The sequence below is a fragment of the Paenibacillus sp. GCM10028914 genome, from assembly GCF_042666275.1.
Taxonomy (GTDB): domain Bacteria; phylum Bacillota; class Bacilli; order Paenibacillales; family Paenibacillaceae; genus Paenibacillus_AQ.
In genome coordinates this window covers 4,669-120,011 of the sequence record NZ_JBHTFO010000004.1, presented here as the reverse complement: position 1 = coordinate 120,011, position 115,343 = coordinate 4,669, and the positions used below count along the sequence as shown (strand labels likewise).

Sequence of the window (115,343 nt, the reverse complement as noted above, 5' to 3'; positions counted from 1 at the left end):
AAGTGACGCGGGAGCTTTTCTTTAAGCAATAAGGCTGCCAGAATAATTGCGAACAGGGGCTGAAGCTTTTGCAGAAGCAGTACAGCATTCAGATTCCCGCTTGAGAGACCCATCGTGAACAATATGGTTGCAATTGCAGAGCCACCCCAAGATATAAAGAGTAACGCTCCAACCTGTTTCCAGCCAACCCTCTTCAATTCTTGACGATTTCTCCATAGTACCGGAATCGCCACGAGCGCGATAATCACGTGCTCAAGAAGTACGATTTGGGATGATGTCATATTTTTCAGAAGCATGACCCGGAATAGAGGATCTACCCCCCAGAGGGCCGCCCCCAATACAACTAACCAAAAACCATATTTCGGATTACTGTTTTCCTTAGCCGTACGTTTTGACTGTACTTTCATACCTGTGTTGATGTTTTCCATGTTGCTGTCTCCTGTCCTTGAATACGGAGTCTTACCAGCAGAAAGCCCCCGTAATCGACAGTGTCGACTAATACGGGGGCTGACCAAATAAGCCTACTGTAGAAGTAAAATTCCACAGCAAACCTATGTTTGATCTTCTCCCATCCGGACTTTACCGTCGGCCTTGGAATTACACCAAGTCAGTCACTGCCTTAAATTTCACAGCAGCGAGTCGCGGGCTGAAGCTCATTCATACGAATGAACCATCACCGCCGGTCAGGAATTTCACCTTACCCCGAAGATCCATATTCATTTATTTTAGATTTTTATTTCGTAATGCATTGAATAACCTGAACTTATAATACTAAAAATTAATATAATACGCTGATAAAAAAATCACAATTAAATTATAACACGAATAGTTTCATGTAAATACAACATACTTACAGAAAATCATGTTAATTTTCGAAAACTAACCCTACTGAGAATTATATAGCAAATATAGTTTAGTTTCCACCCCTAATTTTTTATTATGAAATTTCCCACATAAATAAGGGGGTCCCGTAAGATCCTAGATCTGTTGGGACTCCCCTCTGTACTTCTTAACTGTTATAACTAACCACGATAAACTCCAAAGTTTGAAATTGTCGGACACCATCTGGATTCGGTAATCTTAAGGCGAATATATCGTGAAGTCACATTGTCGAACCGGCATATACGCTTGTAGCCAACAACCGTTCCGCTCCAGAGCGGCTTCCATTCACCATCCTGCTGAACTTCCAGCTCAAACTTCTCGATCCGCTGGCTATATCGGTTCTCCTGCAGGACAATATGGTTAAACTCTTTCTCTTCCTGGAGATCAACTTCAATTGTTGCCTGCTCCGTCCCCTCTTCAGGGCACCAGTAGGTATCAGGATTCCCATCCAAGATGAGGTTAGCATCATGCCCACTCATAGACTCTGATGCCTGAGCGGAAGCTCCCTCGGCCAGATTCGTTCTGAACGTGTTCCGAATTGCTTCACCCAGTTCACGCAGACGAGCTCGGTCATTCTCATGAATAAGGCCGCGCTTATCCGGCGGTAAGTTCAGCAGAAAGGTTGCATTTCCGCCGACGGAACCGTAATACACTTGAAGCAGCTCTTCCAGTGATTTAACCTTGTCATCTTCCGAAGCATGATAGAACCAGCCTGGGCGAATCGATGTATTGACTTCCGCAGGATACCAGACCAGATCTCGTTCCTTGCTAATAATCTCACGGCTTCCAAGGTCACGGTCGGTTGAGTCGTAACGCTTAGCGAATTCGCCGTCATCCACCTGCTGGGATTTCTCCTGAATTTGCTCATTTGAGCGAAGGGAAACGGGTACAACACTCCATTCCGATTCCCGGCAAACACCTGCTTCGTTCCCACACCAACGGATATCCGGTCCACACACATTAATAACCGCATTCGGTTGCAGTTCCCGAATCAGATCATAGTACGCGTCCCAATCATACTCTTGTCGCTTGCCATTCGGACCCTCGCCGCAAGCACCATCGAACCATACACAAAATATATCTCCGTAATTCGTTAGCAACTCTCTTAATTGATTCAGAAAGTATGCATTGTACTTCGGGGAATCCCCGTAAGTCTGCTCATGACGATCCCATGGGGACAAATATACACCGAATTTAATTCCGCCTTTGCGGCAGGCATCAGCTACTTCTTTCACGATGTCCCCTTGACCATCTTTCCAAGGGCTGCTCTTCACCGAATGATCCGTGTACTGACTCGGCCATAAGCAAAATCCATCGTGATGTTTACAAGTAAGGATCAGTCCCTTCATGCCCGCGTCACGGCATGCTTCTACCCACTGGTCAGCATCAAATTCTACAGGATTAAAGATAGCCGGGTCTTCATCGCCATGGCCCCATTCTTTATCCGTGTACGTATTGATCGTAAAGTGAATAAAAGAGTAAAACTCCATTTCCTGCACAGCTACCTGTCGTTCTGAAGGCTTCACCTTGGCAGCGTACTTAATCAGATCGTCCATCTCGTTTCCTCCGTAGCTCTAAGTTTGAAGAACATGGTTATTCTTTAGCCAGTGCTTTCTGGTAAGCCGCAAGATAAGCATCCAACTGCATCCCTTTGAATCCATTTACATAGTTCTCCCAATCCTTCTCAATATCCTTGTTACCCGTTACAAATTGTGCGAGATTCGAGTCCACATAATCCGTTATTGTCTTCGACATTTGTGTAACGATTAACGCATCCGCTGGATCGATAAATACATCGGTAGGATATACGATTTCCGGTTTCGCAAATGGCTCATACTTTTTCGCAGCTAGCCACAAACGGTAATCAATCGCACCTTTACCAAGTGGATCTGCCGGAGCTGCGAACGATTCACGGATCGAGTTAAGCATCTGCATTGTCCCTAATTGCCACCACGTATTTGCCAGTTGTGTTTGTCCACTAGACGACTGATCTTTCGTAACGACATCATACTTCGCAGGATCACCATTATAGTCGAGCTGACCGCTGTCTGCTTTTTTATAACCTTCTCCTTCAAAGCCCCATGTTGTATGAACCGTTCCTTCTTCGGAGAAGAGGTAATCTGCCAGACGAATTGCTGCAATCTGTTCTTCCTTCGTTGCTTTATTCGTAATTACAAACTGTCCTGCACCAGCACCTACGGTATATCCTGCTAATTGAACACCTTCTGGTCCCTTAAGTGGTGGAACAACATCGTAAGCTTTATGACGTGTGTTGTTATCATCATTAACTTCAAACACGCCTCCAATATTCGCAGTACCTACGCTACCTACAACCACATCAGGCTTGTTGGCCAGTTGTTTAACAGCATCAACGTTTTGTGTAAATGCAGCTTTATCCATTAACCCTTCCTGGAATAGCTTATGTAAATACTTCACGCCTTCTTTCCATTCTGGCTGTGTAGGAGCGAAGATTACCTGTCCATCTTTAATCATTAAACCGGTTCCATCATTATAAATAAAAGCGTTCATTAGGAAGGTCTCTACACCGCCACCCCAGTCATTATTGGAGGTCGTGAATGGAATCTCATCTGCCTTGCCATTACCATTCGGGTCTTTCTCCTTAAAAGCCTTCATAACTTGATAAAATTCTTCCGTTGTTGTCGGCATATCCAAGTCCAGCGCTTCAAGCCACTCTGTATTAATCCACAATCTTTGATAATATGTACAGTGCAAACATTCATTGATTTTCGGAAGCGCGTAGATATTACCATCCGGAGCAACCATTCCCGCTTTCAAATAGGACACATCTTCCATCGCTTTCTTAATATTCGGCGCATACTGTTCGATCAAATCATTCAGTGGAATAAAGGCACCTTGCTGGCCATACTTCACCTGATCCGCCTTCGACATTCCCGCACCAAGAATAACTGCCGGGTAATCTCCGCTCGCTAACAATAATAACTTCTTGTCATTAAAAGCAGCTTCCGGGGAAGTACTCCAGTTGAATTTAATGTTAAGCGTTTCTTCTAAGTGCTTCGAAAACTTATTGACATCCAAATTTTCAATACCGACCGTTTGTGGAGCAAACACACTGAGTTCAACCGGTTTATTTGGATCTTGCGGAGTATTTGCGGAATTACTCTCTTCACCTTTTGAACCACACGCTGATAAAACCATGGTAAGGACCAACATCAGACTCATTACTTTGAGCAAATTTCTTTTCACTTGAACAGCCTCCCTTTTATTTAAATACTTCTCGATATGGATTTATTCATAAACCGATTGCTGATCATCACCTCCCTTACAGGTGAACTCCTTATCCTTTCAAAGATCCGATCATAACCCCTTTAACAAAGTGTTTCTGAACAAACGGGTAAATGATCAAAACAGGAGCGCTGGATACAACAATCAATGAATATTTCAATAAGTCCTTGAGTCCTTGTTGCATCAAAACATTGTTAACATCCTTGTACATATCGGAATTTTCAGAATTCAGAATAAGGAGATTCCGCAGGAAAATCTGTAGCGGGAACATGTGACTGTCCTTCAAATAAATCAATGCGTTAAAGTAAGCATTCCAGTGACCGACCGCATACATCAGGAACAATACGGCTATAATCGGCTTGGATAATGGAATAACCATCTGAAGGAAGAACTTCATATCACTACAGCCATCGATTTGCGCAGCTTCATGAAGCTCATCAGGAAGCGACTGAAAGAACGTTCTCGCTATAATAACCTGAAAGACTGCAAAGGCTCCCGGGAGAATCATAGCCCATCTTGTATCCAAAATACCGAGCGACTTTACAAGCAGGTAATTGGGAATCAATCCTCCATCAAAAAACATCGTGAAGACAAGAAGCAGCATCATAATGTTACGACCATAAAATGTTTTTCGTGCAAGAGGATATGCCATCATAATAGTGAATGAAACATTCAACAGCGTACCAAATACCGTGTAAAAAAGAGAGTTGCCAAATCCAATCCATATATCCGAATTCTGAAATACAGCCTTGTAGCCAATGAGCGTAAAGTCAACAGGCCATAACCAAACTCTACCAGACGTAACCGCAGCGGGTGAGCTGAAGGAAGCGCTCACAATATGTAACAGCGGAAACAAAATAACAATGAAGACTAATGCCAGAAATAAATACACAAATCCAATAAATATACGATCTGTCACTGATTCTTTAATACTGGTACCACCCAAGGTCATCGCCTCCTACCACAAGCTATTGGAAGATATTTTTTTCGCTACGAAATTCACGATAATGAGCAGCGTAAAATTAATCACGGAGTTAAACAATCCGATCGCTGTTGAGAAGCTGAAGTTCGCACCAAGCAAACCGACTTTATATACATAGGTAGAAATGACCTCCGATGTATTTTGATTAAGTGGATTTTGCATCAGGTATATCTTCTCAAATCCAAGGCTCATGATCTGTCCAAGACTTAGAATCAGCATAATCACAATTACCGGAATCAAGCTTGGGATATCAATATTAAAGATCTTCTGGAACCGGGTCGCGCCGTCTACCTTAGCTGCCTCGTACAATTCAGGGTTTACACCGGATAACGCAGCAATGTAGATGATCGCTCCATAGCCCATGTTCTGCCACACATCTGACCATACATAGATGGACTTAAAAAGCTCCGACTTTCCGAGGAAATCGATCGGCTCAAGACCTAATGCTCTGTAAATGTTACTAAGGAGCCCTACATTCGGTGACAGGTTCACGATGAGGATCGACACAATAATAACGGTTGATATGAAGTATGGTGCATAGGTAACCATCTGAACCGATTTTTTGAATACACCGTTTCGAATTTCATTCAAGGCAAGTGCCAATATAATCGGGGCAGGAAATCCGACCAGCAGCCCATATAATGAGATCAGTAATGTGTTCCTTAAATAATCCCAGAAGTAAGGCGCATCTAACAACTGTTGAAAATACTTGAATCCTGCCCACGGGCTTCCCAAGATTCCCTCTACAAGGTTATAGTCCTTAAATGCAATCACAACACCGAACATCGGGACGTATTTAAAAATAATAATGTAGAGAAGCGGTAAAGCAACAAGTAAATAAAACTGCCAGTGTCTCTTCATTTGTTGCAGTGCATGCCTACCCGTTCTGTTCGGATGCACAAGGGGTTCCCGCCTTGGAACAGGTTTACTGCTTATACTAGCCATCAAGCCACTCTCCTTTGCCTTTCAGTTAATCTCATGTTAAACAGGAGGGCGTGCATGCAGCAATAAACAAGAATCTCGTCACAACTATTTTCCGCAAAAACCTTATAAACGGGCATTCTCAAGCCTCTTTGCCGCGATAAACCTTTTTCTTCGGACCAACTAAATTCCGTAATTGCTAAGTAATCGGCTAAGTAGAAACGCCCCCAGCGTCTAATAGACACCAGAGGCGTTATCAATCATGCTAGGCATTCTTCTTGCTTGTCTGATCCCGGTACTCACCTGGAGACATGCTTACCACTTTCTTGAACATACGACCAAATGATATCGCATTCGTGTAACCAACCTCTTCGGCAATTTCCTGAATGGAACGGTGCGTATCTTCGAGTAGATGCCTTGCATGGTTCATACGAAGCTCAATTAGATAATCGACGAACTTCTGTCCGGTCTCTTCTTTAAATAACTTGCTCAACGATTTGGGATTCATCTGAAACTGTTCGCTTAGATAATCCAGAGATAAATTCGGATTCGAGGATTCCTTCTCCATATAGGCGCGAACACTGCGAATAATTTCGGAGTGATTTCGATTCTCTTGCAATAACAAGAGATTCTCGAAAATTTGTTCAAGCACCTGTTCGACTTGACTCTCCAATTGTTCTAGTGTGTCTGCGTTTATTAAAGCTTCACTCAAGGCTGGTTCCCCCTTAAGCTTCCAGTACTCCTGAAACTCCTTAGCCATCATATTCATTTCCCGTCCAAGGGAATAAATCATGTAGTCAGCTAGGCTGATGATATGATCTTGATTTAACATGTCCTGTTCTATATTTTTCAGAATACGCTTATACTGCATCCTCCAATCATCTCTAACTAACCGGAAGGACTGCGCCATCGCTTGGATCTGTTGGAAAAAGTCAAAGGACTTTCCTTGCTCCACCGCTTTGATCGCAGTATAAAAAATGATGGTATTCTCCCCCATAATCATTTTATACTTAAGCATTTGCATCGCCTCACTATACGATTCAGGGATAGAGGTAAATGCCTCCACTGTTCGTCCAACACCTACCGTAATCGTCAGCTTTAAATGTTCCTCCACCCATATTCGTGAATACTCCAGCACATTCATAAGCTCTTCTTCGGCCTGGTGTAATTCTGTTATTTGTACAAGCAGTCCAAGCTTCGAGCTGGAAATCCACTCAGCCCATATCGTCGTTTCATGCTTCTGAGCTGTTTCCTGAATAACACTTCTGAGGGCAAACTTCATTAAGTATTGATCCTGCTGTGTATACTGACTAACAAACTGATTAAATTTATCGATTTCAATAACACATACGGTTTGAGGTTGACTTAAATCGTTTAATGAAATCGTCTCGCGCTGCGTCTCCCACTGTGCTAAGTTCGAAGGGTACTGGCCGTCTAGAAGCTGCTGAAATAAATAGGTTTTTCTCAATAGCAAATCCTCGCGGTACTGCTGCTGATAAGAATTCGACTGCTCAAGCATATTGTTCAGTGCAGATTGGATAAAGGTAAACTCATCCTGCCGCTTTTCCTGTAACAATACATTCGTCTTATCCTGAGAAAACTTCTGAATTTGGGACACAATTTGTTCGATAGGGCGGTAATTCCTCCTGGCAACAAAGACAATCCACCCTACGCCTGCGCCTGTCATCAACAGACCTATGATAAACCAGATGTTAAACAATTGATCGACTATATTCACCCACCCGCCATGAATGAGACCACTCTCAAAGTTCCAGCCCGTTAGCGGAGAGGTAGCTGAGGAGATGAGTTTTTTATGTGTGGGATTCAAGTGATCCTCAGGAAGAATGGACTTACCTTCACCATCCAAAATATCAATATAACTAACATCTTGACTGTACATACTCTCGATCATCGCATTCAGGGAATCGACCTTGATGTTAACGATAACGAACCCATCACCACTCCGTATATAAGGAGCTTTCAGCACAAGTGAAATAACCTGTTCCGGTTCCTTAAAGGAAAACTCCTGAAAATTACGAACACCTGTCCATTTCGTCTCATAGAATGATTCAGTCAAATAACGATTAATAAACTTGTAATCAGGGTAATCCAGCAAATTAGCATTCGTTGAGTTACTAAGAATGAATTGATCATTCATCCTTACAAGATACATGGAATCCACCAAGGGATAGGAAATCTTGAAGTTCTTCATAAATTGAACCACTTTGATGTTTAAATAATAATCACTCTGTTTCCCATCGTTAAAGAAAACCGAAAGTTCCGGATTGTTTAGCATGTCACTCAAGAGCATCTGTTCAATTGTCTTCATAGAGGAATCCATAGAGGTTATCGCTTGAAGCAGCAAGGTCTCATTCGCTTTCGTCGCTTCTTTTCGACTCTGATCGCTGAGCATTTGAAAGAACACGAAGAAAATAAATGAAACGACGATAAAAAAGGCAGGCATATAAGATAATAGCTGTCTATAAAACCACGATTTTCTCTTCATATTCCCTCCTGTGTAATGTACTGTACAAGATGCTAGTGTCCAATCAAACGAAATGTAAACGTATTCAAAAATAAAACCACAGAATCAAAAAACTTATTCTTTGGTTATTATAGTACGATCACAGCTAAAATGTACACATTTGGAAAGTAATTGACTTTAAGAAGACAAAAGCTTTATACTCATATTTATTTTAGTGGGTAAATATTTTAAAAGCTATACTAAATTTTGAATGAATCAGGAGGTGAAGAAATGCCAACCCGGAGTAACTTAACCGAGTTTGAAGAACTATACTTGGAATTCCAGCGCAAAGTATCGGCCGAATGGCATAAGCGTATGGACAGTCTGGTTTCGGGATCACAAGCGACGATCTTATGGAAACTAGAACTTTCTGGCCCTCAAAAAGCATCCACACTCGCGGCTCAGATGAACGTTACGCCTGGAGCAATAACAAGTCTCTCAGATAAATTGATTTCCAGTGGTTATGCCATAAGAAACAGAGATCTCCATGATCGCAGAATCGTATATCTGGAAATAACAGATCAAGGACGAGAAGTATTGAAACAATTCAGAATTGAGACCAAGAGTATTATGGAGGATTTCTTTACTGGTATATCGGAAGAGGATATCAATCATTTAATTCGGATTTATCAACAGGTCTTACTGAATATAGATAAATAGAAAGAGGTGGGACGTTAATGGTACATTTATCTGACAAACGAAAAATGACAATTATGATCGCGATCATTACATCTTTATTTTTTGCCGCAATAAACCAGACCATCATCGGCATTGCTATGCCTCGTATTATCGCAAATTTAGGCGGTATGGACTATTATTCATGGGCCATTACGATCTACCTGCTAACTTCTACTGTTGCGTCCGTACTTGTAGGTAAACTCTCCGATATTTATGGGCGAAAACCATTCATCCTGTCCGGTATCGGATTATTTATGATTGGTGCGATCTTATCCGGTTTTTCATCAGATATATTCGAATTAATTAGCTATCGTGCGATCCAAGGTGCAGGGGCGGGTATTATTATGTCCACGGTGTTCACCGCGATAGGAGATCTCTACGAGCCTAGGGAACGTGCGAAATGGACCGGAGTCATGAGTGCTGTCTTCGGACTGTCCAGCGTAGCTGGTCCTTTAATGGGTGGGTATATCGTCGATCACCTTGATTGGCGGTGGGTATTCTGGATCTTCCTCCCCCTCGGTATCATTGCCTTTATATTAATTCTGATCAACTTCCCGAAGGTTCCGAAGCGGCAAGGTGAATCCGTGGATTACTGGGGATCACTATTCTTAACACTCACGATTGTTCCTATGTTGCTCGCCTTTTCGTTGGCTGGTGACGGACCTAAACAATATGCTTGGGGTTCATGGCAAATCATTGGATTGTTCGCGGCGACCATCCTTTCATTAATCATCTTTGTAAGGATTCAATTCAAAGTAAAAAGTCCTGTACTTCCTCTTGCCTTGTTTAAAAACAGTGTGTTTACGGTTTCTAACCTGGTTGGCTTTTTCTTAAACGCCGCCATGATGGGCGCCATCATTTATGTACCATTCTTTGTTCAAGGTGTTAAAGGGATTTCTCCAACAATGGCAGGCTATGTGGCTATGCCGATGTCGATTGCTATGCTGATTACAACCTCTTTTGCCGGACAGATGATGTCCAAGACAGGCAAATATAAAAAGATGGCTATTATCGGATTAACGGTCATGGCCATCTCAATGGCCTTGATGTATTTCATGGTTCCTTCTACTCCCATCTATGTCCTCATTATCTATATGATCCTTCTAGGTCTCGGAATCGGAGTAGCCATGCCCGTCTTCTCCCTTACCGTTCAAAACGCCGTCTCTCCTCAGCAAATAGGGGTGGCAACCGCAACCTCGCAGTTGTTCCGAAATCTTGGAGGTACGATAGGCATCGCGGTCATGGGTAGCTTGATGAGTGCAAATATTACGAAGAAAATGACCCAATTATCTGGTAACACTGGAGATAATTCGAATGTCGCAGCATCAAACCCTGAATTAGCTGAGAAACTGTCTCTCTTTAGTAATCCGCAAAATCTTCTGGATCAACCCAAGATTGAAGCGGCATTGAACAGCTTGTCACCAGAGTTACAAACCGTATTTACACAAATGCTGGATATGATTCGAGAAGCATTGAGTTACGCCATCACAACGACTTTTTTAGCTGGTGCCATAGTCGCTTGCTTGGCCGTAGTAACTGCACTATTTCTTAAAGAAATTCCCCTACGTTCTGCAAAAGGTATGGCTCAGCAAACAGCCGCTATTCATTCGGAGGCTCGTTCACTTTCAAAATAATCTCGTAGCAAAAAAGAGCGTTCTAGCAAGGAATTCCTTGCAGAGCGCTCTTTTCTTATATCAATCCAAATAAAATGAATCCGATCGTATTGATTGCTAAATTAGCAAACATATGTACCATCCACGAAGCATAAATATTCCCGTTTCTTTCATTTAGCCAGTTAAACAATAAACCTGCGATAAACAAACTTGTAATTAACAGAAGAAATAAAGGGACTGTAAACCAGCTCGTCATCATCGCGATATGGTACACCGCAAACGCACCGGCACTGAATATGTAGGCAAACTTACGTCCAGTCAGCTTCTTCAGCGATAAAAATGCAAAGCCACGAAAGAAAAATTCTTCAAGCAATGAATTGACGATGGAAATATATATGGCGACGTATAAGAAGTTATCCGCATTTACTCCAATGTTATTCTGTAATGATTCCGTCACTTGAGACAGGTCAAGCATTGGACCGATTAACATATAACTCCCCATAATCAAAACATATACGCCAACTCCGAGCAGTATGGAGAAGATAAGCCCTTTTTTCTCAAGCTTAAATAAGGATCGGAACGATACCTCTCTATTAATGAGGCAATAAACGAGCGGTAAAGTTAAAAATAGAACGAACTTGATCATCGATTTCACCGCATAATCCGGCATGATTACCGCATCCACATAAGCCATCGCGATACAACCGAAAACAATCATGGCTATCATGGAGGTTATGTTCTTTCTTGTTGTCATAGCTCTTCCTTCCTCTACTGTAAACTAAGTTTCTTCGCAGTCTCTATACAGTAAAGCAGGTTTCCTTAAATGTCGAGGGCAGAGAATAAATAACAAAGGGACCGGAGTTTTTTTATCTAAGAGATAAAAGAAACCCGGTCCCTCAATGCATTCATTATTTCTTCGATTCGAGCGTTTCTAGATACTCCGAAATCTGACTCGGTGTCTTGGCAAATTTACTGTGAAGATGAGCCAATTTCTCACCATTTTTATAAACCAACAGGCTGGGAATACCGCGAACTTCATTCTTGCTTGTAATCTCCTCGAGTTGTTCTACATCCAGTGCATAAAATTCTTTATCTGGATGCTTAGCCATAATATCCGGCAGGAATTTATCTAGCGTTTTGCAATCCGGACACCAAGTAGCGTCGTATTTAATGACGGTTAGTCCGTCACGATTAATCAGATCTTCATATTGTTTCTCTGTTTGAATGCGTTCCATTTTACCTCTCCCCTTGTCCAGGTGTCTTAGTGGTTCCTTAGAAATTCAAGATTCAAATTATAGCAATGACCTTGATCACAATCTAAGCCGTCTACCTGCTATTCTAGCCGTTTATAAGAAGGTTTGCAAAAGGGGATTTTTCATGGATATCAATTTATGATAATGCCAACAAAGATTCACAAAACAAAATTTTCCTCTTCTACCTGAATTGCTGAAACTTTCCCCTACCCGACAGCGTCTTATAGATGAGGAAAATAATAACAATCACTTATGATGAAGGAGGTCAATCGTGTGAGGAAGTTTTGGACTGCTTTGCTAGTAGGAATACTCATCGTTCCTTTACTGTTCCAGTCACAGGCGCAGGCAGCAGTAAAATTCACCATCTTGATTGATGGGGTAAAATTATCTACAAGTCAGGCTCCGGTTATGATTCAAGGTCGTGTCATGTTACCAATGAGGGCCATCTTTGAAGCGCTGGACGCCAAGGTTACTTGGAATCAGAAAGCTCAGACGGTTACCGCAGTTAAAGACAGAACAACTGTTGTATTGAAGATTAACTCCAAGACAGCAACCATCAACAAGCAAAGTGTTAAACTCGATGTTCCAGCTAAGAATTTGAAAGGTACGACAATGGTACCTGTTCGCTTTGTCAGTGAATCCTTAGGAGAAAAAGTCGGTTGGAATTCCAAAACCAAAACCGTCTCCATCACTACATCTTCGGGCGGTGGAGTTACCACTCCTGATAACAGCTTGTACCCGGTTTCCTATGTCACTTTAAGAGATGTCGGAAATAGCGGCGATGGCCGCGATCTTCAGGTCAACTTCGCCAAATCTGTTACCGAATCCCGGGTGGGTCAGTACCGAGTTATGATCGTCAAATCATCTAAATCATCCAGCTTTAATGTATCAGCAGCACAAATGGTCCCATCCTATAACTACACCGTTGTGTATCCATCCGGTTCAGACCCTTCGGTTACACTAACATCGGGTTCACGCGACGTGGATGGAGATTATATCCGTGACAATCAAGCTTATACAGCCTACGTGTTGGCTATTGGAAAGACAAGTAACGAGGTTGTGTTATCTTCAGCTTCACCAGCCATTACATTAACGAATACGAACGCCGTAGAATCTGCATCCAACGTGAAAGGGAACGATGTCAACGACTACAATGATGGTCGGGACTTATCCGTAAGCTTTACACGTGCAAAAAATGAATCCATTATTTCGAATTACCGAGTTATTGCCGTTAAAACCAAAGATATTAGCCGTTTTGATCTGGCAGCAGCCAAATCATTACCGAGTCAGAATTATACAACAGTAAGCAAAACGAACAGCAGCAACACAACGCTGTCAACTACACTAAGTTCCTCCTCACGCGACTCTTCAGGTGAATACATCAAGAATGGAGTAGCTTATACACTTTATGTTCTTTCCGTCAGCAGCAATGAGAATACGGTAGCAAGCAAGCTGTCATCCGGATCATCTTCAATTACGCTTGCAACAGGCTCTACCACTGCTCCAGTTATTACATCGGTAACAGATGTCAATGATTACGGCGATGGCCGCGATCTTCGAGTTAGCTTTACGAAGCTATCCAATGAATCCAGTATCGGTTCTTACCGTATTTTCGTAGTAAAGTCTAACGATTACCACAATTTCAATCTGAGTAAAGCAAACTCCGTATCCAGCTACAATTACACACAAGTAAACAAGACTGGCAATAATATCACTCATACTCTCTCCTCTGGAGCCCGAGATGTGGATGGAGCGACGATTAGAAGTGGAGTTTACTATCGAGTATTTGTAATGGCAGTAGGAACAGGAAACAATTCAGGAAACAACAGTTTGTCTTCTGTTTCTAGCGACATCATCTTGAACAACAATACGAATGTAGGAACTATCTCAAGTCTCTCTGTTAGCGATGTTAGCGATTATGGCGATGGCCGTGACCTTCAGGTTTCATTCAACCGGGCATCGGATGAATACAATATCAGCCATTACCAGGCTTTCGTTGTTAAATCGAATAAAGTGAATAACTTCGATCTGAACAAAGCTAACTCGTTGTCCAACAGCTACTACTACACACAAATTAATAAGACGGGATACAACATCAGTCAGATATTGAACTCCAGTAGCAGGGATACAGACGGAGAACTTATCAAAAACGGCGTCAGCTACCGCGTGTTCATTTTGTCGGTCGGAAATAATAATTCTACGGGTAACAACGCTCTGTCATCTTACTCATCAACCATTTCACTGAGCAACAACCGCAATGTGAGTGCAGTAACTAATGTAAGGGTTGACGATGTAAGAGATAATAACAATGGTAGTGACCTGAATGTATCTTTCACGAGAGCTTATGATGAATCGCCAATCAGTCATTATCAGGCTTTCGTTGTCAAATCAGGCAAAGCAAATAACTTTAATCTGAATACTGCCAGCTCTAACAACTACTACACACAGATCAATAAAACCGGATACGATATCAGCCAAAGTTTGAGCTCCAGCAGTCGTGATACGGACGGAGATTATATCCGTGAGGGAACTAGCTACCGCGTGTTCATTATGTCGGTAGGCTACAACAATTATGCCGGCAACAACGCGTTATCATCCTACTCTTCAGCCATTACACTGGGCAAGACACTTTCACTGAATCCTGCAACGAGCGTAGAAGTTCAAGACATAGGCGATAATGATAACGGCAGCGATTTGCAGGTGAAATTCACACGGTCTTCGGATTACAGCAACATTAGTGAATACCGTATCCTCGTCGTTAAAAATAGTAAAGCAGGTAACTTTAATCTTACAGCTGCCAATGCCGTAAATGATTACACGAAAGAAACCAGCCAAAACGGAACAATCACAAGGACACTCGCAGCAAATGCAAAAGATACCGACGGAGAAGCTATTAAAGATGGCATTGAATACAGTGTATTCGTCTTAGCCATCGGTAAAAACAATCTTGCTGACAGAACGGCAATTTCCACTGCCTCAAATGTGATCACACTGACGAACAAAACTCCAGTCAATCCGGTTACAGATGTAACAGCGATGGATAGCGGTGACAATGGTGATGGCCGAGACTTATTTGTAACTTTTAAAAAAGCATCGAATGAGAAAAACATTGACCATTATAGAATATACGTCGTTCCGAAAGATGCTGAGTTCAAGCTTGACGACGCTAATAGGTCCTCTCATTTTAAAGAAGTAAAAGTTGGTTCCGATTATCGCGACAGCTTCTCTCAAGAAGCTAAGGATAGTAGCGGTAACAAAATTACCAATCCTTTGTCTTACAAAGTTTTCGTCCTCTCTGTGAGCAAGGACAAAAATTCTAGCAACAATGCATTGTCAGCATCATCCGAGGTTGTTACGCTTGAAGGACCTGGAATAGCAGCTCCAACGAACGTGAAGGCAACAGCGAATGAGTATGGCTTCAACATTACATTCTCACCAGGACAGCAATCTAAGAATGTTGAAGAATATCGCGTAATGCTTGTACCTGCATCCAATCCTAAAGATAATTTGGAGGATGTCGCCCATTCTGTAAAAGCTACTGTTAATAGTACTAGCAAAGACTTTGGTGCACTGCTTGAAAAAGATATATACGATGCACCATTAAGCAAAGATTTAAAGTATAATGCGTATGTTCTTGCCGTCAATAAATCAAAATCAGCTAAGAACGCTTTATCTGAGCCATTAGAGAATTTAGAGCTCCTCCAGCCTGGCGAATCTGCAGCAAGTAGTGTAACTGTAGAACCAGCGAAGGATAAGAATAGCATAAGCGTAAGTTTTAAGACGGCGATGAAGGATAGTGAAATTACTTCTTATCAAATTGTGTTTCTTCCAGCTGACAGCGCTGGCACCTTCAACTTGAAGAAAGCCGCCGCTTCCACAACCCTGCTTAGAATGTCTGAAATCAATCCACCTCAATCAGAGATCGACGGTACCGGTGAAACCGGAACAGGAACCGGAGCGGATACGATCAAGAAGTACACCTTCAAGATTCCAGGCAAAGACGGGAACGGAGCGGACATTCAAGCAGGTAAGGAGTATAAAGCGATCATCCTCAGTCATGTTGTAAAAGATGATAAATCAACCGAGATTGTCGCTGTATCCAACCCGTCCAAAGGATTTGTTCTGGTTGCAGCCAAAGCTAAGAAATAATACGTTTTACAGCTCTACTTCATCATTAAATTAACACGAAACAGCCTCCACCCGGTAATTTATCGGATGGAGGCTGTTTTCACTTAACCAAAATACTTACATCGCATGACCTGGCAGCTTACTCAGCAGGTTATAGAGAACTTGGGCACTTTCAGCCCGTGTGGTAATCCCTTGCGGTCTGAATACATCATCCGTGATCCCCTTCATCAGACCGAGCGCATATGCCGATTGGACAGCTTCCTGAACCCAGATCGGGGAGCTCTTCACATCCTTGAACTGTATCTCATTATCCTGCATTGCTCGCTGTACAGCCACCGATTGATACGCTCTTACAATCATAGCCACCATTTCCTGGCGCTTGATGAATGCACCCGGCGCAAATTCCTTGCGGTTGATACCGCTAACGATGCCAGCCTTCGCCGCAGCCGTTACGGCTCCTGCATACCATGCCTCAGAAGGAACATCCGTAAAATGAGAGCTTCCTTCTTCCTTCAGTCCGAGTGCTCGAACAAGCATAGCTGCGAACTCGGCCCTTGTCACCCGCTTGTCAGGCGCAAACTGATGGTCATTGATGCCTTTAATAACTTGTTTAGCCGACAGCTCTTGAATGACCTGAGAAGCCCAGTGTCCTGGCTTTACATCCGTAAAATTCTTATTGAATTGGAGTGCCGCATAGGTGCTGAAATGATGAATCTCTGAGATCAGATTATCTCCATTCCATGTTCCACCGACGTATTCCAGACTGCCGTCTGCTGCAAAATAATAGATGCCCGTCAATTTACGATCCACATCACCTATTACCAGAAGATGGATGGTAATCGGTTTAGTGAATGTTGAAAGCCCGGTTGTCTTACCATCCTTCGTCATGATATTTAAGCTAAAGGATAACAGATCACTTGCTGCACCAATTACAGAGCCCGACTTACCGGCTGCCTCAGCCATCAGGCGAAGTGCTTCTTCCCCTGTGATTCTCTTGGCACTAAGCTTAATCGTGCTTCCCTCCCGCTCATCAGCAGAGATCAACTCACTCAGAGAACGGAGCACATCTGCAGGAATTGTAAGTGCCACATTTCCTGCGTTCACAATTACCGGTGTTTCCTTCAATAGTGATACAGCGTTACCCGGTAGGTGCAGCTCTTCAAGTGGCTCCTTCGTATTAAGAACCACTTCACCTTTTGCCATCATGGCCACAAGCTCAGCTGAACTAACTGATATTTTTCCGGTAACTTCAGGAGTCGGAACAAGTGGCTGAACTGGCGTGGTCGATCCACCACCGCTACCACTTCCATGATTCTCTCCTCCTGTATTACCTCCACCATTACCTTCACCCGGATCTGGACCCGGTGTTCCCGAAGGTAAGACACTTAGATCGTAACTGGCGCTGAATTCTCCATAGACTGCAGATATCACCGTAGTACCTTCTGACAGTGCTCTTATTAACCCTCCGTCATCGATGGATGCAACACCCGGTGCGCTGCTTTCATACACAATACCTTCTAGCAATCGGATACGAGTACCATCTTCATATACGGCCTCCGTCACGGTCTGATGCGTCTCTCCTACTTTAAGAGGAGACTTAGCTTGCAGTTCCAAAGATTCGATCTTCCCCTCCAGAACTCGTTCTACCGTGATCGTAGTCTCTGCATACAGCTCTGGTACAGCATTGCTTGTAGCCCGGACAACAGCGGTACCAAGACCTCTGGCAGTAACCAGTCCATCCTCAGAGACTGTAACCACCTCTTCCTCTTCCGGGTCGGAGCTGTATACCGACCATGTGACTGATTTGTGCGATGCATGGTCTGGCTTAACCACAGCCGTTAACGTCTTGCTTTCGCCAAGTGCTAAATGGATATCTTGCTGCTCAATTTCAATTGATTCAGGCTGAACTGTATTTTTTGATAAAGTAAATTCATCGGCAACACGTCCGCCTATAGTCTTCGTTACCATTCTCAGTTCATCACCCGTTATTTCAACCGAAGCATACATTTGGGTCTGTTCTTCATCCGTTACCTTCTGCCAATCCCTTGATGTCAACGGATAGAATTTGGATCCCGACGAACCTGCGATTACATAGGTTGTCCCCTGGCCATCTGTTGAAACCTGCTTGTCTTTCATAAGATGAGTCCGTAAATACATATGATCGTGTCCGTTCAGAACGAGATCGACATTATACTTTTCTAACACAGGTGCCCATAAATCTCTAACTTCCACCGTATCGTAAATACTTCCGTATGGCCCACGGTGAAACATCGCAATCTTCCATTTTTTCGTTGTCTTGGCCAGATCCTGTTCTAGCCATTCCTTCTGCTCCTCATATTGATACTCACTGTTCAGCACGATGAAATGAGCATCCTTATAGTCGAAGGAAAAGTTCGTTCCTTGCAGACTCGGCACTCCATTACCGGGTTGGTTAAAGTGCGCGAGGAAATCGCTGTTCCCCTTCGTCCCCATAACCTCATGATTACCAATAGCCCCGACGAGCGTCGTATTCAGAAATGCTTCTTGCGCTTCCCTAAACCATAAATTCCACTGGTTCTCATTGAAGCCCTTATCCACCATATCTCCCGCCTGGTAGATAAATTCAGAATCCGGATGTTCACCTACGGCTTTTCGTACCGTGTTGCCCCACAGCTTGAAGTCAAACTCTGAGCTTCCTTGAGAATCTGCAAAATACAAAAATTTCGTATGATCCCCTTCAAGTTCTGCAGTTTGGAATTTCCCTTGGGCGCTATAGTGCTCTTTCCCATCTCCTACCCGGTAAACATAAGCAGTTCCCGGCTTTAGTCCATCTGCGTTTGCTTTATGCACCCGTATGGTACCGATGTCCAGCGTCTGATAAAGACTGCTCTCGCCCTGTATGAGCGTCATATTAGGTCCGTCAAAGCCTGTAAATTCAGACTCCTCTACAAGTTCAACGACCGTCTGATTTACACCCGGATTCGTATGCCACGTAAAGCCCCTGGATTGCGCCGGGTCCTCTCCCATACTTACATTAATGTTATAAGGCGTCTGGCTTCCGAACAGCTTCGATACCGTGAACGGTATAACCGGACTGTAGAAGGTTCCTTTTACAGCCTGCAATTGATAGGTCTTAACGACCGAAGTCAGAGTCGTGTCTTTCAAAATCCCTTCCGAATCCGTAATGCCAATCGATTGACCATCTGCTGTTATTTCTGCTCCCTCAAGTGGTGCGCCGCTCTCATCTTTAACCTGAAGGAGCGTTTCATAGCCTTCAATCTGCCCTTCTTCACTCCACTCCAGTGTCAAATGCGTGCGGATCTCTGATGTCTGAGGAAGTCCGAAGAATGGATAAGAAATATCCCCTGTACTGACAAACGAAATGCTACCGGATATAAATTCGAATGTGTGGGTTCCTACAACATCTTTTTTTACGCGATATTGGATTTGTCCAATCCCATCCTCATCTGTCAAACCGGCTGTTTGTATATCGTTCAGCTTCAGCCTCACACGGCCAGCTTCACTATCGATTTCAGACTGCAGTTGAGACTCATTGAGCTTCTCGCCACGAACAAGCTCCAGATCCTCTAGCTTTGACGGATCATAAGCGAAATCAATCTCTCCGCTGCGAATATCCGATGGCTTTACGCCAAATAGATCCAATGTATACGTATTGCCCGCATAGATATCCTTTGGTGTGCTATATACAAGCTTAGAGGAGCCTGTCTCTACGTTGAAGGTCCAGACCTTGATCGTTTGATTACCTGAAAGGTCCTTAACGGAAACCTTCACCTGATGGACACCGTCCGCTAAAGGTGTGGAAGGGGTAAAGTGAATTTCTCCCTTTGGCGGGTACAGCGTATGCTCCACCAGCTTCCCGTCCAGATAGAAACGGATCTTGTCCGGATCGATCAACGTTGTCCCCGGATGCTTGTCCGGATCATAGTCAGCATCCTCCGCGATTAACGATATCTTAGGCTGGCTATTGGTAATCGTCGACCCATCCGCGGGTGACAGTTCTTTTAGCACCGGAGGATTCATATCGTCCTGATTCGGTCCGTATAAAGCGCGGATCTGATCTATATAGAGAACACCTGCATCCTTCTTTGCAGCCGAAGTCTCCATGTATCGCACAGGCATATCCATAGTCAGTGGCATAACACGCCCCTTAGGGACGTCTGCCTCTAAGTACTTCCAGCCTTCAAAGTCTACGCCAACACCCTCATCGACAAAATTAAGAGGGATGGTCCCTTTACTATCACGCATTTGTGCACGAAGCCAGTGCTTCTTCCCATCTCCGTACACCCACATGCTTATTTTTTCGGGGTAACCTGGAATAACGATGTTATTCGCTGCGCTCTTGGTCTGCAGATAAGCTCCTGAAGTTCCCGGAGTTCCTGTGAAGTCATACTCCAGCTTCAATGAGCTATTGCCGAATCGCACCAGATCTTCATCGTTCTCAATGCTTGCCCTAACGGAATTGTATTGTGCACCAGCGCTTTCCTGATAAGCATCCAGGCCATTCTCGAAATCCTCCAGAGTGACTGGAGGAAGACCGATGTTCACGTCTACAGAGGCTTCCACACCTTTGTAGCTCACGATGATCTTGCCAGTCTTCTCCGTTTCATTCACGGCGGTAAATGTGCCGGTGTCATCGATGTAACCAATATCTCCCTCGGTTCGCCATTCCAGTTGACTGTTATTCGCTTGAATAACCTGACCCTGGCGAAGAGCTGTGACCTTCAGTGTCTCAGATTTCCCTGGGGCAAAGCTCTTGACGGTATCATCAAAACTTAGCTCCGTCAATTCATCCACAACTTCTACCTTCCCCGTTCCGCTTAAGCTGCCGGACCGAGCCTTCACATCGGCCATACCTGCTGCCGCTCCCGCTGTGAAGAGTCCTGCTCCGTCAAACGTACCTAACTCTGGGGCAACACTCCATTCTACCGCACCAGATAAACGAACTGGATGTACGTTACTATCTACTGCTGCGGCTTTAAATTCCGCCGTGGAGCCTGTCAGTACACGCTCGATCTGAGGCTTCACAACAAGCTTGTCCGCTGCTCTCTCCGGTGCTTTATTCACCAGCAAAATACCATTAGCCGTTCTTCTCTCCCCGCCGTCAGAGGGAGAATTCATCACCTTACGATCTGTCTCCCCTGGCATTCTCGCAACGAAGGTCGCAGAGCCGCCGCCATCCAGATTTAGGGCATCAACCGCGCCAAGCTCCTGCATAATCTGACTGAGTTCCGTCAAGGTTACACCCTCGCTGAAGCCTGGTTGGCGTCCATCAACGACAAGCATAATCATCGAACCATCCTCTTTGGTACCGATCGCTGTCCGCGGATATACTGCCGGATCATCGGTAGGCACAATTGAGCCATTCGCGATTAACCGGGAATGCCCGCCGATCGCCATCGTAACATCCTTCCACACATCTTCTAGCTCTAGCGATAATGTAACCTCATCACCGACACTAAGCCCAGCCAATACTTCACGCTGCTTACCAGATGCCGAGAGGATTACTTTACCGTCTGTAATCGGTGTGTTTCCCTTATCCTTATGTACCTCGGATACCTTCAAACGCATGGTCTGCCCACTCTTCACCTCGCCTGACAGAATATCAAGTACAATCTCATCTCCTAGCCCATTAGTTACGGTAGAGGTATGAAATGAGGGCGTATAAAGTACTAATGCATCACTGCTGCGCAGGCGATTGATAGCCGTCAGATGATTTTCCTTACCACCGATCTTTACCGTTCGGATTAACTTGGGGCTTGGACCGTAAATCGTTGATCCATCCTCCCTCATGCCGAAGGCAAGCCAATCATTCGGCGGGTTGTTCAGCAGTTCGCCATCACCCATGAACAGACCAAGCGGTAATCCATTGGACATATCGTAATAATCTCCATTGATAGCTGCAATGACCCGATTACCTTCGGTATCCGCATCCGAGGCCATTTTGGTAACTCCCTGCATACCATAAATTTTCCCATCCGTCTTGCCCGGCTGCAGTTCGAGCGCTTGATCTTTCGGATTAAACTCGACATAATGAAGCTTCTCCAGACCTCGATCCAGCTTCATATTCTTCCATGTATACGTCGCTCCCGGTCCGATCTCCATCTTCTGCTCATCCAGGACATCAAAGGTATTTGAAGTCACTTCCTCCGCCAGCACCTGCTTTACCGGTACCAGAAGAGACAGCAACATCACACCGATAAGCAAAAAAGATATCAATGATTTTCGCTTGCTTCCTGCCATTCCATCATGACCTCCATATCTATTAGAAATTTAATTTTACGCAGGGGCTATCACGATCAGTCACCCTTCTGGTCAGTATAACGACATGTTGTAAACTCCACCTCCCTAATGTGTTAAGTTTTTGTTAATTACTTTTCTTTCATCACCCCAATTTGTAAAGCGCTTACATATTACTATAATGAACTTGATTTTTAGATTAAAGGATCGAACTTACCAGATTTCCCCCAGAAAACTCAGGACAAAATCTAGACTCTAAGACCTTCGGACTGGAAATTACAAGAAATTTGTCGATGGCGACTAATGGTCAAATATTTATAGATATGATACAGATTCGCAAAGATTATGATATGGTTATCTTCTTACATAAAAATTGATTAGCGCCCGAGAGCTCACAAGGTTTGATCTGGTGCTACAGCATGCTCTATGATGTGAATATATTAGATCCTTCGTAAAGGAGAGTTCCTATGAAAATAGCCATTTGCGGTGGTACCGGATTTATTGGTCAGGCACTATGCAAACACTTCATAAGCCAAGGGCATCAGGTGATGATCGTCACTCGTAAACAACCTGATCACAGCAGCAAGGAGAATTCCATTACATATGTAACATGGGATGATATGAAGTCAAATCCTGGGCAGTTTGAAGGCCTGGATGCTCTCATTAATCTAGCCGGAGCTTCGCTCAGTCAGCGCTGGACTACCCAAGGCAAAGAACGAATTCATACCTCCCGGCAAAAAACAGTGTCCGCGGTAGCTGATCTTATGAATGTTCTAGAGCATAAGCCTCCTGTCGTTGTTCAAGCTTCCGCAATGGCCATTTACGGAACTTCAGAAGATAAAACCTTTGATGAGCTCAGTCCTCCCCGCGTGATGGACTTCCCTTCCGAGGTAGTCTCAATGTGGGAAGAGGCGGCAGACCGCATCCAGACAGATCGAGTCGTGAAACTACGGATCAGTGTGGTGCTGGGAAATGAAGGCGGTGCCTTCCCAAAGATGATTCTCCCTTACAAACTCGGTCTTGGCGGCAAAATCGGCAGCGGTCAGCAGTGGATGTCTTGGATTCACCTGGATGATATCGTTAGGCTTATAGATTTCTGTATTCATCATCCAGAGATAAACGGTCCGGTTAACGCTGCTTCGCCAAAACCTGTCACCAACGATCTATTTGGACGTACTGCCGCAAAAGTCTACCACCGTCCTCACTGGTTCCCGGTCCCCTCCTTCTTGCTCAAAGGCGTACTCGGTGAACTCTCAATGATTCTGTTAGAAGGACAGCGAATTCTCCCTGTTAAAGCCTTGGATCATGGCTTTGAGTTCCAATACGCTGAGCTGAAGGACGCCCTGTCAGCGCTAAAGAAACAGTAAATACATAGACATCAAAGAGGAGCTGTCTCCTAGTAGATCCATCTACTGAAGGAGCAGCTCCCTTTCTGCATAGCGCTACTATATTCTCATTTTACAGCCATATAAACCTTCACCACAGCATTCGACGGATCGAACTGAACTACCTCATAGAGTTCAAAATCTCCTGTATATGTTCTGGTCTCCCCGCTTTCATGGAAGTACGTCCAGATCTGCTGCCACAGCTCTTGCACGACAGATGTTATGGCTCCGCGCTTGCTCGTAAACACAAGATAGTCAGATGCAGGAATGTCAATGGTCTTGAAGCTTTCCGAAGTAGCCAAGGTCCCTCCATCAGCCACTTCACAGCCAAGCAGGACAGTATATTCCCCGTTCACATCACTCTCATATTCTGTATACAATCCATAGATGAACGCTGGACTTAGTCCAGGCTGCTGCAATACTCCATTTTGAAAAAAACGTTCCCATAAACCAGATATTTTCCCCTCCGGTCCCGCTTCTGCCCGGTTAGATGTTCTTTCCGCTATCCCTCTAACCTGTATTGCCGGTCTGCTAACACGTTCTATGTTCATCTGTCATCCTCTTTTCCATATCGTATGATTCTAGTCTAACTTGGAAAAGTGGACATCTGTCTGTCTTCGTTTACATAACGCTCCATAATTTGTTGTGCCCGCCTTACAACTTCCTGCGCTACAAAACCCGGTCTCTCTACCTTGGCCTGACCTCCAAAACTTAAGATCATGCCATAAAACCAATCGTCAGGCTTCATCACAACCTCCACCTGCATCGATCCGTCTGGCAGCATCGTGACCTCGTCCGGATGAAACACATCCGCGATTCTCTGCCTTGCAGTAGGATCAAACTTTAACACAAGAGATTCCGTCGAAGTATCCGACCAGGATTCATCCCACCGAAAATGCTCTACTTTCGGTATCTCTTGTGGCTCGAAGGTGCCCTCCATCATTTCCGCATCCTGAATACGGGACAAGCGAAAGACTCTAAAATCCTTGCGCACCGTACAATATGCCTGAACATACCAGATTGAGCCTTTTAAGATTAGCGATGCGGGCTCTATAATTCTGCGCTGGCTTGTCCCATTCGACGAGATATATTCAATAGCTGTCCGTCGTCTTTCGTTAATAGCGAGCCGTAGCAGCTTCATCGTCTCTTTGATTCCACCTCGCTGCCCCCAAGGGTTCAAATCCATAACCAAACGGTCATCACGCTTACCTTGAAAAGTATAACCGCGCTGCGCTTTCTGCAGCAGGCTTGTTACCTTTTGCAGCAGTGCGTCCGTCTCCTGATCCTCGAGGGCAAGATTGATGCCTTTTACAGCCGTTACAAGAGACTCCATTTCCTCAATGGATAACCAGTACCGATCGATCATGAACTGTTCCATGATTTCAAAACCACCAGAGATTCCTTGGTGGGCAACGATTGGAATACCCGCTTGATTTAAAGTGTCCATGTCACGGTATATGGTTTTGCTGGAAACCTCAAATCGTTCAGACAACTCCTTAGCACTAACCCTTCCGCGATTAAGCAGCAGCACCGTAATCGCCAGCAAGCGATCTATTTTCATAGCCTAATCCGCCCTTCTGCTCTTCAAATATCTGAGGCCGCGCGCTTCAGTGACTGTTTTCTTAACCAAATCCGATAGATCAGCAACATCAAGCTAATAAACGCACCATAAACTCCGATCGTCACCACTATATTTCTCGGTTCTGTCATCAAACTATCTCCTACCATGGCGTATAGCAGCATAGCGGGTATTTTTCCAAGTGAGGAGGCCAGAGCGTACGCTATAAATGAAACTCGGCTTAAGGCCGAATACACATTAATTATGAAAGAAGGAATAAATGGGATGAGCCGGAAAAAAAGAATCGTTAAAAACGCATGGTTCTCAAACAGCGCGGTCATTTGTCCTAAACGATTATGTCTGTGAAGAAGCCTGTTCCCCCATTCCTGATAACCATAACGCACGAACAGGAACATCAGAATAGAACCGGCTGCAGAACCAATCCATGTGATGACACCGCCGAGCAGGGGCCCGAACGCCGCGCCAATGATGCCACCGACAAGCGGATAAGGGATGACCGGAAATAGAGCTAAGCATATAGAGATGAAGGTTACGAGCAGAACATGATTGGACGCCTCAACCCAAGCCAATATGTCTTGTCCATAAACATACAAGAGATAGGCGATCCCTGCATACAGCAATGCCAGCCCGAGCTTTTTGTACATATAGCACTCCTCTAGTCGTCTTTATACATTCCAGATAACATTACAATTTCTCCTAGCCATTCTATCACTTAATTACCACTATTGGACACGCCGAGGGCATTACCATTTTGAATACTTAGCTCTAATGTGACACAAAAAGGTACCTGCATTCAGCAGGTACCTCTCCTATAACATCTTTATTTGACATTGACCGTAGCAGGTCCGCTCGTGTTACTCTCGTTATGAAGTCGATCAACAGCAGTAACAACATATCTGTACTTCCCTTTTTCAAGTGGCGTTGTATCGACGAAAGATTGGGAAGACCCCTGCTGTTTACGTATCAACTGAACAATATTCGCTGGATTTTGAATATCTCTGTCTTCTTTATCTGTGAAACGGTAAACAACATAATAGGCTTCATCATCCTTCGATCTCCACTTTAAGCTAACTCCTTCCGGACCATGATGCGCTGTCACACCTACTGGAGCTGATGGGGCTTGGTTATCCAGCCATGGCATAGTCGGCACCAAAGCTTTATAGCGGTATAAATCATCACGAAGGCGATCTGAGAATTGTAATGGATTGTCTGCGAACCATTTCGCGCTAAAGTACATGCTTCCGGCTACCTCTTCAAAACTCCGATTATACTTGATCTGGTTTGGCATCTCCTCTGGATCCAGCCAGCTATCCACCGTATTAATACGGTAAACAGCCTGACCGCTGTACAATTGCACGTTCTTGCCGGCGGTTACATCGCTCCACCACTCAATAAGCTTATCGTATGCTGCAGGTGCATAACCTCTGTACCAGTAAATCTGAGGCGTAATGTAATCAATCCATTCTTCCTCAACCCATTTTTTAGAGTCTGCGTAGATGGCATCATAACTGCTGAGTCCATTCGTTTCAGATCCATCCGGAGCAGTTGCACTTTTATTCTTCCAAATACCAAATGGACTGATGCCAAATTTCACATAACTTTTCTCTGCTTTGATCGCCTCGCTAACGCTCTTTACGAACTGATTCACATTATCTCTGCGCCAGTCTCCTTTGTTAGAGAAGCCTGTGCCATACTCAGCAAAAGTATCATCATCAGGGAAGTCTACTCCCCCTGAAGGGTAAGGATAGAAGTAATCATCAAAATGAACCGCATCGATATCATAATTCTTTACGACTTCCATCACGCTATCCAGTATAAACTCCTGTGCAGCCGGAATGCCCGGATTAAAGAGCAGCTTCCCGCCATACGACTCAACCCATTCCGGATGTTGTCTAGCCGGATGGTTCTCGGTCAGCGCGTTCAGATCATCCTTCATACTGACTCGGTACGGATTAAACCAGGCATGAAACTCCATGTTCCGCTTATGTGTTTCTTCAATCAAAAACTCCAGCGGATTATATCCGGGGTCCTTACCTTGTACGCCCGTCAGCCATTCCGACCACGGACCGTATTCCGAAGGATAAAAAGAGTCGGCTGTAGGCTTAATCTGCATAATAACCGCGTTCATACCTACGGACTGCAGCTGGTCGAGAAGATCGATATACTGCTGTTTTTGAGCTTCAGGCTCTGCCCCCTTAACAGGCCAATCGATGTTCTCTACCGTGGCAATCCACGCTGCTCTCATCTCTGCCTTCGGCATGCCCGATGTTTGGTCAACGGTAATGTACAAAGAGCTTGTTTTACCGTCATATGTCGCGGTTATTCTGGATGCACCTACCTTCATTCCGGTCACCTTCCCCTTCTCATCGACGGACGCAACCTCTGGTTTACTGCTGCTATACACTACGCCCTCCGTAAGCTCTACCGGTTCGTTAATCCAGGAATAAGTAGCTATCGTATTTGTATCAAAAGAATCACCAACATGAATTCCCGTCAACCCGCGTAATTCAATACTCTGCAGAACAGGTACCGGACTGCTCACCGTAATCGAATGTTCAGCTGAAACCCCTTTGTAGGATGCTGTGATGACGGCCGATCCTGGAGATAAGGCAGTGATTTGACCATCATCACTCACGCTTACGATATCAGGATGACTGCTTATCAAAGTCACGCCATCCACAAGCGAAAGGGGATCATCATAACCATCATAAACCGCATATGCCTTCACTTTACTCGTAACAGTTGTCTCCAGATGTTGAGGTCCCGACAATACTACTGCCCGAGGAGCGACCTCTTCATCCGTTATCCTTAAGTTAAATGTTGCCGGCGCCGCGTCCCCATACTGTGCAGTAATTGTAACCTCACCCTGCGCGATTGCCTGCAAAGTATCATATGTAGCCCCCGTCACTCTGACAACGCTTTCATTATTGCTGCTGATTGTTACCCCTTCGGTAATCCGTGCTGGTTCTGTCATGTTCGCAGAAGTAGCATAAAATGCGGGACGCTGGGACTCTCCTGTCTTCATTGGAGTCAGTCCTGTAATGTCTAAAGCATATATTGCGGAGCTATTATACATCGCTGTCAGACGATCAAAGTAGATCATTCCCTTGTTCTTATTCGTGTCTTTTAGTTCTGTAACATAAATCTGATTAAGTTTCACAGGAGCAGGTATCGAAGCTGGAATGTTAAATGTGATGTACTTCCATCCGCTCCAATTCAGTCCGGTCGATGAGGTGAGGTCCAGAGCTGTTTTTGTACCGTCTGCCCCCTGCACCTGTGCTCGAAGCCAGTGATTGCCCCCATCACCATATACCCATAGCCCCATACTTTTCGGGTTCCCTGGAATGCTTCGACCGGCAGAACCATTCGGATCCTTAAAATTAATGTAGGCTGCAGAAGTGCCTGATGTGCCCGTAAAATCATACGATAAATTCACAGCATGGTTACCATAATAAATCGTCTCCGGTCTGCTTACGAGTCCTAGACTCGCTATGCCTCTAACCGCTGAAGCTTGCAAATCCGTCACATTTTCAAACTCCTCGATCACCCCGGATGAAGAGCTTGCAGGTAATAGATCAGCGACTGGTTCTGGCGCATCGATTAGTTCTGTTTCTATGTCCGGCAATACATCTGCCGATTCCTCCATTTCAATAGAAGGGTCAACGTAGATGTCCGGTAAGTCTTCTACAGGGGAATCAGCCGGTAGATCTGTCCCCATTTCAACCTCCCCTTCAGCTGATACCGATGGTAACATCACACCCCAACCGGAAAGAGTAGTACCAATCATCATTACAATTGCCATCGTCCAGCATATTAACGTTCGACTTCGCCTTGTTTTCCGATTACTCATCATTCACAAATTCACTCCCTATAAAAATAATGAGGCCACTTCGCTGTAAAAATTCCCTTTATCCAGCGTAACAGAGAAGATTGTCCCACCTCCTTTTAGGTTTGTATGAACTCAGGAGAAGTGTAATCACAAGATGCATACTTATCATATTGAAATTTTATTTCGAAATGCAATAGTTTTTCAAAATTTTATTTTCTTTCTGGTTAATAATTTATCTTCATTATTGTAATACATGGATAAAAAACCGAGAGAAAGGAGATATGAATAGAAGATACTCTTACCAGATTCATTGAAAACACGGGATAACCTCTATATATTTATACATATAGTAATGACAAGATATCGACCAAGAAAGGAATCTCATCTTGAAAAAATCGGGAAATACATACTTGAATCTTACACTTGCCATGTTCCGGACCGGGATTCTCGGTTATGGAGGTGGCCCCTCTGTAATCCCGCTCATTCGCCACGAGGCTGTCATGCGTTACAAGTGGATAAGCAACGATGAGTTCGGGGAGGTTCTCGCACTGGCTAACGCATTACCAGGACCTATTGCCACCAAGATGGCCGCCTACCTCGGTTACCAACAAAAAAAGACGCTTGGCGCTATCGTCGCCATTCTCGCCCATATCCTTCCGACCTGTCTAGCCATGATCGTACTGTTGTCTGCCGTTCAATATTTGAGCAGCTCCAAGATTATTGCGGGTATGATTGCTGGCGTTACTCCCGTTATTGCTGTCATGCTAGGCACCATGGCTTATGAATTTGGCGAAAAAGCTGTAAAAGGACTCGGAAAATATGCCGGCTTCGGTTTCTTTGTCCTTGCATTTTTACTGCTTGAAACCATCGAAATTCATCCCGCCATCGTCATCATCCTGTTTCTCGCCTACGGAGCAGTACACTTTAAAATTGTAGCCAAAATGAAAAAGGAACGACGAGATAAGGAGGGCGGTGAATAGTGGAATGGATTCAGCTGTTTATCGGTTTTTTTATCGCCAACGTCCTTGGATACGGAGGAGGCCCAGCTTCAATTCCGCTAATGTACGATGAGGTCGTTACCCGCCAAGCTTGGCTCAGTGATATGGAATTCTCCAATATGCTAGCCTTAGGAAATGCCTTGCCTGGACCGATCGCTACAAAGATCGCTGCCTTTGTCGGGTACGGTGTATCCGGTTGGATAGGCATGCTTTCCGCACTGACAGCAACCGTTGTACCTTCAGCCGTTGCCCTCATACTGCTCTTGAAGCTGCTGCAGAAATATCGTACGTCACCTGTGGTCAAAGGTATGACACTGCTTGTACAGCCTGTCATCGCGATCATGATGGTGACGCTAACTTGGCAGATGGGTAAAAGCTCTATCGTCTCCATCGGTGCTCTACAGACGATAGGCATCGCTGCTGTGGCCTTTTGGGCAATGAATATTCGTAAAATCCATCCTGCTCTGGTCATTCTTGCCGCATTTGCTTACGGTGCTCTTGTCTTATCCCGAATGATGTAAATACTCGATACGCGATAAGCTTCCTAATAAGAAAAAGCTGCCGAATTCGGCAGCTTTTCTTGTCTCAATAAAGTCCATGTGCTTCTCAGTTCACTTGCGCGAGCCATTCCACCAATGCCTTGGCATCATAACGTACAAATGCACCATTTGCCGTTCCAACGTAGATTTCATCTTGAGCTATATTCAGCGCACCATTTCTCGCTTGCTGCTCACGCAGATCGACACTGCCGGTGCGTATATTATAAAATCGTCCAAGCAGACTACCATCCTCTTTACTCAGTACCAGAAGATCTGAACCATGCTGGAGAAGTAAATATGAATCCAGTACAGCGAAGCTGCTGGAAGCTAAACGTGACAAGTCCTCATTCTTTTTTGAAGTCATCTTCATCTTCCATAAGACTTTGCCAGTGTGCTTATCAATAGCAGCTGGTATGCCGTCTATAGCCGCATAGATCGTATCGCCTTCCAGAACAGCCTTGGTTGCTCTGCCCTTGATCGTCCATACTTCCTCTTTCTTCACAGCGTCATAGAGTACACTCTCGTATCTCTTCGCAGAACTATATTCCTCGTCCCCAATACCTCGCTGAACAAAAAGATACTTCTCATCTAACACTTCAAATCGTTCAGAGGATTTAGCAGGATAGACAGCTTCAGGCTTACCGGTATTTACATCAAGCAACACCCACTCCTCACCAAGGAGCATCCATCTCTTGTTGTTATCAGCATCGAGTAGAGGTTCTACACGCTCTCCTCCTGTGTAATATGCATCTAAGGCTGGATCATTAAGCTGCTTTCCCTTCACTTTGTAGCTCCACACTTCTTTTCCGTTTAGCGGATCATATCCTTTAAGCTTATCCCCTTGTTGAATGAGTACGTAAGGGTCTCCCGCTCCTTGATTTAAAATACGAACGTCCCTCAGCAGCGTCTTCTTCCACCGGATCTTACCTGTCACGCTATCGAGTACAGTCACTCCGCCCTTCCTGGATTCAAGTTCAAATGGCGCGTCCTCTACAATGATCGACCGATCAGCTGCTGCCATACGATATGTACCACTCGTTTTCTTCAGCTTGAGCTCCCATATGATCTTGCCGTCTGACAGACGGATATGACGAACCCGGTCCTCATATTCCTTCTTCTCAGGATTATAAGCAGAATACATCGTTACATGTTTACGCTCTGAATCCATTTGTGAAGTAAACCAGCCGAATCCTGCATTTTGCTGCCATAGCTCCTTGCCTGTCGATCGGTTAACAGCATAAAGCGATGAGTTATAATGCATACCGCTGAATCCGCCATCATCTCCTCTGAGCAGAAGAACATCATCATTTCCCCCAAGCAGATAAGTAAAATTAAGATCTCCTTGACTCCTCCATACCGGATCAGCTTCCAGCGTACGTGCAAGAGGGGTTGTAATGAAATCATAGGTGAAATAATAATCATCTCCGGCGCTGCGTCCAGCTTGATACGAGTCTGCAGAAGGTAAGATCCACTGGGTATGTTCTATCTTGCCGGTCTTGCCAAAGGTAACTGTAAACTGCGCATCGTCCCGCTCATATCTCCACGTCTCACCCAGCTGCATCGGTCCGTTAGCCTCCATCTGCAGATTACTGGACGTTTCCTTTATGAGTGGAGTACCAAGCAGCTTCTGAACAGAAGTCGAATGATCTCCGGCTTTTAATTTGAATGTAGTCAGTTCCCTGATCACGTCACTTGAAACGTTCGCGTCCTTATTCCATAGTCCATCAGGAAGAGCCTTCTCACTTTCCACATCCTTCGCATGCACCCAGAACAATCCTGGACGGTAAATTATATTATCCTTATGCCATTCGACTGGATCTACAAGTACTCCGTACCAATCCTTCCACTGCGCGACTGCAACCAGCTCATTCCGAAGGTTAGTCCCAGACCACTTCAGCATACTATCAGGTGCCAGAAATACATTCCGCTTCGATTTCAACTGTATCGTTTTGGGTACAATGCTCTTGGTATTCACAGCTTCTTTCGTTAAATACCATGATGGAATCCATAAGGTACCTCGAGAGGAATCCTTCACTCGAATCATCTCTCCAGCTACCGCGTCCACCTTAAATGTCTCGCCCTTTGTACCGTAGTATTCTATTGCAAGATGATTAAGATTGTTGCTCTTCGTCAATTGTTCGGGAAAATATACCATGTTTTGCTGTAACGTCACCTTATCGCCCGTTTTAACCGTCCTTGCTACATCTGCAGAGAAACCCACTGCCGTCTCTGCACCGACCTGCTGCACCTGGGTGACCTGACTTAGCAACAAAGAAACGCTTACCACTGTCATAAAGCCATACTTGAGCATGTTATGGAGAGAAATTTGCTTGTTCATTAGATCCATCCTTTCAGGTGAAAGACGCATACTGATTAAACGTCTAAATCGATTTAATAGTTCCGCTGAAAAGGACGAAAATTTTAAAATGGCACCGCATACGTCTGACAACGGTTACCCTTCCGAACGTCTGGCAGATGTGAGTGCTGCAAGTTTCTTCTTATGATTCCAATCGACCTCGATATCGAATTTCTTACAAAATTCACGAAGTGGAATGAGTGTATCCGCAGCGGTTTCTCCTCTTAACATCAATGAAAAATGAACGGACTCCACATTATTGAGGCCCCTCGAATCGATTCCTAACAAAAGCAGGCGATCCCAGAGTGAATAACTCGGATCGCCTGCTTATAATCTAATGTATCTATTGCCGTTCCGGTAACGGCAGGAACAGCATGTTAACCGCTAGATTGCTGCCGGATGCGGGCACGAACTGAAAGGTAACTGTCTCAGCACGACTGCCTGTTCGGTACAGCATACCTGCTTCGGACTGATCCTTCAGGATGCTTCCCTCCGTCATCTGTACAGCTTTTTCGTTAACGAGAAATGCACCCGCGTAATGACCGCCACGCGCATTCAGTGCAACCAAAGTGTTCCTCTGTTAGATGCTCAGGACTATTACTCATATGAAACTTTTGTTGTTAGCAGAAGTTGCGTAGGGGATAGAATCCATGAGTTATACGGAGGAGCCATCCACTTCATATTTATGCCCAATAGGTGTGAACAGCCGTTCATAGTCTTCCTTCGAATACACAAGTTCATCTCCATGTCAGTGATAGTGACTTTCCTTCTTTAACTAGTGTACTTCCCGTCATATCGGCCCAGCTGCTGAGGGGAATCATCAGCGTTCCTTGCTGCGTAAATGTGTGGGCTTCCATCATGTTAGTTGAACCGTTAGCGGTATAAGCTCTGCTACCAGCTCTGAAATGCACCTTCATGTTCTTATCCGAAACAATCGTTTCCTTTGTTCTTGAATCATAGGTCAGATTCAAACCGAATAGCTCAGCCATCGTAATAACCGGTACATAATAATAGCCTCTCCTATACGCCATCGGTTGTGCGGCTTTTACTGGCTGACCATTGTAGATAAACGTAGCACTGGATGTAGACAAAACAAGCCGATTGACTGTGCTTGAAACTGAAGTCTCGGGCACAGCCCCCCCGGATGCGGTTCCTTTTTCTAAAACGGCTGAATTATTACTAAAATCAAACAGAGCACCCTGATGACTCGTCGCTGCATTAACAGCATGAATACCACCCCAGAGATTTATGGCTATAATAGGCACAAGGAGCAGGATACGAGCTTTATTATTACGGGCAGGAGCACGGTGTTCTTCCATATCACTATCTCCTCCGAGCTTACTGCTGTAACTTTCACAGCTAAGTTCTATATATATGAAACCGTGTCTCAAAGGTCGTCTTCTGACGATCACTGCGCACGGTAATTTCTCCACCTTGTGTCTCAATAATGCTCTTTGTAATAGCTAGACCGAGCCCAGTTCCCCCTGTCTCCTTCGAGCGCGAGCCCTCCACCCGGTAGAACCGGTCAAAGATAAAGGGAATATCCCTTTCAGGTATCGGATCACCATAGTTGGTAAAACTCACAACTACCTGATCATGGTCTCTGCGAACAGCGATATCGACTACCTTGCCCGATCTCCCGTACCGCAGTGCATTCGTCATAAGATTCTCATATGCCCGAACAAGCTGACTGCCATCCGCCATGATCTTTAGCTGCCTTTCATTCGCCTCCAGCACGCATTCCATCCCAGCCTTTTCGAAGCTCGGTACGAATTCCTCGGCTAGTTGTCCAATAAAATCAACCATATCAAGCTCTTCCATGTCGAGCGGAAGCCCATTGTTAATCCGTGTGTATTCAAACAAATCATCGATCAATTTTTTCAAAGCCAGTGATTTTTCATAGGCAATGTTCACGTAATATCGCAGCTCTACCTCATCTTGATAGCGATCTTTCTCGATAACCTCCAGAAATCCGAGTATAGAGGTTAGTGGAGTCCGCAGGTCATGTGAGACCCCGGTGATCAGATCGTTCTTCGTTTTCTCTGCATTGCGCTCTTCCTGTATGGAATGGCTGAGCTGTCTGCTCATCTGATTAATACTGTCTGCCACTTCACCGAGCTTACTACCCGGTCGAACCGGTATTTGGGTATCAAAGTTCCCTTTCGCGATCTCACGCAGTCCGTAGGTAATCTCCTCAAGATAGAGGCTAAGCTGCTCTGTCATCTGATTCATGCTATTTGCTACTTCTCCAATCTCATCATTGGAATTCAGCTTAATTTGATAATCGAACCTTCCGTTCGATATCTCTTTCACGCCTGTGTTAATCTCATTCAATTGACGAACGAAACGTTTGCTGTTCATGAAGAAGCTCACAAAAAAAACAACGAACCCCACAACGATCATCACCGGAAGAGAGCCGATATTATTAACGATCCACCGGAGAGGAATATTTATCGGTTTAACATCTACAAGAAGCGTACTTACGGCATAGCAAATAAGAAGTGATATAGCAGTAACTCCGAAGCTGGACAATAGCAGAAGGATAAGCTTCCAGCGGATCGTATGGAGTAATTTCGTTCTCATCATCCTTCACCTCTGCCTAGATTTACTCAATTTTGTAACCAATTCCCCATACCGTTTTGATATATTCCGGTCGCTGAGGATCCTTCTCAATCTTTTCCCTCAGCTTTCGAATATGGACCATAACCGTATTCTTGGATTCCATGAACGGCTCGTTCCATACTTCAACATAAAGCTTGTCCATGCTTAGCACCAGTCCTCGGTTAATGGCCAGTGTATGAAGCAGCGCGAACTCTCTGGGTGTCAATTTAATTTCTTTGCCGTCCACGGTAACCCGGTGGGATGCTACATTAATGATCAAATCGTCAATCTGAATCTCGTTCTCGTTCTGAACCGTCTTCGTACCCAGCTGGTTATATCGCCGAAGCTGTGATTTTATACGTGCGATTAATTCCAGCGGACTGAAAGGCTTGGTAACATAATCATCTGCTCCAATACTGAGACCGGCGATCTTATCAATTTCTTGGCTTTTGGCTGATAGCATAATGATGGGCGTATTGTTCTCTTCCCGAATCTTCATACATGCCTGTATGCCATCCATTTTCGGCATCATGACATCGAGGATGATGAGATCAACCTTGTGTGTTTTTAAGATCTCTAGTGCTTCCAGGCCATTTGATGCTTTGAGCAGCGTATACCCTTCATTTTTCACGTAAATATCCATTAGTTTGATAATCTCTGTTTCATCATCCACCATGAGTATTGTTACTTCAGCCATAGCTCCTCCTTGATAAAGATCTATTTAACCCATTTTAATTACTTGCTTACAGTGGCAGCCGTATTTTCAATTCGTTGTTTAGCTTTCTTTGGTTTTGAAATATTACCGAACACAATCCAGGAGAAGGGAACATATCGCACAGTTAATGCCACGACGATACAGGAACAGAACAGAGCTGTTAGAAACCCGCCAGCGTACCACATATGAGTTATGATCGAACTTCCGGTTTGCGGTGGAAACTGTCTATACACAAGCAAAAAGAACGGATGGATCAAATACACACCGAATGATAGAGCACCTAGCTTATCCAGCGGAGCTGTCAGTTTTCGAGGTGCTTTTCTGTACACAACAATGGCTAACTGTAATAGAACCATAGCCCCTAAATACGTGTGCAAGTTCCATAGCAGTTCATATAATGTTGAGTTATACTGCGTGCCGTATAAACGACTGTTGTAATAAATATATACGTGAGCGAGTCCCGCTGTTGCCCAACCTGCCCATAACACAATCCATCCAGCCATTCGGCCCAAAGTCGCTTTTTCCCGGCTCATAACAAACCAGCCTTTAAGCTTCGGATAATATATGCCGATAAAGGCACCTAGCATGAAATAGGCCATGTATGAAAGTGACCAGCTTCCTTTATTCGGTACTTGCAAGTAGTATTTGTTCAATAGGATAAATGCCCACTGCACAGCAAGACCGATCGGAATAGCCCATTTCGAAAGCTGCGGGATTTTTTTGAACAGCAATAGGATGAGCGGAAACAGCACGTAAAACTGAATGCTAATAAATACGAAATAGAGATGAGTATAGGCTTTTCCCGTTAACAGCTTGCTGAAAAAGCTTATAATCGTATCCTGTAGTGAACGGTCCTGATAGTAAATGACATGAAGCAGACCGAAATAAAACACAGAGAACACAATATACGGAATGATGATATACAGCATTCTTTTCTTGAAAAAACCACCAATTAACTCTTTGGTCAATGGCCGTTCATAATAATTGTAAAACAGTACAAAACTGCTTAAGAAAATAAACGTTGGTGTCCCATACTTCATAAAGATGTTCATAAAATTGTAAATGAAGAAGTAGTTTGAATTCACCATTGCAGTTGCAGCATAGGATGTGGAATGCACAGACAACACACCCAAAATAGCGAATGCACGCACCAGCTGCAGCTCAGGTAGTTTCTCGCGCTTCTTCAGTATTTCCGGTTTGGTTGACATTGTTTAACCTCCAATATAACTAGGTTTCGTCTCGCTCCCGAAGTGAAGCGTCGTAACCTAATATACTGGACAGTTCTTAACACCATGCTTCTTAAGTTCTTAACATTTGCTTAAGATTTGTGCTGACACCCATTTACTTAGTATATTCCAAGATTATAGCGAACAAACAGAATAATATATATTACTACGATCACGAAACAACAAACAAGCCTATCCATAGTCGGATAGGCTTGTTGTGCATAGTTCAGAAAACTTGATCTAGCCGTTTACCAAAAGCTCTTTCAACTGATTGATTTGTTTACGCTCCCCAGCAAGGACCAGCGTAGAGCCAGCTGTAAGACGGTCGTCCGGACCAGGATTAATCTTCTGCTCATTCTTTCTCACGATAGCTAGAACATTAGCACCGGTACGCTGACGAACCTGTAGATCCGCAATCGTCTTATCTACCCCTTTATAGTGAGGCTCAATACGGTACCATTCAATAATCAGATCATCAAGGGAAACTTCAACGGTCTCTAGCGCTTTTGGCTTGTATGTCATTCCTCCGATAATACCCGCGATCTGACGAGCCTCATCGTCTTCCAGAGAAACCATGGAGATGCTTTCATCCGGATCATCATCTTCATAATGATACAGCTCTCTGCGGCCATCATCATGTATGACAATCACCAGTTTATCTCCGGATCTCGTATTCACTTGAAACTTCTTACCGATCCCAGGCAGATCGGATTCTCTGATCATACTCATTCTTAGAATCCTCCCGTTCAACTGCATATTCTGTGTCTTCATCTTACTCCTAACATGAAGATAACATACTTTAGTAGTCTACTAGCAATTATTACCCTTTTTCTTTCACATTAATTTTGGGCTCGCTCCATTTAAACACTTTGTTCATCACTTTGTAAATATGTTTTGATTCTTTGGTTAACAATGGACCCAGTATCGCCAACACTAAAACATAAAGAGCAGAGAAAGGCTTCAAGATAGGCGCCAAGCCTCCAGCAATCCCGAGATTAGCTACAATGATGGTGAATTCTCCCCTAGCCATAATAGTTAATCCAATATTAGCTGAAGATTTATGAGATAAACCTGCTTTACGTCCTGCAAGCATCCCTGCAATAAAGTTACATATGATCGTCAGAACGATAGCTCCAAGTGCCATCCATGCAGCATCACCCAGAGCAAGTGGATCTATACTCAGCCCGAAACTGAAGAAGAAAATCGCCCCGAAGAAATCTCGAAAAGGAACAACGAGGTGTTCGATTCTTTTGCTGTGTTCTGTTTCCGATAGAGCAAGACCGAACAAAAGCGCACCGATCGCCTCTGCAACGTGTAGTGTCTCGGAGAACCCAGCGATGAAGAACAATGCTGAAAAGACTACGATGATAAATATTTCACTTGATGCAATATTAAGAAGCTTATTTAAAATCGGTGTACCCTTTCTAGCGATTAAGAAGAACAACAGCATATATCCGATGGATATTGATACCGATAGCAGCGTCGCTCCAACCGACGTTGCTCCTCCAAGCAAAAGTCCAGACATCACGGACAAAAACACGGCTAGAAAAATATCATCAAACAAAATCATTCCGAGAATCAATTCGGTTTCCGAATTACCGGTACGTCTCAAATCCACCAAAACCTTTGCAACGATGGCGCTTGATGAGACAGAAAGCATTCCCGCTATAATTAATGTTTCATACAGCGGCAAACCGAACATAAAACCATACCCGACCCCAACAATAAAGTTCAACAGAACATAGACAGTTCCACCAAACACAATATTTTTGCCGGATTTAATTAATTTCTGGACTGAAAACTCCAGACCCAGATAAAACAGTAGGAACAATACCCCAATCCGCCCTAAAAAATCGATGATACTTTGACTTTCAATAAATTTAAAGTCAAATATTCCGATCGTTGGTGCATGTGGCCCTACCAGCATTCCAAGTACAATGAGAAATGGAATGATCGAAAACTTCAACTTGCCTGCTAAAACGGAAGCTAGGGCTATTAGCATAAGGGCCGTACCGACTTCAAAGATCATGTGGTCCATACAACGTTCGTCCTCCTCCTTAACGATGACTTATAGGCAATCATTTATATTATACAAAAAAAGTGCATAACTTTACAAAGAAATCAGATATATTTAGTCATATTTATTTTTTATATAACAAAAGATACATATAAAAAAGCTTGAATTATCCATAGTTTTTAAATATTTTCCATTCTCAACATGAAGTAAAAAAGAAGTTTGAACTCCTCGATTATAGAAAAATAATGTATAATTATTCATTTTATTGTCAAAAAAAATAGCGATACCTTTTAGTTTTCACCAAAAAGACGTCGCTATTCTAAAAATTATAATTACTGCTACTTAAACCAGCCCTTCTCCTTGAAGCGTGTTATGGCCTCAATCCGGTTACTGACACCAAGCTTATCAAGAATCACCGATATGTAATTGCGAACAGTACCTGTCGTAATAAACAGTTCACTGGCAATTTCCTTTGTATTCTTACCGTCTGCAATAAGGCCAAGCACTTCCTTTTCCCGCTCAGTTAAAGGATTCTCCTCGCCATAAGCTCCGTCAACAAGTTCTGGGGCATAAATGCGCCGGCCGGCCATAATGCTGCGAATTGAAGTAGCAAGCTCTTCACTAGGACTATCCTTTAGCAAATAGCCGTGGGCTCCAGCTTTCAAAGCTCGTTCAAAATATCCGGGACGCGCAAAGGTCGTTAAGATCATAATCTTACAGCCCATCCCCTTCAGTTCTTCAGCCGCCTCTAATCCGCTTTTGATCGGCATCTCGATGTCCATGATGCACACATCCGGTTGATGAAGATGGACAAGCTTTACAGCGTCCTCTCCGTTATTCGCCGTTCCTACCACCTGCATATCGTCTTCCAGATCCAGCAGAGAGGCTAGAGCCCCTAGCAGCATCCGCTGATCTTCGGCGATGACTACTGAAATCATACCCTCGTCTCCTCCTCCAGTTGTATAAGCACGTTAGGTACTTTTATCACCAGAATCGTTCCCTGATCTGACTTCATCTCCATGCTTCCATTTACAAATTCTAGCCGCTCCCTCATCCCTCTCAGACCGTTACCACGGGCATATGCGGTTTCACTCGGTATACCAATTCCGTTATCTTTAACAGTGATGGTAAGTTCACTTCTACCAGGTTCAATTGAAATAGAACAAGCCGTTGCACTGCTATGCTTCACGATATTATTGACCGCTTCCTTCAAGCACATACTGAGTACATTTTCATTCATTAGCGATATGTTGTTCAGCTCCGGATTCCCCACAAGCGCAAACTCAATCTGAGCAGCCTTTAGGATCTGGGAAATCCGAAAAATCTCATCCTCCAGACGAGTTCCCCGCATTTCGGTGACCATCTCTCGAACTTCCTTCAGCGCACTTCTAGCTGTCTGCCTAACATCATTGATTTCGGCTTGTGCTCGGGCCGGATTTTTCGTAATGAGCTTACTCGCAAGGTCACTTTTCAGACCGATCAGAGACAGCTTCTGACCCAGCGTATCGTGAAGATCACGAGCTATCCGCTGCCGTTCCTCAAGCTTCACCATTTCTGATATTTTCTTATTCGCGTCTTCAAGCTGTACTTGGAGTTTATCATTCTTATTGCGGTTATATGTCGTTACTGGCAGCAGGATAACTGCTACTACACTGAGCATTACAAAAGGCAACTGCGTAATAAACCATGGCATTTTCGATATAAATCCATAGTTAATCGTAATGACTGTCGTGATCAGATGAATCGAATATAATGTGAAAAATCCGATCCGGCTCTTAATATTCCCAATGAAGAAGGCTAAGAAAAGCGAGAAATATACATAACCAAATACTAGTGACATGGAAATTGATATCAGTATTTGAACGCTTGTCCAGAAATACACGAGCCACCCCTTCGATACAAAGGAGAGCACATAACAGGCAAAGAAGACAACAATCATAATAATTCCGAACACGATCTGATACGTGGACGAAGAACGAAATATAAAGTAAAAAGGAAGGATATAAAAGACGACCCATACATACGGATTTAATCCCGTATTTCTCTGAAAAATCTGATGCCATTTCTGCATGGGCTGCCCACCTTAATTAATCTTTGTTACCTGTATTTTATCATAAACGCAACCGACTAAGCGTTATTTTCCTTGCAAGCCTGGCTTCTGTAGGTGCCGGGACTCTGTTACAGATACTGCGGAATCTGGTTTAAGCTTCGCTCGTTTCATGCGTTTCAAATCTTTGAAGCTGATGAACGTCTTGTTCTCTTCATCCCACAGCCGGAAGTTCAGTGCTTTAAGGCTGGTGCGGATCGTAATCGTCGTTGCCTTTTGCAAAGGTCGGGATGCATTATGAGCTTTTTCAAGATTATAATTCGGAACTTTCGGACTCAAGTGATGCACGTGATGGAAACCAATGTTACCAGTAATCCATTGCAGCAATTTGGGAAGCTTGTAATATGAACTACCATCCACTGCGGCATTAATGTAAGACCACTCTTCATCATGCTCGAAATAGGTTTCTTCAAACTGGTGCTGTACATAGAACAACCAGATGCCCATCACACCAGAAAAGAAGAAGATCGGCGCTTGTACCAGAACAAAGGCCTGCCATCCAATCGCCCAGCAAAGCAACGCATACAGCGCAACCAAAGATACATTCGTAATGTAAGTGCTAATCTTCTCTTTACGCTTCGCGCCTTTCCGATTGAAGCGATAAGTCAACAGAAATATAAAAATCGGTCCCAGTCCAAACGTTACAAGCGGGTGTCTATAAAAACGATATGCAATCCGAGTCCAGATTGAAGCTGCTTGGTACTCTTCCACCGTGAGAATCCACATATCACCCGTTCCACGCTTATCCAGATTACTACTCGTCGCATGGTGGATGGAATGGCTTATTTTCCACTTTTGATAGGGGACAAGGGTAATCACACCAGTAATGGTACCGATGATTTCGTTTGCCCGGCGGTTCTTGAAGAAAGACTGGTGACAACAATCATGAAATATAATAAATGTCCGAATGACAAATCCGGATGCAACAATCGCAATAGGAATCGTTAACCAGTAAGATACAGACAGGCTTAAATATGCGGCATACCACAGTAATACCAAAGGTACTAACGTGTTAAACAGCTGCCGGATACTTGATTTCGTCTCTATTTTTTCATAGGGTGCTACATCTTTCTTCAAGCTGGACAGGTTGTTTGGCTGGGCCATTGCAGGTCTCCTCCTCGATATGACACATGTATGTGTTAAATACCTAATACACACGAATCTATCTTCATTATAGGTGCGCCTGGTCATAGTATGTAGTCATAAACGTCAAGTCGTGAGTATGACAAATGTCATATAGAGGGGGCGATATGCATGTGTTTTTTTATATAAAAAAAGAAAAACCCAAGCTTCTGGCAGCTTGAGCATGCGTAAAAATCGTTGTTATCTGTTATATCACTGTCTTAAAATTCAAAATTATAATTTCTCATCTGCAGGATAACGGAGACCGATCTGTCGTCTTGCTTCCTCAGCAATCTCTGCCGTGATGAGTGAATTCTCCAGCGAATTGATTACGCTGTCTCTTTTGCCTGTTTCCAGCAGGTCGATAAACTCTTTCGCTTCATAATACATGGACTCATGAGTTTGGGTTTGTGTAATATCCTCGATCGTTCCATCTCGATAGTAAATCTTCACATCATAAGGCTGATTAATCTTATCGATGACCATTGTACCGTTCTCACCTTGTATTTCGGCAGGAACATAGGAATGACTGATTTTAGAATGCATGATCACGCCATCCATCTCCGGATATTTAAGCAATAGACTCCCTTCTCCATCTACTCCTGAAGATAGCATTGTCCCAACAGCTTGAACCGCATCCGGTTTACCAAACAAAGTTACCATCGGATAAATACAATAAACCCCCAAATCCATTAGTGATCCGTTTGAGAACTGAGGATTAAAGGCGTTAAGTATAGTCCCCTGCTGAAAAGCATCATAACGCGACGAATATTGGCAGTAGCTCGCAAAATACCGACGTACCAAGCCTAGCTTATACAGGTTGTCCTTAATCGCTTTGAAATTCGGCATGAGAGTTGATTTTAGCGCCTCCATAAGCAATACATCGTTCTCTTTTGCTGTAGAGATCATACTTCTCACTTCCTCCACATTCGAAGCCATCGGTTTTTCGCATAATACGTGCTTGCCATGATTCATGCATAGAATAGCTTGTTCTGCGTGGAAAGAGTTTGGACTCGCAATATAGACAGCGTCCACCTCGTCGCTAGATGCCATTTGCTGCAGATCTGTATAGACAGCTGGACGAGTATCATATTTTGCCGCAAAGGCTGTCCCCTTTTCTTCTGAACGAGAATAAACCGCAGTCAGGATGAACTGCTCCGTCTCCATGGCCGCCTGTATGAAACGTTCTGTAATCCAGTTGGTACCGATAATTCCAAAGCGCACTTTCATGACTTCTTCGCCTTCCTTCCTGTAATATGCAGGCGGCGCTTAGCCGCCCCTTATTCCCAACCCTCAAAAGATGCAATGATCTTACGTGCTTCCTCCGGAATCGGCGTGCTCTTCCCGCTCTTGGTGTCAATAAGCACAATCGTCCCGCGTCCTGCTGCCTTTAGCTGGTCGTTCACCACAATCGCATACTGTATTTCCATAGAGGATCGACCAATTTCAGCTACCTTCACATGCAGAACTAGTGGATCCTTGAGATACATTTGCGCAAGATACTGGCACTCCAGATCTGCAACAACAGATACCTTAAGTTCACTAAACAATTCTTCCGTCAATCCCAGATTCTCGAAGTACTCAATTCTTCCTTGTTCGAAATACATGAAATAACTTACGTTATTCACATGTCCCAACATATCTGTCTCGCAGTAGCGAATCTTGATCGGAATAGAGAAATGGAATGTATTTAACCAGCTCTGAGGATCTGGTTGTATAAAACTTTCTTTTTTCATGATGAATCCCCTTTCGCGGTGTGTAAAGCCACTTCTACAAGAATAATGAATACAAGTTATCCCCGTCAACAACCACCTTCATCATGAATTGGTTGACTCTCGCCATTAATCGACTTGATTCGCCTGTTTCCTATGTTTCGATGTGTTATCGTATATTTCCTTCTACATGAGCAAGTTAGTACTTTGGTACAACGAGCAAAAATAAAGGAGTTGCCCCTCAGTAGAAAAAAATCTACTTTGGGACAGCTCCTCCAATCGTTTAAAACTTTTTCTTGTAATAAGTAATGGCCAAAGCCAGTGCGAGTACAGATCCCTTCACAATGTCCATCGCATAATAAGGAACGGACAGCATGATCAGACCATTTTGCAATATACCGATCAGTACAGCCCCAACAAAAGTTCCAAGCGCATTCGGTTTACCTGCACCCAGAACGGAATATCCGATAAAGGCTGCCGCAACAGCATCCATCAAATAAGGTCCGCCGGAATTCACCTCTGCATTCATTACCCGCGCACCCAGTACAATACCGCCGATGGCTGCAAACAGTGCTGAAATCACATATGCCGCAAGCCGGTATTTGCTAACTGCAATGCCTGAGAGCTCAGCAGCTTCACGGTTTCCACCTATCATATACATATATCTTCCGTGCTTCGTATAGGTAAGAAACAAGTGAACGAGCACCACTACAAGCAGCATAATGATGATAATCCAAGGAACCTGTCCGATCTTCTCAAACACCGCCGGTATTTTTCCAGTGGCAAAATCGCCATTCGGCATAATCATGTTCTGCGAGACGGTAGCGCCCCGGGTATATGTAAGAGCAACTCCTTGAAAGATAAACATCGTTGCCAGTGTCATAAGCATATCCTGAATTTTGAAGTTGATCACGAGAAATGCGTTTATAAGTCCCACAGCAAGACAGAATACAAGTGTAATAACAACGCCTGCGCCAATATTCTGACCATGCCAGACGAACATAGAGATGACCAGCGCATTGGCAAGTGAAGCTGTAGAACCTACCGAAAGGTCGAACCCGCCAACAGCTAAAGAAACGGTAAGACCAACGGCAATAATAGTAACGATAGAGATCGAACGTAAAATATTAATAATATTGCCGCTACTCAAAAAATTATCATTTAGGATGCCAAATACCGCAATCAATACCACAACTGTAATAATCGTGCCGTATTTATATAGAAAATCAAATGCGCTGCGCGCCGGCTTCTCCTGTAAAGCTCTTGCTGTATTCATGTCAATCCGCCTCCTGTGCAGTACAACAATATCTCCTCTTCACTGCTGCCCTCTGTCTTCAGTTCCTTAATGACGCTGCCGTCATACATAACATAGACCCGATCGGAAATACCAACAATTTCGGACAATTCGCTGGATGCGTACAACACGCACTTGCCCCGCTGCGCCAGCTCCTCCACCAGTTCGAAAATATCCCGCTTGGCTCCCACGTCTACACCCTTGGTCGGTTCGTCAAAAATGTACACGTCGGCATCGACTAACAGCCATTTGCCGATGGCAACTTTCTGTTGATTGCCTCCAGACAGACTGCTTACCTTCGTTCGTTCATCAGGCGTTTTAATGCCCAGATTATCGATGATCATGGCCGAGGTACTCTTTTCTTTCGCAGGACTAAGCCAAGATCCCCATCTGCAGAATCTTGATAACATCGCTGCCGTCAAATTAACCGCAACCGATTCTTCAACGAAGACACCTTCACGGCGACGCTCCTCTGGAACGAGCGCTATTCCTTGCCGAACTGCATCGTACGGCGATGAAATCCGAAGCGGCTTCCCCCGAAAACTCAGCTCACCTGATGATGTCTTTGAAGCGCCGAATAAAGCGCGACATAGCTCCGTCTTCCCGGCTCCAACCAGACCGGCAAGCCCCACAATTTCCCCTTCGCGAATATGTAGATTCACATCGTGAACCCTTCCACGGTCATTGATACTACGTGCCTCGAACAGTACCTCACCGATCTCGCTTTTCTTATAAGGGAATTGCTGCTCCAGCTTGGCATCCAGCATATGCTCCACAACCTGCGGCTGCTCTATGTTGATGATATGATCACTCGCTACCCGTTTCCCATCACGCAAGATCGTAATTTCATCACAGATCTCATACAATTCAGGAAGTCTATGCGATATGAATATCACTCCAACACCATCCCCCTTTAGCTGCCTCACAATGGAGAAGAGCTGCTCGGTTTCGCTATGACTAAGTGGCGCTGTCGGCTCATCCAATACAAGAATACGACATTGCTTCGAGATCGACCTAGCGATAAGCACCATCTGCTTCTCGGCTAGCGTCAGTTCCTGAATTAACTTACGCGTAGAAATATGGATGTTCATCCGGTCTAGGATTGCTTGTGCCTCCTGATGAAGTTCCTTCCACTGGATTACTTGACGCTTGCCCATATCATGAACCATCCGGTCTAACATAATATTCTCGGCAACACTCAGATTGTGAATGAGTGCTGTATCTACCTCTTGATACACAACTTGAATACCAAGATCCTTAGCGTCTTTAGGTGAAGCAATCGTAACCTTGTGATCTTCAAGCCAAATCTCGCCCTCGAAGTGATCATAGGCTCCCGCAAGAATTTTCATCAGAGTGGATTTTCCCGCTCCATTTGCCCCGATTAGGGCATGAGTGCTACCAGCCTTCAGTTCAAAATCAACTTCACTTAAAGCTTTCACGCCTGGAAAAGAGATCGAAATCTGTTTCATCCGAAGCAATGGAGCGGCGTGGTCTGCCGTCACGGATGCATGTGCTGTAGTTGAGACTGCCAATGAAGACCACCTTCCCTTTCAAAAAAATAGGACGCCCTTATCAATGAACAAGATAAGAGCGCCTGCGGCATATTATTTACCGTTAGCTTGCTTCAAGGCTTTCATCCAATCCTCTTCAAAGTCGGCACTTGTACCCCAGCCCGGAATAATATTGCTAAGATTCACCATGTTCACCGCTTCACTGGATTTCTCAAGGCTTGCGCGATCAATAAGTGTCGCTTCCAGATTGTGTGTGGCAGGCGTTTCCTCACCCGCAATTTTCTTGGCCAAAAGTCTAACGTTTACTGCACCAATCATCTTCGGATCTACCGCAGCGGTAGCGACCCATGGACTGCCATCTTTCTGCATAATCTCTAGATCGGAATTGGATACATCAATACCATAGATCTTGATTTCGGTCCGGTTCGCCTCGATCAGAGCTCTCGCAGCACCAATAGCGAAGGCATCCCAGCTGGCATAAATCGCGTCGATTTCACCTTTCGGATGTTTAGTCAGCATGGCAGCTACAGCATTCTGTGTATCTACCGAAGTGTCTGCGCTAGCTACACCGAAACGTTCAATTTCTTTAATACCCGGGTTGTTCTTCAGTGTTTCCTGATACACCGCATTACGGCGAACCATCGGTGGGAACCCGTCTACCCATAGATAAACGATATTAGCCTCTGTACCTTGCTCCTCTACCATTTTGTCGAGGGCAAACTTCGCGAGTGCCTCGTCATCCTGAGAAGTCAGGGTTACACCTTTAATGTCGGCAAGCTCTGGAACGGAGTCAAAAGCGACAACCGGTATTCCCTTCTCTGTCAGCTTCTTCACATCTTCAACTGTAGCTGGATCATCACCGTGTGAAAGAATCACGCCGTCATAACCATTATTCATAGCCTGAGCGATAGCATCGTGGAATTTAGCACTGTCACCATTCGCGGAGAATGTATCTACTTTGAAGCCTAACGCTTCGCCCTCCTGTTTCGCTCCCGCCAAGAACTGCGCAGTATGATCATCGCCGCCGATTTTACGGATGGCCATCAATTTGATTTCGTCCTTCTCGGCAATACCTGCTGGCAAGTTATCTACTTGAGCCTTCCCACTTTCCTTGCCGGACTGAGCGCAACCAGTCGCCAGAATGACAACAGACAGCAGCAAGCTAGTTAGCTTGTACCACGATTTACTCCCCTTCATTTCTCTTCCCCCCAAAATATGTATGTCGATTTATTACAAGTAATCCTATCGGATTTATCAGGGGGAGTCAATAGATTTATAGAATTACTTCAAGCCAATTCCCATCGTTTCCATCCAAGCCCGCGCTATCAGCGCATGACCAGCTGGTGAAGGATGCACACCGTCCGGAGCCCAGTAAGCAGGCTCGCGGCGTGCAGCTGCGGCTGCAAATAATCCATCAAGGGGTACAAGTAAGGCGTCAAATTCTGCTGCAAGCTCTCTTACCGCGATGATCTTCGGATCCAGATCCTCACGCCAAGCCTTACGGTCCTCTGGATAAGGCAATACGAATGGCTCAAGAAGGATCAGCTTGGCATCGAGTGTTTCCTTTGTCTGCTTCAACAACTCCCGATAACCTGCTTTGAATGCTTCCGTGCTCGTTGGATCTTTTGCATCATCATAACGACGCCAGCAATCATTAATCCCGATGTATACAGATACCCAGGTTGGTTTTAGATCGAGACAATCCTCTTGCCATCTTGCCCGCAAATCTTTAACACGGTTTCCGCTGATTCCGCGGTTTAAAAATGTAATATTCATCTCTGGATGGTTCATACCTACCAAACCCGCGGTCAATAGCGGATACCCTGTACCCAGATCATTCGGGTTCATCCGGTCTCTTCCAGCATCCGTAATACTATCTCCTTGAAAAAGGACGATATCATCTTTACGCAGTCTCATTATATCTATTCCTCCTGCACATCTTTTTTTGGGACTATATATCAACATTCGCCGCTAACAACGGTTTACAAATACTATCTAATCATCCCCACATTATTTGTCAATATATTTCTTTACTAATTATTCTTCATTCCCCTCCCTCTTCCTTCGACAACCTTTTGACTACAAAAACCAGGATTGCACTCATAATGATGTAAAATATGATTTTTGCTGGAACACTATATGGAGAAACTAGAATACCGATCAAGAAAAATAGATTAAATATAACATATAGAATTTTACTTCCCATAAAAGTCCTCCTCATCCAGTCCCCCTTAAGTATATCACCCCAACAACGGCTTACTGAACTACGTGACGCATCCACTTGAGATGAAGTCTATCTTAACGCTGCTGCAACAAAAAAAGAGTTCTCCTCCCAGATGTCTAGTAAATCTAGAAGAAGAACTCTTACTATATATATGAATTTATGCTGAAGTACTTACTGGCTGGGCAACCCAGTGTCCTTTAGACACTTCGACCAGCTCTGAATGCTCTAAATTATATTTATCCTCACCCGTACGTTCTTCCATTAGGACACGCTTTTTCTTCGATTCCACTTTCGGATCTGGAACTGGAATAGCGGACAATAATGATTTGGTGTAATCATGCTGCGGGTTCGAGTACAGTTCTTCGCTTTCTGCCAGTTCTACGATTTTCCCCATATACATGACGGCTACACGATCACTGATATGCTTGACCATGGAAAGATCATGGGCAATGAACAGATACGTCAAACCTAGACGGTGCTGAAGCTCTTCTAACAGCTTAACGATCTGTGATTGTATCGAAACATCGAGTGCCGACAACGGCTCATCACAGACGATGAATTTCGGCTCTACCGCAAGCGCACGTGCAATACCGATACGCTGACGCTGTCCACCCGAGAACTCATGCGGGTATCTGAGCGCAAATGCCGGGTCGAGCCCTACCATATCCAGAAGCTCCTCTACCCTTTTTCTACGTTCTTGCTTGCTTCCTGACAACTTGTGCACATCCAGTGCTTCACCGATAATATCCAGTACTTTAAGCCGAGGATTCAGCGATGCATATGGATCTTGAAAGATCATCTGCATATGTTGCCGCATCTTCTTCATCTCGGATGTAGTCAGGCGGTTTACCGCCATGCCCTTATAAAGCACTTCTCCTCCGGTCGGTTGATGCAGACGGAGTATAGCTCTTCCCGTTGTCGATTTACCACAGCCCGATTCACCTACAACGCCGAGTGTTTCACCCGCATTAATATGAAAACTAATATCGTTAACAGCTTTCAGCACCTTGCCTTTACCCATATCAAAATATTGCTTCAACGACTTCACTTCAAGCAGCGGGCGCTCAAGGTCCGATCCCGTAAGGATAAGTGGCGCCGGCTTCGGCTTCTTCTTCTCATCCAGACGAGGTAGTGCATTCAGCAGCTTGAGTGTATAAGGATGCTGGGGATTCTCAAAAATCTCCTCCGTCGTTCCAGTCTCAACGATCAATCCATCCTTCATAACCGCAACACGGTCACACATTCCGGCGACAACACCGAGATCATGCGTAATTAAGATGATCGATGTACCAAAGCGCTCCTGCATATTCTTCATCAAGTTTAAGATTTGAGCCTGAATCGTGACATCAAGCGCAGTTGTAGGCTCGTCCGCAATAAGTAAGGCAGGTCGACAAGCTAAAGCGATCCCGATCATAACCCGCTGACGCATACCACCCGAGAACTCATGTGGGTATTGATTGTAACGCGCTTCACTATTCGGAATACCAACTAGCTTCAACATGTCGAGTGCTTGTTTCTTCGCTTCCTTATGTGAGAGCTTGTGGTGTTTGATTAAACTTTCAGAGATTTGTTCACCAATCTTTATGGTCGGATTTAGGGAAGTCATCGGATCCTGAAAGATCATTCCCATATCCCGTCCGCGGATGCTCTCCATTTCTTTCTCGGTCTTATCCGCGAGGTTCTCTCCCAGGAAAATGACCTCTCCATCTTTCATAAAAGAAGGTGGTGAAGGTAGCAGTTTCATGATTGAACGTGCTGTAACACTCTTACCACTTCCGGATTCACCAACGATTCCAAGGGTCTCCCCTTTGTTCAACTCAAAACTGACTCCACGAACTGCATGAAATTCCGAGTCCCGTGATTGAAAGGATACGCTCAGGTTTTTCACTTGTAGTATCGGTTCCATATAACTTCGCCTGCCTTATCCTATATAAATCAGTTAACAACGTTAATATCTTAATCTATTGACAATTAAAATGCGCTAAAATAAAATATACTATATCACTCGGAATAATGCAATTTCATAAGAAGGAGGCACGACACCTTATGGGGGGGACAGAAGCAGCTGGTACGAACCAGTTAGCGAACTCGATTAGCACGATTTACAGAAAGATCCTTCTGAATCCTTCATATAAATATTTTCTTCTATTATTAGGAGCGCCTGTGAACCTAGTGGTGTTCCTTATTTATATGGTTCAGAGTAAAAAGGATGCTTACTCTACGCACAGGACAAAGATAGAAGCTGAACTTCTCGCATCAGGTTATCGAGATAAGTTGTTAACAGACAATAAAGAACAGCTTCTACGAAAACATGCTTTCTTTAATCAGAAAGTGAGCGAGGATAAGTTGAAACGCGAGGCTGAATCGATGACAGGGACTCAGTTCCGGGAAGCTGTCGACGAACAGACCCGCAAGGAACTGCAGTTAAAAGGAATAACCCGGCTCACCTTTGCCGACACATTCGCCTCACTCATTAAGCAACCTGTTTTCTTAGCTTTATCCGTAATACCTGGATTATTAATGTACATCCTTATCTTTTTATATAGCAGACCTTATCTGAAATATATATTCGAACGCATTGTTATGAGCGTCTTTGTCATATTCGGCGTAGCCGTTCTGGTCTTCACGATTCTGCACTTATCCCCATTCAATCCGGCCGCAAATATACTGGGAGAAACGGCGACGAATGAGCAGATTGCAGCCTTTAATCAGCTGCACGGACTGGATCAGCCTTATCTGACCCAATTGTGGAACAACATCAAAGGAATTGCTACCTTCGATCTTGGTAAATCATTTGCCGGTAATGAGGAAATTACCGCTTCAATTGCAAGAAAGTTTCCGATTACGCTGACGTTAACCGTGATTTCGCTCATTCTGGCTTTAATCATCGCCATACCGGTTGGTATTATTTCAGCTACTAAACCGAACTCATTCTTTGATTATACATTTATGTTTATTGCTCTACTAGGGTTGTCAATTCCGAACTTTTGGCAAGGGCTTATATTCATACTTAACTTCTCGATCAAGCTGCAGTGGCTGCCTGCTACCTTCAATCCGCAGAATTGGCTCTCCATCATCATGCCGGTCATTGTGCTGGGTACAGGGCTTACAGCTGCCGTCGCAAGAATGACTCGTTCCTCAACACTAGAGGTTATTAATGAAGATTATATTATTACCGCTAGAGCGAAAGGACTGAGTAAGCGCCAAATACTGCGTAAACACGCGGTTCGTAACGCACTTATTCCGATCATTACGGTCATCGGTCTTCAATTCGGCGGTATGCTCGGCGGATCTGCAGTAACTGAGAAAGTATTTAATATCAGCGGTATCGGGAGCTATATCGTAGACAAGCAATTCATCCCCGATATTCCAGCAATTATGGGCGGTGTCGTCTACACGGCAATTACGATCTCTCTTGTGAATGTCATTATTGATATTTTATACGCGTTCTTTGATCCAAGGATCAGATCCAAGATGAAACAATACTAAAGCAGGTGTATTCATGATCAAGAATCTACTTAATAAGCAGCAAACCCAGCACCAGCTGAAATCTTTGCAAGAATATAGCCAAGCCAGCTTCACAGCTGTCGTCTCTCTGACATTAACCGTGATCCTGCTACTGAACAGCTTTGATTTCACTGGAAAGACGCTTAAGCCGTTTGTTTTCACAGCTTTTGTCGCCTACGCTTTGTTTACGATATTACAGATCGTCATCACTCTCTTAGTTCGCAAGGATCTGCTTCGTGATGGGCACATTCGCAGCGGCACCCGGGCGCTAGGCTATGTACAGCTGCTTAGTATTGTTACGGGTAATATCTTTATCGTGACATTTGCGTTCAATCTGATTAAGAAAAAGAAGTCTACCGAATATACGATTGCTGTATATATGCTCCTGACTTCGTTGTTTGTCATTGCTCTGTCCGCACTCAACATGTTTAAGCCATATGTCGCTGATACGTTTCTCATTGGGATGGCAATTCTTCTAATCGTTGCTGTCTTCCATCTCATAGCACTTCTGCTTGTTGCCAAATATGTCGATCGGCATACAGCGCATCCAAAGCTGATCTGGCTGGCGCTTCCGCTCATTCTTACCGTAGCAACAGGAAATATATTTGCGCTGGTGCTTGGTATGAACTTGCTCTCCAAGATCCGCAAGCACGGGAACCCTGCAGTTACACGCTGGGCAGATGTATGGGTACGGATTACCAGTAACACAACCGCGATGCTCGGTTTATTCTTTATCATCTTTCTGTTCGCTGTATCTGTGTGCAGCCTACTGACATTTGAATACGGATTTGCTGTAGACAACAATTACTCGGCGATTTTACAGCCTCCAAGCCTTGAATATCCACTAGGGACCGACAACTTTGGTAGAGATTTATTCTCTAGAATCGTATTCGGTGCTCGCATTTCCCTTATCGTCGGTTTCATGTCCACGATTATTCCTCTCGTAATCGGTGGAATTCTCGGTGCGATTTCGGGTTATTATGGTCGCCATACCGACAACATTATCATGCGTCTATTGGATGTGCTGTACGCAATTCCCGGTATTCTACTCGCCATTGCGATTATCGCCGCTTTCGGCGCGAATACAGTGAACCTGATTCTGGCGCTCAGTGTCGGTGCGATTCCGACCTATGCCAGAACAATGAGAGCCAATGTGCTGCTCGTGTCCACCTTCGAATATGTGGATGCCGCTAGAGCCTTTGGGTCGAGTAACTTGTCTATCATTTTCAAGCATATTGTTCCAAACTCGCTTGCTCCAATGATCGTCAAATCCACTTTGACCATCGGGGGAGCCGTTATTTCCACGAGCAGCTTAAGCTATCTGGGACTGGGTGTTGAGCCTCATATTCCGGAATGGGGAAATATTCTGAAGATTGGCAGCACCTATCTCGAAACGAATTCGTACCTGGCGATTTATCCGGGACTTGCCATTATTGCATTGGTATTGTCCTTCAACTTCCTAGGTGATGGATTGCGGGATGCACTCGATCCCAAGATGGATTAATCACTTTATGCATTATATTTTCACCACATAAAATTGATCAGGAGGACCACATCATGAAGAAAAGATCGATCTTGCTGTTGCTGCTCGCGCTAGTTATGGTGATCAGTGGTTGCACCGTCAAAACAAAAGACGAAGCTGGTAATGCACCAACTGAACCCGCAGGTGAACAATCTGCAAATCCATCAGCTGTAACGATTGAACTGCTAGGTATGAGTTCAAATGAAGCGGATATCAACATCATCCGTGACCAACTTACTAAAAATGGCTTCAACGTGAAGCTGAATTTACAACCAGACTACGGCAGTTACAAGGCACAACAAGATGCCGGTAACTACGATGTTGCCTTGACTAGCTGGACGACTGTAACAGGTAACCCGGACTATGCGGTACGTTCTCTGTTCAAGACTGGCGGAGATTATAGCATCATGTCCGATGAGGAAGTCGATAAACTGATTGATCAGGCGGCTACTCAATCATCAGATGATGCCAAAGAAACTTACACGCAGCTGGAACAGCGCCTCGTAACCGACAAGGCTTACATTGCACCGCTGTACATCTCGCTGAAAAGCCAAGCTTTAAACAAGGACATTCTTGATGAGAATTCCGTTCGTTTGTCCAAATCCCGCTCCCTTCCTTGGGAAGCCATTGATTTCAAAGATCAATCCAAGCGTGATTCAGAACCGCTGATTTTGGCCCAAGCGACTTCAACACTGACATCGCTTGATCCTATCAAAGGTAACGATGGATCTATCAATATTATTAATACGAACATGAATGTTCGTCTGATTAACCTGACCGATGATGACAAGATTACTTCAGAAGGATCTCTGTCATACAATCACAGCATTGCTGAAGGTAACTCGGAGTACTATTTCATTCTTAGAGACGACATCAACTTCGCTCAAGTAAAAGACAAACTCGCTGTAGATTCCGGTGAACGTGTCGGTGCAGATGACGTGGTATTCTCTTTGAACCGTGCTAAAGATAAGGACTCCGTTCCAGATCACCGTACGTATACACTGCACGAGCACATCAAAGATGTAGAAGTAGTTAAGGATCTAGGCGCACTTGATGCCGTTAAAGTATCCGGAAGCGACGAGACAGTAAGACAAGCGCTGGAAGCAGGGCTAGATACGCCAATCTCCTCTCTCGTAACAGATAAAAACCAAGCAAGCACGAAAGATGGTAAGTATCAGGTCATCAAATTGACCACAACAGAGCCTTTCCCACAGGTACTGAATTATCTGGCTCACCAATCTGCAGGTATCGTATCCAAGAAACAGGTTGAGAGCATCAACACTTATGATGTAGCTACATTTGACGTGAACAAAGATATTCCTTACGGGGATCAGAACACCGTAACCGAAGGCGACAACTACAACAACACGCTGTTTGCAAGCGGTCCTTACATTCTGTCTTACAAGAACGATTATGAAGCTGTATTCTATAAAAACCCAGGTTACATGAAGGGAACAGAGAATGAGCCTAAGATCAACCAAGTAAAAGTACGCTTCATCAAAGATGCTGACAGTACCCTGTCCGCTTTGCGCAGTAACGAGATTCATTTGTACTATGGCGTTCCAGAAACCAAGTACGATGTCGTTAAAGGCGACAGCAAGCTTAAATTGCAAACAATCGAGAGCAACGCGGTTTCTTACCTGCTCTTCAACACCAAGAACCGCGATGTAGCGAAGAGTGAAGATCTGAGAAAAGCCGTTCTCTATTCCATTAATCAGGACGAAATCCTGGCTTACTATAACGGCAACAAGATTAAAGCATTCTCCACCGTCAGCCCGCTGGTTAAGACTGGCAATGAACTGACAGCCGACTCGGCGAAGGTAAAGGAATTCTTGGCTAAATATCAAGAAGCTTCAAAATAACAAATTAGATTAATACGAGGCCTCCTCAGTCAACTGACTAAAGGAGGCCTCTTTACTGTTTATATACAGAGAGTTTAACAACTCTCTCCCTTATAGCTTAGACACCAGTAAAGACCACTTTACCACTCTTGATCGTCTGACGAACAATAACGTTCCTTCCCCGAACATCAAACAGTACAAGATCTGCGGCTTTACCCACATTAAACTCACCGAGATCAGAGCATCTGGTAAACTGGGCGGGACGAAGAGATGCCATTTCCCAAGCCTGTCTCAGATCCGTTAGTCCGCTATCAATTAGTTTTCCAATGCCCCATGTCAGCATTTGGGCAGAACCGGCCAGTAGCTCTGGTTGCTCAGCTACGCAAAGCCTTCCTTCATTCGTGAGCAAGACCCTTCCCCCGATATGCATGTCGTAGATGCCAGCGGGCTTGCCGCATAATGATACGGCATCACTTACTAACATTAGACGCTCTCCCTTAGAGCGCAAAGCAACCTTAATAAAGGAATCTGGCAGATGAAATCCGTCTGCAATAATACAAGCATGCAGGCTATCCTCTGCAAGCTGTTCCCATAAATAATTCGGATGTCGCGGCAGCATCAGATGCGCTCCATTACCGAGATGCGTAGACATGCTCGCTCCGGCTTTCACCGCTTCCTGAATCTGCTGTGGCGTGGCAGCTGTATGCCCAATAGACACAATCACACCGCTGTCCACGCAGCGTTCAATAAAGTACGGCGCTTCCTTCCACTCCGGAGAAATTGTTATGATGGAGATCCTGCCGCCTGCTGCTTCCTGCCACCGCTGAAACAACTCCCACTTCGGTGCTCTTACATACTGCCGAGCATGTGCACCTCGGGGGCCATCCTCTGCCGTAATGAAAGGTCCTTCCAGATGGATTCCAATAACGCTCTCATCCACCCTCTTATACTGATCACAAGTTTCGGCTATTGTCCTTACCGCATCCTCAATCGCTTGATCACCATTCGTAATGATCGTCGGACAATACGCTGTTACACCTTCCCGCCAGAGCTGTTCTGTCACTTCATTAACCAGCTGAGTGGACAAGGGCAGCGTATTAAAATCCATACCACCATATCCATTGATCTGTAGATCAATCAGTCCAGGGCCAATAAAAGGCAGGCTTTCTCGATCTAGCGGATCATACGATTTCATACCAACGATTCGATCTCCGCTAATACTCAGTTCAACGGGTACTCCACTTTCATAATGAATCCCTCTGACAGTCCAAGAGTCGCCTTGGTTCATGGTTCTCCCTCTCCATAAGCTGCTACATCCGTGTAGAGTGTACAGTCCCCGTGTTTCCGTAGAATTGTAGAAGGACATGAAGTAGAAATATCATCCCTAAGCGTCCGCTTCACAGCTTCCTTCTTAGTCACTCCAGGGACCATGCAGAATAGTCTCTTCCCGCTCATCAGCGCAGGGATTGTCAGTGTCAGCGCATGTGAAGGAACAAGCTCTATCGAGCCGAAGCACCCATCATTCACCTGCTGCTGCCGGCATACCTCATCCAGTTCCACGGTCTTCATCCATGCAGGATCGTTAAAATCAGCAACGGGAGGGTCGTTAAAAGCGATATGCCCATTCTCTCCAATCCCCATGCAGACGATATCAATCTTCGCTTCAGCAACAAGCTCTCCATAACGCCGGCTCTCCTCCTCGGGTATATTGGAGCTTTGGATGAGATGAACTTTTCCAGGATGAACTTTATCGAACAACCGCTCCTTCAGAAACTGCCCGAATCTCTGAGGCGCTTGCTCATGAAGTCCGATATATTCATCCATATGAAATACCGTGACACGGGACCAGTCCAGATCCTTCTCCCCTACTAACGTCTCCAGAAATTCATTCTGTGATGGAGCTGCTGCAAATATCATCCGTACATGCTCTTGCTTATCCAGCAGCGATCTCATATGTGCGGCACAATCCAGACCAGCAGCTCTGCCAAGCGCCGAACGGTTCGCATACACCTGAACCTTCAGCTGATCAACCATCTCATCCACTACAGCCGGTAGACTCATCATAATCTCCTCCGTGTCTCAGATATTCTCTATCACGCTTGCATTAATCCTTGTTTAGGATTAATTATTTTCTATAAAATACTATAGGGTCTTTGGAAAGTCAATCATCACTGTTACAATAACTTTATGCAGCTTTATCCCAATATTGCAAAAGAGGTTATGAAATGACGAAAGGAACCGCCGTATTGCGGCAGCAGAATGAGAAGCGTGTTCTGGCTTTTTTGCGAAAAGAACGCATCAGTTCACGGCTGGACATTGCCCGTAAACTTACCATCAGTAAGAATACGGTGTCACTGATCGTAGAAAAATTTATTAAACAGCAGATCATCCAGGAAGTGGGCACTAACGAGGCAACTGCAGCAGGACGTCCCAAAATAAAAATAACCATCATTCCGAACGCTCTTAAATCCATCGGAATTCTTATTCAGCACAATCAAGCTTATCTTGTGGTTACCGATTATTACTCCCAGGTTATCGAATCGGAACGCTTCACTCTGAACACCGCCGAGCCGGAGCAGTGTCTGAAGGAGATCGGACAAAGAGCCGCAGAACTGATGAGAATACACCCCGAGACGATTGGTGTCGGTGTAGGACTTCCAGGCATCGTCGATCCGGTTACAGGATTTGTGTATTATTCCTCACATTTGGGCTGGAGCAACGTGGATGCAAACAGTATTCTATCTTCCCATATATCACTGCCGCTCCGGGTTATGAACAGCGTTAAAGCGAGCGCGCTCGCCACTTTGCAGCAATTAGACGAAGAGACTGCTCCTTCTACATTCTATATCCGGATTGACGAGGGCGTGGGAGGTGCTTTCCTTATCTCGGACAAGCTGTATTTTGGTGGCACATGGACAGCAGGTGAGGTGGGTCACTTAATGATTGATCCTGCAGGCCCTCTCTGCCAATGCGGACGAAGAGGATGCCTTGAAGCTTTCATACGGACGAAAACCGTAGACCTCCGTCTACAGCAGGAGGAACAAGAGACTGTTTACAGGGATATTGGTCAGTATTTAAGCACTGCTCTCACTCACATTATTCATCTCTGTAATCCGAAGCAGATCGTCATCGACAGCCCATATGGTGAGAATGCGCTGTTCAAACAGGTTACCATTGAAACAACCCAAGCAAATACGCTCCGATTCCCTGCCCAGCATACAGATATCTTATTCGTCCGGAATCAGGAAAATCCAGCTGTCGGCGCCGCACTATCCGTCATTCAGGAGTATGAAGCCGAATAGACAAGCAAATGAGCTCTCCACGGAACCATCCTTAAGAGAGCTCATTCTATGAGAACCAAGCGAGAAAGACATCGTTTATACACCAATAAAGTGAAGCAAGCCCTCCAAGATTCATCATCTCGAGGGCCTGATTTCATATTTATAAAGAATCGAATTTCAAATATGTCCTCTGTCCCTTTCTCCGACTAAGGACTAACCATCAACAACGGCTCCCACGTCAGTCCCTCTCCCGTAAGTTTCTTCCGGGCTTCAGAAATCCGCTGAAGTGTTTCTTCTCGTTGGGATTCCAGTGCTTGGCTGGTTTCAAGAATCAGCTGGTTTACATTTGTCTTGGTGCTGTTAGCCATATTTGCAATCTCTTTTTTCCTTGCCGCATTGTTATTCGCTAGTGCTGTAGTCTGCTGCTTATACAAGGCATCATATTGTTTTTGAGCCTGTGCCTTAGATATTTTCCCTGAACGATATTTCCACATCGGACTGTTGAGATACGTAGCGCTAGAAGCATTCCGAAGTTTCCACATGTAACTGTTCAAGTACGTTTCACTCACATTATTTTTCATTTTCCAAGCAGCGCTGTTCAAATAGGTGGGAGAAATGGTCTTGTTATACTTCCACATGTAGCTGTTCAAATACGTCTCGCTTAGCTCTTTATCCAGTTTCCACATCTTGCTGTTCAGATATGTTCGGCTTGCCTCTTTAGTATACTTCCACATCGGGCTATTGAGATAAGTAGGACTGATGAAATTCTTATAGTCTCTCAACTTGTTCGCCATATCACGATTATCACCGAACAGCCTCTCCATCTCGTCTAAGTCAGCCTTCAACTTTTCATTCCACTGCTCCTGATCTGCAAGGACCTTGCTCTCCAATGCATCAAGCGCCGCTTGGCTTGTATCATATAACTGCTTGTAGTTCTTGTCGATCTGTTGCTGGTATGTTTTATAATCGCTAACCGTTTTCTTGTTATACGTTTTATACTTGTTCCACACCTGATTGATCCACTTCTGATCTGTAGCTGCTTCCACAGTAGGAAGAGGAATTAATGCGGTAAAAGCAATGAAAAATGCACATGCCACAAGAAAAAACTTATATAAAGTTTCTTTTTTCATTAGAATAATGCCCCCTTTTTCAATATTAGAAAATCACGCATATTCTACCTGTAATTGAACTTACTTCCAATAGCGAATAACCGAATTCATACTTTCGTACTAACAAAATGACTCCTCAGACTACCACGTGTCATTTCCTAGGGAATAATCACGCACCATGAATACGTAAAAGGGCATATCCCTAAGGTCGTTTGACCTGGAATATGCCCTTTGCAACATGACAATTAATCGTGCGCTACAACCGATTCTTTAGGAAGAATACAATCCGACATCGAGAGTACCTTCACTGCCCCTGGAGATGCAGGAATAAACGCCGTCTCACCTGAGTGCCGTGATTTAAAAGATACGGTTTTAGGCTTCCCAGGGATAAGATCAAAGAAGTTATCACTGAAAATCCCCTCGACCTCTGTCGACAACCATACCTGACGAGCAAACAATTTGCTCTCCACCGTAAAGACCGTACCACCACTTCCTTCGACTTCCGTTACCGTAATATCTGGATTCTGAAATTGAAGTTCCTTATCATGTACGAAATAATGCTGTTTACTATCCACAATTTCTTCCTCAAGCTTCAGTTCGGCATGGAGGACAACCGAAGAAGGATCATGCGCACCAAGGAGCTCAGTTAATTCCGTCTTATATACAACAAGAGCAGCCTGTGGCTCGGCATGAACCAATACGGATCTTGCTTGAAGCTCTTTACCTTCGAAGTTGAACAGCTGAAGAAGCAGTTCTCCTCTAACCGGTTCAGACACATCAGATATTAAGTGAACGGATACCTTCTCTTCTTTCTGTTCAATCGCTAGAGAAATATCGCGGAAGCTCCGCTTGGCAACATATTGCATCGCCTTCCAACGCCCTAAATAATCAATCCCTGCCCAGGAAGCAACTGGCCAGCAGTCGTTCATCTGCCAATATAGGGTGCCCATGCAATACGGTTTATTCCGACGATGCGCTTCAATTGCTGTCTTCATCGCTTCCGCTTGCAGCATTTGGCTCATATACAAGAACGATATGAAATCCTTTGGTTCATTCATATACTGGTCCATATAGTTCTTGATCAGGCGGTTGCCTGCACCATTCTTCTGATGGGCCAGCATAACCTTGGATTCCAGCTCCATGTCACTCTCTTCAGCATACGTTCTTACCGTCTTCGGTTCCGGAAACGATTGAAAACCGTATTCACTCATAAAGCGACCGACATGTACGTTGTAGTTATCAAACGGCTCTGTGTTATGCCAAACTCCCCAATAGTGGATATCTCCCGTTGTTGTAAGTGAAGTCGCATGCTGATTTATATCTTCGCTAATGGATACGATTGGTGAAGACGGCCAGTAATCAGCACCAGGCGCACAGCTATTAACGGCTGCCGGCAAAATATCGTGGAAAATCTTCTTGTAATCCGCCCATATCTTCTCGCGGATCTCATGACTGTAATCCTTCTTCCATCCCCAGCCTGCATGCTCGTTGTAGTGGGCCCATGCGGAGTCAATTTCATTATTTCCACACCATAACACAATGCTTGGATGATTACGCAGCCTGCTCACATTCTCTTCTGCCTCGAGCCGGACGTTTTCGAGAAACGCCTCATCGCCAGGGTACATACTGCAAGCAAACATAAAGTCCTGCCAGACCATAAGCCCATACTCATCACACAGATCATAAAATACTTTATCTTCATAGATGCCGCCACCCCAAACGCGCAGCATGTTCATATTGGATTCCGCGGCGGACGCAATCTCATGACGATAGCGTTCGTCTGTTACATCGGTCAAGAAACTGTCATTCGGAATATGATTTGCTCCCTTAGCGAATACAGGTGTCCCGTTTAATTCTATGTAGAAGGAAGAGCCCCGTTGATCCGCCTTCTGAACAAGCCGCACACTCCGCAGTCCGGTACGAACCGCCGCATCCGCTATTGTGCGCTCTCCCGCTCTAATCTCTGCACGGAAATCATAGAGGTTCGGATCGCCAAGACCCCGACACCACCATAGCTTCGGCTCCTTTATATCCAGAGCAAGCTCTATGGTGTTAACACCACGAACGAACTGTACCTCAGACTTCCACTCTTGTCCTGCCGCAGTGATGGCGAGGGTTCCATCGATGGATTCATCCGATTCTACAGTTACAACAGCTGTAACTCGGGCAGACGATGCAGTTACTTGATCCTGACGGATAAACAGATCCCGGATCTCTAACTCAGACCATGCTTCAATTCGGCACTCACGCCATATTCCGCTCGTTACAAAGCGCGGTCCCCAATCCCAGCCGTAATGATATGGAGCTTTACGTGCAAATATACTAACCCGTTTCTCCCCGAGTCCGCCTAGTTCAGATTGGTCATTGGATGCTGGTAGCGCATATCCTAACTTCTCTAGCTTTGGCAGGTCCTCTTGGATCGGGGAACGAAATACGATTCGAATTTTGTTGCTGCCTCGAACGATGATATCCTTTATCTCAATCCTCCAAGAACGGAACATATTGTCTGCTGACAGAACAGCTTTTCCATTCACGTATACATCCGCATACGTGTCCAATCCGTCAAATACAAGCTCTATATGAGACTTTGCCATCAGTTCATCCGAAACCTCAAAGCTAGTTTCGTATTCCCAGTCTTTCTTATCGATCCACTGCAGATCATGCTCATTTGTTCCATAGAAAGGATCCGGGATCACACCGTTCCTCAGCAAATCTGTATGTACGCATCCCGGTACCTGGGCAGGCAGCCATTCGTGTTCATCACAAGCTTTAAATGTCCAGTTACCTAGTAATTGTGGGTTCATATTTGTCTCCTTGAGGTTTATTAATGTTGCTCTCTATTACCTACACGATCCTGCAAACAGCATACTAACAAACTCATAACTATCAACAAAGTTATCATAATATTATTATCTATTCAATAACAAAATGCTTATATTTTATTCACAATACAAATATTATGCTGACCTGCCCGTTCATATATCGAAAAAAAAGAACAGAGCTTTCCCTAAGGGTCTGCTCTGTTCTTACCATTCTCTTTATAGATCTATGCCAATCTTGTTATACTGCTTGTTATTCAGCTCGATCACAGCTGTATCTTGCTCATTAGCAAGCCAGATATCGTATTGTTTATCAATGAGCCGATTCATTATATCCTCCTGAACCTCAGCGATCGGGTAGTACCCTTCATCTCTGCGCTCCAGGCCTTCTAATAAAGCGAACCCGCCTTCGATCGTGATCACATCGCTAATCTCTCCCGGTTCCAGCTGTTTAGCCGCCTCCAGCAGCTCTGCTGCGTACCTATGATCTCCACGTTCTGAGGATTCATCAAATACTTGCTCCGAAAGCTCTACCTTTCCCTTATTACTGCCCACAGCAAGCTCCAGCGAACGAAGGCGCTCAGCCTCAAGCTTAACCTGCTTTACAGTGCTCCAAGCTTTCTCTTTAACTTTCGGTGTTTCCTCTACAACCAGCTTCATCGTCCGGATATATGGTGGTTTTTTATAGAGGGAATTCTTATGTTCATAATAATAGGCATTCATCTCGTTAGGAGAAAGGTCAAGCTCGGACTTAGCCAGCTCCTCCTTGAGACCAATCACCATGTTATTTATGGTGTATTGATAGAATTCCTCTTCACCATAGCTTTGGGGACCATAGATGACCTGTCCATTCTTCAGGGCCTGCTGTCTCCGTTCATTCTCCTTCTTCAATAAGTTAAGGAACCCTGAATAGGAGATATCTTTTTCCTCTATAATACCTGCCTTGACAGCAGCGATCTGCTGTAGCTTTATGCTAATAACTCGATCCAGCGCTCTCTTGCGAATAATATCTGTAGGCGTGATACCGTTATAGCTAGTGGTCCAGAAATCTTGATCGTATTCAGCCCCATAAGTCGTCTGGAATTCATGAATAACGCCCACTCGTTCAAGCGACATGGCTGCTTCAAACTCCTGCTCAGATACACCATTGCCGTTCACCGATACTACATATTGTTTTGCCATAGCATTATTAATAATCTGAAATCCTACTACAGCAAAACAAAGAGTCGTCACACCCACAAGCAAAGTTATCATGAATTTCCTGGTTAGAAGTATCGCCCTCATAACAGCCTCTCCTTACGGCGAGGTCGCGCTGTATACCTCAGCCTCCACATAGTGATTCCAAATGTTCGTATTGCTTCCGTTTGACCAAAATCTAACGTACCTGGCTTGTACAGGATTAAAGGTAATCTCTTTACCAGCAGCTGTCTCCGAATATTCAGCATCCGTGCCCGCTCCCTGTCCGGCACTGTTATTGTCATCGTTGTTAAATACCGTTGTTACGCCGCTTGAGAAATCAGCGGTGTTAGACAATTGGACGATAACATCTTTATATTTTCGGCCATCGAAGTAATGCCACAGCTTCACCCGATCCACTTGATAAGAAGCGCCAAGGTCTATTTTCATCCACTGTAATCCGGAATCCAACCCTGCGAACAGATCCTTATTACTCGCTAATCCATCTGTTGCATAAGAGGAATTATTGACGAAGCTCCCCGAAGTCACTGGCTTTCCAAGCGCTACGTTTGTCGGGACACTGACGTTTGCCTGATGCTCGTACACACCCCGATCCGGATTTCCGTAGTAAAGCGGATTCCCCCAGAAATCTTTGCCGCCATTGTTCGGAACACTGACACCGCTGTTGAGAGCCGGGGATGTATTTTTTAACTGATACCCTGCCAGTGTGTTTATTCCAATCTGCCCCGTTCCCGGATTCACGAACTGAGGGTCCGCAGTAATTTTGTTCGGGTCATTTGGCGTACTGGCATAATTGCCGAAGAAAATATTATTGTTATACGTATAATTGGCTCCCCAACCACTTGTAGAAGTCGTCCCTTGATTGTAGAAGATATTATTCTTAAATGATGCCGTTCCGCTGTTCGTATTAAATACGTTGGCTTTGAGACCGCTTTTTGTATAGAACACATTGTTGTACACGCTCGCATTAATCGGATTTGTAGCGGTGATCAGATAGTTCTTATCGTTCTGACTAATATTGTATCGATATATGGCATCTCTGGAATATTCCGTACCATAACTGATGAAGAGCATTGCTCCACCTTCGTTGTCATGGCTGTAATTGTATTGGAAGATGATCCGGTTCGTCCGCGCATCTGCATCCCAGGCCATGCCGTCCCTTGTGTCCTTGCCATTAAACGCCTCATTATATTGGAACACCGCATCATCTGCCGAATAGGCCCACATTCCTGCATTATAACTCACGTTATTATTTCTCAGGTTAAAGCCATCGATTGTGTTGTATTCAATCAGGGGAGACTGTACCCCTTGGAGGACCATACCGTCTCCACCGATATTTGTTAAGTAGTTGTTGCGAATAACAACATTTGTACTTCCGGTCCATGGACCAGCTCCTCCAGTCTCTCCAGTCCGGTTAGCCCAAGATGTCCACGTAAGCGTAATCCCTTCCCGGTCAAGATCCCGGATTGTTGAATTTTCAATGAGAACATCATTAAATTTGGTAATGGTGCTGCTTCCCGTAATTTGAAAGAACATGCCGCCTGTATCCTTAGCCGTGTTATTGTTGGTATGCGGGATGTTAGGCCATACGTCATGAATGACCAAATTGCGGAAATGCAGATGATTCACCGTTCCGTAGTCCTCCGCATGCACGTATATCCCTCTTCTAGTAAAAGAATCCGAATAATTCGCAGAGATGTCGAGGTTGCTGATCTCCCAGTATTCCTGATTGAACAGATACAGTGTCTGTTTGGCCGTAGGACTACCGGTAAAAGCTGGCTTGCTCCCTGTTCCATACATATCAATCTTGATTGGTTTTCCGCTAGCTCCAGATCCCTTTGGCCACAGCTCTCCGCTCCACACACCACCAGCTTTAAATAGAATGCTGTCCCCTGGCGTAAACGTTGTGCTGTTAACCTTTGTAAGGGTCTTCCATGCTGTTTCTGGACTTAAGCCGTCATTCGCATCGTTCCCGCCTACCGAGTCCACATAGTAAGCGCTGTCATTTGCAAGCACGGTTGCTGCTTTTTCCGATAATGCCCCTGCTACCATAATACATAACATAATCACCACCATCTTTAAGCCCTTGGCAACTTCTTTTCGTTTCATTCATCTGCCTCCTATATATTTTGATACGCAAAAGCGCCTCTATCTTAATAGAATCTGTTCTTTGGCTGACTTTGAACATTTCCTGTTAATAATAAGAGACGCGTTTTGCGGTAAAACCTAATTCCTCGTGCTTATGCTCTATTCAATTCCGGCTTCTTTCGCCTGAGCGTTTACTTCTTCAATCATTTTATCAAGCCCTTTGGACTTATACCCATTTACAATCTCATTCCATACTTGCTCAACCGGTTCTTTACTCAGCATCACCTTTAAAAGATCGTCATGATCCAACACGCTGAACTTATCCTTAGTTGGTGTAGACATATAAGTCAGTCGGATATCATAATCTGGCACTTTAGAGTTTTTAGTACTCCAATCAATGAAATCCACAGCTTCTTGTCTAATCTCTTTATTGGCAATCGTTGGGCTATCCATGTCGTAAGCAGCCGAAGTATTATAAGTAACCAGATTTACCATGAGATTTTTAGCTGGATATTTCTCGTTTAGATTTTCTTCGTGTAGAGGAACCTTCTTATCCCCTTCCACTTTGTAATCTTCACCTTCGATACCGTATGTGAGCAATTCAAGACCTTCTTCGGAAAGGACATAGTCATAAATTCTCATAATACGGTCAAGCTTCTTGTCGTCGATCTTTGCATTAAAGTAGCTTTCTGACCAGTATGTCTTAAATACAGGGTGATAACGCTCACCATCTAGACCTTTTAACGGTTTCAATACTTTTACATTCTCAGTGAAATCTACATCTGGATAAGCAGTCTTCCAACGTTTTTCGTAAATGTTCTGATCGACGCCCGTAAATCCGCCACCCATTAATAGCGCTGCTGATTTACCAGATACAAACTTGTCATATGCGGTATCTGGCTTCGTCAAAGCGATATCTGGGTCTACCAGTCTGTTATCAAACATCTCTCTCATATTTTCGAGAGCAGGGAGTGCATTCTTACTGAATACAGCTGGAACAAATTGTCCGTCTTCTTTAATCCATTTGAAGTCACTGCCACTACCATCGCTCGTTGCTGCAGCATTGCCGTACAGCCAGAAGAATCCGCCAAGCATTTTTGTAGTCGAGGATGTCAGGCCCGTTACTTTCTTGCCCTCAGGATCTTGATCTACAATAGCTTGAAGCATCGCTTTAAATTCATCCCATGTTTCAGGTTCTTTCGTAATACCTGCTTTTTGCGCAAGATCCCATCTGTACAATACAGGACGGTCAAGTACACTCCACTGAACCGTAGGGAACATACGTCTTGGAACGTTATAGAACTTGCCATCTTCACTTAGTCCTTTAATATCAGGTGTCTCAAAATATTCAGCCAAGTTCGGGTAAGCTGACATATCCTCTGGGAGCGCTTTAACAATGCCCTGATTTACCCAGTTTCTATAGTACTGTGTTCCGATTGCATCGGTTGCAAACACATCCGGAAGCTGACCGGAAGCTGCCCACATTTGATATTTCTGTACATAGTCATCCCATGTAACGTTTACTGGTTTCAGTGTGACATTGAATTTCTTCATCAAATCCTGAAAAATTTTATCTTGTTCAAACTTAGAGGCAACATTGTCAATATCCCAAAATGCTACCGAAATTTCGAGGTGATCCTTAAACGGATCATCACTAGCTGTGTTGGTTGTGCTAGTTCCTCCATCGCTGTTGTTGCCTTCATTTGTTGCTTCCTTAGTACCGCATCCAGCGAACAATCCAGCGATCATCACAAGAACGATCGTTAGCATGCTGAATTTGCGTAGCTTTTGCATATAAAACCCTCCCTTTTTTTTGTATAACAGATGTCTGTATGTGAAAGTGTTATTCTTTCATGGATCCGACAAGGATTCCCTTGGCGAAGTGTTTCTGCAGGAATGGATATACAAGCATGATCGGTAAACAGGAGATCACGATGCTTGCCATCTGCAGACTAGGCGTGTATACCTTGGCCAAATTCTTCTGCTCTGCCATGGTCATCGCCATACTATTCAGTGACGAGCTGGCCGTAATCAGAACATTTCTGAGGTAAATCTGCAGTGGAGCCTTGTCCGCATCACTGATAAAGATCAGCGCGTGCCACCACTCGTTCCACCGTTCCACCGCGTAGAACAATCCGAAGGTTGCCATAAATGGCATCGAGATTGGAATGATGATTTTGAGCAAAATGTACATATCATTCGCACCATCCAGCTTAGCGGACTCTTCAAGTCCATCCGGAATTGTGCTGAAATAGTTCTTCATAATAATCAGGTACATCGTATTAATACCTGCAGGGATGATCATAACCAGAATGTTATTGATCAAGCCTACTTCCTTAACGATCAGATAAAACGGAATCAGTCCCCCGTTAAAGAACATCGTAAACAGGATGAGTGTAAGAGCGAGATTTCTGCCAGGCATCCCTTTTTTCGAAAGAGCATACGCACCAGCCACAGAGATAATCATACTAAAGATCACTCCGCCGATTGTAACTAGAATTGAAACCACGAATGCATTCCAAAATTTCGAATCTGCTAGAACCACTTTGTAGGCTGAAAGATCAAACGAAAGTGGCAGCCAGTACAAATCACTCTTACTTATTACATCGAACTTAGCGAACGAAATAATGATAACGTTGTAGAAAGGGTAAAACGTAATGATTGCAAGAATACCCAGAACGATATAGGTCACAATATCGAAGGTACTCATTTTTTTCTTAGCAATGGTTTGTTCCATTTCACATAGCAGCTCCTTTCAGTCTTAGTACAATCCCTGTTCTCCCATCTTCTTCACCGTGATGTTCGCCAGCACTAGAAGCACTAGGTTGATCACTGACTTCAGGAGTCCGACCGCGGTCATATAACCAAAATCAGCACCGACTGTAAATGTGGTCCGGTAAATATAGGTGTCGATCGTATCAGCTACGGAATATACCGGTGAACTGTACAGGTTAAAGATTTGATCAAAGCTGCCTCCAAGACTCATCAGGCCCCCGACCGTTAGTACAAATAGAATCGCTACCGTACTCTTAATACCCGGCCAAGCGATAAATCTAAGACGTTGAAAACGGCTTGCTCCATCGATCTCAGCAGCTTCGTATAAATCCGGATTGATCCCCGCAAGCGCTGCCATATAAATGATGGAATCCCATCCAATCTCTTTCCACACATGGCTTATGTAAAGCATAGGCCGGAATTCGTTCTCATTGACCAGCGGAGATGATGAATCCATTCCAAACAGTGCTAGGATCTGGTTGTACACCCCATCATTACTGAGGATATTGGTCAGGATTCCCGCAAGAACAACCCATGAGATAAAGTGAGGAAACGTAAACAATGTCTGAAAGAACTTTCTCGCCCGGTGCCGGGAGAACTCATTCATGACAATGGCTAGAATGATTGGAAGCGGAAAATGAATGACCAGCTTCGATAAACTGATGATGACCGTATTTTGAAATGCATTCCAAAATTCCAAATCATTCACTAGCGCTTTGAAATGATCAAACCCGATCCAAGGGCTTCCTAATATCCCTTTACTGAAATCGAATGTTTTCAAAGCAAGCGTAACACCATACATCGGTAAATAACTGAATACCAAGTACCATATGACAACAGGAAGCAACATTAAATAGTGATACTTATATTGACGAACCGTACTCCATAAAGCGCTTTTAGAGGTGCGCCCCTCCGATCTCTTCTCTGTTTTCATCCACCCTCGCCGCCTTACTTTCGTATTTTCAAGATCGTGTGCCGCCTTGCTGAATGCGTTTTCATGTTTAAGATACAAACCCGCGGCCCATATCAACTTATGGATTCATTATATTAAGCTTCCATTCTGACGCATATAGACATAACTCGGCATCTGTGTGGAATTAATTATGATCATTTCATTTTCTATCATATCTAAGTTTTGTATATATTTATCGTAATATTGTATATGCTTAAAACTCCTTTCTCCCGTTTACCGAAATAGAAAAGTAGTGTATTCTTTCCATATGAAATGAGTGCGCTTTCAATTGGCATCCAAAGAAGACATATCGTTTTAACTATAGGAGGTCATATGTATAAAGCCATTGTTGTAGACGACGAGAAATGGATTGTGGAAGGCATTAAAGCTGGGGTAGAGTGGAATCGCTTTGGATTCGAAGTGGTCGGCAGTGCCGAAAATGGGCAGGAAGCGTTGAAACTTATCGAAAGTCTTCATCCAGATGTCGTATTGACAGATATTAAGATGCCTTTAATGAACGGATTGGAACTGATCAAGACGGGTAGGGAAGCATCTCCAAATACGCTATTTGTCGTTCTGAGCGCTCACGCTGAGTTCGCATATGCTCAGAAAGCTTTAAACTACGGGACATTTGGATACTGTCTAAAGCCGTTTGAAATTGAAGAAATCCATAGTATGCTAAACCGGTTGTCTGCGGCATTATCTGAGCGTAAACAATCATCCTCCACGGAAAGCAAGTCAGCTCCCGATCTGTACGAAACACTCTGCGCTAATGAGACGGAAGCTGTAAAAAGGATTATTCGACAACATGGAATGGACGTAAATGAAAATAACAAAATCAGACCCATTGTGATTCAAAGCAAAAAGTTACCCGCCCTTACCGGACAAATAAAGCATTTGCGCTTTCAGATGAGTCCCCGCCGGCTCGGTTGTCTTGTATATGAGAATGAGGCGGAGGTCTTTATTCAACATCTTCTCTCTCACAGCAATACATCTTTATACAGCATCGGAGTTGGAGATGCTCTCTCTGATTTGACAGAGCTTAGCTCTTCATTAGAGGCAGCCTCTCTTGCATCCTACGGCATGTTTACGACAGGGAAATCAGGCGTTTTCTACGCTCCTCCGCATACGAATCCTTTGACCGAAGAAATGCTGAAGAATCTGTCACAGTCATTAACAGAGAAAGATAGAGTCCAGTTCAATGCTTGTATGAATACGGCTAGAACTCACTTTCGCAATGGGCGGTTCAATATTAAAGATGCTTACCTTATTTTCACCGCTTTAATGACTCTGTTTTACCGAGAAGGCGGTTCTAGTTCTGCTCGGGTGTTCGAAGGTTATGAGCAGCTTTCCTATCATTATGGAGACGCAGAAGCCATGATTGACTATTTGACGGAACATACCCTTAGCTACCTTGAGGAGCCCCCGGCACTGGTGTCAGAGGTTTCCCATAAAACGATCAAGAAAACGCTCGAGTATATCCATGACAATTTCACGAATGAAATTTCCATCCAAACGCTATCAGAGAAATTTTACCTAAGTCCCAATTATTTATGCCACCTATTCAAGAAGGAAGTCGGAGATAATTTTATTGAATATATTTCTCGGCTACGAATTCAATACGCCTGCAAACTTCTTACTGAAACAGACCTGCCAATTAAACAAATTGGAGAAAAATGCGGCATCCATGACTACTTCTATTTCACCCGAATATTCAAACGGATCATGAATCAGACGCCCACTCAGTATAGAGAGAGCACATCCAAATGAAGTTTTTTAAAAAGCTTTCTATTCGTATTCAGGTCTTGACGATTGGGTTCATCATTGTCGCCATCGTCCCCATTATCGTTCTCAATGCGTACAAGCAATCGAGCGAGTTGATTATCGAGCAGAACACACAGTATAACAAAGAACTTATATCTATTATGAAGGAACGCGTCTCTGCAAATTACACCGAGGTGTCTAAACTTATGGTGAACCTAGGTTATGATGCAACCGTTCAGAATTTCCTTGTCGAAAATGACAATCTGAAAATCTATGAGGTATCCAAAAAAATCGATAGCTTGATGGACGTTTTCAAGAATACAAATTCCGATATTTTGGACATTTCCATTGTGAACAACGCAGGAAAAGTCGTTTCATTAAAGGGAAGTATCCCGGATATCTATTCCTTGACGAATCGGTCAGAGCAAGATGGAGCTGTTCATTATGCGGGCTTTCGAAAAGCTAGCCATAACAGCGATCGGGACAAGTTTCTGTTCAGCATGAACATTTTTTCCCTCGGCAATAAGGCTACCTATGGTGAGAATGCCGGCTTTATGATGATTGGCTTGGATTCACACTCCCTTAACAAGGAGATTGAGAAATATCCACGGCTCGCTGGAACCAACTTCTATTTATTTGAAAACAACAATATCGTATTCTCCAACAGTAATCAGGATGATAACTTGATTCAGCAAATTAACACCCCTCTCTTTGAGGATCAACAGGATCACACGATCATAGAAACGAACAAGGGAACCCGTTATATTGTACAGTCCCTTGCGCTGCCTGAGATCAAGGGGAAAATCGTGACCGCAACGCCGATCAGTCTTCTTACCAAGGGGTTACAGCCTTTAAAAACAAACAGCTACATTCTGATCATCCTGATGCTGCTGCTCATCTCCATACCGTACAGCATTCTAATGATGAACATTCTAAAGCCCCTGTCCAAGCTTATGACTTTCATGAAGCAGCTGAAGACGGGCAGCCTCAATATCCTGCAATCCAAGGTCAGTCTGGAAGGCTATGCGGAAATCGAAATGATCTCGAGCGAGTTCAATACAATGCTCCATCGGATCAATAATTTAACGAATCAATTGATTCAATCAGATACACAGCTGTATCAATCTGAGCTCGAGAAGCAGCGCCTGCAATATGCCTTTCTCCAGAGTCAGATTAATCCGCATTTTCTGAGCAACACGCTGGATACGATAAAAGGAATCGCCATCGCTCAAGGCAGTAAGGAAACGTATGAAATGGCAGGTGCCTTAAGCCGGATGCTTAGGTACAGCATCAAGGGCGGTGACGAGGTTAGTCTTGGCGAAGAGCTTCAGATTGTTAAAGCATATATCAGGATTCATCAATTAAGGTTCTCTGATCGGTTCACCTATGAACAGATCTGCCCGGAAGAGCTTCTGCAGCTGCAAATCCCCAAAATGATCATTCAGCCCATCGTCGAGAATGCACTCACGCATGGACTTGAAACCTTGGCTGCAGGTGGTATCGTACGCATCCATGTAGAGCAGGTCGACGGTGTACTCATGATTACCATATCGGATAACGGAAGCGGTATAGATCCCGCTAGGGTTGAAGAGTTGAACCACTTGCTCCAGTCCGAGGATAAAAATACGATACTCAATGAGCATATCGGTGTCGCCAATGTCCATCACCGGATTCATGTCAAGTACGGCGATCCATACGGATTAAGCCTGAGAAGCGAACAAGGCAAAGGGACAGCGATCACTCTTTCCTTCCCTACTGTGCTGCCTGTCTTGCATGATGTGAACAAGATTAGTTAACTCGCACATCACCACATAAAAAGGATGCCGGAATTAATTCTTCCGGCATCCTTTAACATTATGTCGCAATCTGAGGTGCATTTGCGCCCAGATGGTCTATCGTATGATTTCTTTTTTTCTTCCGACCAAGATGGTGAAGTCACAGGTAATCTCTTGCAGATCATGCTCCAGAACCTTTCGAACCTGCTCATCGGCGGCTCCCCAGGATAACGGTGTCATGTGCACCAAATGTTCCAACTGGACCGGATTCAGACGAACCGAATATCGTATTCGCTCTTGCTCAAGCAGTTCAAAACTGCGATCAAACAGCTCCACCGTCTGTTCGTTTGAATACTCACGCCGGTCATCCTCCTGATAGAACACCGAACGTAATTCGGTTAAGTAGTTACGATCTGGAATAACCTTAATCAGCACCCCGTCATCTGACAGTAATCGATCAAACTCCGAGTAATTAGAAGGCGACAATATATTCAGAATCACATGAAAGGCTCCGTCTGCAAACGGACACTTCGCCAGGTCAGCAACACACCATAGGTTCGCATCGTCATTCCTCGCAGCCATCAGAACGCCTTCCTTAGAGATATCAATCCCCACACCCAAAACGTCTTCCTGCACTTGGCGACCTACCTTCTCTTGTAAAGAAGACAGATGTGACCCTTCGCCGCATCCCGCATCTAGTAGAGTAACTTTCGGTTTATGGGCGACTGCCTGCCACTGACTTACGATTTCACTAAGCCTATTCAGCATAGGCTCGAAAAAGTCCGCCTCATTCATCACTTTACGGCCATCGAACATCCGTTTATCGTACTTCGTCTTGGATGGGGTCGTCAGCATATTCACATATCCCTGCTTAGCAAGGTCAAATCGGTGTCCATTTGTACAGAGCAGACTTTTCCCTTCGTCTACCTTGATTTCACCATAGCATAAAGGGCACTCAAACAACGCTTCATACTGCTCCATTAGCCGGGCACGCGTTAACAATTTCCCGCTCTTTGTCATTCTAGAACACTCCACTTCTCAAGCTGAAAATGCCTGCGGAAAAACCGCTACCCGGCTATCATACCATACCTCATATTCCCTTTACGACTGATTCAGGAGGTAACTCAAGCAGGCAAGCGGCTTCCGTCCTGTGATTAAAGCTGTTCCATCTGAGTAACCTTCTTCTCTTCCATCCAGCTCCTGAACGAGAATCCCCCTCCATTTCTCAAGCTCAGACACCATTGAAGGAGACTGTGCTAAATCCGTCAGTTCCTGCGGATCCTCCGACAGATTAAACAGCTGCTCGCGGCCGGACTGTGTAAACCATATGTACTTCATTTTTCCGTCCGTAATATATTGATTAGATAGCTCGCCTAGAGAATGCTCACCGTGAAGATACTCTCTCCACTGGGTTTCCTCTCCCTTGCACAAAGGTAAGACGCTTGAACCATCAACCGAACTCGGAATCGGCACGCCTGCAGCCTCAAGAAGTGTTGGCATAATGTCCCGCATTTCAACGACACGGTCAACTTCCAGGCCACGTTTCAGGGACAGATGGTTGCCAGGATCGTAGACCATGAACGGAACCTTCGCACTTCCTTCGTACGGCAGTGATTTTCGGAATAAATGATGATCCCCCATCATCTCTCCATGATCTGAGGTAAACAGAACAATGGTATTATTCAGCACGCCTTGCTCAAACAGAGCATTCATAAGCCTTCCAATCTGGTCATCAAGATGTGTGATTAAAGCGTAATAAGCTGCGAGAGCCCGCTGTAATCTTCTTCCCTTGAGTTTGCCGAAGGCGGTCTCTGGACTCGTGTCTCCATTCGTCGCAGCATTCTCATCGACCCAATTGCCTACAACTGGCAGTGGAATATCCAAATCTTTATACATGTCAAAATAAACTTGAGGCGGGTCAAATGGCGGATGCGGACGAACGAAGGAGGACCATAGGAAGAATGGCTTTGACGGGTCACGGCGCCTTAGGAAATCGATCGACTCACTTACGGCCCAATTCGTCGGATGATATTTCTCCTCTAAATGCCATGGTCTAGCGACGGTAGATGCGTTACAATCCAGTCCGTGATCGATTAAATCATGATCTGCTCCGGCCTGACTCCGAAGCCAGTGCAAGTAATCGTCACATTGATCAAAATGTTCCGATGCCTTCACCCGGCTTTTGTCCCTGTTGTAATGCATATAGCCGTCATGCAGCACAACGTTATGAAACCCGCACAAGTTCCGGGTTGGATATACATGCATTTTGCCAACACATTGTGTGTGATAGCCCGCAGCTGCCAGTTCCCCCGGCAATGTATGAGGGTATGTCCATGGAACCTGATCCATATACCCTACTCGTCCGTGCGACTGCTGACTCATCCCCGTGAAGATCGACGCCCGGGCAGGCAAGCAGCTAGGAGTGGCAGAATAAGCATTCCGGAAGAATACGCCACTTTTCGCCAGTCTGTCCAGATTCGGTGTCTCCACAATGGGATGCCCCGCTGCACTTAGACAATCTCCGCGCATCTGGTCAACCGTAATCAGCATCAGATTCGGTCTATCTTGTTGTTTCAATCCAATCCCTCTTTTCATATGTTGAGTTCATAGAGGTACTTCTCTATACATTCAACAATTCCTGTAGGACATTTTGAAACAACGTTTTGAAATCAAATCATCCCGATCTCTTTTTCCTTCACCTTACGCTGGAATAGTACTTTACTTCCCTATCCTAAGATCATTGCTAGTGCTTTAGTATGCTATCTTCATTTATGGATTAGTTAGAATTAACCATCTTTGGCATCCCCTTCTTGACCGTCAGAAATATCGACTTATACAATGTATTTTGTAGCAATTTAGCAAACTATCTGATGGAGGATTGTAAATGTTAAAGTTGAGACTATTTGCCCCCATACTCCTGGTTGTGTCATTATTCTTAGGCGTTAGCCCTGCAAGTGCAGGAATAACCTTTCGCGATATTGATAACCACTGGGCAAAATCGACCGTTGAATGGGGTGTCGAGAAGGGAATTGTGAATGGATATGCCAACGGCACATTCATGCCCAATCAAAATGTAACAGAGGCGGAGTTCATTCGCATGCTTGTGGTCGGTATCACGGGCAAGGATCTGGAAGAAACCTATTTAACCGAATGGTGGTCAGACAAGTACTATAACTTCCTTCATTTTAAAAACTACCCTGTTCGCGGGTTCGCAGACAAAAAGATTCGCAGCACCTACATAACACGTGCTCACGTTGCTGAGCTAGTATCGAGCGCAGACGGAGTGAACTATTCTGGTAACCAAGCCATCCAGTATGTCCTCGGTAAGAAATATGCGCTTGGCCGAATTAAAGGCGAGAATACCATTCAGGGGTATATGGGCCACGAAACGATCACTCGGGCAGAAGTGCTCCAATTGATCAAAAATTTGACCAATCACGGCATGTCCATTCTGTACGATCGTCCGACAGAAGCCAGCCCTGAATCTAAGCTGCCACAGCTGCCGACGGCCTGGGATCTGTACCGAGATAACATGTACATGTCCATTCGCCAAAAAGTGTTCGTAAACTATAGCGGTTATCGTATCTATGATGACGGCGACAGTAAAGTCATTATGACGAAGACCAAGCAGCAAGGACAGGTTGATAATGCGGTGGCAGTTCAATTCGAGCCCCAAATCCTATCCTTTAGCAGTGTAACACTTTCCGACAGTAAGGATGTTACGCAGCGGAGTATGCTCGTAGAAGTCCTTGATTTGTACGGATTCAAGGTCGACAAGGATTACTTCTTAACCAAGCTGGACTCGGCCGTGAAGAACAAGAAGGAAATTCAGCTTAAAGTCAGCGGAAAGACGCTGGTCATCGATCCTCTAATATCCAGTCCGGACGGACAAATCAAGGTGTACTACAAATGGTGGGATGATGCCCGCGCATAGATTTCGAAGTAAATGTTTAACCGATTGGGCTTTCTCGGAATAGGCTAATGCATCTGATGTGAAATGGAGCGAAGATGCATGAGTTATTATCCGCCGGTTGAGATCCGGACACTGACCTACAGAGCTCCCGGCACTGTCATTCAATACCCACAGGTAACCGGCCTTGCTAACCGTCATGCAGAGGAGCGTATCAACCGAGCGATTATTCTTCAGATTCAGGAGATGCAGCGTATTCAGCAGGGCGTACAGACGGGGAAGAATCCAGAAACAACTGGGCATTTTGAGATCAAAACGAATGAACGTGGTCTCTTAAGCTTAATGTTGAGCAATTACACTTACTCCATACCTATGGCTCACGGTTACACCGTAGCGAAAGCACTGACCTTCTCAACGCAAACAGGTCAATCCTACACGCTGTCTGATTTATTCCGCCCAGGCTCCAACTACTTAGAGCTTCTGACTGCCGAAGTGAATTGACAGATTAAGGAACGAAACATTCCTACATTGGAAGGCAGCGTCGTTACGGTACAGCCTAATCAAGATTACTATTTGGCTGACAAGTCGCTTGTAATCTTCTATCCGCTGTATGCAATCACCCCGTATTATGTGGGGTTTCCGATGTTTCCAATCTCGGTATATACTCTCCAGAATGTCGCGGCTGAAGATGGTCCACTTATGATTCTGTCAGCTGATTTGTAGACATTGAAAAAACGCTATAAAAGTTTGTGCATCACTACGAATGCGGATCATTCTTCCGATCGCTGTTGCCCCCGAATTTCTTTTGAATTATATAGTTTTTGTTGAAATCCGGGGACAAAGCATATGCTTTCGAAGCAGCTTTCCTTTGGAAAGCTTTTAGGCGACCGCTCCGCTTCTCCAGAATGATTCCGCCTTCTCCGTTGTAGATTTAGAATTCCTTAACCTGCAAGCTGGTTCCTGTATTCAACAGGAATCAGCTTATTTAATTATTTATTGAGCCCTCTCCTCGTTATAAAACTGAATAAATTCCTCAATTCTTCTTTGTACCGATCGTTTTCACTAGCATAAAAAAATGCCCCCTTAGAATTACATCGGATTTACCCAAGGGTTTTCCAATGTCTATTCTAAGGGGTGCACCTTACTTCAGATAATGGGTTATATAATAATGTGACACGAGGTGCTTAAGCAGTCTCGATGTTACACCATGATTTTGCAAATATCGTTCGTAAATTCAACCGGATCAGCAATCGTCAATCCTTCAATCAGAAGTGCCTGATTGTACAATAGGTTCGTATAAAGCGCCAATTTCTCTTGATCACCTTGATGTGCGTCTTTCAGCGACTTAAACACTTCGTGGTTGATGTTAATTTCGAGCACTTTATCCGCTTTAATGTCCTGACCATTCGGCATAGCCTTCAGGATTTTTTCCATTTCAATGGTTAGATCGCCTTCGGCAGTGAGGCATACCGGATGGGACTTCAGACGCTTGGATGCTCGAACGCTTTTCACTTTGCCACCCAGAATACTGCTCATGGACTCGAATAATTCCTTGTTCTCGCCTTCCTCAGCTTCCGATGGCTTCTCATCCGCGTTTGGCTCGATTCCAAGATCGCCGCTCGATACAGACTTAAATTCTTTTTCTTTATATGTCATCAGCATCTTGATCGCGAACTCATCCACATCATCTGTGAAGTACAGAATTTCGTATCCCTTGTCTGCCACCAGTTCTGTCTGCGGAAGCTTCTCGATCCGTTCGATGGATTCGCCGGATGCATAGTAGATATACTTCTGATCCTCAGGCATTCTCGAAACGTATTCATCCAGTGTAACCAGCTTCTTCTCGGTAGAAGAGTAGAACATAAGCAAGTCTTGCAGAACATCTTTATGTGTTCCGTAATCGTTATAAACACCAAATTTGAGCTGTCTGCCAAAGGAGTTGTAGAACTGCTCATACTTCTCTCTTTCATCCTTAAGCAGGCTTTGCAATTGGCTCTTAATCTTGTTCTTAATGTTCTTCGCGATGAGTGTCAACTGACGATCATGCTGCAGCATCTCACGGGAGATGTTCAGCGACAGATCCTCAGAATCAACCATACCTTTCACAAAGCTGAAATAGTCTGGAAGAAGGTCCCCACACTTGTCCATGATAAGGACACCATTGGAGTACAGCTCAAGTCCTTTTTCATATTCCTTCGTGTAATAATCAAACGGAGTATTCTCCGGAATGAACAAAATCGCATTATACACGACTGCACCATCAGCTTTAATGTGGATATGTTTCAGCGGTTTATCAAATCCATAACGTTTCTCTGCATAGAAGTTGTTATAATCCTCTTCTGTCAGCTCGTCTTTATTCTTCCGCCAAATAGGAACCATACTGTTGATGGTTTGCTCTTCTTGATACTCTTCGAATTCATTCTCAGTGCCTTCTTTTGGACGCTGACTCTTAATATCCATCTTGATCGGATAACGGATGAAATCAGAGTACTTCTTAATAATTGCTCTCAAACGGTACTCTTCTAAATATTCATCGTACTGATCGTCTTCCGTATTCTCTTTGATCTTCAGAACGATTTCCGTACCTACTGAATCCTTCTCACTAGGCTCGATTGTATAGCCTTCGGTTCCTGTGGACTCCCACTTGAATGCTTGGTCACTGCCCAAAGCTTTACTTGTTACAGTTACCACATCCGCTACCATGAAGGCAGAGTAGAAACCAACACCAAATTGACCGATGATGTTGTGACCATCCTTCGCCTCATTCTCGCTCTTGAAAGCAAGTGAACCACTCTTCGCGATAACCCCAAGGTTATTCTCCAAGTCTTCCTGAGTCATCCCGATCCCCGTATCGGTAATCGTGAGCGTACGATTTGCTTTATCGGCAGTTACTTTAATGTAATAGTCTTCTTTATTAAATACTAAGTTATCGTCAGTAAGCGCTTTGTAATAGATCTTGTCGATAGCATCACTTGCGTTAGAAATAAGTTCTCTGAGAAAAATTTCACGCTGCGTATAGATGGAGTTAATCATCATTTCGAGCAATCGTTTAGATTCCGCTTTAAATTCCTTTTTAGCCATGGATGAATCTCCCTTCGAACGAATTATCTTTTTAGCACTCTTCTATTGAGAGTGCCAACACTTCTTTTATTTAACACGTTCTATTTTTTAATGTCAATAGTTGATGTCGTAAGACGCTCCGGGTACGAAACATTCCTCCGATCGCTCTTGCCCTCAAATTTCTTGAATATATCTTAAGCGTAGAAATTTGAGGACAAATGCGAACGCTAACGCTTCTCCGAAATTGCTTCGTCCCCTCCGCTGCTTCGTGCTTAAATAAAAAAAGCGATCCTCATCAGTATTACACCGATTAGGATCGCTAATTACATACCATAAAAATTCTATTTCGCCAGCTTCACAACTGCCTTCAGAGCAGCGTTGATTTCACGCTCAATCGCATCCGCTACGACGTTTGTGTTCGGATCGTATTCTGCAGCAAGATCTGCATCAGCGAATCCGTCCATCGCTACGATTGCTCCTGCCCGCACGCCGCGGAGAGCAGCTACAATGTACAGTGCGGAGATTTCCATCTCGACGCCAAGCGCGCCCGCCGCTTTAAATTTCTGATGCGGGAACTCTTCAACTCCAGCGAAGAATGCATCCAGTGTCACGGTAATTCCTTTACGTACGATACCCTCACCCAAAGAAAGCGCAGATTCATATAACGCTTCAGCAACCATGCTATCAGCTACTGCCGGGAATCCGTCAGGTACGAGCTGCTTGGTCAAGCCGTCCGTTCTTGCCGCTGCTGTACTAACCACAAGACTGCCCGCAGGCGTATCCGCACGGTAAGAACCCGCTGTTCCTACCCGGATCAGCGTTGTAGCACCCGCGCGAATCAGCTCCTCGAAGCAAACCGCAGCTCCCGGAGAACCTACGCCATGGCTTGTAACAGCAAGCTTGACGCCTTCATATGTCCCGACAAAGGTACGATATTCACGGCTGAACGCCAGCTCTCTTGCATCATCCAATTTGCGAGAAATGATCTCGGCACGGCTGGGATCACCGCAAACAATAACATACTCCGGAATATCTTCTGAGTTCACTTGCAATACGGGCATCAACATATTAATCATACTCCTTATGTGTCCATTCATCTTCGGGTATTGGTAGTGCTTCTCCGCTGAATCTTTGTTCTTTAAACGGATCTGCTTCGTTATGGAAGCCATTCCGCTCCCAGAAACCAGGGCGATCTTCCTTCATAAATTCAATCTTACGCAGCCATTTGGCACTCTTCCAGAAGTAACGATGTGGTACAACGGTTCGCAGTGGCCATCCGTGCTTCTGTGTCAAAGGCTCACCATTGAAACGATATGCCAAGAGCACATCATCCTTGAGAAGATCCTCAATCGGCACATTCGTATCATAATCCGGATCAGCATGGAACATAACATACTTCGCTTCCGGTTTTACCTTGAACAGCTTCAGGAAATCTCTGAATAGAATTCCTTCCCAGCGAGTATCAAACTTGGACCAGCGTGTTACACAATGAATATCACAATCAACCGTCACGGTCGGAAGTGCCATCAATTCCTCATAGGTGAACGTTCTTCCCTCTTCCACCTCTCCAAACACTTCGAGTGTCCACTGGGACATATCATATTCAGGCACTTCGCCTTCATGAAGAATCGGAAATTTCTCCGTCAATGCTTGTCCGGGCGGGAGCTTAGCACGCTGTTCCTCCGTCAGATCACTCACAGGCATCGGCTTCATCTTCTTTAAACGTTCCGCTTTTTTATGCACCCTTGCTCATCTCCTTTCATCTTCAACGACCCTCTATCTAGATGCTTGATTATCTGGAGCTTGTGCTTTGCTTCTGAGCATCCTTCAGGAAGCTCTTATCTTTAAAGAAGAACATGGCCACAATCGTTACAATATACGGAAGCATGTCCGTGAAATGAGATGGCAACGCCAATCCTTGAAAACGAATGCTGACTGCCTCCATAAAGCCAAACAGTAAGCTGGCTGCTGTAACGCCAAGCGGTCCGGACTGTCCGAGCATCGTAGCTACAAGCGCGATAAAACCACGTCCCGCTGTCATTCCTTCAGTAAACATCGTTAATTGTCCAAGCGAGATTTGAGCACCTGCCAGCGCGCAGAGCACACCACTAGCTAACACAGCACCATATTGGTAACGCGGTACGCGAATACCGATACTGCTTGCCGCAAGCGGGTTTTCCCCAGCAGCTAGGAATCGGAAGCCATTTTTCGTCCGGTAGAAGTAATACCACATTAAACCTGCAATGACGAATGCTAGATATACGAGAGGTGTATGCCCCGATAGAATCGGTCCAAGGACAGGAATATCCTCTAGAATCGGAATATTCCATTTTGGTAGACCAACCATTTTATTATCATAGAAAGCGCCCTTCACATCAAATATCGCTCTCAAACAAAAGGTTGTAAGTCCAGCCGCCAACGCATTCATCGCAATACCCACGACAATAACATTAGCCCTTAGATTGATCGTCAAATAAGCGAAAATAAATGAAAATATCGATACAACTGCGATCGCAAACAAGATGGCATAAAACACATTACCGAAATAATAATTACCGACAACCGATGCAAAAGCACCGAGCAGCATAAAACCTTCTAAACCTACATTGAACAATCCCACACGCGCGCACAAGGCTCCTCCAAGCGCGGCGAGCAAAATCGGAGTAAGGACACGAAGGGCTGTATTTAATAACGCTAGATCAAACAGCTGTTCCATCGGACTTGTTCCCCTTTCTACGCTTCAGGAAGCTGTATGTGAACTTCGCAGATATGAACAGGATAAGTGCAGCTTGAATAATTGCTCCGACTTCAAGGGGAACCTCTGTATTCCGCTCTACACCCATTCCACCTGTCTGTAATGCAGCCAAGAACAATGCAGCAACAAATGTACCAATTGGATGGGACCCAGCGAGTAGTGCAGCCATAATACCTGTCCATGCATAATCAGCCGTTGTCAGGGCACCGTCAATATACCGATACTGTGATCCGAGAATTTCAACGGCACCGCCAAGACCTGCTAATCCACCACTGACAAACATGGCACCGATCATCATGGATCCCCGCTTGATTCCACCATATAAGGCGAACAGCGGATTGCCACCCAGCATGCGAATCTCATAACCGATGACGGAGCGCTTCAGCAACACATAAATAACAACGGCCGCAACCACCGCAAAAACAAAACCTAAATGAAGCGGCATTCCGCTGATCAGTTTAGGCAGCCACACCTGATTCTCAATCATGGCCGACTGTGCCATCGCGGCAGAGCCCGAAGTATCTTTCAGCGGATAAGCTACTAAATAGCCTGCAAACAAATCAGCCACATAGTTTAGAAGCAGGGTAGAGATCAGCAGGTTCACTGCAAATCTAGTATCAAAATATCCAGCCATCACCGACCAGAATCCACCGGCAATCGTACCTGCAAGCAAAGCGCAGATGCAGACAAGCCAGCCCGGACCTGGCAAATAAAGGCCAACCAGCGCGGCCGCTAACGCTCCGAATATCATCTGTCCCGGGGAACCGAGGTTAAAGAATCCGGCACGAAACGCAAAAGCTGCGCCTAAGCCGACCAGAATAATAGGTGTCGCCCGTGAAAGTGTATTTGTAAAGAAATACATTCCGCCAAATGCGCCTTTCCACATTTCAGCATACGTTTCCAGAATGTCCCCGCCTGCGATAACAATCGCAATTGCACCGGCGAGTAGACCGACAACCACCGCTACAAGCGGTTGGAGCAGCGGAAGTGTATATTTCATCATTTTGTTCATTATACTGTTCCTCCTGCCATAAGCAGACCGAGCTTTTCTTCCGTCGCTTCCTGTGCGGAAAGTTCGCCGGCAATCCGTCCTTCATACATAACAACAATTCGATCAGACAGCTTTAATATTTCCGTTAATTCTGATGAGACAAGCAGTATGCCCGTTCCTGCATCACGTCGTTTCAGAAGTTCGCTGTGGATCGTTTCCATCGCACCGATATCCACACCACGTGTAGGCTCTGCAGCGATCAGAAACGGCGTCCCCTGCTCCAGCTCCCTGGCTACAATCAACTTCTGCAAGTTACCACCTGATAAATACTGGGTGGTTGTATCCAGTGAACCTGTCTTAATGGAGAATTTATTCACCCAACCAGATACGAGCGTGCGAATATCTTTAAGCTTCAGAAAGCCCCCTTGCTGAAGACGACGCTGATGTCCCATGATCCCTGTATCCATTACCGTTGCCTCGCGGTTCGCTCCCCAGACATAACGATCTTCGGGGATATGCGCAAGACCTCGCTCACGGATTTTGCGAGTAGGCATTCCTGTTACATCCGTCCCTGACAATAAAATTCTACCTTGATCTGGCTGAGCAAGCCCCGATATTACCTGCAGCAGCTCCGATTGTCCATTTCCCGAAATCCCGGCAACGCCTACAACCTCACCGGCTTTAACATTCAGATTAATTCCATCTAATGCCGGCTTGCCTTTCGTTCCCCGAATGCTAACATCAGAGACTTCAAGCACACTGTCACCTGGTACGCACGGACTCTTCTTAAGCTCTGCAAGTTCACGTCCGACCATCAAGCGGGACAGATGGTTAGCGTCTGTCTCACCCTTTGCAACCGTCCCTGTAACCGCTCCATCACGGAGCACCGTAATCCGGTCCGCTACATCAAGTACTTCATTGAGCTTATGACTAATCAGGATAAAACTCTTGCCTTGCTTCGCCAGCAGCTTAATTGCTTGCAGCAACTCCTGTACTTCAAGCGGTGTAAGAACACCTGTCGGCTCATCCAAAATAATGATATTTGCACCTTGAAACAAAACTTTCAAAATTTCAACGCGCTGCTGAACACCTGGGGCGCTCGTCCCTGTAATCGCATTAGGATCTACTTTCATCCCATATTGATTGCACAAATCCTCCACGATCCGAGCTGCCTGTTTGCGATCAAACTTGACGGAAGAGCCTGGTTCGTTACCAATCACAATATTCTCCGCAATCGTAAACGAAGGAAAGAGCATAAAGTGTTGGTGTACCATACCAATCCCGTGATGAATAGCATCTAAAGGACTTGAGAAGGAAACTTCTTTATTATTGAGCTTAATCGTACCGGACGTTGGCTGCTCCATGCCGTACAATATCCGCATGAGCGTTGTTTTTCCGGCACCATTCTCCCCAACAATCGCATGTACTTCCCCTGCTTCCAGTGAAAAATCGATGCCCTTGTTCGCGCTAAAATCACCATACTTCTTCGTAATACGGTCCATTTGGAGTAGCATCTAGGTTATGCCTTCCTTTCAGGAATTAATGAAAGACCGACTGCCAAAGACAGCCGGTCGAAGTAGAACCAATTATTGTTCTAGAGCGTTAGTTACTTTGATTTTACCTGCAATAATGTCATCGGCAATAGCTTTTAACTTGTCTACATTTTCTTGTCCAATGAAGTCATTCAGCGGAGTTTCACTCTCATGTGTTACGTAAGTAAGACCCACGCCACCTTCCTTCAAGCCATAGTCGAGAACTTCAAAGGAAAACTTATCTTCATTAAAGTCTTTAACAGTTTCATAAGTAACTGTGTCCGCACCCTTTAGCTGAGCGAGTACCACGTGTTCTGGATCCACATTCGTGTTATCCGTATCTTGTCCTGAAGTATAGAAGCCTTTTTCTTTCGCTGCTTCAAAAACGCCAAGGTCACCTACCGCAGACAAACCTGCGATAAAGTCAGCTCCTTTGGAATTTTGCAGAAGTGCAAATTCTTTCGCCTTCGCTGGGTCAGAGAAGCTGCCTACATAGTTTACGAAGATTTCAATATCAGGGCGAACCGATTTCGCACCCTCAGCAAAACCTGTTGTATATTTGTGCATAATTGGAATGTCATCTGCAACAACGTTGCCGACCTTACCAGTCTTTGTGGACAATCCAGCCGCTGCTCCGAGCAGGTAAGCCGCTTCGTGCTCACGGAATACAACGCTGCGAACATTTGGCAAATCAACTACTGTATCTACGATGGCGAATGGTACGTCCGGATTTTCAGCTGCAACTTTTCTCAATGCATCTTCCATCTGGAATGTAGCCGTAATAATTAGATCATATTTCTCTGCAACAGCAGTACGTAAATTTTGCTCTATGGAAGCCGGGTCCGTAGATTCGATCGTTTTCACCTCTACGCCGAACTCATCTCCTGCTTTCTTCAATCCCTTATCCATTAACGCGAAGAAAGGGTTAACACCGATTTTCTCAGGAATAACAAGCGCGATGCGTTTTGTCTCTTTAGATTCGCCCTTGTCTGATGTGTCGTTACCGGATGCGCTATCGTCGCTGCCGCAACCTGCTAACAATCCAACGAACAGCACCATTGTTAATAGAATTGACCATGTCTTTTTCATTCCTGCCCTTATCCCCCTCAATATCTTGCTTGCTAGTGATACTATTATCCTATGACATTGTTCGGGAAATGTCAAAGGAATTTTAGCAAATAGGGTCGAATTTTGACATCTTGTGACATATTTCTATCTTTTTTGCGCCTTATTTCAGTACATTGTGCCTAAAAAATTAATTAATGTTCGGGATTTGCTAAAAGCAATATTTAATATATCAACAACAATCTGACAAATAAAAAAGCACCTTTCGGTGCTTTAGCGTAAACCAAGCTCTATGATTCGAACGACCGGATCCACTTAAATCGATTCACTTTCACGAGGGCAACAAAGCATTTAAGAATCTGATCCGATTTAAGACATATAAACGTCACGATCGGTGATAGATTAAACACAAATGCACACAGGAATGAAGATGGGAGCACGATAAGCCACATAAAAATCAAGTCATTATACAGTACAAATTTCGTATCCCCACCGCTACGTACAATGCCCGTTAAAGCCGGCATTTGATAAGCCGTTCCTACCACTGTAATCGAGAGGATCGTCATAAACTGTAAGGCAAGTGCCTTCGCTTCACCGGATATCGAGTAAAAACCTAGCACATAATCTTTTAGAATGAACAAGATTGCCCCTGTACACAGACCTAGAACGAGATAGAGAATCTGAAGTGTTTTTGCATATGCTTTAATCTTATCCGAGAATCCTTCCCCGATTGTTTTCCCGATGAGAATTGCTGTTGCACTAGCAGATGCATAGATCATAACCGTAACTAACTGAAATATTGTTGTTGCAATACTGTTAGCCGCAATTGCAGCTTCACCCATATGCCCAAGAATTGCAGTCTGAGCCCCCATGGCAAGTCCCCAAATCGTATTGGACAACAAGATCGGTGAACCGACCTTGATATACTGCTTAAATAATCCCATATCGAATTGGAAGAAGTCTTTTAACTTGAGCATGATTTTGCGATCAAACTTCTTGATGTACACACATACAATAGCCGTTTCAATGATTCTCGCTATTAAGGTTGCTATAGCTGAACCTTCTACGCCCAATTCCGGAAATCCGAAATGACCGTAAATCAGCAAATAGTTCAAACCCACATTAATGATAAGCGTGGACAAGGATACTATAAAACCGACCCTCACTGTTTCTACGCTGCGCAATGAGGCTAGGAGGATGCTGGTTATTGCAAAAAACACATAGGAAAAGCAAATGATCTGCAAATACTTAACTCCCTCTTCAATGACGCTTTCTCCAATCGTAAAAATGGATAGCGTCGCATGAGGAAAGAAAAACACAATAGCCCATAATACAGCACTTAACGCGATTGCCATTCGCATTCCGATACTGGAAATCTTTTGAATTGACAGGGGGTCTTTCGCACCCCAATATCGTGAAGCCATAATTACAAGCCCTTCACCTACCCCCATTACGAGCATATGCAGCAGAAATTGAATCTGATTTGCCAGTGCCACACCAGAAAGTGCGGCTTCACTGTAGCCTCCCAGCATGACGTTATCCGATAAATTCACACCGAGAGAAATGATGTTCTGTAGACCAATGATTAAAGTTAGCCAGAAGAAACTCTTGTAAAACTGCTTCTCACGCACAAATAAATTCACGATATGGATACCTTCTTTGTTATTAATTCATTGCTATAACCAATATATACTAACTATTAATAATAATCTGCCCCTTTTCGTAGGCAAACACAGTGACAAGCTCCTGTAGCTATTCATATGCTGACAAAAAGAAAGGTGGGGATGCTCTGCCATGTCCTATAAAAGCAGTACAATCAAGAGCAAGTGGAAAAAGACCCAATGGCTCTTGAAGGAGTCACATATAAAGCAGTATGTACCCGCCACTATGACTTTCAGCGAAAAAAATCTACAATCCATGCTATCCTCTTATTCCACGGTTTATTTCAAACCAACAAACGGTTCTGGCGGGGCAAACATCATCCGTATCAATAAAAAAGACGGAGGCTATCAGACCCAGTACAATACCGTAAAAACCACTTACCGAACGCAAGAGAAACTTTACAAAGAACTAAAGCGATTCGCAGGAAAGAAGAAATTTTTACTTCAAAAGGGAATCCGTCTGGCTAAAAGTAATGGTAGACCGTTTGATATTCGGGTTATGGTTCAAAAAACAAACAAAGGTCATTGGATAAGTTCCGGACTATTCACAAAAATCGGCATTCCGAATAAAGTTGCAACTAATTATAATCAGGGCGGAAGCGTCGGTTATTTTGACAAAACACTTGCCGGAGCAGGGTATGATCGTCTTTCTATTCAGAATATGGAGTCAAAGCTCAAGCAGCTTGGTGTTTCTGTAGGACATAATTTCGACCGTAATTACAAAGGCTTTAAGGAATTAGGACTGGATGTCGCTCTTGATAACAATCGAAAACCTTGGATACTGGAAGTGAATACACGCCCCCAGTTCTATCCACTCAAAAATACGAACAAAACGTTATATAATCGCATCCTTTCCTACGGTAAACAATACGGAAGAACAAAATAAACGATACATGGAGACTCAAGCAAAAAAGCTTGAGTCTTTTCTAATTAAAAATAGAGGAATTGTGAGACTTTCTAAAGAATTACTATATCAATATAACATTATAACCTTTATTGATATGATTGCTTATTAACCTTAAGTCTTGAAGGAGAGACGATATCATTGATGGATCGCCCCTTTGAAGTCATCACTTATCCATTTGAGAATACATATTCGCATCAGTCGGAAAGTAGAATTCCATCGGAATGGGAAACATTTTTCAAACGCTATCCCGACCCTGCAGTTATCCTGGATAAGGATGATCTACTTATGAAAACCAATACTGCATTTGACCGAGTCTTTGGTTGGTCTGAGGATGAATTGGTCGGACTACATGCATATGATTTGCCGAACATTCCCGAAGATAAGAAATTTGAAGTGTCAAGAAATAAAGAGATCATTGATTTTGGAGAAGCCATCAAGGAATACGAAACCATTCGATTAACGAGCAACGGTACCCTTCTTCAGGTTAGGATATCGTGCTTTCCCTTACAAGATCGAGACAATCGGTTTTATGGACGTGCAGTTATTCTAAAGGTCATAAGAGAACATAGAGAAGAGTCAAACACAACGCTCCTGGATCATATTTTTTTCAATGCTGATTTAGCTGCAGGCATAGCTCATGAAATACGCAATCCACTTACTACACTTAAAGGATTTCTTCAGTTGATGCAGTCCAATCATATTTCAGTCCATCGAGCGCCCTATTATTATGAAATTATGGAATCTGAAATCGAACAAATTGAATATGTATTAAGCAAACTGTTGCTGCTTGCCAAGCCGAAGGAAAATCTGCTAAAGCTGATTGATGTATCCACACTGATCAAGGACGCTGTTGCTAGCTCAGAGGAAGCAGCGGGTCAACAAGTGAAGATTACAACCGATTTAGATTGCAGCCTTTCACTCATTGAATGTGACGTCACACAAATTCGGCAAGTATTCTCAAGCATTATCGAGAATGGTATTGAGTCTATGCCAGACGGTGGAGCTTTAACCATTCAGTTAAGGTCCAATCAACAGGAGGTTATCATCTGTTTCCGTGATGAAGGACTCGGCATACCCGCACATATTCTATGCAAACTGGGGCAACCTTTCTATACAACGCAGACCAAAGGGATTGGCCTCGGATTTATGATTAGCAAGAAGATCATTGAGGCACATAGGGGATCCATCAAAGTCAGTAGCGAAGAGAAAAAAGGAACACTGATCGAAATCCGGCTTCCTTTATATCAAAATTGACTCTATTACCCAAATAGGCGACCGATGGATCACTCCTCGGGTCGTCTATTTTCCTTTCGACAAACACACTTTTCGTAGATTTAGATGGTCATTAAATAAGCTTATGTGCTAATGTTTATAAATGAGCATTTTTCTGAAAGGAAAGGTTGGGAAACATTTGAGTGTAAAAGGACAACAAATAAATAACAACAATCTCGAAACGATTGTGCGCAGTAGGCCGAGCACGAGCCGACTTTGGATGATTCTTATCTTAGGCGCGCTGTCCGCATTTGGCCCACTGTCACTGGATATGTATTTGCCTTCCTTACCGGAGTTGGCTAATACGATGCATACGACAACCTCACTTACACAGCTCAGTCTGACATCCTGCCTTATTGGTCTGGCTACAGGCCAACTGCTCGCAGGGCCACTGAGCGATGTTCGCGGCAGACGTTTTCCGTTAATCATCGGAATGGTTGTGTATGGAGTTGCATCGTTATTATGCGCCTTTAGCACATCGATTGAAATGTTGATTGCGTTTCGCTTTGTTCAAGGTATTGCCGGTTCGGCAGGGATCGTTATTTCAAGAGCAGTCGTAAGGGATATGTATTCTGGTTCTGAGCTGACCAAGTTCTTTTCTATGCTTATGCTGATTAACGGGGCTGCACCTATTCTCTCCCCGATCATTGGAGGGCAATTGCTGCAGTTCACCTCCTGGCGCGGTGTGTTCATTGTACTAACATTCATCGGTGTGGCTATGCTTCTCGCGGTACTCTTCGGACTACCCGAAACCTTAAGCGGGGACAAGCGTTCCAAAGGCGGGGTCAAGAATACACTTTCCATGTTCGGAACCTTGCTGCGGGATCGTAAATTTGTAGGACTTGCTCTGTGCCAAGGCTTTATCTCTGCTGCCATGTTCGCTTATATTTCCGGCTCTCCCTTTGTGCTGCAGGATATCTTCGGTGTATCTCCACAGACTTTCGGCATTATATTTGCAGCTAATGGGCTCGGCATCATTATTGCAGGACAAATCACAGGCCGCCTTGCAGGCCGGGTTAGTGAGCGAAAATTGTTTGTATCAGGTATTATCCTAGCTACGATAGGTGGTTCTACTCTGCTGTTAGCCATTGTGAGCGGAGCAGGATTGAACCTAATTCTTCCCACACTCTTTATCGTCGTTTCCTGTGTCGGTATTGTCGGTACGGCCGGCGCTTCAATGGCGCTGCAAAATTACGGACACGCAGCAGGAAGTGCATCTGCACTACTCGGACTGCTGTCTTACATTTTAGGTGCACTGGTTATGCCGCTCGTTGGCATTATGGGCAGTGAGACCGCTATTCCTATGGGTGTTGTCATATTCGGTGCCGATATCGGAGCAGTGCTGTGTTATTTACTGCTTGTGCGTAGAACGGGACGACCGGTTGTAGCGTAAACCGAATGAAGAAAGACAGCAGAGGCTGTCCCAAAAGATCTAAGATCTTACGGGATGCCTCTTTTTTTCTGTTGTTAGACGCTTCGCGTACGAATCATTCCTTCCATCGCTGTTGTGCTCCAATTTCCTGAATTGGTTTTAGTTTAGGTAGAAATTGGAGCACAAAGGCGACCGCGTTCGCTTGTCCGGAAACGCTTCGTCCCCTCCGCTGCTGCGTGAGTATCCATCGCCAATACAGATAATACAAATAAGCCGCCCTTTGTTAGATAGATGTAACTGAGCCAGCATCTAAAAAAAGAGCGATTTTATTTGTATATTAATAGTTCTCTAATTCGGTTTCCAAATCACGAATCAATGTCTCAACTTCGAGAACAGCCGAATCCACATTGTTAAAGAATATCGAAGGCTTGTATCCATCTTCTAATAATCGAGGTAAGAATTCCTCCATTAGCTCGTCTAAATCGATACTCTCACAAGAATATTCCGCCCATTCCTCAATCGCACAGTGCTGAGCAAAAGCTTTTTTAGGCCAGAATGGTAAGAGTAACGTACCGTCCTCATCCTCAGTAACAGCCCAACCATCGTTATATAAACCCCAGACGGTTTCCTCATCAACGACTTTCTTGATGAAATACTCATATCTTATATTTGCGGGAAGCTTAATAACAGCCTGAAATTCTTTATCATTCACCAATATACCTACCATCCTTCTCATTCTAAATCATTCGTCTCGATTTTGTTTCCCAATATAATTTTTTGAATTCATTTATAGTATCATGGTTCGTAAGATCAAACCATTAAACAGAGGAGCTAAAGATGGATAGACAACAGCGTTTGAAAAAGTTGGCGAACGAGTTCAGTGATTGTCAAAAAGCTTTAACCGCCATTGGCAATGAAACACGTCAATCTATTATTATCGCCCTCATTGAAGGCGAAGGCGACTGTGAAAAAGGTATTCGGGTTGGCGAAATAACCAAAAAGACTAATTTATCTCGTCCAGCAGTATCTCACCATTTAAAGGTGCTGAAAGATGCAAATTTAATAGGAGTAAGTCGAGAAGGTACGATGAATTATTATTATTTGGATGTTTTAAAGAGCGATATATTCAAGCTAATTAAGCTGTTCATTAATATAGAATCATTCATAACCGAGTATCAGGATGAATAGTACAGAAGGGAAGAATCAATATGAAAAATGTAATTGTACTTGGTGGTAGTGGCTACGTGGGAACTCATTTAGCAGAGGTTTGGTTAAAACAAGATCCCAAGCTAGAAATTTGTAGTATTTCTCGCCATGGTCGTCCTCAAAAATTATCTTCTTATTTAGAAAATAATGATCAAATCCAGTGGTTATCAGAAGACATCTTTGATATTGATTCCTATATCACTAAGTTACCAACTAAGGTGGACACGATCGTTAACTTAGTCGGAACCGCAGATGCAAAGAGCACGGAATTGTTCATGAAAATAAATGTAGAGCCTGTTAAGATAATGATCGAATTAATGGATCGCCTTTCCATTCCGAAGGGGTGCTTCATTTCAGGAGTGATTGGCATGCCATTCAAAAACAAACCATTCATCGCTTCAAAGCAAAAGGCTGAAACTTTAATTAGAGAAAGCCGAAAGAATATCAGCATCATCAAACCAAGTCTAGTTTATGGAGATAAGCCGGAAGTCGCGGCAATGGTTCCCTTCATGAAATTGATGGGCAAACTTCCGGGTAAATCGAATTATAAGCCCATTCAAGTAAATCAGCTAGCACAAGAAATAGTAGAGGTATGTAATAAATAGACTCACATTCAACAAGCCGCTCAAGGTTAACCCTCAGGCGGCTTGTTACCACATTCGCTGTCTCCACTCCATTACATATTCCTTTTCTGAGGTTGCAGGATCTACACTGTCTGCCGTAATAAGAAAGCCATTCTTCTCATAGAACCTTATAGCACTTTCGTTCTTCTGGTAAACCTTCAATTGGAGGAAGCTGTGATCTTTCTTAGCATGATCCAGCAACATTTTTCCGAAACCACGATTCTGTTCATCGACGTCTATAAACAATGCTGCGATGTACTCATGACTCGCCCCCTTCGAAAGATGATTATCTCCCTCTATCCCCATACGCCTAAAATAATGACTCCTACCGTGATCAGAATAGATGTTAGCATACGCCTAATGCCCTGCTGTTCTCGCAGAATAAATATTCCCATCATTGTCCCGAACACAGTTCCAATCTCCCTGATCGGTGCAAGCTGGGATACCGGAGCAAGAGTCACCGCATATAGAAACAATAAATATCCCCCAGGTGCGATTAGTCCACCTAATAATACGACTTTCCAGTTGATGCGTAGTTCCTTACGCATTCCTTGTGATCGAAAGGCTATCCAAGAAAGGGCCAACAGTCCTCCTAGATGGGCCGCTTCATTTAATACAACCGCTGGAACATAGTCTAGCGCTATTTTATCCACAATGATATAACCCGCTATACAGATCCCTACGGATAATGCCATCAAGGGTGCCTTTAGGGAAGACGTTTTGCTCCTTATTTTTATGTTACTTAATAGAGCAATGCCTACAACGATGGTTAGAATACCTATCCACCCATAGATGGATAAATATTCATTAAGTAAAGTCACTCCAAGGAGAGGTACCAATAGTGGACTCGTTCCTCTCATAATGGGGTATACCTGTGAAAGATCACCTATAGAATAGGTAGCCGCGAGCAGAACCATATACAATCCATGGAGGATCATAGAAGCAAGAACAATCCACCCCGCTGTACTGGTGAACTGGATGGCATCCCATTCCATGATCGTCCATGGTAAAAAAATAAGAAAGGCCGCGAGCTGGCAGAACCATAAAAATGCGTTTTTGTCTAAGCTTCTCTTCGTGAACAGATTCCATATGGAATGAAGAAAACCTGACCCGAGTACGAGTGTTATTGCTAAAAAAGTCATCGGTTGCACCCTCTCCCTGGTTCAACACTTCCGCAGGAACACAAAAGACACGAAATCAAATCATCCCGTGTCTTTCATTAAATGCAGTATGCTTATTTATTTTCATATTCCTTGGTCGCAGTATCCAGCATGGATTTCCAATCCGCAAAATCCGTTTCTCTAGCGACATGACGATCAAACAGTTCATCTGGAATATTATCGACATCCGCTTGTGTCTCTACTTGAAAGTTACCCTTCTCTACAAAAGAGCTAAAGCTATTAAAGTTCGAGTGTTTGCTCATGAATGATTCATTAAATAACTGGTCTAATGAAACATGATTTGGATCGTTCTGATTTGCTTTTTGTCCTTGTAAATCTGCCAGCAGTTCGTCAAATGACATTGGTTTTTGTCTCCTCAAATTACCACTCCTAAATCTATTTTATCGATTCTAGCCTAGCTCCACACCTGCGCCTTCGTCAAGTGTTCAAGGTTACAGAATCAGCCTATCTAACAGTTTATACACATCAGGTTTCCTATATGTCCAATTTGTCTCCATCAATCTTCGGGTCTACAAGATCCTGATTTTTAGTGTTTTTGCTCTTGTAAGGTTTTGGGGCGCTTTTGGATCTGTTAGCACTAGCCTGCCACCGGTTCCATCCTTTTTTACCTGTTCCCCTACCTGTACCGCCCTTACCCTTGGCTTTACTCAAAACATCACTCCGTTATAATCTAGCTTATTGATACTTACTATTACCAGTATACCTAGTATACGGGCATAAATACGTAATGATCATTTCACCAGTATATCAGGTAAATCCATAATTGTCTGAGCGAATTTACAATTTCATTAAAATATTAGGCGGATACAGTTGTCTCAGAATGACAAAAAAAGGGCAGTTCCTACTCTGAGGAACCACCCGCCTTTGTTATTTTTGCTGGCTTGTCCGCAGTGAAGCCCATTTCTCTTCCAGCCACTTGTCGAACTCGTCGCCTTTGTCACCTTCATACGTATCGTATACGTCACTTCTCATCTTTTTCAGCTTCTCTTTGAACTCTTCATAGCTGTGTCCAGCCGGAAGGCTCTTCTTGATTCTGACTAACATTTTCGTAAGTCCTTTGACCAATTCCTCTTGTCTTCTTGCAGGCTTCTGAACATCTTCGCCCGCTTCCTTCAGCTCCTGATAAGCAGCCTCTTGAACTTTATATACCGGGTCATTCATCATCCGATTCTTCAGCACATCCAGCGCTTTTGGATTGTCGATTTTGCCTAGCTCTTGAACTGCTCTCAGCCGCTCACGCCAATCTGCTGTCCGGTTCGCTGCTGCTTTCAGTTCCTTATAAATTACGTCTACTTCCACTTCATTTACTTCATGATTCATATCTTCTGTAGTCAAATCATTCATTCCCTTCCTCAATAACCCGTGCAATTCACTATTACTTCGGTTCGAAATTTAATTATATCCTCTATCCTCAATTATTCATACACATATGATGAAATATACAATATTAGGCTCCCAGAAGTATAGCTAAATTCAGTTCCGTTGAGAATGTGCAAACATAAAAAAACAAACCTACCATACGCGGCAGGAATGTTTTATGCTACATATCTATTTCTTATCCACCTGTAACATCGTTACTTGCTTGATCGCATATGTATCCTTAATCTTTTCGTCTGAAATGATGCCAAGCGTAACTAAACTTGAAATCTTCGCAGTATCCGCCCTAGAGAGCATGCGCCAGACCTCCGGATCAGGAAGTGCTTCATACAGCTTCTTGTCATCGAATTCCTTCCGCTCTTGAAATACAAGCTTTGCTCTATAGCCCCCTTGCTCCAGCTCAGAGACTTCACATTCCTTGCAATGATCAATGATCTCGCTGCGTAATTCCGCTAATTCTTGCTCTATCTCTTTCTGCTTCTGCTTTAGTTGGTGATAACGCCTAAGCTTCTTATCCATATCATTCACCCTCCTCTTCATATGATATGTATGCGTAAGAGTGTGAATATAGGATTAGGAACTGTATGATTTTTACTATCAGGAGCACACTAAAACGGTATGTTAAGTACCCTTTCAGGAGGATTCGTTAATGAACCGATTTGAGAAGGAAGAACGAGCGGAATATACAGACCTGTCTACGGTTGAATCAGAACGTAACGATTTAATTCCCGAGGAATTTCCCGAGGGACCGTATGGATCTGATCTACAGAGTGAATCTCTAGGCAAAAGCACTCCATGGCGTAAGGATCAGCGACCACCGAATCGTTTTGATTATGAGGATCGTCAGCAGCATATGGGCATGGAACGGGATTTTCCAGGTGCAGATGAAACCATCCAGGCTGATCCAGGGCAAAATAACCATAGTAAAGAGTAAGAAATACTCAAAGAACCTGGTTTGCTAATAATCTCAATCACCAAATACAAAGAGTGCCAGCACCAGCTGACACTCTTTGTACATTCTTATGTAATCATACTCTACTACATTACGGGTTATTTACTCTTCGCCGTCTTACTGCCAATCGTCAAATATAGCGAAGCGTCCACTTCGATCCAATCTGCCCATACTGTTCTGCCGTTCGCAGTGAACTTATCCGGGATGTCGTTACGATTGAAATAATTCCATACCTTCCGCCAATCATTCCCGAAATAAAACTTGAACAACTGTGCTGACATGACGGGGATCTTGTAACTGTTAGACACCTGCGTATCTGGAACCCCCGGAGGACTTCCCCACATGGTCAATCGAATCATCACTTCGCCGCCGTTATGGAGCGTACCACCTTTTCCAAATAGAAAGATCGCCTTGCTCTGACCTGGAATTCCATAGCTGCGTCCTTCCTTAAAGCCAAGCTGTTCTTCAAATGCCTTGAAGTTCTTCGTCTCATCAGAAGACCATTTCGCAGTCAACTGCGGAGCCTTCCAATCGCCAGGGTACGCTTGCTTCGGATCCAGCGGATTAAAGTTAAATGTGGTTGGATACTGGCCCTTTACGCCAAAAAAATTAGCCGTCGGGTTCTTCGGCACATCCCCTACCAGAATGAGTGCTGTATCCTTCTCTTTCATTACCGTTACCGGATAGAAGCGCTCGATAAAGTTTAGCGGCACATACAATACATTTTTCTGGATGCCTCTGATCGTATCGGACTGATCCTCCGCTTGTTGATGATTTCCTAAGAATATAGCGGATTCTCTTCTAACTCCATCCCACTTAAAATTCCAGATATCCCCTTTATCATTCATCCAGTATGTGATCTCAGTCAGTTTATCTGACCAGTATTTAAAGGTTCCACCCATGCCCATTACAATATGCTGGAGCGGTACATATACCGTACCATTCAGATAAAACAGCGGCGTTTCATAGTCATTGTATCCCGGACCTACTTGCTCTACACCGTTAACGAACAAGGCATAGGATTTCTGCTTCTTCTGGTAGATCCATTTGGGATCCATTTTGACCGCTTTCGTGCTGGATGATGATACCTTGTTCTGCTTCGAGCTTGTTGCTGCGTCTACTTGCTTGCCTGCTGACCACGGAGCCAGCATACCAGATAGCATGCAAATAGCCAGCATGATCCGAAGACCCCTCTTCATTTTCTTTCCTGTTAAAATCCCCATATGTTCCCCCTGCTCTATGGACCAGTTTGACCCTCTTCAACGGAGTAAGTCTCTTTAGTCCTGTTGTCTGGATGTCCCATTTTCGGAATCATCTCTCAAATTATGTATATCGGTTAAGTGAGCTAGGTTTGTTAGGAGGGGAAATATGTTTCTTAGTCTTCACAAGCCTTAGATCTCCTGTATCTCACCATTTATAATCGTCATCTCAACATTCGTTGCTAATAATTCGTCTGGATGCTCCATGGTAAATAGATCTTGGGAAAACACCGTCATATCAGCAAACTTCCCACGTGACAGTGTTCCCTTCACATGTTCTTCGTTCGTCGCATAGGCCCCGCCGATCGTATATAACCGGACTGCCTCCTTCATGGAGATCCTTTCCTTCTCATTCCAACCTCGGGATTGTTCAGGCAATCTCCGTGTAACAGACGCATGAAGGCTGAGCAAAGGATCAAAGGGCTCTACAGGCGCATCTGATCCACCGGCACAATTCACACCGGAGGACAACAGCGTTTTCCATGCATACAGGTTCTTCTCTCTGTTCCCGCCAATTCTATTGGTAATCCAAGGATAATCACTCACTACGAATCTTGGCTGAATATCGGCAACGCGGCTGGGATCAGCCAAGCGCTCTAACAGATCTTCACGTATTAGAGACACATGAATGATCCGGTCCCGATACTTACTTTTAGGCAGTTGATCCAGTGTATCCAGCACTTGTTCCAAAGCTTGATCACCAATGGTATGTATAGCAATCGGCATTCCATATGTTCTGATCTCTTTAAAGCTTTCATATAGTACTGCCGGGTCCTGCATCGCTTCTCCATAATACCCCGGAGCATCCTCGTAAGGCTCAGACAACAGTGCGGTTCTTCTCCCAAACGCACCGTCAGCAAACATCTTGATCGCACCGATCCGAAGTCTCTCATTTCCGAACCCCGTATACATTCCTCGCTCTTTCATATCATTTAGAAATACATGATCTATAAGAAGATTGCATCTTAATCCAATATTGTGCTGATGAAGGGCATCATTATACAGCTGATAGGTTTGTTCCAGACCGCCAATATACAGAGGATCGTTCGTATGAACACCCGTTAGCCCTTTTTTGACAACAAGCTTCATCGCTTGGGCCAATCCTTCTTTAAGTTCGTTATAAGATTTATCTGGTATGTGGTCTGTAAATAGCTTAGAGGCCGATTCGAGGACTAATCCACTCGGTGCTCCACTTGTTGGATCAAGAACGATTTGTCCCCCTTTAGGAACCTCCATCGACGGATGATAGTGACACACTTCAAGGGCTTTGCTGTTAACCAAAAATGCATGGTGGCAAATTCTTTTCAAGTAGATCGGACAGTGAGGCGCGGCCTCGTCCAATTCTTGTATGGTCGGTATGCTACTTCCGTCTGTAAATAAATTCTCATCCCAGCCCATTCCAATGACCCACTTGCCTTCTGGAACCGTTCTTGCTCTCTCCTTAATGATGTGAAGCATTTCGCTTTTGGAAGTGACGCCGACTAGATCCACATCCAATAGATTAAATGCCACCCCCGAAAGATGCATATGGCTGTCAATCAGGCCGGGGGTCACCATTTTCCCTTGTAAATCAACGATCTTCTTCCCCGGTCTCCCCCACTGCAACATCATATCCACGTGAGAACCGATATCTATAATTTTCCCGTCCCGTACAACAAGCGCTTCAACGACGAGTGAGTTTTCATCCAGTGTATATATGCTTCCATTTGTAAAAATCGTATTCGACATCAAAACCTCTCCTTTGCCTTTCAACGAGATTTTTTCATTATACAACGAGTTGTAAAGTTCGCCTATTTTCTGAAGACCCTTACACGAAGTAGCTGACTCAACCGTACAATGACCTATAAAGGCATATGCACATGTTAAATGGAGGGACATCATGATCCAGATCATGAATTATGATATAGGACAGTTTGATACGTCTACATTGTCGGAGCTTGAAAGATCCATTTTCAATAAAAAACAGAGAAGCCCCGTTATCTATCGCTATACTTCCCCGGATTCCTTGCGGTTCGAACTGAAGATGAGGAGCAACATTGTAACAGCAGCTAAAGAGCTGAAAGACAGTCGTGCCGCCTTCGCTACCTTCAAAAATTCCCGGGGAAATGAACAATTCTGGGTACGTACAGCTAAAGGAGGGTTACAGCAGAGACCTGATGTGCTAAGCTCCGCTGCCATTCGTGATATTTTCAAAAATGGCCGATTATACGGTTTTGAATGCGCAACTGCCATGATTGTTGTTTGGTATAAAGCGACACTCGATACGATTGGTGAAGAGAACTTTAACACTCATTTTAACAATTTGCTCTTGTATGATTGGCAATATGACAGCGACTTACGGATCCGTATTGTACAAAATATAAATGAAGCCTATCCCGGGGATGTTGTTTATTTCGAGAATCCCGACTTTAACCCGAAGACCCCGCAGTGGCGAGGAGAGAACGCCATCATGCTCACCGATGATTTATATTTCGGGCACGGCATCGGCATCAAGAACGCGTCAGACATGATAACATCCTTAAACAGAAGAAGAAAACCGAACAGTACGACACCCGCGTTCTTATCCGAACAGGTGGATCAGCTTGATTTTGAACATTTGCACCAGCTAAGCAGATCTTTAACGGCTAGAATAGGGTCGCGTATATATAAGCTGGTTTAATTCATGGCATACAAAAAAGGCTCATTCCTACGCTGCAGTGGAATAAGCCTTTGTACAATTAACTTACTTTCATCGAATAAATCTGTTCAGGCTTATGGTTGCCTTCTAGTGGGATGCGGTACAACTCACGTTTGATTATCTTGAAATTATTAACTGTATAAATAACGGTGTAATACATATAGTTACCGACGAGGTGGATTTCCTGAACGCTACCATTTTTCGGAGTCTTAACAAATGTGGTTGGTTTAGTTCCGTCCATTTTCATCTTTGCAATTTGGTTGCTATGATCGACGTACATGTAGGCGATATTGTTCTTGTAATTAATAGTTAAAATATCCCCATAGTTTTCATAGCTCAGAACAGGCTTGATCTGGAATACAGTTTGCTGTAGGGCACCTGCTTTTAGAGGAATCTTCGTAATCTCACCTCTAAAACCGCTAACATACAGATTACCCTCACTAACAGTAACGTATCTTCCGCGTAGAGGAATTTCTGCAAGTTTCTTGCCTTCTGTCGTGTAAATATAAATCTCATAGCCTGAATCGAATACGAGCCAGTTCCCCCACATATTGATCTGGGCCACTTCCACATCAGCAAGCTTCTTCAATTGAGTACCATCTAGCTTCATCTTGTACAATTTCTGATTGTCCTGCCAGTTGCCAAAGTAGATCCAGCCTTTGTCGATGCTAAAGAAACGAGCGAGATCGTTCTTCTTCACGACAAGTGTCTTCTTACTTCCGTCCAGCTTTATCTTGTAGAAGGTATAGGCTTGATAAAAAGAATTGTCCATATTGTCGCCTAAGTAATACAGCCACTCTCCTGATATAACCAGGTTATAGATCGACCGACCCTTGGTAAGCTGCTTCGTCTGCTTGGTCTTCAAGTCATAGCGATATAAAGCACTCTCATTAGAGGATATCTGCCTAACATAAAAATGATAACGATCCGTACTTGTTACTTCTCCGAAATTGTTCATATTTCCATTATATTGGCTCTGCTGTTTCAAAACAGAAGGAGATGCATTCGGAGGCTTAGGCAGGATAACAGGTGACTGAGTATCGGGTTCACTGGTTCCTCCTGTTTGCTCCTTCAGTACGATATAGGATGTATTGACAACCGAATCCCATCTGTACGAAATTTGAAGAGCATCGCAAACTCCCTTTAATGGAACGAGTAATGCACCGTCTTTTATTATCGTAGATGCTTCAAATTGCTTCTTGGTTCCATTCAATTCATAGGCTTGTTCACCTACTGAGAATGTGATTTTGTTATTGTCCTTTGCGATACTTGCTTTAAGATTATCTTGTGTCGTATCCAGCTTAAATGTATCTTTAAAAAATGAAAAAGGGACAAACACAACATCATTGCCATCCATAAATGATTGTTCCGTAGACAGGTTGATCTTGTTACCATCCACAACGATGCGCAGAGGCAGTCCTGGGGTGGAAGAAGCATAAGATACTGTAGGAAATACAAGGACCATGATCATAAGGATAGTAAGTGGTAGACGTAATTTATTCTTCATAAACTTCCTCCTCAGTACAATAAATTCCAACTATGGTCATTATAGTTCGAATCCATATACTTCCACAATATTCCACCCATTCTTTTATCAAGAATTATTTTACAATTGCATCGGTTGCTTCCTTCTTTTTGATACACAGGATTGCCAAGCCAATTAAGGAGGACAACTGATCCAATTTCAATCTACGCACCCGCGTAGGGTGCGACTTGCATAAACAACTGCTCTTGCCCGATCGTTACATTTCAATCCACGCACTCGCGTAGAGTGCGACCCCAATTCTCTTTCGATGTTCTGACTCATGTATATTTCAATCCACGCACCCGCGTAGGGTGCGACATCGAGATACAACAAAAGTTGACAGACGTTGCGAGTTCAATCCACGCACCCGCGTAGGGTGCGACGATGGCTTGCGCAACGACTTTAGGATCATTGGACATTTCAATCCACGCACCCGCGTAGGGTGCGACGTCAAATGGGAGAGCATTGTAGGAGCGTACGGTATTTCAATCCACGCACCCGCGTAGAGTGCGACAAGAGCCGCAAACTGTGGTGCGTATTCGTTCGCTATTTCAATCCACGCACCCGCGTAGGGTGCGACTCGCAATAGGAGGCGTTATAATCACGTGGAAACAAAATTTCAATCCACGCACCCGCGTAGGGTGCGACAAATCTAAAACCGTAAGGAGGTTTACTTAAATGATTTCAATCCACGCACCCGCGTAGGGTGCGACGTTGAACGAGATTTCGAGTTCACCGATCAAATCAATTTCAATCCACGCACCCGCGTAGGGTGCGACGGTGTTAGACGAACGGACAGACTCACATAGCTGATTTCAATCCACGCACCCGCGTAGGGTGCGACGATTACAATAGACAACAAGCCGATGCATTTGCCATTTCAATCCACGCACCCGCGTAGGGTGCGACTGGTTATGTGTTGGTAATGTAACGGTATGCGTATGGATTTCAATCCACGCACCCGCGTAGGGTGCGACATGAATACAAAAAAGGCAGAATTCCAGTCACAGTGATTTCAATCCACGCACCCGCGTAGGGTGCGACCTTTTTGATTTCCCTTTGTTTTCCTCCCATGATAGATTTCAATCCACGCACCCGCGTAGGGTGCGACCAGGAGATCCGCGCTTTATTGGGCGAGATATTTCAATTTCAATCCACGCACCCGCGTAGGGTGCGACTTCGACAAGGAAGTCACGGTATTCTGGGAGATCGAATTTCAATCCACGCACCCGCGTAGGGTGCGACACGTAATTCTCGACGTGCCGCCCGTTATTGACTACATTTCAATCCACGCACCCGCGTAGGGTGCGACGACGGGCTTATTCCGGGAACTCGGCCTCATGACGATTTCAATCCACGCACCCGCGTAGGGTGCGACCAGACTCAAACGGATAATACGAAGGAACGGTCGGCATTTCAATCCACGCACCCGCGTAGGGTGCGACGGATGAGTTTGAATTGGAAGATGTACATGTGATCGATTTCAATCCACGCACCCGCGTAGGGTGCGACTGGATTCACCGTCTGGTCCTGATCGGACGAGTTGCTATTTCAATCCACGCACCCGCGTAGGGTGCGACTGCTCCGAATAAATGAACGAGTTGAGACAGTCGCTATTTCAATCCACGCACCCGCGTAGGGTGCGACAAGGTTCCATCTGAGCAAGCGAGCAAGCCACTTTGGTTCTGAAAGATTTCAATCCACGCACCCGCGTAGGGTGCGACAGCCCACGGCGCAGCGCTACTGCCTTCCCGAGGTATTTCAATCCACGCACCCGCGTAGGGTGCGACATATAATTTGAGCGACAACACTCTGAACAAGATGGGATTTCAATCCACGCACCCGCGTAGGGTGCGACAATCAAAGACGGGAGTTTCGTGTATACAGTTACGATTTCAATCCACGCACCCGCGTAGGGTGCGACCACTAGGGATCAACGGTTCAACGGGTGCGCCGGATTTCAATCCACGCACCCGCGTAGGGTGCGACTACCACTGAACACCTTTGGACTCCTGACGATGATATTTCAATCCACGCACCCGCGTAGGGTGCGACTATACGTGATGTCTTCAGCTGCATGCGCTTCGTTTATTTCAATCCACGCACCCGCGTAGGGTGCGACTCCGATTTTCAAGCTAAAACCCCTGAAAAATCGGCTTTTCATTCAAAAACTATGCTGAATTTATCAAACATCGCCGAAAACAAAACCCTATTTTTTACAAAAATTTAAAATTATGTATATTTCATGGTGCGAATCCCCCTGAAAAATCATGTTCGCTTGACATTCGCACTACAATATCAAAGGCCCCTCCATATCAAGGGATTCTCTTATGCCTACATGCTCAACCTTGTTTTTGTAATTGTTTCCAAGTTGGTAGAATCTCAGGCTATCTTGTTCCTTATCTATAATATCTATCAGCTTCATCTTCAGTACCGCAAACTGTGTAGCATCAACCACACATTCAAAGACGGAATGCTGAACACGTTGACCATAATCCTGGCATAGCTTCGACACTCTCCGTAACCTTCGTTGCCCCTCGCTGCTCAACGTACTCACATCATACGTAATTAATACTAGCATGGGCTGCACCTACTTCCATAAGAATGGAGGATATTCATCTAAATCATTGCGTAAATGACGTGCTAACAATAAAGCCTGTGCATGCGGCACCAATCCCCACGATATTTTCTCACCTAAATAGGGATGCGTTATTTTCTCTTGCTTTTTGTTTTGCCAAGCGGTCAAAAACTTCTTCCTACCGTCATCAGTCATGATTACAGCCCCGTTCTCTTTACGCATAAAGTCCTCTTTGTTCATTACTTTTTTGTTAATCAAGGACAACACGAACTTGTCAGCGTAAATCCCGCGCAGTTCTTCCATTAAATCTAAAGCGAGTGAAGCCCGTCCAGGTCGATCTCTATGTAAGAATCCCATATAAGCATCTAATCCAACCCCTTCTAATGCTGACGCTGTATCGTTAGCCAGAAGCGTATAAGCAAGCGATAGCATTGCATTTACATTGTCGAGTGGTGGTCTTCGAGAACGGCTATGAAAGTAAAAATCCTCTTGTTGCTGCAAAATCATCTCATTAAATAGTTGATTATAGGTTAAAGCAGCCTGCCCTTCGAGCCCCCTAAGCTGTTCTAAATCTTCGCACTCTCTTATTCTCACCATCATAGAAGATAACTGCTGCGAGGCTGCCTTGAATGCTGTCACATCTATTCGCAGCGGATAATCTCTAGTCATTCGCTCAAGAATCCACTTATGATTATATATTTTACCGATAATAAAATTGCGTGCGATTCTTGCAGACAGGACTTCATCATTAGATATAAGGCATTGTTTTTTCCTAAGAATTACATTTCCTTTGCTTGCACCTACTACTCTGGCCAAGAATCTGCCACTCATGGTTAAGAAAACAATCGAGATGTTTCTTTCTGCACAGTAGCCCATGAGAGCTGGACTCGCTCCAGTGTACCCAAAAGCCATAATAGATTCTAAATTATGCAATGGAAGTCTGCCCAGCTTCTCCTGCTCTTTCAGAAGAACAATATTATCTCCATCCAGAGAAAGATATACATCCGGTTGGGTAATAAACAATGTGTTCAAAAGCTTTTTCATTCTTTGATTTTCCCCTCAACATAACTGCGCACCGTACGCTTGTTCATGACCTCAGGCAGACAAATCTCTTGAAGAGAACAACTTCTACAAAAAATCCCCGTTTTCACTTTTGGTGTAAACCCACGTCGATAATAGTCATGCATATCAGCTGTAACTACCTTCACCTTATCTTTAATTTCTGCTGTTAGCTGCACTTCGACCCTATGTTTAATCTCATTATAGAAGAGATAGCCTGTGCCGATCTCACACAATAACATTTCTTCTAAGCACAGAGCTTGTGCAGCCAACTGCAAAACATCAGCATCATTAATTTTGGGTTTTCCCCGTTTGTACTCTACAGGAAAAGCTAAATATTTGCCTTCGCTGCCATGAATCTCTACACCTTCGTCACTTTGGATAAACTCTACTACATCACAGATGCCGGTTATTTTCATATTCTCTGATTTCACTGGCATTGCTCGTACAGTAAGCTTGTCCCCCCGCTTCTCTCTGATAAAGGGCTGGTCCGCCTTCTTATGAAGATATTGTCCTTCTACGGTTCTCACATTTTCTTCCCACTGCTGTTCAATGTGGATAAGAGCCCATTGGCGCCTGCAAAATTCAAAATGCTGAATACCTGAAAGCATCAGATAATGCTCATCTTCATTAACGTCCATCTAGAATCTCTACTTTTAAACCATCCAACTCAGTCAATTCAATAGCGTAATCTTCGAATGTTTTAGGTTCTTCGACCCGCGACTTCACAGATAAAGAACGATGTACTTTTGCCGATGAATACTGACCTATTCTGGAAGTGTGCTCCCACCAATACAATTTGTGAACTTCCATACTACCTTCAGGTCTTGCTGAAGATAGATCATTTTCAAATAGGCTCACTAATGCCTCTTTGATCTTTTCCGCGTCTTCATTCGTAAATCCAGTCTTTTCTGCTAACTGTGTATTAATACTTCCATAGAACACGTACACACCATAATCAACGCGATGCTTCATACCCATGGTATCGGAGCCTCTATCCTTACCTGACTCGGAGTTCACACTTTTCGTAATTTGCATACTCGTAATGTCGATCGGGTGGACGCTTTTCGCCGTATGGATAGAGACCGGACCTCTTACGCCAACGGAAACACCTCCACCATTACCCGCACCCTTAAATGCAAAAACTTGACCAAAGCTCCGAACATCGATCCATTCCCTGCATGCTACACTTGCAAACTCATCGTTAGAGCCAGTCTTCGACTTTAATATTTTACTTAAATCCGGGTTTCCATCTGCACGATCTCTTAAACTATTATATTCATCAACCTTACGGTCATTTGATTGAACAAAAATAGATTCTCCCATATCCTGCAAACGATTTCTGATTTTCCGTTTGATTGCAACATCTGAAATCTCACCATACCCGTCATAATTCTGTCTTGGACGGTTTCCGTTTAAGGGATCCCCGTTAGGATTGGCACTCGTTACCGACAACACCACTGCAAAATCAATTTTATGATCCAGGCTGCTCATATTTATCTCTCCTCATTATCAGATGCTTCAGTGACATCCTGATTTTTATCCTTCGTTTGATAGAGCTCATGACGTTGACTATAAAACCCTAATAAATACTTACCGGATAAAGGCTTGTTATTAAAATCTTCAATTTCGAATTTTGAAGCGATCTCGTCAATGATTTTGGATAAATAGATCCCCTTGGCACCCATTCTTGCTTGATAAGGCTGCAAGCTCTGCTGAATGGTATTCCAGGTTCTTTCCGGATGTCTGGAGAAAGAGTTCATATACCTGATTGCATTCGTCGAACGCTTCTCATCCGCACCTAAGGCTCTTCGTTCCAACACATCTGCCACAGCCAACAAACGTCCAAACAGATAATCGCGATTATTGTTATCAGTATCTAACGCCAATGGATATTCCTCCTGTCGATTTATTAAGGCACATGTGATACTAAGCGACTTTTCCCATTCCCATTTCTCCATCGATACCGGATTGGATGCGCGGTGAAAAGCACTGGAAATAATATCTCTAGGGATAGCCCTATCATCTATGACACAAGGCAGCATGCGTTCCATAAGTCCCTTGACAATTTTATCGCTTGCTCTGGGCCCGTATGCAGCAAAGGCGATATCCTTTGTTGATGGAGCGCCGTAGAACGAGGTGAATCCTTCTTCGTTTTTACGGTATTTATGAAGCCACGCACAAGTCGAATGCCATTTAATCAGCTTATCCAGATACAATTCTTTATTGAGATTTCGATAATACAAAACCGCCATTCGTCCTGTGGTCGCAGAATCAAGAACCATAATATTAACTTCCGATTTGAACGCATCAGCGGATTTTGAAGATAACTTATTTTTGTATCCAGCTAGTGCTTTTGCGAATTCATTTGCAATAGCTTGGTTTGTATTAGATTTGATAACAACAGCAGGTGTTAGATCTGGATCTAAGGAGAAGCTATCTTCCGTCGGATCTGGAATATCAAGCGCATCGTTACCCCACACGAGAAACACCCTTTGATCTATCGTTTTACCTTGGCGATTTATCAACCATTTCAAAGCATTATGAGCCTTTTGCGATACTTCATAGCTGATACTCGCCGCATCCTTACTGTTATTAAATCGACCTCTAAAAGTAAACCCACTGGTGTCATTTGCCGAGATTAACTTTGCTTTATCTGCCGCATTTCGAATTTTGTTCGCATGTTTATCTGTACTAGGCAGCATCTTGCCTGTAACATAACAAATATCTTCATCACCCAAATGCTCACGATAATACCGGATGAATGAATCATACATCTCTGAATCTTTCCACACTTTTATCAGAACAGCTTCGGGCGAATAAACATTAAACCGTACAAAAGCACTGTCTTGCTCTCCAGCTAACACACCAAAAATCGCAGGTTTCTCGGGATACAATGATTCGTATTTCTTATCCCATTTCTCAATAAGTCGATTATCCTCGTCAACACAGAGAATCTTATTACTTACTAAATCCTGAATTAAATTCCTCTTACTTAAATATTGATAAATGCTCTTCACTTTTGGATGCGCGTAGGGTGATTCGGCCCAATTCTGTAGTTCTTGTATGTAGGTTGCAAAAGGTTCCTCACCCTTGATTTTCCCACCGTATTCTCTGAAATCCCCTGCAACATAATTTAATTTATCGTGAAGAGGATAAGGGGATATCACTGCCCCTGCTCGGCTCGCCGACTTTTCAGTACTTGGAATCAATGTGCTCGCTTCACTCTTATCAATAACCTCAGCTGAATGAAATTCGCCATCTTCCGTAATTGTCACTTCGATATGGGCATTTTGAGTGGTATGCGATACGGGTAACAAGGTGAACTCACGGTCGTTATACGTCTTTTCAATTTCACCTACACGATCCAGATTCGACTCATACGTTTCATATAAATTTAAAAGCCAGCTCATGCATCTCCCTCCTCTCCCCATCTGGCGAACAGTTCGTCAACTGCTTCAACATTTGATTCATTAAACTGCTTTGGCTTCATATCCGAAACTTTGCGGACCTGCGTACATTCCTCCGGTCTTGGAAATGTTATGATGCCATTCTTCATCACAGGACTCCACAGTCTTACCTCCATTTGATCTCGACCTGTTTCATCTGGGTAGTTAATTCCATGCACCATATTTCCCAGATGAATATCTCCATAATTATCGTAAAATCCTTCACCTTCGCCGAATACACAAGGTTCCACATATCCTTGACACTCACGAGCACCGAGGAAAATATCTCTCCGGCCTCCGGCCTGTAGAGAACGCATTAGTATGTTGTGATGTTTATGTTCGTTGCGGTCATAAGCCATTTCGGGGCGATTCATATTAAATTCGAAATGACATCTCACTTGGTAACAAACATCTTGTAAATAAGTATAGTTAGCAAGTGTATTTCCTCCGCTATAATCGATTGGACGAATTCCTTTTGATTCCATACGAATCGGCTTCATTACACGAATCTCATCAATTATAAAGAGAATGGTAGGCTTCCAGTATATTGATTCACATATCCCTTTGATCGCCTGGTACGTTGGAACTTGGTATGAGAGTTTCTCACCCCCTAGTTTCGTTAATGGGTCTGTAAACAACGCATAGTCACCGTAGACAACAAATTCGATAGCGTTTCTCATAGACTCACCTCCTTTCCAATAAAGGATTAAAATATGTTCATTCCCGTCCAGCTATCATTTTCATGGTCCAGTCCAAACTCTGTATGATAAGCCCCTTCTTTGAGCACCAGTATCTGTCCATCCAGACAACGTTCCAGCCCACCGTTCTTGTCCAAGAGCTGCAGTTCATATTCAAACAAGTTGATCGTATACTGCTGCGCTTTCCGCATTAATCGAGTAATGTCTTCGATTCGGCTAGCCCCGTTCAGTTCTGCAATAATCGCTTTCCCTTCTTCTTCATAAGGAACAATGACCGGTGTCGCAAGGTTATCAATAACATGGAAGTTCTCTGCCGCTGTTTTATAGCTATTAGCTAAAAATAAAGGGAGCCTCTCTTTTTTGTTGTTAAAATAATTTTGGTAAAATGTGTTGTCCACTTTATTAGCGAACAATAACGCTGCCATATTAGTATTCAAATTAGGTAATAAGTAATTAAGATTCAACTTAAGGTCTGAATAAAACTCCTGAAAATACTTTTCCATCGCTTTAACGGACAGGAGATGTCCACCATGACAAGAGGAATCCCGTTTTAGATCGATCAAAATCTTCCGCAAAATCTCTTTACCTTTTTTTATTTCTTTGAGGTGATTCAAGTTTTCTTCTTCATGGTCGATGACATATACCTGCTGCAGTTCACGCTCGCCATGGCGGTTACATCTACCTGCTGCCTGTGCAATAGAATCCAGACCAGCCAATGAGCGGATGACACATTCAAAGCTCACATCAACCCCTGCTTCAATTAACGGTGTGCTAATACAAATAATCCTATTTCCTTTTTTTAAATGATCCCTCACTTGATCCAAAATCTTTTTTCGGTGTGCCGCGCACATGGATGTGCTCAGATGGTATATTGGAGTATCATTCATTGTCATTTGTAACTGCTGATACAGCTTCTTAACTACAGATTTCGTGTTTAAAATGATCAAAATGCTATTCACATCTGCCATTCTCTCCATAATAAACTCCGCAAGCTTGTCATTATTGAACACTTCGTCTGTCGCCTGATCCAGTATTTCAACGCGCTTAAACGCTGCAATCACCTTATCGAGATAATCGATCATCTCGGCATTCGGAGTAAGCTTCAAACCATGCTCCACAAAATCCAACGCAGGTTGCGTAGCTGTACACAATACCAGACTAGAATTGCAATAGAGATTCAAGAAATTTAACGCTTCATTAAATAGGGACACACATGAAACAGGAACCTTCTGAACTTCATCAAAAACGATGACTGCTTCACTCAAATTATGTAACCTGCGTATATTCCTGCTACCATTCGCATAGAACACATTCAGAAACTGTACCATCGTTGTGAAAATAATTGGAGAATCCCAGTTATCTTTGGCTAACTTCAACTTTTGGCGTGTATTGATCATGCCATCCATAGGCTCATCATCGTCGTTTACATCTTCAATCACGTTGGAATGATGCTCCAAAATATTGACATCATCTTGTAAAATACGGCGTACCTCTGCCGCATTTTGCTCGATTATCGTTGTAAAAGGTAAAACATAAATAATACGTTTTTTGTTGTAAGTTATGGCATGTTTGAGGGCGTATCTAAGACTCGCCAATGTTTTGCCGCCGCCCGTAGGAATGGATAATGTATAAATGCCCGAGGGCTTTTCTGCAAATTTGTCACATTGTTCGGACATCTGACTTCTAAGCATATTAATTGAGGTGTGGGCATGGTTAAGCGCATTAAAAGAATCGATCTTTGTCTTCAGTCTGTCATAATAGATATTGAAGATCTTTGGGGTATGCTGACCAGATTCCTCAGAGCAATTGTCTTCAAAACATCTGGTATTAGTTCGATCTGCATCAATAAGTGTACTGAAAACAAACTTAGTTAAGAACATACATCTGGTTTCATAGCTGAGAGAAGTATCTTTTGCAAGATATACCTCTAACTCTAGCGCTGCTTGATCAACATAGCGATGAAAATTCTCTTCACTCAGCACATATTTAAAAAAACGTAGTACACTCTCTTCGAATTCATCTAGATTTTTATCACGCACACGCAGTAAATAGTTCGACTCTAAATCCGGATTCAAAAAATCTTGCAGATAAGAGTGATGAGATATAATCGCATTCCCTACTATTTCTGCTAGAATCCCTTTAAATCGATTTATATTTCCGGTATGAAACAACGTATACAACATCCGTCCACCTGCGGTTGAATGGTCCACACTCCCTCGTTTCGGGGGAGCATCCGGATTCTGCACAGCCTCCAAAATATAATTCCGAAACGCATTCGTATATTTCCCAAGATCATGCAGCATTCCAGCCAGACCGGCGATGTGCTTGATTCCTATGCCTTCTCCATAAGACTCTGCCAATTTTTTAACACCCAGCAGATGCTCTTCAACAGTTTGATGTTCTTGATCGCTCTCGCGAATATGAGCAATGTAAGACATATGTAACTCCTTTCCAAATAAAAGGACTATTCAACCATCATGTATAGTTCAAACAAACCAATTTCAAATACTAACAACCTGCGTGAGTAATTCTACAGATCTACTTCTAACACCTTCCTAAATTATACATTTTACGAATATATTTAATTAAATTGAACAAATTCCAACAAAAAAAACGATCCCTCGCAATACATGCAAAGAACCGCTATTTATATTCTGATACTTGTCTATAATTTTTTATATTCGGACATTCATGATTAATTGATCTTTTCGGTTTCAATCCGTGCACGTAGGGTGGGACGGACATACCGCTAGGGAGCCGGTTCTCGTTGGGTATTTCAATCCACGCACCCGCGTAGGGTGCGACAAGATGCAACTGGGTATCCGCATCAAAGCGAGTGAGATTTCAATCCACGCACCCGCGTAGGGTGCGACGACAGCGTTACATTGTTATACATAATAATTTGTGTATTTCAATCCACGCACCCGCGTAGGGTGCGACATAACGTCATTTCTGCTATGCAGGGCGCGAGCGACATTTCAATCCACGCACCCGCGTAGGGTGCGACTATACATCGTCAGTCCCACTGACATTAGTAGAGTCATTTCAATCCACGCACCCGCGTAGGGTGCGACTAATTAAAAAAGTTATGAATCGCCTACGTGGTATTTCAATCCACGCACCCGCGTAGGGTGCGACCTGGATCTCCGGCTCCATGACCACTGATTAATAATTTCAATCCACGCACCCGCGTAGGGTGCGACTTCTTCACATTGAGTGAGCTGCCATCAAATCCAGAATTTCAATCCACGCACCCGCGTAGGGTGCGACAGTCAATGTACATCAGCGCATTCCTCCTTTGAAGATTTCAATCCACGCACCCGCGTAGGGTGCGACTATAAACCCAAGGAGGGATAAGACGAAGGAGGCGAATTTCAATCCACGCACCCGCGTAGGGTGCGACTTGCCCTCGATCATCACAGGGCCGTTTTTATTGAATTTCAATCCACGCACCCGCGTAGGGTGCGACAAGGAAATGAACCAAGCATATGTGAGTGTATTGAAATTTCAATCCACCACCCGCGTAGGGTGCGACCAATTTCTTGGCGCTTTATTTATGGGATTTTTCAATTTCAATCCACGCACCCGCGTAGGGTGCGACGCGTTTGCTCCCAGCGATCCTTCCCCCGTGTAAATTTCAATCCACGCACCCGCGTAGGGTGCGACTTCAGCGTAGACGCATCTGCACAGACTTACGAAATTTCAATCCACGCACCCGCGTAGGGTGCGACCCGGGTCTAAACCAAAACGGAGCCGCTAGGAGGCATATTTCAATCCACGCACCCGCGTAGGGTGCGACCTTATACGCCAATTCCAAGGGTGTGGAGATGGAATTTCAATCCACGCACCCGCGTAGGGTGCGACATTGATCCTGTTAGATTAGGCGGGGAAAGGCTCATTATTTCAA

At 44.2% G+C, this 115,343-nt stretch carries 91 protein-coding genes, 3 CRISPR repeat arrays and 1 riboswitch (1 of these 95 running past the window's edge); of the genes, 22 read left to right on the top strand and 69 right to left on the bottom strand.

The window, feature by feature from the left end:
- From ACFQV5_RS03180 to ACFQV5_RS03155, 6 genes are all read right to left on the bottom strand, one after another.
- Positions 1–428, bottom strand: the start of a protein-coding gene (locus ACFQV5_RS03180) for a DMT family transporter (protein ID WP_379243578.1). It extends 550 nt beyond the left edge of the window; the window shows 428 of its 978 coding nt (coding positions 1–428); its start codon is at positions 426–428; the stop codon falls past the left edge of the window.
- A 128-nt stretch (positions 429–556) separates the two neighbouring features.
- A riboswitch (FMN riboswitch) is annotated at positions 557–714 on the bottom strand.
- Positions 715–1,022: 308 nt separating this feature from the next.
- Positions 1,023–2,438, bottom strand: a complete 1,416-nt coding sequence (locus ACFQV5_RS03175; protein ID WP_379243576.1) for an alpha-L-fucosidase — start codon at positions 2,436–2,438, stop codon at positions 1,023–1,025.
- A 37-nt stretch (positions 2,439–2,475) separates the two neighbouring features.
- The gene (locus ACFQV5_RS03170; protein ID WP_379243950.1) at positions 2,476–4,083 is read right to left on the bottom strand and encodes an ABC transporter substrate-binding protein; all 1,608 of its coding nucleotides are present in this window, start codon (positions 4,081–4,083) and stop codon (positions 2,476–2,478) included.
- A gap of 115 nt (positions 4,084–4,198) precedes the next feature.
- Complete coding sequence (locus ACFQV5_RS03165; protein WP_379243574.1) at positions 4,199–5,098, bottom strand: carbohydrate ABC transporter permease; 900 nt, start codon at positions 5,096–5,098, stop codon at positions 4,199–4,201.
- Between the two features lie 6 nt (positions 5,099–5,104).
- Positions 5,105–5,989, bottom strand: a complete 885-nt coding sequence (locus tag ACFQV5_RS03160) for an ABC transporter permease (protein ID WP_379243948.1) — start codon at positions 5,987–5,989, stop codon at positions 5,105–5,107.
- A 325-nt stretch (positions 5,990–6,314) separates the two neighbouring features.
- The gene (locus tag ACFQV5_RS03155) at positions 6,315–8,555 is read right to left on the bottom strand and encodes a helix-turn-helix domain-containing protein (RefSeq protein ID WP_379243572.1); all 2,241 of its coding nucleotides are present in this window, start codon (positions 8,553–8,555) and stop codon (positions 6,315–6,317) included.
- Positions 8,556–8,804: 249 nt separating this feature from the next.
- Between ACFQV5_RS03155 and ACFQV5_RS03150 the strand changes: the two genes are divergently transcribed.
- Both ACFQV5_RS03150 and ACFQV5_RS03145 read left to right on the top strand, forming a co-directional pair.
- Positions 8,805–9,233: a MarR family winged helix-turn-helix transcriptional regulator gene (locus ACFQV5_RS03150; RefSeq protein ID WP_379243570.1), complete on the top strand. Its 429-nt coding sequence runs from the start codon at positions 8,805–8,807 to the stop codon at positions 9,231–9,233.
- 17 nt (positions 9,234–9,250) lie between these two features.
- Positions 9,251–10,885 (top strand): MDR family MFS transporter, encoded by a 1,635-nt coding sequence (locus ACFQV5_RS03145; protein ID WP_379243568.1) that lies wholly within the window; start codon positions 9,251–9,253, stop codon positions 10,883–10,885.
- 55 nt (positions 10,886–10,940) lie between these two features.
- On the opposite strand, the gene ACFQV5_RS03140 is transcribed toward ACFQV5_RS03145, so the two are convergent.
- Entirely contained in the window at positions 10,941–11,618 is a 678-nt protein-coding gene (locus ACFQV5_RS03140) for a CPBP family intramembrane glutamic endopeptidase (RefSeq protein ID WP_379243566.1), read from the bottom strand.
- A gap of 154 nt (positions 11,619–11,772) precedes the next feature.
- Positions 11,773–12,099 (bottom strand): thioredoxin family protein, encoded by a 327-nt coding sequence (locus tag ACFQV5_RS03135; protein WP_379243564.1) that lies wholly within the window; start codon positions 12,097–12,099, stop codon positions 11,773–11,775.
- Positions 12,100–12,390: 291 nt separating this feature from the next.
- Here ACFQV5_RS03135 and ACFQV5_RS03130 point away from each other — a divergent pair, with 291 nt between their 5' ends.
- Positions 12,391–16,266, top strand: a complete 3,876-nt coding sequence (locus ACFQV5_RS03130) for a stalk domain-containing protein (protein WP_379243562.1) — start codon at positions 12,391–12,393, stop codon at positions 16,264–16,266.
- A 96-nt stretch (positions 16,267–16,362) separates the two neighbouring features.
- Here the strand turns inward: ACFQV5_RS03130 and ACFQV5_RS03125 are convergent, their stop codons facing one another.
- Positions 16,363–22,485: a phosphodiester glycosidase family protein gene (locus tag ACFQV5_RS03125; protein ID WP_379243560.1), complete on the bottom strand. Its 6,123-nt coding sequence runs from the start codon at positions 22,483–22,485 to the stop codon at positions 16,363–16,365.
- Between the two features lie 464 nt (positions 22,486–22,949).
- Here ACFQV5_RS03125 and ACFQV5_RS03120 point away from each other — a divergent pair, with 464 nt between their 5' ends.
- Complete coding sequence (locus ACFQV5_RS03120; RefSeq protein ID WP_379243558.1) at positions 22,950–23,849, top strand: TIGR01777 family oxidoreductase; 900 nt, start codon at positions 22,950–22,952, stop codon at positions 23,847–23,849.
- Positions 23,850–23,935: 86 nt separating this feature from the next.
- On the opposite strand, the gene ACFQV5_RS03115 is transcribed toward ACFQV5_RS03120, so the two are convergent.
- The 4 genes from ACFQV5_RS03115 to ACFQV5_RS03100 all read right to left on the bottom strand — a co-directional run bounded on the left by ACFQV5_RS03115 (position 23,936) and on the right by ACFQV5_RS03100 (position 29,299).
- Positions 23,936–24,418 carry a GyrI-like domain-containing protein gene (locus ACFQV5_RS03115; RefSeq protein ID WP_379243556.1) on the bottom strand — a complete coding sequence of 161 codons (483 nt, stop codon included), beginning with the start codon at positions 24,416–24,418 and terminating at the stop codon, positions 23,936–23,938.
- A gap of 35 nt (positions 24,419–24,453) precedes the next feature.
- Positions 24,454–25,428: a helix-turn-helix transcriptional regulator gene (locus ACFQV5_RS03110; protein WP_379243554.1), complete on the bottom strand. Its 975-nt coding sequence runs from the start codon at positions 25,426–25,428 to the stop codon at positions 24,454–24,456.
- A 23-nt stretch (positions 25,429–25,451) separates the two neighbouring features.
- Positions 25,452–26,090, bottom strand: coding sequence for a TVP38/TMEM64 family protein (locus tag ACFQV5_RS03105; RefSeq protein ID WP_379243552.1), 639 nt, complete (start codon positions 26,088–26,090; stop codon positions 25,452–25,454).
- A 176-nt stretch (positions 26,091–26,266) separates the two neighbouring features.
- On the bottom strand, positions 26,267–29,299 hold the full coding sequence (locus ACFQV5_RS03100; RefSeq protein WP_379243550.1) for a family 10 glycosylhydrolase: 3,033 nt from the start codon (positions 29,297–29,299) through the stop codon (positions 26,267–26,269).
- Between the two features lie 362 nt (positions 29,300–29,661).
- Between ACFQV5_RS03100 and chrB the strand changes: the two genes are divergently transcribed.
- Entirely contained in the window at positions 29,662–30,255 is a 594-nt protein-coding gene (gene chrB, locus ACFQV5_RS03095; protein ID WP_379243548.1) for a chromate efflux transporter ChrB, read from the top strand.
- The gene (chrA, locus tag ACFQV5_RS03090; protein ID WP_379243946.1) at positions 30,252–30,794 is read left to right on the top strand and encodes a chromate efflux transporter ChrA; all 543 of its coding nucleotides are present in this window, start codon (positions 30,252–30,254) and stop codon (positions 30,792–30,794) included. Before chrB ends, chrA begins: the two co-directional genes overlap by 4 nt.
- Positions 30,795–30,879: 85 nt before the next feature.
- Here chrA and ACFQV5_RS03085 read toward each other — a convergent pair whose 3' ends face one another.
- The 20 genes from ACFQV5_RS03085 to ACFQV5_RS02990 form a co-directional block, all read right to left on the bottom strand.
- Positions 30,880–33,150: an outer membrane protein assembly factor BamB family protein gene (locus ACFQV5_RS03085; protein WP_379243546.1), complete on the bottom strand. Its 2,271-nt coding sequence runs from the start codon at positions 33,148–33,150 to the stop codon at positions 30,880–30,882.
- Between the two features lie 114 nt (positions 33,151–33,264).
- Positions 33,265–33,423, bottom strand: a complete 159-nt coding sequence (locus tag ACFQV5_RS03080) for a stalk domain-containing protein (RefSeq protein WP_379243544.1) — start codon at positions 33,421–33,423, stop codon at positions 33,265–33,267.
- An 88-nt stretch (positions 33,424–33,511) separates the two neighbouring features.
- A complete protein-coding gene (locus ACFQV5_RS03075) occupies positions 33,512–33,736 on the bottom strand; it encodes a hypothetical protein (RefSeq protein ID WP_379243542.1) in 225 nt (74 codons plus the stop codon).
- 169 nt (positions 33,737–33,905) lie between these two features.
- Positions 33,906–34,487 carry a stalk domain-containing protein gene (locus tag ACFQV5_RS03070; RefSeq protein ID WP_379243540.1) on the bottom strand — a complete coding sequence of 194 codons (582 nt, stop codon included), beginning with the start codon at positions 34,485–34,487 and terminating at the stop codon, positions 33,906–33,908.
- A 40-nt stretch (positions 34,488–34,527) separates the two neighbouring features.
- Complete coding sequence (locus ACFQV5_RS03065; RefSeq protein WP_379243538.1) at positions 34,528–35,754, bottom strand: ATP-binding protein; 1,227 nt, start codon at positions 35,752–35,754, stop codon at positions 34,528–34,530.
- Positions 35,755–35,773: 19 nt separating this feature from the next.
- Complete coding sequence (locus ACFQV5_RS03060) at positions 35,774–36,466, bottom strand: response regulator transcription factor (RefSeq protein ID WP_379243536.1); 693 nt, start codon at positions 36,464–36,466, stop codon at positions 35,774–35,776.
- A 38-nt stretch (positions 36,467–36,504) separates the two neighbouring features.
- Entirely contained in the window at positions 36,505–37,692 is a 1,188-nt protein-coding gene (locus tag ACFQV5_RS03055) for an acyltransferase (protein WP_379243534.1), read from the bottom strand.
- Between the two features lie 258 nt (positions 37,693–37,950).
- Complete coding sequence (locus tag ACFQV5_RS03050) at positions 37,951–38,439, bottom strand: cation:proton antiporter regulatory subunit (protein WP_379243532.1); 489 nt, start codon at positions 38,437–38,439, stop codon at positions 37,951–37,953.
- Positions 38,440–38,530: 91 nt separating this feature from the next.
- Positions 38,531–39,748 (bottom strand): cation:proton antiporter, encoded by a 1,218-nt coding sequence (locus ACFQV5_RS03045; protein ID WP_379243530.1) that lies wholly within the window; start codon positions 39,746–39,748, stop codon positions 38,531–38,533.
- Between the two features lie 317 nt (positions 39,749–40,065).
- Positions 40,066–40,665, bottom strand: coding sequence for a response regulator (locus ACFQV5_RS03040; protein ID WP_379243528.1), 600 nt, complete (start codon positions 40,663–40,665; stop codon positions 40,066–40,068).
- Positions 40,662–41,798, bottom strand: coding sequence for a sensor histidine kinase (locus ACFQV5_RS03035; RefSeq protein ID WP_379243526.1), 1,137 nt, complete (start codon positions 41,796–41,798; stop codon positions 40,662–40,664). Before ACFQV5_RS03035 ends, ACFQV5_RS03040 begins: the two co-directional genes overlap by 4 nt.
- A 63-nt stretch (positions 41,799–41,861) precedes the next feature.
- Positions 41,862–42,938, bottom strand: coding sequence for a Delta(5) desaturase DesA (gene desA / locus ACFQV5_RS03030; protein ID WP_379243523.1), 1,077 nt, complete (start codon positions 42,936–42,938; stop codon positions 41,862–41,864).
- Positions 42,939–43,190: 252 nt separating this feature from the next.
- Positions 43,191–44,186 carry a Gfo/Idh/MocA family protein gene (locus ACFQV5_RS03025; RefSeq protein ID WP_379243521.1) on the bottom strand — a complete coding sequence of 332 codons (996 nt, stop codon included), beginning with the start codon at positions 44,184–44,186 and terminating at the stop codon, positions 43,191–43,193.
- Positions 44,187–44,236: 50 nt separating this feature from the next.
- The gene (locus ACFQV5_RS03020) at positions 44,237–44,692 is read right to left on the bottom strand and encodes an acyl-CoA thioesterase (protein ID WP_379243519.1); all 456 of its coding nucleotides are present in this window, start codon (positions 44,690–44,692) and stop codon (positions 44,237–44,239) included.
- A gap of 259 nt (positions 44,693–44,951) precedes the next feature.
- Positions 44,952–45,944 (bottom strand): ABC transporter permease, encoded by a 993-nt coding sequence (locus ACFQV5_RS03015; protein WP_379243517.1) that lies wholly within the window; start codon positions 45,942–45,944, stop codon positions 44,952–44,954.
- On the bottom strand, positions 45,941–47,431 hold the full coding sequence (locus ACFQV5_RS03010) for a sugar ABC transporter ATP-binding protein (RefSeq protein ID WP_379243944.1): 1,491 nt from the start codon (positions 47,429–47,431) through the stop codon (positions 45,941–45,943). The genes ACFQV5_RS03015 and ACFQV5_RS03010 overlap by 4 nt, the downstream gene beginning before the upstream one ends.
- A gap of 135 nt (positions 47,432–47,566) precedes the next feature.
- Positions 47,567–48,670 carry a sugar ABC transporter substrate-binding protein gene (locus tag ACFQV5_RS03005; protein ID WP_379243515.1) on the bottom strand — a complete coding sequence of 368 codons (1,104 nt, stop codon included), beginning with the start codon at positions 48,668–48,670 and terminating at the stop codon, positions 47,567–47,569.
- Positions 48,671–48,754: 84 nt separating this feature from the next.
- A complete protein-coding gene (locus ACFQV5_RS03000; RefSeq protein ID WP_379243513.1) occupies positions 48,755–49,390 on the bottom strand; it encodes an SGNH/GDSL hydrolase family protein in 636 nt (211 codons plus the stop codon).
- 127 nt (positions 49,391–49,517) lie between these two features.
- Complete coding sequence (locus ACFQV5_RS02995) at positions 49,518–49,679, bottom strand: hypothetical protein (protein WP_379243511.1); 162 nt, start codon at positions 49,677–49,679, stop codon at positions 49,518–49,520.
- 175 nt (positions 49,680–49,854) lie between these two features.
- Complete coding sequence (locus ACFQV5_RS02990; RefSeq protein WP_379243509.1) at positions 49,855–51,603, bottom strand: ABC transporter ATP-binding protein; 1,749 nt, start codon at positions 51,601–51,603, stop codon at positions 49,855–49,857.
- 140 nt (positions 51,604–51,743) lie between these two features.
- Here ACFQV5_RS02990 and ACFQV5_RS02985 point away from each other — a divergent pair, with 140 nt between their 5' ends.
- From ACFQV5_RS02985 to ACFQV5_RS02975, 3 genes are read left to right on the top strand one after another with little or no spacing between them, the layout of a single operon-like run.
- Positions 51,744–53,186 carry an ABC transporter permease gene (locus ACFQV5_RS02985; RefSeq protein ID WP_379243507.1) on the top strand — a complete coding sequence of 481 codons (1,443 nt, stop codon included), beginning with the start codon at positions 51,744–51,746 and terminating at the stop codon, positions 53,184–53,186.
- 13 nt (positions 53,187–53,199) lie between these two features.
- A complete protein-coding gene (locus ACFQV5_RS02980) occupies positions 53,200–54,708 on the top strand; it encodes an ABC transporter permease (protein WP_379243505.1) in 1,509 nt (502 codons plus the stop codon).
- A 53-nt stretch (positions 54,709–54,761) separates the two neighbouring features.
- Entirely contained in the window at positions 54,762–56,588 is a 1,827-nt protein-coding gene (locus ACFQV5_RS02975; protein ID WP_379243503.1) for an ABC transporter substrate-binding protein, read from the top strand.
- A gap of 97 nt (positions 56,589–56,685) precedes the next feature.
- On the opposite strand, the gene ACFQV5_RS02970 is transcribed toward ACFQV5_RS02975, so the two are convergent.
- Both ACFQV5_RS02970 and ACFQV5_RS02965 read right to left on the bottom strand, forming a co-directional pair.
- Positions 56,686–57,855, bottom strand: coding sequence for an N-acetylglucosamine-6-phosphate deacetylase (locus ACFQV5_RS02970; RefSeq protein ID WP_379243501.1), 1,170 nt, complete (start codon positions 57,853–57,855; stop codon positions 56,686–56,688).
- Positions 57,852–58,631, bottom strand: a complete 780-nt coding sequence (locus ACFQV5_RS02965; RefSeq protein WP_379243499.1) for a glucosamine-6-phosphate deaminase — start codon at positions 58,629–58,631, stop codon at positions 57,852–57,854. The genes ACFQV5_RS02970 and ACFQV5_RS02965 overlap by 4 nt, the downstream gene beginning before the upstream one ends.
- Positions 58,632–58,792: 161 nt before the next feature.
- Here ACFQV5_RS02965 and ACFQV5_RS02960 point away from each other — a divergent pair, with 161 nt between their 5' ends.
- A complete protein-coding gene (locus ACFQV5_RS02960) occupies positions 58,793–59,869 on the top strand; it encodes an ROK family protein (protein ID WP_379243497.1) in 1,077 nt (358 codons plus the stop codon).
- Between the two features lie 185 nt (positions 59,870–60,054).
- Here ACFQV5_RS02960 and ACFQV5_RS02955 read toward each other — a convergent pair whose 3' ends face one another.
- The 7 genes from ACFQV5_RS02955 to ACFQV5_RS02925 form a co-directional block, all read right to left on the bottom strand.
- Positions 60,055–60,978 (bottom strand): hypothetical protein, encoded by a 924-nt coding sequence (locus tag ACFQV5_RS02955; RefSeq protein WP_379243495.1) that lies wholly within the window; start codon positions 60,976–60,978, stop codon positions 60,055–60,057.
- 224 nt (positions 60,979–61,202) lie between these two features.
- On the bottom strand, positions 61,203–63,761 hold the full coding sequence (locus tag ACFQV5_RS02950; RefSeq protein ID WP_379243493.1) for a beta-mannosidase: 2,559 nt from the start codon (positions 63,759–63,761) through the stop codon (positions 61,203–61,205).
- Between the two features lie 234 nt (positions 63,762–63,995).
- Positions 63,996–65,030 carry a peptidylprolyl isomerase gene (locus tag ACFQV5_RS02945; protein WP_379243491.1) on the bottom strand — a complete coding sequence of 345 codons (1,035 nt, stop codon included), beginning with the start codon at positions 65,028–65,030 and terminating at the stop codon, positions 63,996–63,998.
- Between the two features lie 42 nt (positions 65,031–65,072).
- Complete coding sequence (locus ACFQV5_RS02940; RefSeq protein ID WP_379243489.1) at positions 65,073–67,082, bottom strand: galactose-binding domain-containing protein; 2,010 nt, start codon at positions 67,080–67,082, stop codon at positions 65,073–65,075.
- Between the two features lie 138 nt (positions 67,083–67,220).
- Positions 67,221–68,855 (bottom strand): extracellular solute-binding protein, encoded by a 1,635-nt coding sequence (locus ACFQV5_RS02935; protein ID WP_379243487.1) that lies wholly within the window; start codon positions 68,853–68,855, stop codon positions 67,221–67,223.
- A 49-nt stretch (positions 68,856–68,904) separates the two neighbouring features.
- Positions 68,905–69,798 (bottom strand): carbohydrate ABC transporter permease, encoded by an 894-nt coding sequence (locus ACFQV5_RS02930; RefSeq protein WP_379243485.1) that lies wholly within the window; start codon positions 69,796–69,798, stop codon positions 68,905–68,907.
- A 24-nt stretch (positions 69,799–69,822) separates the two neighbouring features.
- The gene (locus ACFQV5_RS02925) at positions 69,823–70,770 is read right to left on the bottom strand and encodes an ABC transporter permease (RefSeq protein ID WP_379243483.1); all 948 of its coding nucleotides are present in this window, start codon (positions 70,768–70,770) and stop codon (positions 69,823–69,825) included.
- 351 nt (positions 70,771–71,121) lie between these two features.
- Here ACFQV5_RS02925 and ACFQV5_RS02920 point away from each other — a divergent pair, with 351 nt between their 5' ends.
- Both ACFQV5_RS02920 and ACFQV5_RS02915 read left to right on the top strand, forming a co-directional pair.
- Positions 71,122–72,558, top strand: a complete 1,437-nt coding sequence (locus ACFQV5_RS02920) for a response regulator transcription factor (RefSeq protein ID WP_379243481.1) — start codon at positions 71,122–71,124, stop codon at positions 72,556–72,558.
- Positions 72,555–74,348, top strand: a complete 1,794-nt coding sequence (locus tag ACFQV5_RS02915) for a sensor histidine kinase (RefSeq protein WP_379243479.1) — start codon at positions 72,555–72,557, stop codon at positions 74,346–74,348. Before ACFQV5_RS02920 ends, ACFQV5_RS02915 begins: the two co-directional genes overlap by 4 nt.
- 96 nt (positions 74,349–74,444) lie before the next feature.
- On the opposite strand, the gene ACFQV5_RS02910 is transcribed toward ACFQV5_RS02915, so the two are convergent.
- Together ACFQV5_RS02910 and ACFQV5_RS02905 are read right to left on the bottom strand one after the other, a co-directional pair.
- Positions 74,445–75,347 (bottom strand): putative RNA methyltransferase, encoded by a 903-nt coding sequence (locus tag ACFQV5_RS02910; RefSeq protein WP_379243477.1) that lies wholly within the window; start codon positions 75,345–75,347, stop codon positions 74,445–74,447.
- A gap of 81 nt (positions 75,348–75,428) precedes the next feature.
- Positions 75,429–76,922 (bottom strand): arylsulfatase, encoded by a 1,494-nt coding sequence (locus ACFQV5_RS02905; RefSeq protein WP_379243475.1) that lies wholly within the window; start codon positions 76,920–76,922, stop codon positions 75,429–75,431.
- A gap of 289 nt (positions 76,923–77,211) precedes the next feature.
- On the opposite strand from ACFQV5_RS02905, the gene ACFQV5_RS02900 reads away from it, so the two are divergent.
- The 3 genes from ACFQV5_RS02900 to ACFQV5_RS02890 all read left to right on the top strand — a co-directional run bounded on the left by ACFQV5_RS02900 (position 77,212) and on the right by ACFQV5_RS02890 (position 78,960).
- On the top strand, positions 77,212–78,261 hold the full coding sequence (locus tag ACFQV5_RS02900; RefSeq protein WP_379243473.1) for an S-layer homology domain-containing protein: 1,050 nt from the start codon (positions 77,212–77,214) through the stop codon (positions 78,259–78,261).
- Positions 78,262–78,339: 78 nt separating this feature from the next.
- Positions 78,340–78,738, top strand: coding sequence for a polysaccharide deacetylase family protein (locus tag ACFQV5_RS02895; protein WP_379243471.1), 399 nt, complete (start codon positions 78,340–78,342; stop codon positions 78,736–78,738).
- Between the two features lie 27 nt (positions 78,739–78,765).
- The gene (locus ACFQV5_RS02890; protein WP_379243469.1) at positions 78,766–78,960 is read left to right on the top strand and encodes an RsiV family protein; all 195 of its coding nucleotides are present in this window, start codon (positions 78,766–78,768) and stop codon (positions 78,958–78,960) included.
- Positions 78,961–79,437: 477 nt separating this feature from the next.
- Here ACFQV5_RS02890 and htpG read toward each other — a convergent pair whose 3' ends face one another.
- The 8 genes from htpG to ACFQV5_RS02850 all read right to left on the bottom strand — a co-directional run bounded on the left by htpG (position 79,438) and on the right by ACFQV5_RS02850 (position 89,283).
- The gene (gene htpG, locus ACFQV5_RS02885; protein WP_379243467.1) at positions 79,438–81,318 is read right to left on the bottom strand and encodes a molecular chaperone HtpG; all 1,881 of its coding nucleotides are present in this window, start codon (positions 81,316–81,318) and stop codon (positions 79,438–79,440) included.
- A 320-nt stretch (positions 81,319–81,638) separates the two neighbouring features.
- Positions 81,639–82,364, bottom strand: a complete 726-nt coding sequence (locus tag ACFQV5_RS02880) for a nucleoside phosphorylase (protein ID WP_379243465.1) — start codon at positions 82,362–82,364, stop codon at positions 81,639–81,641.
- 1 nt (position 82,365) lies between these two features.
- Positions 82,366–83,040, bottom strand: coding sequence for a sulfite oxidase-like oxidoreductase (locus ACFQV5_RS02875; RefSeq protein WP_379243463.1), 675 nt, complete (start codon positions 83,038–83,040; stop codon positions 82,366–82,368).
- A 49-nt stretch (positions 83,041–83,089) separates the two neighbouring features.
- On the bottom strand, positions 83,090–84,013 hold the full coding sequence (locus tag ACFQV5_RS02870; protein WP_379243461.1) for an ABC transporter permease: 924 nt from the start codon (positions 84,011–84,013) through the stop codon (positions 83,090–83,092).
- Complete coding sequence (locus tag ACFQV5_RS02865) at positions 83,997–85,064, bottom strand: ABC transporter permease (RefSeq protein WP_379243459.1); 1,068 nt, start codon at positions 85,062–85,064, stop codon at positions 83,997–83,999. The genes ACFQV5_RS02870 and ACFQV5_RS02865 overlap by 17 nt, the downstream gene beginning before the upstream one ends.
- Positions 85,064–86,557, bottom strand: coding sequence for an ABC transporter ATP-binding protein (locus ACFQV5_RS02860; RefSeq protein ID WP_379243457.1), 1,494 nt, complete (start codon positions 86,555–86,557; stop codon positions 85,064–85,066). Before ACFQV5_RS02860 ends, ACFQV5_RS02865 begins: the two co-directional genes overlap by 1 nt.
- 72 nt (positions 86,558–86,629) lie before the next feature.
- Positions 86,630–87,664, bottom strand: a complete 1,035-nt coding sequence (locus ACFQV5_RS02855; RefSeq protein ID WP_379243454.1) for a BMP family protein — start codon at positions 87,662–87,664, stop codon at positions 86,630–86,632.
- A gap of 266 nt (positions 87,665–87,930) precedes the next feature.
- Positions 87,931–89,283, bottom strand: a complete 1,353-nt coding sequence (locus ACFQV5_RS02850) for an MATE family efflux transporter (protein WP_379243452.1) — start codon at positions 89,281–89,283, stop codon at positions 87,931–87,933.
- Between the two features lie 151 nt (positions 89,284–89,434).
- Here ACFQV5_RS02850 and ACFQV5_RS02845 point away from each other — a divergent pair, with 151 nt between their 5' ends.
- The 3 genes from ACFQV5_RS02845 to ACFQV5_RS02835 all read left to right on the top strand — a co-directional run bounded on the left by ACFQV5_RS02845 (position 89,435) and on the right by ACFQV5_RS02835 (position 92,873).
- Positions 89,435–90,187, top strand: coding sequence for a YheC/YheD family protein (locus ACFQV5_RS02845; RefSeq protein WP_379243450.1), 753 nt, complete (start codon positions 89,435–89,437; stop codon positions 90,185–90,187).
- Positions 90,188–90,349: 162 nt separating this feature from the next.
- Positions 90,350–91,462 carry an ATP-binding protein gene (locus tag ACFQV5_RS02840; protein WP_379243942.1) on the top strand — a complete coding sequence of 371 codons (1,113 nt, stop codon included), beginning with the start codon at positions 90,350–90,352 and terminating at the stop codon, positions 91,460–91,462.
- A gap of 238 nt (positions 91,463–91,700) precedes the next feature.
- Positions 91,701–92,873, top strand: coding sequence for a multidrug effflux MFS transporter (locus tag ACFQV5_RS02835; protein WP_379243940.1), 1,173 nt, complete (start codon positions 91,701–91,703; stop codon positions 92,871–92,873).
- 316 nt (positions 92,874–93,189) lie between these two features.
- Here ACFQV5_RS02835 and ACFQV5_RS02830 read toward each other — a convergent pair whose 3' ends face one another.
- Positions 93,190–93,588 carry a DUF2750 domain-containing protein gene (locus tag ACFQV5_RS02830; protein ID WP_379243448.1) on the bottom strand — a complete coding sequence of 133 codons (399 nt, stop codon included), beginning with the start codon at positions 93,586–93,588 and terminating at the stop codon, positions 93,190–93,192.
- 101 nt (positions 93,589–93,689) lie between these two features.
- Here ACFQV5_RS02830 and ACFQV5_RS02825 point away from each other — a divergent pair, with 101 nt between their 5' ends.
- Positions 93,690–94,040, top strand: coding sequence for an ArsR/SmtB family transcription factor (locus ACFQV5_RS02825; protein ID WP_379243446.1), 351 nt, complete (start codon positions 93,690–93,692; stop codon positions 94,038–94,040).
- Positions 94,041–94,060: 20 nt separating this feature from the next.
- The gene (locus ACFQV5_RS02820; RefSeq protein ID WP_379243444.1) at positions 94,061–94,663 is read left to right on the top strand and encodes an NAD-dependent epimerase/dehydratase family protein; all 603 of its coding nucleotides are present in this window, start codon (positions 94,061–94,063) and stop codon (positions 94,661–94,663) included.
- Between the two features lie 45 nt (positions 94,664–94,708).
- On the opposite strand, the gene ACFQV5_RS02815 is transcribed toward ACFQV5_RS02820, so the two are convergent.
- From ACFQV5_RS02815 to ACFQV5_RS02790, 6 genes are all read right to left on the bottom strand, one after another.
- A complete protein-coding gene (locus tag ACFQV5_RS02815) occupies positions 94,709–94,987 on the bottom strand; it encodes a GNAT family N-acetyltransferase (protein ID WP_379243442.1) in 279 nt (92 codons plus the stop codon).
- On the bottom strand, positions 94,978–95,823 hold the full coding sequence (locus tag ACFQV5_RS02810) for a DMT family transporter (protein ID WP_379243440.1): 846 nt from the start codon (positions 95,821–95,823) through the stop codon (positions 94,978–94,980). The genes ACFQV5_RS02815 and ACFQV5_RS02810 overlap by 10 nt, the downstream gene beginning before the upstream one ends.
- A gap of 92 nt (positions 95,824–95,915) precedes the next feature.
- Positions 95,916–96,203 (bottom strand): hypothetical protein, encoded by a 288-nt coding sequence (locus tag ACFQV5_RS02805; RefSeq protein WP_379243438.1) that lies wholly within the window; start codon positions 96,201–96,203, stop codon positions 95,916–95,918.
- A gap of 133 nt (positions 96,204–96,336) precedes the next feature.
- The gene (locus tag ACFQV5_RS02800) at positions 96,337–96,513 is read right to left on the bottom strand and encodes a DUF3934 family protein (protein WP_379243436.1); all 177 of its coding nucleotides are present in this window, start codon (positions 96,511–96,513) and stop codon (positions 96,337–96,339) included.
- Between the two features lie 216 nt (positions 96,514–96,729).
- Complete coding sequence (locus ACFQV5_RS02795; protein ID WP_379243938.1) at positions 96,730–97,182, bottom strand: HEAT repeat domain-containing protein; 453 nt, start codon at positions 97,180–97,182, stop codon at positions 96,730–96,732.
- Positions 97,183–97,410: 228 nt separating this feature from the next.
- The gene (locus ACFQV5_RS02790) at positions 97,411–97,758 is read right to left on the bottom strand and encodes a hypothetical protein (RefSeq protein ID WP_379243434.1); all 348 of its coding nucleotides are present in this window, start codon (positions 97,756–97,758) and stop codon (positions 97,411–97,413) included.
- A 130-nt stretch (positions 97,759–97,888) separates the two neighbouring features.
- Between ACFQV5_RS02790 and ACFQV5_RS02785 the strand changes: the two genes are divergently transcribed.
- Positions 97,889–98,173, top strand: coding sequence for a hypothetical protein (locus tag ACFQV5_RS02785; RefSeq protein WP_379243432.1), 285 nt, complete (start codon positions 97,889–97,891; stop codon positions 98,171–98,173).
- Between the two features lie 116 nt (positions 98,174–98,289).
- Here ACFQV5_RS02785 and ACFQV5_RS02780 read toward each other — a convergent pair whose 3' ends face one another.
- Both ACFQV5_RS02780 and ACFQV5_RS02775 read right to left on the bottom strand, forming a co-directional pair.
- Positions 98,290–99,414 (bottom strand): hypothetical protein, encoded by a 1,125-nt coding sequence (locus ACFQV5_RS02780; RefSeq protein WP_379243430.1) that lies wholly within the window; start codon positions 99,412–99,414, stop codon positions 98,290–98,292.
- Positions 99,415–99,582: 168 nt separating this feature from the next.
- Complete coding sequence (locus ACFQV5_RS02775) at positions 99,583–101,178, bottom strand: amidohydrolase (protein ID WP_379243428.1); 1,596 nt, start codon at positions 101,176–101,178, stop codon at positions 99,583–99,585.
- Between the two features lie 151 nt (positions 101,179–101,329).
- Between ACFQV5_RS02775 and ACFQV5_RS02770 the strand changes: the two genes are divergently transcribed.
- Positions 101,330–102,109, top strand: coding sequence for a protein-glutamine gamma-glutamyltransferase (locus ACFQV5_RS02770; RefSeq protein ID WP_379243426.1), 780 nt, complete (start codon positions 101,330–101,332; stop codon positions 102,107–102,109).
- Between the two features lie 58 nt (positions 102,110–102,167).
- Here the strand turns inward: ACFQV5_RS02770 and ACFQV5_RS02765 are convergent, their stop codons facing one another.
- The 8 genes from ACFQV5_RS02765 to cas3 form a co-directional block, all read right to left on the bottom strand.
- Complete coding sequence (locus ACFQV5_RS02765; protein ID WP_379243424.1) at positions 102,168–103,634, bottom strand: DUF5050 domain-containing protein; 1,467 nt, start codon at positions 103,632–103,634, stop codon at positions 102,168–102,170.
- Between the two features lie 174 nt (positions 103,635–103,808).
- Positions 103,809–105,774: a CRISPR direct-repeat array (repeat unit 32 nt; unit sequence ATTTCAATCCACGCACCCGCGTAGGGTGCGAC).
- 168 nt (positions 105,775–105,942) lie between these two features.
- Positions 105,943–106,233 (bottom strand): CRISPR-associated endonuclease Cas2, encoded by a 291-nt coding sequence (cas2, locus tag ACFQV5_RS02760; RefSeq protein WP_379243422.1) that lies wholly within the window; start codon positions 106,231–106,233, stop codon positions 105,943–105,945.
- A 9-nt stretch (positions 106,234–106,242) separates the two neighbouring features.
- Positions 106,243–107,274, bottom strand: coding sequence for a type I-C CRISPR-associated endonuclease Cas1c (gene cas1c / locus ACFQV5_RS02755; protein ID WP_379243420.1), 1,032 nt, complete (start codon positions 107,272–107,274; stop codon positions 106,243–106,245).
- Entirely contained in the window at positions 107,271–107,930 is a 660-nt protein-coding gene (gene cas4 / locus ACFQV5_RS02750; RefSeq protein ID WP_379243417.1) for a CRISPR-associated protein Cas4, read from the bottom strand. The genes cas1c and cas4 overlap by 4 nt, the downstream gene beginning before the upstream one ends.
- Positions 107,920–108,783: a type I-C CRISPR-associated protein Cas7/Csd2 gene (gene cas7c / locus ACFQV5_RS02745; RefSeq protein WP_379243415.1), complete on the bottom strand. Its 864-nt coding sequence runs from the start codon at positions 108,781–108,783 to the stop codon at positions 107,920–107,922. Before cas7c ends, cas4 begins: the two co-directional genes overlap by 11 nt.
- Positions 108,784–108,785: 2 nt before the next feature.
- Positions 108,786–110,702, bottom strand: coding sequence for a type I-C CRISPR-associated protein Cas8c/Csd1 (gene cas8c / locus ACFQV5_RS02740; protein ID WP_379243413.1), 1,917 nt, complete (start codon positions 110,700–110,702; stop codon positions 108,786–108,788).
- Complete coding sequence (gene cas5c, locus ACFQV5_RS02735) at positions 110,699–111,418, bottom strand: type I-C CRISPR-associated protein Cas5c (RefSeq protein WP_379243411.1); 720 nt, start codon at positions 111,416–111,418, stop codon at positions 110,699–110,701. The genes cas8c and cas5c overlap by 4 nt, the downstream gene beginning before the upstream one ends.
- Positions 111,419–111,444: 26 nt before the next feature.
- Positions 111,445–113,874, bottom strand: coding sequence for a CRISPR-associated helicase Cas3' (gene cas3 / locus ACFQV5_RS02730; protein ID WP_379243409.1), 2,430 nt, complete (start codon positions 113,872–113,874; stop codon positions 111,445–111,447).
- 335 nt (positions 113,875–114,209) lie between these two features.
- Positions 114,210–114,905: direct repeats of the CRISPR family, unit length 32 nt; unit sequence ATTTCAATCCACGCACCCGCGTAGGGTGCGAC.
- A gap of 99 nt (positions 114,906–115,004) precedes the next feature.
- A CRISPR array of direct repeats spans positions 115,005–115,300; the repeat unit is 32 nt; unit sequence ATTTCAATCCACGCACCCGCGTAGGGTGCGAC.
- Between the last annotated feature and the right edge of the window lie 43 nt (positions 115,301–115,343).

What these genes read in the sequence shown, in the direction of transcription:
- htpG (WP_379243467.1), bottom strand. Translation starts at nt 81,318, where the DNA reads ATGGCTAAAAAGGAATTTAAAGCGGAATCTAAACGATTGCTCGAAATG.
- ACFQV5_RS02865 (WP_379243459.1), bottom strand. Translation starts at nt 85,064, where the DNA reads ATGAACAAAATGATGAAATATACACTTCCGCTGCTCCAACCGCTTGTA.
- ACFQV5_RS02780 (WP_379243430.1), bottom strand. Translation starts at nt 99,414, where the DNA reads ATGGGGATTTTAACAGGAAAGAAAATGAAGAGGGGTCTTCGGATCATG.
- ACFQV5_RS02930 (WP_379243485.1), bottom strand. Translation starts at nt 69,798, where the DNA reads ATGGAACAAACCATTGCTAAGAAAAAAATGAGTACCTTCGATATTGTG.
- ACFQV5_RS02810 (WP_379243440.1), bottom strand. Translation starts at nt 95,823, where the DNA reads ATGACTTTTTTAGCAATAACACTCGTACTCGGGTCAGGTTTTCTTCAT.
- ACFQV5_RS02995 (WP_379243511.1), bottom strand. Translation starts at nt 49,679, where the DNA reads ATGGGAAGTAAAATTCTATATGTTATATTTAATCTATTTTTCTTGATC.
- ACFQV5_RS03155 (WP_379243572.1), bottom strand. Translation starts at nt 8,555, where the DNA reads ATGAAGAGAAAATCGTGGTTTTATAGACAGCTATTATCTTATATGCCT.
- ACFQV5_RS02925 (WP_379243483.1), bottom strand. Translation starts at nt 70,770, where the DNA reads ATGAAAACAGAGAAGAGATCGGAGGGGCGCACCTCTAAAAGCGCTTTA.
- ACFQV5_RS03065 (WP_379243538.1), bottom strand. Translation starts at nt 35,754, where the DNA reads ATGATGAGAACGAAATTACTCCATACGATCCGCTGGAAGCTTATCCTT.
- cas3 (WP_379243409.1), bottom strand. Translation starts at nt 113,874, where the DNA reads ATGTCTTACATTGCTCATATTCGCGAGAGCGATCAAGAACATCAAACT.
- ACFQV5_RS02960 (WP_379243497.1), top strand. Translation starts at nt 58,793, where the DNA reads ATGACGAAAGGAACCGCCGTATTGCGGCAGCAGAATGAGAAGCGTGTT.
- ACFQV5_RS03115 (WP_379243556.1), bottom strand. Translation starts at nt 24,418, where the DNA reads ATGAACATAGAACGTGTTAGCAGACCGGCAATACAGGTTAGAGGGATA.
- ACFQV5_RS03000 (WP_379243513.1), bottom strand. Translation starts at nt 49,390, where the DNA reads ATGAGACTGCGTAAAGATGATATCGTCCTTTTTCAAGGAGATAGTATT.
- cas2 (WP_379243422.1), bottom strand. Translation starts at nt 106,233, where the DNA reads ATGCTAGTATTAATTACGTATGATGTGAGTACGTTGAGCAGCGAGGGG.
- ACFQV5_RS03110 (WP_379243554.1), bottom strand. Translation starts at nt 25,428, where the DNA reads ATGAAAATAGATCGCTTGCTGGCGATTACGGTGCTGCTGCTTAATCGC.
- ACFQV5_RS03025 (WP_379243521.1), bottom strand. Translation starts at nt 44,186, where the DNA reads ATGAAAGTGCGCTTTGGAATTATCGGTACCAACTGGATTACAGAACGT.
- ACFQV5_RS02965 (WP_379243499.1), bottom strand. Translation starts at nt 58,631, where the DNA reads ATGATGAGTCTACCGGCTGTAGTGGATGAGATGGTTGATCAGCTGAAG.
- ACFQV5_RS03070 (WP_379243540.1), bottom strand. Translation starts at nt 34,487, where the DNA reads ATGGAAGAACACCGTGCTCCTGCCCGTAATAATAAAGCTCGTATCCTG.
- ACFQV5_RS02950 (WP_379243493.1), bottom strand. Translation starts at nt 63,761, where the DNA reads ATGAACCCACAATTACTAGGTAACTGGACATTTAAAGCTTGTGATGAA.
- ACFQV5_RS02935 (WP_379243487.1), bottom strand. Translation starts at nt 68,855, where the DNA reads ATGCAAAAGCTACGCAAATTCAGCATGCTAACGATCGTTCTTGTGATG.
- ACFQV5_RS02920 (WP_379243481.1), top strand. Translation starts at nt 71,122, where the DNA reads ATGTATAAAGCCATTGTTGTAGACGACGAGAAATGGATTGTGGAAGGC.
- ACFQV5_RS02880 (WP_379243465.1), bottom strand. Translation starts at nt 82,364, where the DNA reads ATGTTGATGCCCGTATTGCAAGTGAACTCAGAAGATATTCCGGAGTAT.
- cas5c (WP_379243411.1), bottom strand. Translation starts at nt 111,418, where the DNA reads ATGAGAAACGCTATCGAATTTGTTGTCTACGGTGACTATGCGTTGTTT.
- cas7c (WP_379243415.1), bottom strand. Translation starts at nt 108,783, where the DNA reads ATGAGCAGCCTGGATCATAAAATTGATTTTGCAGTGGTGTTGTCGGTA.
- ACFQV5_RS02895 (WP_379243471.1), top strand. Translation starts at nt 78,340, where the DNA reads ATGAGTTATTATCCGCCGGTTGAGATCCGGACACTGACCTACAGAGCT.
- ACFQV5_RS03015 (WP_379243517.1), bottom strand. Translation starts at nt 45,944, where the DNA reads ATGAATACAGCAAGAGCTTTACAGGAGAAGCCGGCGCGCAGCGCATTT.
- ACFQV5_RS02990 (WP_379243509.1), bottom strand. Translation starts at nt 51,603, where the DNA reads ATGGAACCGATACTACAAGTGAAAAACCTGAGCGTATCCTTTCAATCA.
- ACFQV5_RS02940 (WP_379243489.1), bottom strand. Translation starts at nt 67,082, where the DNA reads ATGAAACGAAAAGAAGTTGCCAAGGGCTTAAAGATGGTGGTGATTATG.
- ACFQV5_RS02795 (WP_379243938.1), bottom strand. Translation starts at nt 97,182, where the DNA reads ATGAATCATGAAGTAAATGAAGTGGAAGTAGACGTAATTTATAAGGAA.
- ACFQV5_RS03100 (WP_379243550.1), bottom strand. Translation starts at nt 29,299, where the DNA reads ATGATGAGTAATCGGAAAACAAGGCGAAGTCGAACGTTAATATGCTGG.
- ACFQV5_RS03160 (WP_379243948.1), bottom strand. Translation starts at nt 5,989, where the DNA reads ATGAAGAGACACTGGCAGTTTTATTTACTTGTTGCTTTACCGCTTCTC.
- ACFQV5_RS03020 (WP_379243519.1), bottom strand. Translation starts at nt 44,692, where the DNA reads ATGAAAAAAGAAAGTTTTATACAACCAGATCCTCAGAGCTGGTTAAAT.
- ACFQV5_RS02805 (WP_379243438.1), bottom strand. Translation starts at nt 96,203, where the DNA reads ATGTCATTTGACGAACTGCTGGCAGATTTACAAGGACAAAAAGCAAAT.
- ACFQV5_RS02840 (WP_379243942.1), top strand. Translation starts at nt 90,350, where the DNA reads ATGGATCGCCCCTTTGAAGTCATCACTTATCCATTTGAGAATACATAT.
- ACFQV5_RS03135 (WP_379243564.1), bottom strand. Translation starts at nt 12,099, where the DNA reads ATGGAACGCATTCAAACAGAGAAACAATATGAAGATCTGATTAATCGT.
- ACFQV5_RS03170 (WP_379243950.1), bottom strand. Translation starts at nt 4,083, where the DNA reads ATGAGTCTGATGTTGGTCCTTACCATGGTTTTATCAGCGTGTGGTTCA.
- ACFQV5_RS02765 (WP_379243424.1), bottom strand. Translation starts at nt 103,634, where the DNA reads ATGAAGAATAAATTACGTCTACCACTTACTATCCTTATGATCATGGTC.
- cas8c (WP_379243413.1), bottom strand. Translation starts at nt 110,702, where the DNA reads ATGAGCTGGCTTTTAAATTTATATGAAACGTATGAGTCGAATCTGGAT.
- ACFQV5_RS02825 (WP_379243446.1), top strand. Translation starts at nt 93,690, where the DNA reads ATGGATAGACAACAGCGTTTGAAAAAGTTGGCGAACGAGTTCAGTGAT.
- ACFQV5_RS02915 (WP_379243479.1), top strand. Translation starts at nt 72,555, where the DNA reads ATGAAGTTTTTTAAAAAGCTTTCTATTCGTATTCAGGTCTTGACGATT.
- ACFQV5_RS03035 (WP_379243526.1), bottom strand. Translation starts at nt 41,798, where the DNA reads ATGCAGAAATGGCATCAGATTTTTCAGAGAAATACGGGATTAAATCCG.
- ACFQV5_RS02785 (WP_379243432.1), top strand. Translation starts at nt 97,889, where the DNA reads ATGAACCGATTTGAGAAGGAAGAACGAGCGGAATATACAGACCTGTCT.
- ACFQV5_RS02790 (WP_379243434.1), bottom strand. Translation starts at nt 97,758, where the DNA reads ATGGATAAGAAGCTTAGGCGTTATCACCAACTAAAGCAGAAGCAGAAA.
- ACFQV5_RS03050 (WP_379243532.1), bottom strand. Translation starts at nt 38,439, where the DNA reads ATGAGTATGATCAGAGAATCCGATCTGCCTGGGATCGGTAAGAAGTTT.
- ACFQV5_RS03125 (WP_379243560.1), bottom strand. Translation starts at nt 22,485, where the DNA reads ATGGCAGGAAGCAAGCGAAAATCATTGATATCTTTTTTGCTTATCGGT.
- ACFQV5_RS02975 (WP_379243503.1), top strand. Translation starts at nt 54,762, where the DNA reads ATGAAGAAAAGATCGATCTTGCTGTTGCTGCTCGCGCTAGTTATGGTG.
- ACFQV5_RS02815 (WP_379243442.1), bottom strand. Translation starts at nt 94,987, where the DNA reads ATGGGGATAGAGGGAGATAATCATCTTTCGAAGGGGGCGAGTCATGAG.
- ACFQV5_RS02770 (WP_379243426.1), top strand. Translation starts at nt 101,330, where the DNA reads ATGATCCAGATCATGAATTATGATATAGGACAGTTTGATACGTCTACA.
- ACFQV5_RS02910 (WP_379243477.1), bottom strand. Translation starts at nt 75,347, where the DNA reads ATGACAAAGAGCGGGAAATTGTTAACGCGTGCCCGGCTAATGGAGCAG.
- cas4 (WP_379243417.1), bottom strand. Translation starts at nt 107,930, where the DNA reads ATGGACGTTAATGAAGATGAGCATTATCTGATGCTTTCAGGTATTCAG.
- desA (WP_379243523.1), bottom strand. Translation starts at nt 42,938, where the DNA reads ATGGCCCAGCCAAACAACCTGTCCAGCTTGAAGAAAGATGTAGCACCC.
- ACFQV5_RS03040 (WP_379243528.1), bottom strand. Translation starts at nt 40,665, where the DNA reads ATGATTTCAGTAGTCATCGCCGAAGATCAGCGGATGCTGCTAGGGGCT.
- ACFQV5_RS03150 (WP_379243570.1), top strand. Translation starts at nt 8,805, where the DNA reads ATGCCAACCCGGAGTAACTTAACCGAGTTTGAAGAACTATACTTGGAA.
- ACFQV5_RS02905 (WP_379243475.1), bottom strand. Translation starts at nt 76,922, where the DNA reads ATGAAAAGAGGGATTGGATTGAAACAACAAGATAGACCGAATCTGATG.
- ACFQV5_RS03120 (WP_379243558.1), top strand. Translation starts at nt 22,950, where the DNA reads ATGAAAATAGCCATTTGCGGTGGTACCGGATTTATTGGTCAGGCACTA.
- ACFQV5_RS02985 (WP_379243507.1), top strand. Translation starts at nt 51,744, where the DNA reads ATGGGGGGGACAGAAGCAGCTGGTACGAACCAGTTAGCGAACTCGATT.
- ACFQV5_RS03105 (WP_379243552.1), bottom strand. Translation starts at nt 26,090, where the DNA reads ATGTACAAAAAGCTCGGGCTGGCATTGCTGTATGCAGGGATCGCCTAT.
- cas1c (WP_379243420.1), bottom strand. Translation starts at nt 107,274, where the DNA reads ATGAAAAAGCTTTTGAACACATTGTTTATTACCCAACCGGATGTATAT.
- ACFQV5_RS03055 (WP_379243534.1), bottom strand. Translation starts at nt 37,692, where the DNA reads ATGTCAACCAAACCGGAAATACTGAAGAAGCGCGAGAAACTACCTGAG.
- ACFQV5_RS03010 (WP_379243944.1), bottom strand. Translation starts at nt 47,431, where the DNA reads ATGAAACAGATTTCGATCTCTTTTCCAGGCGTGAAAGCTTTAAGTGAA.
- ACFQV5_RS03045 (WP_379243530.1), bottom strand. Translation starts at nt 39,748, where the DNA reads ATGGACCACATGATCTTTGAAGTCGGTACGGCCCTTATGCTAATAGCC.
- ACFQV5_RS03165 (WP_379243574.1), bottom strand. Translation starts at nt 5,098, where the DNA reads ATGACCTTGGGTGGTACCAGTATTAAAGAATCAGTGACAGATCGTATA.
- ACFQV5_RS03175 (WP_379243576.1), bottom strand. Translation starts at nt 2,438, where the DNA reads ATGGACGATCTGATTAAGTACGCTGCCAAGGTGAAGCCTTCAGAACGA.
- ACFQV5_RS03060 (WP_379243536.1), bottom strand. Translation starts at nt 36,466, where the DNA reads ATGGCTGAAGTAACAATACTCATGGTGGATGATGAAACAGAGATTATC.
- ACFQV5_RS02955 (WP_379243495.1), bottom strand. Translation starts at nt 60,978, where the DNA reads ATGAAAAAAGAAACTTTATATAAGTTTTTTCTTGTGGCATGTGCATTT.
- ACFQV5_RS02970 (WP_379243501.1), bottom strand. Translation starts at nt 57,855, where the DNA reads ATGAACCAAGGCGACTCTTGGACTGTCAGAGGGATTCATTATGAAAGT.
- ACFQV5_RS02830 (WP_379243448.1), bottom strand. Translation starts at nt 93,588, where the DNA reads ATGAGAAGGATGGTAGGTATATTGGTGAATGATAAAGAATTTCAGGCT.
- ACFQV5_RS02845 (WP_379243450.1), top strand. Translation starts at nt 89,435, where the DNA reads ATGTCCTATAAAAGCAGTACAATCAAGAGCAAGTGGAAAAAGACCCAA.
- ACFQV5_RS02820 (WP_379243444.1), top strand. Translation starts at nt 94,061, where the DNA reads ATGAAAAATGTAATTGTACTTGGTGGTAGTGGCTACGTGGGAACTCAT.
- ACFQV5_RS03145 (WP_379243568.1), top strand. Translation starts at nt 9,251, where the DNA reads ATGGTACATTTATCTGACAAACGAAAAATGACAATTATGATCGCGATC.
- ACFQV5_RS02860 (WP_379243457.1), bottom strand. Translation starts at nt 86,557, where the DNA reads ATGCTACTCCAAATGGACCGTATTACGAAGAAGTATGGTGATTTTAGC.
- ACFQV5_RS03085 (WP_379243546.1), bottom strand. Translation starts at nt 33,150, where the DNA reads ATGAACAAGCAAATTTCTCTCCATAACATGCTCAAGTATGGCTTTATG.
- ACFQV5_RS02870 (WP_379243461.1), bottom strand. Translation starts at nt 84,013, where the DNA reads ATGGAACAGCTGTTTGATCTAGCGTTATTAAATACAGCCCTTCGTGTC.
- ACFQV5_RS02775 (WP_379243428.1), bottom strand. Translation starts at nt 101,178, where the DNA reads ATGTCGAATACGATTTTTACAAATGGAAGCATATATACACTGGATGAA.
- ACFQV5_RS02855 (WP_379243454.1), bottom strand. Translation starts at nt 87,664, where the DNA reads ATGAAAAAGACATGGTCAATTCTATTAACAATGGTGCTGTTCGTTGGA.
- ACFQV5_RS03005 (WP_379243515.1), bottom strand. Translation starts at nt 48,670, where the DNA reads ATGAAGGGGAGTAAATCGTGGTACAAGCTAACTAGCTTGCTGCTGTCT.
- ACFQV5_RS03140 (WP_379243566.1), bottom strand. Translation starts at nt 11,618, where the DNA reads ATGACAACAAGAAAGAACATAACCTCCATGATAGCCATGATTGTTTTC.
- ACFQV5_RS02835 (WP_379243940.1), top strand. Translation starts at nt 91,701, where the DNA reads ATGATTCTTATCTTAGGCGCGCTGTCCGCATTTGGCCCACTGTCACTG.
- ACFQV5_RS02945 (WP_379243491.1), bottom strand. Translation starts at nt 65,030, where the DNA reads ATGATAACTTTGCTTGTGGGTGTGACGACTCTTTGTTTTGCTGTAGTA.
- ACFQV5_RS02900 (WP_379243473.1), top strand. Translation starts at nt 77,212, where the DNA reads ATGTTAAAGTTGAGACTATTTGCCCCCATACTCCTGGTTGTGTCATTA.
- ACFQV5_RS02980 (WP_379243505.1), top strand. Translation starts at nt 53,200, where the DNA reads ATGATCAAGAATCTACTTAATAAGCAGCAAACCCAGCACCAGCTGAAA.